We start from the raw sequence: 115,343 nt of genomic DNA, 5'->3' as shown, positions 1-115,343 counted from the left end.
TCTTAATTGTTGTTCCCAGGCAGCTGAAGACCGCATCCACGCCTTCGAACAGAGCCGTCTGAAGGTCGAGTCTGTCCCAATCGACCGGGTACTCGGTCAGCTTGTCATGCTGCAGCCCCGTGCTGCGGCGAACCAGCACCCGCACCTCGCCCCAGCTCTCCCGAAGCAGCAGCTCCTTCGTCAAGGCCCGGCCTACGAGGCCGGTGGCTCCCAGCACCAATGCGGTTCTGGCCATTGGCCCTTCCTCCTCTCTATATTCCGCCGCAGCCGGCCTAGCGCTCTCTCAGAAGCACCCGGCGGCCGACGGCGGCCATGAGCACAATCATGAATCCTCCGACCACAAGCTGCATGCCGTAGACTTGGGTCCAATGCGGCCAATCCTTGATCCATTCGTAGATCTGCCCGCCGACAAGCGGCCCGAAGAACGCTGCCAGACCGGTCAGAGAAGAGTAGACGGCCATGTACATCGGCCGCTCCTTCTTCGGCGTATCCCCGATCATATAGTTGAAGGCGAGCTGGTTGAAGCCGCCGATGCCGATCCCATAGATCATATGCGCCGCCAGAAGCACGGCCAGCATCGGCAGCGCGGACAGCAGCCCCCAGGTCAGCGAGGACAGGGCGATGACCGGCAGCGTCCAGAAGAGCAGCTTCTTATTGCTGTGCCGGGCATTCAGATTCCCCCAGAAGTAGAAGCCCGCCATCATGCAGACGGTCTGGGTGACATTCAGCAGAGACAGCGTCTTGTAGTTGATGTCCAGCAGTTCGAGCATGACATAGGAGTAGAGTGGAATGACCAGATTCTGCAGCAGCAGCCATGCCGCCAGGAACAGGGTGGAACGCATGAAGCCGGCGTCGTTCAGCGGTTTTTTGAACATCGGCCAGAAGCGGTTCTCCTCCGACTTCTCGAATTCCACATCCGGGTAGAAGAAGAAGATGACCACATTCGACAGCGCAAAGACCCAGACCACGATATACAGAATCAGAAACCCGTGCCCGCCCGGATAGCGGTCGAGCAGGATGCCGCCTCCGAACATCGCCAGGCTCCCCAGCGCGTTCAGAAGCGTATTGCGGATGCCGAAATAACGTCCGCGCACGCGCGCCGGGACAAGGTCTCCGATGACGGAACTCCAGAGTACTCCGCCTGCCGTTCCGAAGAACGCTGCAACCGAATACAGAAGAATAAAGGCGGCAACCCAATAGGACTGAGGAAGAAGAAGCGGGATCAGTCCGGTGGATATCCAGAGAACCCGATGCAGACCGATAAAGGTGACGAGCGCCCATTTGCGGCTCGGCAGCTTCTGGATGAAGAAGGCGACGGCGATCTGGCCGATATTCGCCAGTGTCGTAATTGCCAGCACGAAGCCGATTTGGCCGGATGTCGCCCCGAGATAGAGCAGAAAGCCGGTCAGAAACTGACCCTGAAGCAGCACCTGGAAGATCGTGGAGGGAACTCCCTCCCAGGTAGCCATGTATAAATTTTTGCGGTGAACGGAGGGTCCCTTTCTGGCGGGAACAGGATTCCCGGACCGGCCGAGCTTGATATTCATGGTGTCTTGACACTCCTTTGACGCGGACGTATGGCCTCATTCTACCCGACCGTCGCAGGGCGTCAATACGAGAGAATTCCAAAAACGTTTGGAGGTTTATCTTCCTCCCGGAGAAATCGGCAAATACAGGGAGAACGTGCTGCCCTTGCCCTCCTCGCTGTTCAGTACAATAAACCCGCCCAGCAGGCGAGCCAGGTCCCGGCTGATTGACAGTCCCAGACCCGTACCGCCGTACTGGCGGCTGATCGTGCCGTCGGCTTGCTGGAACGCCTCAAATATGCGGACATGCTTGTTCTTCGCTATTCCGATTCCGGTATCCCGGACATCGAAGGCGATCCATTCCGTCTCCCGCTTGCCGTCCCGGCGGCGTTCGGTTCTGATCGTCAGGCTGACTCCGCCGCTGTGGGTGAACTTGAAGGCATTGGAGAGCAGGTTCCGGAGAATCTGCTGGATGCGCTGGGGATCGGAGACGATAAAGTCAGGCAGGCCCTCCTGCTCTACCAGTTCGAACTGAAGGCCCTTCTGCCGGGCGATAACATCGAATTGCTGCCAGACAAGAACCGGAATCTCACTGACGCTGATAATTTCATTGGCGACTTCCAGCTTGCCCGCCTCAACTTTGGAGAGATCAAGAATATCATTGATAAGCAGCAGCAGATCCTGGCCCGAACGGTGAATGATGGAGCCGTAGACCGAAATCTCTTCCCCGGTCAGCGAACCTTCATGCTCCTCGACCATCTGCGAGAGATTGATGATGCTGTTGAGCGGGGTGCGCAGCTCGTGCGACATATTGGCCAGAAATTCCGATTTATACTGGGAGGCAATCATCAGCTGCTTGGCCCGCTCCTCCAGAACGATCTTGTTCTTGTGCAGCTCTTCCGTCTGTTCGGAGAGCAGACGGTTGGCCTGCTGGATCTGCTGCGAACGCATATGCTCCAGATGGAAGTCCCGGGCGATAAGGCCGAACAGGATACTGAGCACAACACCGCCAGGCAGCGTAGCCGGCATAATATCGGTCATATATCGGCCGAAAGGGATCACGCCGAAGACCGCGATGTTCACCGTGTTCAGGATATTGATGACGAGAATGACAATCAAGCCCTTCACAAGGACCGAAGTCCGGGAACGCCGGAGCCAGGGAGTCATTGCCGCAGCCGCCAGCCCCAAGAGAGAAAGGTTGAGCACCCCGACATAAGCGGCGGGGGTGAGCCCGAAGGTAAGGCGCATCAGTCCGGTGCCGATACCGATCACAATCAGCAGAAGCGGCTGCGGATAGGCTACGGCGGAGATGATAAGCGGCACGATGCGCAGATCAAAGATGACGTTCTCGTCGAGCTTGTATCCGAAGAACGAGCTCGTCCATCCGGCAAAGATGGCGATAAGCACCCAGCCCGCCGTCTTCAGGTGAACCGGAGCTCTGCCGAGCACATGTTTATAAATCACATTGCCTATGTATGCTACGGTAATCAGAACCGCCGTATTAATTAGAAATACCTTGATATATTCCATGGGTTCACTCCTGCCGGTTCCTCCATATTTATACAGCCTATTCATATCCAGTATTTATCTTATCATAGGCCGGAAGATTAAGCATGGGAACAGAAGGTTCTCCGGCCAAAAGAAAAAGAAGCGCAAATCAGGCTCGATTTGCGCTTCTTCCCGTGAACATCAGCCACGGCTTGAACGGATTCAGCCGCATTCGCCGCTGCACTGCGCTTCCGGAAGAACCGGCTGCCGGAAGGACTTCGTAGAGAGAGGCGGCGTCCACCGCATGTTCAGGCTCCGTCTCTACCCCTGTCTCGGGGAGTATATAATACCGGGTATGATACGTCGAGATCAGGTCTCCCTGCTGCGTCATTACCCGGTCTCCTTGAATTTCAAGGATTCTGCCCGATATAACGTGCGATCGGTACATGGACATCGCCTCTTCATTTAGACATTTAGATATGAAAGAATCCATCCGGCCGGGCCGGCCTGATTCATGAAGATCCGGTTAATCGCGATAGGAACGTCCCCAGGAAGTATATTCTTCTTCCGCAGCTTCTTTAGTGTGTCCGTAACGTTCTTGAAGCTTGCCGACCAGCTTGTCCTTCTCGCCGTCAATGACATCGAGATCGTCATCGGTCAGTTTGCCCCACTGCTTCTTAGCTTCGCCCTTCAGCTGATTCCATTTTCCTTTGAATACATGGCTGTCCATTTCGATCACTCCTTCAGTTGATGTCGATCATACCTAACATTACCCGTCCCCCTCTGGAGTGAATCCGCGTTGAAAAGAGAGACGATGCTGAAATAAGTCGCATTTTGTCACATAATCATGGAGGAAGAGCATTCTATTTTCATTAAAAATTTGATATAATTCAAGATGCGAATCGGGAAGTTGCGGGGATATGTGATAATATTCACATGATTTCTTTTGTCAAGATGTTAAAGTACCATCGGGCCTCAAAGCTATTTCTTAAAATTTGGGTAATATTAGGGTGACATGATTCGGCAATTCGTCGAATTAAGGCCATTAGCCCTAGATTCAAAGTGACAAAAATCATTTATAAAGTGATTAATATCACTTCCATTTGTTATTAAAATGTTTTACATTTTAATATATATATTTTAAACTAATCTTTTGGAGGTCATCAAATCATGAAAAAAGTAACAGCAGTAGCTACAAGCGCTCTTCTTCTCGGTCTGCTCGCCGCAGGTTGCGGCAACAATAACGACAACAACAACGCTGCCAGCTCGGCCGCTCCGACAACCGCTCCTGCGGCTTCCGTAGCTCCGGCTTCCGCCGCACCGGCCGCATCGACGGCTCCTGCCGCTTCCGTAGCGCCTGCCGGCGAGTACAAAGACGGCACTTATGAAGCTACCGGCGAAATGGACGCTGAATCCGGCTGGGCCGACAAAGCAGTGGTAACCGTTACCAACGGCCAGATTTCGGCTGTGAAGTTCACAGGCGTTGACAAAGACGGCAACGACAAGCAGGAATTCTCCAAGGCCGGCAAGTACGGCATGAAGGAGAAGAATCCTAAGGCACAGGGCGAATGGCATGAAGAAATCGCCAAGGCTGAAGAATACTACATGGCCAACCTGGGCAAAGCCCCTACTTTTGACGCTGAAGGCAAGACAGACGCTATCTCCGGCGTATCCATCCATGTAGGCAACTTCTGGACGCTGGCTGACAAAGCCCTCGAAAGCGCCAAACAGTAATTCCCGGTTCCATCACTCGCACACTCGCAGGCTAATCCGATGAACGAGGTGAATTTCAGTTGAAGAGAATAGTTGTTTTGGGCGGCGGTTACGGCGGCGTGCTGACGGCCAAGAAACTGGCAAAGAAATTAAAGAACAACCCAGATGTACAAATCACACTGATTGACCGGAATCCCTACCACACGCTTCTGACCGAACTGCATGAGGTTTCCGCCAGCCGCGCTCCGGAAGATTCCATCAAGATTGACCTGAAGAAGATATTCGCCGGTCTCAAGGTTGATGTCGTCCTCGACGAGATCTCCAACATTGACTTCAAAGGCAAGAGCCTGAAGTCGGACAAAGCGACCTATGAATACGACTATCTGGTCATCGGTACAGGCAGCAAGCCGACGTACTTCGGAATCCCGGGTGCCGAAGAAAACACGTTCTCCTTCTGGTCCTACGACGATGCCGTCGCTCTGAAACGCCAGATCCGCGACATGTTCACCGCTGGCGCCAAGGAGAAGAATGCGGCGGTTCGCCGTTCGATGCTCACCTTCGTTATCATCGGCGCAGGCTTTACCGGCGTGGAGCTGGTTGGCGAAATGGCCGAGTACCGTGATGAACTGTGCAAGGAATTCTACATTGATCCGTCCGAAGTACGGCTGATCGTCGCCGATATGGCGCCGAAGATCCTGCCGATTCTGCCTGACAAGCTGATTCAGAAGGCCGAACAGCACCTCCGCAAGCTGAACGTCGAGATCGTTACCGGCGCGAAGATTACGGAAGTCGGCAAGGGCTCGGTTGCTCTCGGCGAGAAGAACCTCGTCAGCGCCAACACGATCGTATGGACAGCAGGTGTCGAAGGCTCCGAGCTGGTCGGCACGCTGGATGATATCCAGCAGCAGGGCCGCAAGCGCATCGTTACAGACGCGCATCTCGAGAGCGTCGATCACAAGAACGTCTATGTAGTCGGCGACAACATCTTCTACATTCCGGAAGGCGAGCAGCGTCCGGTGCCGCAGATGGTTGAGAATGCCGAACTGGCGGCTCCGGTGATCGCCAACAACATTGTTGCCGATATGAACGGAACGCCGAAGAAGGCCTACAAACCGGCTTTCCACGGAACCATGGTTTCGATCGGAAGCCGCTACGGCGTAGCCAATGTCGGTCTTCCGAACAAAATGTTCATGCTGACCGGCTTCATGGCCATGTTCGCCAAGCACATGATCAATATTTATTACCTGTCCGGCGTCGTTGGCTTCAACAAGGTCTGGACCTACATGATGCACGAGTTCTTCCATGTGGAGAACCGCAGAAGCTTCGTTGGCGGACACTTCTCCAAGCGTTCCCCGAACTTCTGGCTGGTGCCCCTCCGCATTCTGCTCGGCAGCATGTGGCTCTATGAAGGGATCGACAAGCTGAAGAAGATTATCGACCAGGGCTGGCACAAGATCTTCCTGATCCCCGCCGCTCCGTACCTGAAGGACGCTACTTCGGCGGCCAGCCAGGCGGTTGATAATGTCAAGGATACGGTCGACGCCCAATCGGCGGCATCCACGGTACAGTCGGCTTCCGAAGCCGTCTCCGCGCTGCCGGTTCCAAAGTTCATCTACAACATTACGAACTGGTTCATGGATCTGATGTTCTACAAGCCGGACGGCAACTACACGTTCCTGGCCAAATGGTTCCAGCTCGGCATGGTCTGCGCCGAGATTGTACTTGGCGTTATGCTGATCGTCGGTCTGTTCACCGCCCTGTCCTCGATCGCTACGATCGGAATGGCGGTTATGATCTGGACGACCAAAATGGCATCCACGGAAATGCTCTGGTACGTGGGCGCCGCCATCGCCTGCATCGGCGGTTCGGGCAGCGTCTTCGGTCTGGACTACTACGTATTGCCTTGGCTCAAGAAGCGGTGGAAACGCCTGCCTATTGTACGTCGCTGGTATCTGTATACGGACTGATCCCGTTCATTATTAGTTCTCATATGCATCATCATCAGAGTAATGTGTCCTTAGAGGCACATTACTCTGCTTATTTCAGCCCCTTTTTTTGTCCGCTCCTTCCGAGGTCCCGGAGAATGCGACCTTTGAAGCGCGGCTTCGTAAAATACGGTAACAAGATTATGACAAGCGGTTTTGTGGGGATGGACAGGGACGACGCTGCTTCCGCAAAACCGAAGGTAAGGAGAGATTCTCTATGCACCAAAAGCTTATGGAAGATACATTCCGGCGTCTTCAGGACGAACTGTCCCCTGTCGCCGGAATCCGGCTTTCTCTCTCTCCGGCGGAATGCGAGCGGCTGTTCCCGGTTATGGAACGCCATCATCTGGCTTACGACCGCAGGGTCTCCCTGCTGGCGATTCAGACCATCCTGATCCAGGCCGCAAGGCGGCACCAGGAATGCGCCCAAGGCCATCCCGAACTGGTGCGGGCTATTCTGGACGGCGACTATCTCTACAGCTTCTATCTCCAATATGCGCTTAAATATCAGGAGCTTGATCTGGTCGCCTACCTGGCCCCCCATGTCAAGAAGCTGCAAATCCGGCGAGCCGCCGGCGAGCTGGAAGAGCCGGACTGGGCTTCTCTCTTCTCCCGCTATCTGGAGAAGGAGAGCAAGGCGGCTCCGCCCAAGCTTGCGAATCATGCAATCGGACAGGTGGTTTAGACAATGCCCCTCAAGCTGCACGAAGCTCTGGATATCAATCTGGACGAGATTAATCGCGAGATCGAGAATCTCGTCCTCAAGGACCGGGATGTAGCAGCCCGTTCGCCCCTGTCGCAGGGCATTCTGGAACTGGTCCGCTCGGGCGGCAAGCGGCTCCGCCCGCTGCTTGTCGTCGTCGGCAGCCGTTTCGGTCCGAAGCCGGCCGGCCGGCGGACGCTGCAGCTTGCCGCAGCCGCGGAATTCATCCATGTCGCTTCACTCATTCACGACGACATCATCGACGGCGCCGAGCTCCGCCGGGGCGAGCCCGCGCTTCACATGCGGACCGGAATTGCTCCGGCCGTTCATATCGGGAATTACATGTCGGCCCGTGTAATTGAGCTGCTGGCGCGTTATGCCGACAACGAGCAGCGTTATGTGCACGACCTGTCGGCGGTAGCTACCGCGCAGCTGTGCCTCGGCGAATACCAGCAGATGGAGCACGCTTTTGACTACAACCTGACGCTGGAGCAGTACCTGGAGAAGTCGATCAACAAAACCGCCATGCTGATGGCAACCTGCCTTCGGGTAGGCGCGCTCTCCTCGGGATGTTCCAATGAGACGGCCGACGAGCTCTACGCTTTCGGGGAGGCGCTGGGGATTTCCTTTCAGATTCAGGACGATCTCTTGGATTTCACCCAGTCCTCGGACGCGCTCGGCAAGCCGGCCGGAAGCGATCTGCGGCACGGACAGGTCACGCTGCCGGTCCTCTTCGCGCTGGAGGACCCGGCTCTTGCGCCGCAGATTAGGCGCATCGGGCCGCATTCGAGCGAATCGGAACTGGCCGGGGTGCTGGAAGGCATCGGACGAAGCAGCGCGCTGCGCCGGACGGAGGCGGTCAGCCAGTCATATCTGGACCGGGCCGCCGCCATCGCCGAACGGTTGAAGTCCCATCCGGCGCAGTCCGATCTGGTCACGCTGCTGCGTTATTTCGCGGTTCGCGACCGTTAGCAGCCGAATACGAATCTATGCACAAAAAAGCAGCCGCCCGGGGAACCGGGACCGGCTGCTTTTTTGGTGTTATTTTAGTTTGGCGGGAAGCCGCTTGCGGATCGCTTCCGTGTCGACGACAAGATGGATATTATCCATCGTCCGCAGCGATCCGGAGATCGTCCCGGCCAGCTTGCCGGAGCCGTCGATCAACGGGCCGCCGGACATTCCGCTGACAATCTGGGCCGAGGTAAGAATGCGGTCTCTGCCGTTGATTTTGGCGCGCGGATTATTGATAATCCCCTGGGTAATGATCGGCGTGCTCTTGAGCGGATAGCCGAGCGCATAGACCGTCTCTCCGAACTTCAGCGCTTCCGTCCGAACCGTCAGGTACGGGTAAGCGCCGCTTGGCAGCTTCGCCGACTGCGGGTCCGGAAGCTCCAGCACCGCAATGTCTTCGGTCTCGTCATAGCTTGCGACCTTGACCGGGCCGACGGACCGTCCGTCGTTCATAACCGCCTCCACCCGGCTTCCGCCCTTAACGACGTGGTACGCCGTCAGTGCCGAACCGCCTGCCGAGATAATGGCGCCGGAGCCGGCAGCCTGAAGCTTGCCGTCACTTCCCAGAACCCGCAGATACAGCGTTGCGCTGTTGGCCTGGTCGTAGCTCTGGACCGCGCTGCGGATTTCCTCTTGATCGGCGCTGCCTGTACCGGCATAACCGAAGGCCGCTATTGCCAGCAGCAGGATAAGGCCAAGGAGCCGTCGTTTCGTAGTCATGTATTATTCCTCCTGTTGTCCGCCGGCTCCCGGCCGGCTGCTTCCAAGGATGAACCGGCGGGGGTTGCCCGCCGCCGGTCTCCGAATTATTTTGCCACAGACATAATATCTTTGTACGCCCAGTGCGTCGCCGGCAGATCATTGAAGCGAACCGGCAGAGCTTCCGTACGCACGCCGATAATCCGGTTAATCAGGGCTACAGCCTGCGCGCGGGTAATCTCGCTCTGCGGCCGGAAGGTGCCGTCCGGGAAGCCCTTGATATATCCCGCCTTGGTCAGCGCGGCAATATACTTCTCTGCCCAGTGCCCCTTCACATCCTTCATCCCCGCCGCCGTACTCTGCGCCGGCTCTAAATGGAGCACCCGGCTCAGCACGGCGGTGAATTCCGCACGCGTCAATCCTTTGTCCCCGCCGAAGCCTCCGCCCGGGTAGCCGTCGATAATACCGGCCGCCGAGAAGAACGCGACCGTATCGGCGTACTCCGTCTTGACATCGCCGAACAGATTCTCCACGCTGACTTCTTCTTGATTCAGCAGCGGAGACAGCGCGGCAATCAGCTCATAGCGCGTAATGGCCCGATTCGGCTTGAAGCTGCCGTCGGCATAGCCTGCCATATAATGGACGTCTTTGGCATCCGGCTTCAGCTCGAATTCCGCATTCTTCACTTCGTAGTTCATCGTGATGACCCGGTCATCCTTGTCGGTCTTGATCTTGAGCGTCATGCCTGCGCGGATCACGATGGGTCCGGTATACCGCGGGCTGCTTGCCGTAGGCTCGGAACCGTCTGTCGTATAGTAGATAATCTGGCCTTCCGGAGCGGTGAGCTCCAGCTTGCTGTTCTTCGCTACCGTCAACGGAGCGTCGGTCTTGCCGGCTTCCACCGGATGCCCGCCGATCACCGCAGATACGGCCGGCTCGGCAGACGTCTCTTCGGCCGGAGCCGGAGCGGCACCGCCGCCTCCCCCTCCGCCTGGCGTTCCGCCGCCACCGCCGCTTCCGCCGGAGGAGACGTACTGCTGGGTCCAGACAGCGCTGAAGGCTTCGCTCGCTTCTTTGTCATCGGCGACGGCGATCGCTGTAAGCGTCGTGGTCTTGGTCAGTTCGACCGGTCCGGTATACAGCGCCGAGAACATATCCGGCTGCGAACCGTCGAGCGTGTAGTAGATCTTCGCTCCGGCTTCGCCGGACAGCTCTACCGCAGTCTTCTCCGAGAAGACTCTGCTGCCGGATACAGCCGACGGCTTGGCCGTCTGCCCGGTGTAGGCATAAGCCGGTGTGCCGATGGCAATCGTGCGCACCGCTCCCTCATACGAGGCTGTCAGCACCGCTGTGCGGGCCGGAGCCAGACTTCCTGTCCAGGTTCCTTCACCCGCCCTCAGCACGGCCGCAGAGCTTGCAGACGACCAGAGCAGAGATTCCGTCTTCGAGAGTCCAAAAGCTTCCGACAAATGGTTGATCGTGTCGGTGCGGCCCGGAATAACAGCCGCTGTGGCCAGCAGGCCATCCGGCGTCCGGCTGAACGCCTTGAGACCCGGATAGAAACCGGTCTTGGCTTCCCAGACAGAGGCGTCCAGACCCTGCGGCAGTGTCCCGGCCGTCAGTTCGGCAGCAGTCATTCCCGCTGCATCCGGTTCATAGCCGCTGACCGGCTTGCCCTCGCCGTTGTAGTAGGCGGTGCTGCGTTTCAGCGCCTGAAGGTTGTACTGCGATTCTTCAACCGCGGCACTGCCGGTCAGCTGACCGGCCAATCCGCCGAAGAACGCCTTGCCGGGAACGATTTTGCCGCCGACTGCCGCAGCCGTCTCGCCGGTGCTCAGCGCATGCTGCACCCGGCCATCCTGCGCCAGGGCGGCGATGCCGCCGGCCCAGGCTTTGGCGGTTCCTTCGGCCAGAACCCGGCCGGCTGCATAGCCGTTCTCGATCTGTCCGGCCTGCATTCCCGCAATGCCGCCGGCCAACGCTTCCTGACCCTCGGTCCGAATATCGGCCGAGGAGAACGATTCGGCAATCCGGCCGCCGGCTGCGTTCTCTCCGGCCAGACCGCCGGCGATGGCGCGCTGTGCCGGAGCCAGCGACCGGACGCTGCCGGTGCTGTAGGACGCTTCGATGGCGCCGCGGTTGATGGCAGCGATACCGCCGGCGCGTCCGGCTGCGGTAACCGCCGCATCGCGGACGGCTACGTCCCGGATCACCGCTCCGGTCTCATTGATTCCCGCGGCAACCGCGGAATCGCCGGACGAAAGGATGACCGGGCGGTCGAAGACCAGATGCTCCAGCACGCCGCGGTTCACCAGGGTGAAGGCGGTGGTGCCTGCGCCGTTCAGCTTCAGACCGGTCAGACGGTGGTTGCCGCCGTCGAATACGCCCGTAAAGTTCTCATACGGAGTAAAAGCAACATTCGTTAAATCCAGATCCGCCTCCAGCGTCAGCTTCGGAAGCTCGGGAGCCGCCGCTGCTGTCCGGTTGAAGAGGCTGTAGTACGCTGCGCCTGTTGCATTCTTGAGCAGCACGGTCCCCTGGAGGACCGGAATACTGTCGATGGCTACCCGGCCTTGGTCCGGCTCGCTCAGGAAGACGGTATCGACATCAATGAGCCATGCGCCGCGGGCAAGCGGGTCAACCGTGCTCGTCCGGACGGCATCCGCCGCCGAACCGCCGCGGCCGAACGGAGCCAGCGCGTTGGTGTAGACGGTCCCGTTTAACAGACCGCCCGCCGCCTCATAGCCGGCTACGGAGCCCGTATAGATCGAGCTGCCGGAAGCCGGAGCCGCGAGATCGCGGTTGTCGGCGGCCGAGAACTCGATGCGGCCTGCGTTCATGCCGGCGATGCCGCCAGTGTAAGCCCGGGTGACGGGCTTGGCCGAGAGCGAAGCGACCTTGCTCTGCAGCGCGTAGGAGCCGCTGATTGTTCCCGAGGCTTCCACCGATCCGGCGAGACCGCCGGTCCGGAGGTCAAGGCCGGTGTTCTGCACATTGCCCTTCGCATAGACATGGGCAACGTTGTAATGGTCCACCGCACCGGCGAAGCCGCCGGCGACGGAAGCGGTTTTGGCGGTAACCGTCACGCTTCCCTGGGCCCAGGCATCCCGGATCTGTCCGTTGGCCGGACCGGTACCCTTCAGTTGCCCCGCGAACCCGCCGGCTGTCGGCGTGTTGTACGTGTTGGCTTCCGTAACCGTCAGCGGAAGATCCGCCGAATCATTCGTCATGTCCGTGCCGGACGCGCTTCCTGCAAATCCGCCGGCATGGGTCGTCGGCGACTCGCCGGCGGCCGAGACGGAACTTCCGATGACCAGCTGCTCACCACCGGAAGAGGTAATCTGCGTATAATAGATGCCTCCGCCTACGGCTTGGCCGACAGCACCGCCGGCTTCATAGGAGACGCCGTTGGAGAGACGCAGTCCGCTCTCCGAGCCGGAACCGACGATGATGCCGCTGCTGTAGCCGGCGAGTCCGCCCGCGTATTGAGTCTTGCCCCCGCTGACCGACAAGGCGGTCTTCGCATGGGACTGATAAATCGAAGCATTGTCATTCTTGCCGGCGATGCCGCCCGCATACTGCAGTCCTTGATAATTCAGGCTGGACGCCGTAACGGCGCTTCCCTGCATGTCGGCCTGGTAGACGCCCGGATAGAGCGGGGTCATCAGACCGAAGTCCAGCGCCCGGTCCCGGTCGGCTGCGCTCATCTCGCCGACGATGCCGCCGGCAAAGTTGTTGCCGCTGCGGGAAGTCGCGCTGACTTCGCCTTCGCCGGAGACAAGGTAGAGCACCGAGTCCCGCGCCGAACCGACGATGCCGCCGGCCGTTACCGCAACGCCTGCGCCCCGGACCGCCGCGGAAGAAGCGGCGCCGCGAATGGCGGCCCGGTTCGTCTGGGCGGCTACCCCGCCGGCCAGACCTTTCAGGCTGTCGCCCGAGGAGGCAATATTGAGATCGCCGATCGTTACGCCGTCGATATCGAATCCGGCTGTGCCTTGGCCTTCTTTGACCCCGACTGCACCGCCGACCGTTCCGTTCCCCAGAAGGTGAATGCCCGGAACTTCCGCGCGGACTTCCAGGTTGCGAAGTACCGTACCGGCCTCGGCGCGTCCGAAGATTCCTCCGAGCGTCGAGTCCGGCCCGCCGGTCTGAAGACTGGCTCCGGCGAAGATCATACTCATGTCCTTGGCTTCACCCGCCGCATACCGTCCGGCTACCCCGCCGACGATATTGCGGTCGCCGGTGGAGAGAATCCGGAAGTCCGGCGAGAGGGTCATGGTGAACCCGGTAATATTGCCGGCCTGCTGGCCGATCGCTCCGCCGATTACAGCATCTTCGGTAAAGGCCGATACAGTGCCGCCGACGGAGATCAGCTCGAGCTGCCCATCAATCGCAGAAGCGTTGTCGCCGATAAAGGCGCCGACCACGGCGCTGTTATAGGCGGCTTCCACGCCCCCGTTCTGGAGAATCAGGTGGAGCTGCCCGATGGAGCCGGCGTTCCGGCCGATCATCGCGCCGACTACCCGTCCGCCTACCTTGACCCCATCCGTCAGACGGACTTCAATGCCGCTGACGCTGCCTTCGTTCAGCCCTGCCAGTGTGCCCGTATATTCCAGACCCGCTACAGCCAGCGGCTCCAGCTTCACGTTCTCCACGCGGCCTTCCTTGGCGATAACCCCGAACAGGCCCGAGTACGTGTAGGCCGGCTGCTGATACAGACCGTCGATCAGGTAGTCCCCGCCGTCCAGGCGGCCTCGGAACGGATTCTCCGGCTTGTCGCCGATCGGCGTCCATTGTCTGGACTGGATATGAATCGGTCCGGTGATGCGGATGATGCGGTCCGTGAAGTCAAAGCGGTCCACGCCGGCAATCGTTCCGTTGACGATGCCCGCCAGACCGGCAAGCTCGGCTTCGCTCGAAATCTCGAACTGCATCGCGCCTTTGTCTTTCATGTACCAGTTGATGTTGGCGTTGACGCCGGAACCGGTCTGGTCGCCCGTGTTGGCCGTCCGGTTCAGTTCCGGATACTTGTACAGCGCATTAAGGGAGCCATACCGCCATGCGCGGGAGAAATCCCATCCGGACAGCGCCGGGAATTGGCTGCGGTCCTGAAGGACCGCCACGCTTACGGTGTCCAGCCGAAGCGGCTCATCGAGGGCCGCGCCGGCCGCGAAGTCCGGCAGCGAGGCATTCAGCGCAGCCGCCGCGTCCTTGACCACATAGTTCTTGTACAGCAGTTCCAGATCGGAACTGTCATAGCGCCCGGCATAAGCGCCGGCCGCTGCGCCGCCCGAAGCCAGCACCTGTGCAGCCGAATACGTGTAGGACAGTTTGCCGCCGGCAATCCGGCCGGCAAGGCCGCCGACATAGGAGTGATCCGCGGTCGCCGATGCCTTCTGCGCAGAATACGCATTGCGGATGCTGCCGGAAGTCTGATCTCCGACCAGACCGCCCGCGACATTGTAGCTCCCGGTTGCCGTCAAAGTGCCTGCGAAGTAGGACAGCTCGATCTTGCCGCTGTTGCGTCCCGCCAGGCCGCCGAGGAAGGCGGGCGCGGAAGAGGTGCCGGTCGCTTTGCCTGTAACCGCAATATCCACATACGAACCCTGTACGGCTCCTTCATTCAGACCGACAAGACCGCCGGCCAGGGCATGGGAGCCCTCTACCGTCAGATTGGCATTGGAATACGTATAGTAGAGCGTGCCGGTCGCCCGGTTGACGCCGGCGAGACCGCCGACGATGGCGTCCGCTCCCCGGGAAATCACCGGAAGCTTATCCGTGACGCTGTTATTGGCGATCAGAGCATGGTTCTCTCCGACCATGCCGCCCACCAGAGCGGACGGCGCCGTGACCGAGACCGTGCCCATCGCCCGGCTGTTGCGCAGGGTGCTCGGCGCGCTGCCCGGATTCACTGCCGGATCTCCAGAGCGGGCCGCATTGATGCCGATCAGACCGCCGGCCTTGGACTGTACGGCCGCCGCATTGACCTTCAGGCTCAGCTTCTCAATCGAGCTGTCTGCGATCACGGCGCTGCCGGTTCCCAGGTTGTATCCGACCAGACCGCCGACCGCGGTGGACGGATTGTTGATGTTCAGGTTGAGACCGGAAGCCAGCAGCTTCTCAATCCGCGTTCCTTCCGCGTAGCCGGCGATGCCGCCGATCAGCGGGTCGGCGGAAGCCGGACCGGTGGAGATCAGCACATCGTCCGCATTCATCATCGAGGCGTCGCCGACGATGCTGCCGTCCACGATTCGCCCGGCGATGCCGCCGGCCGCCGCCTGCGTTCCTTTTAGGGACAACTCCACATAATTCGGCGCTTCTGCCGCTGCCTGCGGCAGCGCAATGTCGGTGCTGCGCGCAAGTCCCGCGATGCCCCCGGCGTTCACGCCCGCCGCGCGCACCGTTACCGTCGGCAGCTCGCCGCCGACCACGTTGACGCGGCTCAGGCTGGCCCGCGCTCCGTCCGGTCCTTCCGAAAGACCGACGATGCCGCCGGCCGCCGCCCGGGCGCCCGCAGCATCAATGGCTACCGCTTCGGCGCGGGAGTCGCTGATTGATCCCCGGTTGAGACCGGCGATGCCGCCGGCCGCATTGTCGTCGCCCGTGAAGGCGATCGTCAGGTTCTTGGCCTGACTGCCGGCCGAGACGCCGTGGTTCTCGCCGAATACCCCGCCGAGACGGTTGTCCGCACCCGAGGAGGTCAGCTGCACCCGTTCGATCCGGACGATCATGACCGGGGCCCGGTTCACGCCGACGGCTCCGCCGAAGCTGCTGTCCGAGGCTCCCGTATCCAGACGGAAGTCCTGCACCTGAACCGGGTCCTCTTCCGTTCCGATCCGGGCTTCCGCCGTCAGAACTCCGGCGATGCCGCCGGCTGTGTAACGGCTCTTGCCGCTGCCGGCTTCAATCCCGACCCGGGCCACCTGACTTCCGGTTACGGTCAGCGCCTTCTCGTTGAGACCGGCGATGCCGCCGGCCTTCCATTCGTCGGCTCCGCTGGCAAGCCCCGTATCGGCCGACAGCTTGACGCTGTCATAGCCGCTGTAGGCAGGGTCGCCGACGCTTGCGCCGAATACGGCGCCCTGCAGGCTGCCGGCCACGCCGCCGACCGCACTGTTGACGGTGCGGGTCTTGAGCGACAGGTACTTCACGGAGACATGGTTCACTTCTCCGTCGATGTAGCCGCCGATTCCGCCGACCGTGCCGTCCGCCGCAATCGACGCATAGCGATCGGCGCTTCCGCCGGATACAATCGTGCTGTAACTCTTTGTGCCGTCTGCGCCCGCCACTCCGACCGCGTCTCCGATAGAGCCGCCCCGGGCATACCCGACAATGCCACCGGTGAAGGCCTGGGAGCCGCCGGCTTCGATATTCGCGTCAAAGGCGACATTCGTCACCGTTCCGCCGACGGAGTAACCGGCAAAGCCGCCGGTATAAATATGATCCGTCCCGTCCGCCTCGATGGCGACCGTGTTCTTGAATACCCCGGACCAGGCATAGTCATCGCCGAAATAGCCGGCTGCGCCGCCCGTGTAGACGTTGCTCCCGCCGTGGTTGACCAGCAGGCCGGTATTGCTGAACGCTCCGTCCAGCACCGACTTGGCGGCCGGAGCCATCGCTGCGCCGACAAATCCGCCGGCATAGGAGGCCGTGCCGCCGGGTGCCTGAATAGTCACGCTGCCGGTATTCGAGGTCAGCGCCGAGATCGACAGGCGTCCGCCTACGCGTCCGGCAATGCCGCCCGCATAGCTGACCGCTCCGCCATTAGCGTCAATGCTGCCCGAATTGACGACCGGCGTATCCTGATCCTCCAGCTCCAGCAGACCTTCCACATAACCGGCGATGCCGCCGGCTGCTATCTCGCCGCCTTGTCCGTCCAGCGAGACCGAAGCCCCGTTGGAGGCCTGCTTGATGCGCAGGCCGTAAGCGCCGCCGTAGCCGACGATACCGCCGGCATAGGAGCTGCCGCTGGCTGTGATCGACTTCGTATTGGCGACATCCGCGATGGTGCCTTCGCCCATTCCGACAATCCCGCCGGCGTAGATCCGGTAGACCGATTCGGATACGGTAAGCTGCACATCGATATGGTTCGTAATATTGTAGACCAGACTGCTGCCGCTCATCTTGGCGACGGCCGAGCCTGCGTACACGTCGGAGGTTACGGATGCGGCGCTCAGACGGCCGCTCGCTTCAAACGTGAAGCCGCCGACAGTTCCGCCCTCCATGTTGCCGACCAGCCCCCGGTAGCCGAAGCTGTCCGGAATCTTCATCCCGATAATGTCGAACTTGCCGCCGGCCGCTGCAATCAGCGTCCCTTTGAAGGGATGCTCCGCGGTACCGATCGGAAGCCACTCGTACTCCGAGAGATCGAGGGTACGGTCAACCTCCAGAATTTTGCCCCGGAGACCGTTGATGCTCCCGTCCGGGTCTTCATTGACCAGCTTGGCTGCGCCGGCCAGCTTCGCGGGCGAGTCGATCGTAAAGGTAGAATAAATCGGATTATACCAGCTGGTATCCGCTGCGGAATCCCACGTCTGCGGGTCGGCCTTGGCCATGAATCCTCCCGCTATCGTGAAGATGGCCACCAGCAGAGCCGCTACGCCCACCCCGATCATTGACTTATATTTGAATGCCATGTTGTTGGACACCGCCTTAAAAAGTTTCCTGCGCCCGGTCCCAAGGCCGCCGCCCTCTTCGGACGAACGGCCTCTGCCGGGGTATTCCCGCTTATTCGCCGGCGATCAACCGATCCAGCCTCATGGCAATGGCCGCAGCTTGCGCCCGGGTCAATGCGTTCTGAGGACGGATGTACTGGTTCTCACCCTCTATGATGCCGTACTTGATGCTGAGTGCCACCTGTTCCTTGGCCCAGGCCGGAATTGAACCCTTGTCGGCAAAACCGCCGAGCAGCTTGTCGACCTCGCCAGCGCTCAATTTCTCTGCACTGCCCGTCATCTCCAGCAGACGGCCCGCCATCGTCATGGCCTCTACGCGGGACAGCGTCTCCTGCGGCTTGAAGCTGCCGCCCTGGAAGCCTGTCGCCAGTCCCAGCTTGGACGCAATGGCAACGCTCCGGCTGAACCAGCTGCCGGACGGCACATCCCGGAAGGAGGCCGCAGCTTCACGGTTCATGAGGCCGCCTACCCGAAGCAGCAGCGTCGGGTATTCCGCCCGTGTGATCCGGCTCTCCGGATCGAACAGGCTGCCGCTCTTGCCTTGTACGAACATCTTGGCAGCGGCTTCCTGAATGGCCTCGCGGCCCCAGTATCCGTTCTTCACGTCGGAGAAGCTCTTCGAGTTCCCGAGCAGGAACACATGGCCTTCGCCCGTAAGCTTGATTCGGAATCCGGCATCTGTGCGCCTCCACGGAACCGTTGTCCAGCTGCCTTTCTCATCCTTCAGGACAATGGCGGTCACCTGGTCTGCCTTCAGACCGGCCGGTACGGCCAATTCTGCGGTAACCGGACTGTTCCAGGCCGCTTCCGTCAGATTGGCCTGAAGCGCAAGACCCTGGCCTGCGGCGAGAAGGGTTGCTTTCTGGGAGGCTGCGATGGACTGCATGGCAGCCGCGTCAGCCGCCGAATTCGCGCCGGTGCGGATAATGAGTTCCTCTCCACTTGCACCGGTCAGCTGCTGCCCGGTCAGAATCAACTGTCCGGATGCCAGCTCGATAACCAGACGCTTGCCCGATGCGGCGAGCTGTCCGGCAACCTCGCGGTCGATGCGGAATTCATAGTCGCTCACAGCGGCATCCTTGGCCGTCAGTACCAGATCCCCGCTGTTAGCGGCGAAGTCCGCCTTGCCGACGGTGGATACTGCGGTGGAACCGGACAGAACCGTCTTGACCGGAGCTCCGTTCAGCGTCACCGCCGGAGCCTTGGCCGGAGCAGCGGATGGTTCCGGAGCGCCTGCTCCTGCTCCGCCGCCTCCGCCGCCAAAGCCGCCCGTTCCGCCGCCCGTCTGGCCGGACGAATCCGAGCTGCCCGTTAAGTCGTAATTGAACAATTCACTGGAGGCTACAGCCTTCTTATCCAGCGAAGTTCGGGCCGCGACGACGATCAGATCGTAAGGACGCGCTTTGATGTTGCCGTCCGCCGGAAGCAGGCTCCAATCAGAGATATCCTGATTCAAAGCAGGCTTGGCTGCACCGGCTCCAGCCGGGAAGACTTTATAAGCCAGCTGCCGTCCCGTCATCTCTCCGGTGTTCGCTACCGTTACAAGGGCCGATGTCCCTTTATTATCGGCCTGCTTGGCCGAAGCCTCGAGCATTCCGAGCACAGTCGGCTCCGGAACGGCCACTTCGGCGGCCACCATGGCCGTCAGCTTCACATCGTCCGAAATCCGGTATTCGGCCTCAATCAGACTGGCCCCTTCGGCCAGACCGGTCACCGTTCCCTTGGCCGGCGCCCCGGTGCCGACCGCATCGCCGACAGTCAGATCGACCGCATCGCCCATCGTCAGCGTGTAGCTGAGACGTTCCCTGGCATCCGCTTCGGAAATTGCCACTTCCTTGTATTTCGGCTTGCCCTGGGCATCCCGTCCGTCTTCGACTTTCAGGTAGGCTTCAATCCGACCGCTCTCACCCGGAGCGAGTGCGGGCAGCGGCTTCAGCACCAGCGCTGCCGGAACGGCGAAGCCGTCGTTCGTTACGCTGACGGTTGCGGAGTTGGCATTGCCTGCCTCATCCTTCGCCACCAGCTGCAGATCAGCCGTAGGCTCTGAAGAGTTGATCACCACATCTCCGGCAAAAGTACCGTCTTCCGCAACCGGAATCGGCGTATTGCCGTTGGCGACCAGCTTCGTTCCGACCGAAGTCGTTCCCGCCACGCGGATGCGATTCACCGTACGGCCGTCAACCACAGCCGCTTCGGTTCGTTCTCCCGTCGTCGGTTCGTCGATATAGAGCATCGGCGCAATGGTATCAACGGTAAGGTAGAGCATCGTAACCGAGATATCCTTGGTCTTCGTGTTGGTCGCTACCAGCTCGATGGCATAGCGTCCGTCTGTCTTAAAATCGTCCAGCGCGAGCGTACCCGCGCTGCCGCTGGCGGCAAGCGTCGTCTTGCCGACCGATTGTCCGGCATAACGGGCCTCTACCTGGATATTCGCCTGGTTGGAGGTCAGCTTCAGCGTCTGGGCCGTCCGGTTTGTCATCAGGTTCGGAGCCGTTCCCGTTTCGGCGGATACGCCGACCGTGCCGGCATCCGTCGCAACAGACAGCTTCGGTTTCACCGGAACCGGCAGCAGTTCATTGGTGCTGTCGACCCGGTCCGCATAATGGTAATTCTCGTTCTTGTCGAGCGCTGCACCCGGCTTGTTGGCTGCCGAGACCCCGATCACATACGAGTGTCCGACTTCCAGACCGGTATATTTCACATCCTTGAGATCGACTACCGTCGTACCCGACGTACTGTCCTGATTAACGGCATCCGAGGTCGTGGTGGCGCTCCAGCCCCCAACCGGAATCCCTTCGTAACGGCCGGAGGAAGCGTTCCAGTAAGGCTTGAGTTCCTCTTCCGTCATCAGCACTTCTCCATAGTTGTCATACGATTCCAGACCGCCGTTCTGCTGGCGGAGCGCTTCGATAATGTAGCTCCGCTCAATGTTCTGCTGGCCGGTCTTGACCGCTCCCGGCTTGAACGAGAGCGAGAAGAACCCGTTGCCCGCCGGTTCAATCGTCACACCGCTGACATTCGACGGCGCAAGCGGATCGACAATCTCAAATTTCTGCGGCGAGGTCATCGTTCCGAACGTAGCGGAAGATTTCAGCTCGGCGCGCAGGTAGTAGTTCCCCTGTCTCAGCAGTCCCCGGATATCCTCGGTTCCGCCCAGCATCGCTACTCGGGTCACGTCAATGACCGCACTGCCGCTGTCGGCCGGAAGATCCTTGGCAATCAGCATACCGGGATCGCCGGCTTCCAGTACAGAATCGCCGCTCGCCAGCTTCGTGGTCTGGCTGCTTACCGCATCCTGGGTCAGATACAGATTGACCGTATCGCCCGCCTTGGCGTTGGATACGTTCCAGGTCGCGGTGAATTTGTTCGGATCGCTGCTCTTTGCCAGATTGACTTCATTGAGCTGCGGCAGAACCGGAACGCTCATCAGCTTCGTATCCACCGGAGCGTCGGCCGTCAGGGTCCAGGTTCCGCCATTCTTGACTTCGGCATCCGGAATGAGGATATACGCTCTGCGGATATCGACATGATCTTCCGTGTTCTCCGCCGCCGGTATAATCTGGGTGAAGGCATTCGCCTTCGGATTGCTGTTCGTGTTGTCGAAGACCAGGCTGTATTCTTTCTTGCTTGCATCCTTGAGCAGCAGCTTCGGCATCGTCTTGGTGTCATAGTCCACCTCAAGAATCGCATTGCCGTTGACCCCGCTCATCGGAATCGAATGCTCGCGTCCGTTGTTCTTGGCCGTGATGCCGCCGACACCCAGATTCATGGCGTCGCTCTCCAGCACCTGCACACCCTTCGCTACGTCGCGATACACAATCTCCTGGCTTGCTTCCTCGGTATCGACCCAGGAAGTGGCCACTGTCTCGATCCCCTGGCCGATCACCATCAGGCGGGGTCCCTGTTCGGGATCATTGATGACTATATGCACCAGACCGTCCGGCATCTGCTCGCTGGAAGTGCCGAATTCGACGCCTCCGCCCCAGTAATAGGTGACGCCGAGCGTAATCAGCAGGAGACTGAAGCTTCCCCACACCTTGTCGTTATTGACGCCCAGGAACACGCTGGACAGCGGCTTGCCGCCGACCACCGGTACCTTCGACGGAATCTGGATACGGGAGCCGACATAACCTTCAAAATCAATGCGGTTCTTCTCCAGATTCTGGCCGACAAAGATGCCTGCCTTGCCGACAATGACATCCCATCCGCCGATGTCGACTTCCGCCTGCACCCGGACGAACCAAGGGGTTACCCACTGCGCTTCCAGAAGCGCCTTGGTCAGCATCGGCAGCCGTTCATCGTCATCCGCCGTGGGAGACATGGCATAGTCCATCTTGCCTTCAATCTTGAGGCCTGTCCGCTTCACGGTCAGGTCTGTCTGTCCGAAGAAGTACGCCGGCGCGATGCCGAAGCGTACGCCGACGCCGGCCTGCACCGTCAGCGGGAACGGATCGGCAGAGGTGCCGCCCGCAATGGTATCCGCCAGTTCGCGGACCGCGCCGCGAATGTCGGTCAGGAAGGTTCCGCCCGTAATGAGAATGCCCGGCTGCGGCAGTTCTGCGCCGAAGGCGATGACGTCGGGAAGAATACGGCCGTCCTGGACCTTTTTGAAGGCCAATTCCATCTGAACGCCCAGCATGCCCTTCAGGTCCGCCTGGAACCGCATGCCATATTTGCTTGGCTTATAGGCGCCCTCCACCTGCTGGACATAATGCGAGATGAAGATTTCGCCGCTGGTGCCTTCGCCCTTCTTCTCGTCGTCCATCGGACCGAACAGGCCGAGATTCTTGTTGAGGCCGAACTTGAGCGCGGCGTCGATGCCGACGAAGCCCTTGTTGTTGAAGATCACATTGTTGACCTCGGCGTCCACGACCTTCATTGAAATCATGCCGCCGAACGAAATGCCGCCTTCCCGCAGAATGAAGTCGTTGAAGGACAAGTCAAAGCCCGAAATATTGAACGTCGGCACCGCGAACAGCGATTGCCGGTTGAAGTACACATTCGATACCATCAATTGGCGCAGCGGGTTGATCCGGTCGCCGATCGGACCGGAGGCCCATTTCAGGCTGCCGTTGATCGACGTATCTTCCGGGTTGTCGTCGTTGTCCGCCTTCTCCGCCGGGGAGAGCGGGCCGCTGCCCAGCCGCTTGCTGAAGCCGTTGAAGAAATCGAGCGTCCATTCTCCGCTGTGGAAGACGAAGCCGCTCCCGGCTACGCTCAGAGTGCCGTCTCCCTTGACGAAGGTCGAGGCGAACAGCGGGTTGTTGGCGAAGCCCGGAATCATGGATTGAATGCCCATAATATCCAGCTGGCCGCGGACGATGACCAGATCCTTGCCCCGGTAGGCCACCGATTCGTTGATGACAGCCGGCTCGGTCTGTGTCTCCACGATGACCTGGGCGTCCTTGCCCTTGCCTACCGTCTTCACCATGCCGCGGACGACCGCGAGCACTTCCCGTTCCTTGCTCTCTTTCTCAAAAGCTTGAAGTTCCTTCTCCGAGCCGAACGTCTTGTAGCTGTAGAACGGCACGTTCTCCAGACTCTCATCATCTAGGAACTCGGCGGTTTTGAAGGACGGGTCCAGCGTTTTGCTGATCTCGGCGATCTTCGTCTTGGCTGCCTTGAAATTATCCAGCGCATTCTTCAGATCGCTTCGGTTGGCAAAAGGGGCCGAGGCGAACATGCCGTTCAGCTCGTCCATATCTTCCAGCGTCTGGCCGATGGATGCGCCCTTCAGGTCGAAGGTCTCCTTGTAGACGGCCAGAATGTGTGCTTCCCGCACCCGGTTCTCATCGTTGTTGGTCACCATGATTGCCTGGGGAGCGGTGATGTCATACAGCGAAGCGGCCTCTTCGTCTCCGCCGGCATCGCCTTTGTAGTCGATCTGCACCTGGTATTCGCCCAGCGGCAGTTCCGGCCCGAGCCCGCTCTGAAGCACGGAACCGTCCGGCGCGACCTTGTCGCCGCCGTTGTAGGTAATCCGCATATCGCCCGACGATCCGTCATCGGTCGGCTGCAGAAGCACCGAGCTCAGTACCGGTACCTTGTAACGGTCACCCGTCGCTTGGTTGCGGAAATACAAATCGAAATTCGGGGCGTTCTTGGCATCGCCCGTGTTGTAAGCTTCGATGTTGGAGAGATTGACCGTTACATACTTCGTATCCGTGCTGTACAGCTCTTTGGGCGATACGCCGTATACATAAGTCGGCGTCGCTTCGCCCACTGCAGGCAGCAGGATAAAGTTCGACTTGTTCGATTCATACTGGGCCTTGATCCCTTCATCGGATACGCCCTCCAGCTTGGCTTGCGTCTCCGGGCTCTTAACGGTCAGCATGTATTCGCGCGTCGTCGGCCAAGCTTTGCCTTTGGCCTGAACCTTGAACGTTACCGTTACGGTGTCGCCGGGCTTGTACTTCGGCTGAATGCCCTGCTCCGCTTCCGCAGGCGTGGCCTGCTTCCGGTATTCGATCAGCTTGCTGCGGGAAGATTCCGTCACAGCCCGCCCCTGGGCATCTCTGACGATGTCCCCCTGGTCGTCCAGCTTGACGAAATTCAGGCCGCTCTGCAGCGTCATCTCCAGATTGATGCGGGAATGCTCCATGTTGTACTGGGCCAGGTTCTCGACCTCGGCCGTAATGTCGAAGATGCCCTCGTTCTCATAGCCGCTGCCGTCCGGCTTGACGGCCATCGTCTGGATCGGGTCCATGTACCGGATGGAGAACACTTTATCCGGCTGGGTCAGTTCGCCCAGTCCGTAGACGGTCTCGAACGACTGGAAGCCCTTCGGTGCGATTGGGTCCGGGTTCCAATAGAAGGCAACCGCAGAGTCGGCCGAACCGTAATCGTTGGTATCCGTGGTGAAATCCAGGTTCGGGTTCGGCGTGTAATTCCATTTCGTGTTGGCCATGCCGGCCCAGTGGCCGACGATCATTTCGTCGACAATATTGATATTCTGCTCGGCATAATTATTGAAGCCGTAAGCCGCCACATTCGTGGCCAGCGGGTTCTCCAGATCCAGCTTGTCCCGCATTACCCAGTAAGCAGGCAGCTTGTAGAGCGCGCTGTTCTCCTTCGGGATGCCGATGCTCTCGGGATCATGCACGAGCTTGCGTTCAACGCTAAGCGGCGCCTTGTAGGAAGTGCCGACCTGGAACTGCGGGCCGTCGTTGCCGCCGACCATCGTGTCCAGGAGAATCCGGCTGCCGACCGCGACTGCGGCGCTGCCGTTGTTTTTAACTTCGTAACGGATGTTGACATTGCCCGAATTGACCTTATCGGCCGTATCGGTGTACAGCATCAGGATCTGCTTGATCTCGACGCCCTTCATGCTCCAGACGGTCTCGATCTGCTGCGTCCCGTTCGGATTGTTCACGACCTTGGGCGCTGTTGTCGAGGACTGCGTACCGTCGCTCAGCTTGTAGCGGTTGCCGAAGATATAGTCCGTTCCGTCGATCTTGAAGGTAGTAAATGACGTTTCGGGATCATCTCCGCCAAAGTTCAGATTCACGTTCTGGTCTTTCTTGCGGATCGGCTGGCCCTCAACCGTACGGATGCCGTAGCGGCCGGATGCGTTGTCCACCGTAACCTTGATGAAGTCATTCTGGATCACCGTTGTACTCTTGCTCGCAGCGGCTTCCGCAATGGCTTGCAGGCTCTCCGAGGATGCCAGAAATACCAGGATGAAGGATAGCAATACGGATAAGGCCTTATTGAAAAGCTTGACGCTCACGTGGTTCCCCCCGATCAAAATTCAGACTGTCTTCCGCCGCCGGGAGGGAAAAGGGGCCTCTCCCGGACCCTTTTCCTTCCTTGCTGAGGACAGCGGATGTACAGTTGATGTCTACTTCGTGCTTCCGATGAAGAAGGTCGCAAATTCCCGGTCCCTCTCCTGCGTTCTGACAATGATGGTATACCAGCCCGCTTTCGGGAAAGTTACCTTGAATTCGCCTTTCACCATCTGATCGTAGGTGATCCGGGTGGCGATGGCTTTCATCTGTCCTTCACGGTACAGACCGGATTGATAGTACAGATCATACGTGCCCCACTCGTTGGTCAGATCCTTGCCGCCGACCTTCAGCAGGTTGTAGCCGGAGATCCGGAACGTGATCGTATTCGTATCGAACAGCGCCGTCTCGCCGGAAGAAGCCGAAATAAAGGCGTCGTTGCCGAAGATCAGCAGACCGCCGTTCTTGACGACGAGGACTTCCTGAGTAACGACCGTCTTGTTGCCGACCTGGTCCTCTGCCGTGTAGGTAACGGTCTGGCGGCCCAGCTTCTTAATGTCAAGTCCGGTGACGGTTACCTTGATTTTGTCGCGGGCCGATACGTTATCGGTAACGGTATAGCCGCCCAGGTCCGTCTCCGGCTTGAAGTTCTCCTTGTTCTGCACAACCCCTACCGCGGTCTGCTTCAGCGTCAGTACCGGAGCCGCATTGTCCAGTCCCTGGATTGTCAGCGGCACGCGGGTAGAATGGCCGAGCAGATCGGACAGGCCGGCCTGCGTCGTGCCGTTGCTCTCGTAGGAGCGCGTATAGACGAAATGGCCGGAGCCGTCGCTAATTTGGTTGCTGTACGTGCCGCTGGCGGAATTCGGCGCCGGAGCCATTCCGGAGAAGACCGGGTTGCCCGCAGCCGTTGTGCCGCTGATGACCACTTTCATCTTGCCTTTGGCATATTTCTTGCCGCCGATCGTTACGATCCTGCTGTCCGGAACGGCCTGGCCGTTGTCGTCCACGAAGATGTAGTCGATCTTGTCCGGCGAAGGCCCTTCGGCGATCAGATTGCCGACCGTCTCCTTGACGACAGCCGTATTGCCGAATTCATCCTGCACCGTGAAGGATACCGTCCCGTTCTTGGTCAAGGTCTGCGGATTGGAGCCGACGGTGACAAAGAGCGGAGAAGCCGGGCTGTCGGCGCTCTGCACTTCAAGCGATACGCCCGAGGCATAGACGCCGCCCTTGCCGTCGGGAACCGTCTTGTATCCGTCATAGGAGCGCACAACGGTTACCTTCGGCGCGCCTTTGCGGATATTATGGACTTCCGCGGTTATAGTGGCGGTATTGCCTGCCTGGTCTTTGAATTCAAAGGTGAAGCTTCCGTTCTCGGTAAAGGTGTACACATTGCTTCCGCCGTTGTTCATTACCGTAACCGGCTCTGACGCGTTCAGCTTGACCGTTACATTGCCGTTGGTCCACGCCGTTGTCTTGTAATCAATCCAGCCGACAGGCGGCGTGCCGTCCACATTCTTGACGACCATGTACAGCGTGTCGGTCCGGGCCGAATCATTCAGGTCCACAATGTCAAAAGCATAAAATCCGTTCTCTTTCACATTGAAGGTATTGCCGCTTCGCACCGGCTTCGACGGGTTGACCGCCGCCGGAATCACCTTGAGACCCGCGGGAACCTCGATTTGAATATCGGCTCCCTTGTCGGGGCGAACCATGACATTGCTGTTGACCGAAGCCAGCGCATAGACAGGCGCTTCATCAAAGGAAGCGTTCGAGCTGTCGATCGGGAACGGTTCGCTCATCGCGCCTCCCGGCGTCCGGTATTTGACCATGACCTGAAGCTGCGCAGGGTCATTGCTTGGAACCTCAAGCGATACGAAGTTCGTGTAGGACCGCCACCGCGTCCAGCTCTCGCCGTTGTCCGGGGATACCGAATATTCGTATCCGGCCTTGCTCTCCGTATCCAGATTCAGCTTCAGAATGGCGGTGTACCCGTCCTGTTCGTCTCCATAGAGATAGATCAGCTTGGATTCTGTATCTGCCGGAGGAGTCGTTTCGTCGCCCGTATAAGTAACTTTGAACAATTCCGGCGTCCGCTCAATCGAACTGTTCCCGGCCCCGTCGGTATTCCAGACATAGAGCCGGAAGCTGTCCGTCTCTCCGGGCTTCAGCACATCCTTGCCCTTGATGGATACGGCACCTCCCGCCGGTAGTGCTGTCCAGGCTGCGGAAGCGGCGTCCGGTGCAACCTCCGTTGCCGGATCGGATACCCGTACCCACTGGTACTTCGACGTCATCGGCTCGCGGCTGTAGCGTTCGCTGATACTCACCGTCACGTCCTGTACATCCAGCGGATACGGAACCCCGTTCTTGCTGAAGGTAATTTGCGACGGCTCGTTATCCCAATAATAGGCTTTGGCGTAGAAGTAGCTCTCGCCATCCTTCTTCACCAGAACGTGCACATATTGAACGCCGCTATGGGCCGCATCGGCCGGAATCGTATAGGAATACGATTTCTCCGGAGCTTCAGACGGCGCCGGCGTTGCCGAAGCATTCGGGTCCGCCGATCCAGACGGCGCCGGCGTTGCCGAAGCATTCGGGTCCGCCGATCCAGACGGCGCCGGCGCTGCCGAAGCGTTCGGGTCCGCCGATCCAGACGGCGCCGGCGCTGCCGAAGCGTTCGGGTCCGCCGATCCAGACGGCGCCGGCGCTGCCGAAGCGTTCGGGTCCGCCGATCCAGACGGCGCCGGCGCTGCCGAAGCGTTCGGGTCCGCCGATCCAGACGGCGCCGGCGCTGCCGAAGCATTCGGGTCCGCCGTCATAGTCGGCGTGGCCGAAGGCGAAGGAACCGGCTCCGACTGAAGGGCTGTAAAGGCCGTCTCCTCCGGATGGATCGAGCTTGCGCTGATTACATATCCGACATAATCCGGATCGAAGCCGGTCAGCTTGAAGTCCACATCGTGGCTTCGCACAAACTTCGGTTCAGCTTCCGTCTCGAACTGCCCGGGCAGCGCGGATTGGGAACCGACATTAGCCGGAGCTTCCACCCGCTGGACGGATTCATTCCCGGCCTTATCGGCCGATTTCAGATAGAGCCAGAACTTCCCGTATTCATAGACTTCATTCAGCGTCGTCTCGGTTACGACGCCGTTCTTCAGTTCAGCCGTTACCCAGTTGATGTCCGACGGCGTCTCTCCGTCCTTCACCCACTGGTAGCTGACCCGGTCGACTCCGCTGAGATCGTCTTTAACCAGAGCGCTGATCTGGACTCCCGCCGTGTTGTCGCCGTACACATCGCCGCCTACGACAGCCGGACCCTGATTGTCCAGGCGCAGAACGCCGACATTGTGCGTCCAGTTGGAATCATCCTGTTTGAAATCGTTCAATTCCCATACCGAGGTGTCGCCATACTGGCCTACCGCAACCAGCGCCTTGTTCTTGGCGTAGACTTCCTTGTCAGTAGGAGAGCCTGTCGCTTCCGCCATCCAGGCGTTGTACTGCTCCTCATGGGTATCAATATATCGGGTCATCTTCTCGTACTGCATCAGCTCGCGGGCCGAATCCCAGGTCATATCGGCCGTCCAGGTGTGCAGATACCATTCGCCGCTGTTCTCGGGAAGATACGCTTCCGGAGGCGGCGCAATCAGATTCGTCTTGTTGTTCGCCACCGACAGCTTGACGTTCTCGAAGCCGGTCGTGTACAGGTCCTCGGAAGGCTGCTTGGCCGACAACGCATAGCGCTTCAAGGCGGCGTTGTGGTCTTCCTCATGCCCGGCGAACGGATCGGCCGGACTCTTGCTCCACCAGTAGTACACCAGGCCGACCGAAGGCGAAGCTTCGGCGGTCATGTTCGTCGGGCGGTAGATGCCCTTGCTCGGACGCTCCACGCCGCGCTGGGCAGGGTCCGGATCGAGCGAAGGCACGACAATACCGGGATCATTGGCGTCGATGATGATTTTGCCTTTCTGCCGGTACGTGTTGTTGTCGGCGCCGCCAAGCTCATAATGGTAGCCGATAATCGGCTTCGTATTGTCGATCGACAGGTTCGCCCAGTCGATTTTGGAATTGACGAGCGTTTCATTTCCATCCGTATGCTTGCCGGCGTAGTTGGCCGGCTGGTTCAGCAGATTGCCCGCATAGTCGGAGACCACATTGGTATCCGAGTTGTTGCCCTTGCCGTCGTTGGTCAGCGCGATAACCTTCAGCAGCGGCGTCTCCACCGCAGTGTCTGCGCCGATAGTGGCGCGGAAGACCAAGTTTTTCTTGCCCGCCCCTTTAAGGTAGTACGCCTTCATTCCATTGTTGAAGTAGAGGAAGGATTGTCCTTCCACCAGGCTTCTGCTGATAATACTCTCTTCCGAGAGCTGAACGGTAAAATCAACAATGTCGCCTTTGTTGAGCGTAACGCCTGTCAGAATATTCGGCTGGATGCCGTTCTTCCCGTCTTGATATTTGGGACGCACGGCGTCCACAATGACACGGAAGCCTTTCGTATTGTAATCGAACGGGTTCCCGGTTTTGCCGTCGCTCTCCTTGAGATAGCTCAGGCTCCCGCTTCCGGTCTTCACCGCCGACAGGTTCGGATGCAGCACGTTGCCGGCGCCGTCGGACAGGACCGCGTTCTCCATCTTCTCCTGCAGCGTCTGCTCCATCGGCGTGTTGCCTGGCGTAGTTCCTGTGATGCGCGGCTCCAGCGGCAGATTGCCGCTGTTATGATAGCGGACACCCGTGTACTGGAAGGCCAGATTGCTCTGATACGATTCCAGATTGGAAGTGCCGTACGTAATATTCTGCATGTACTGGGTCTGCCCGGCCGCCGGAAGCCCGCTTCCCTCGGGATTCGTAAACAGCGGATGCTTCAGGAAGAAGTCGCTGTTCGACGCATTCAGATAATGGGGCCGGACCGGCTCGCTGAAATTGTAAGCCAACGTTATATTTTCATTCTCCTTGACGTACAGCTCCTTCTGGCCAAGGGTCGTATTGTCCCGCTGGTTCCCGTTGCCGGTGAAGGTATAGCTGTCGATCACGGGACGCTGCATATCCTGGAACTTCAGGTAGAAGCCGCGGATACCGGCACCTTCGCCACTATCGGCTCCATCTCCGTGGATGGAGAATGTAAGTACAGAAGTCGGCGTGAACTTCGCCGTAACACTCTTGTTATAGACCTGACTGTCGCCCGTCTTGTAGGACATAATCGTCTGCCCATCGAGCTTCATGTCGATCCACGAATGAATCGTGTCCTTCAAAAATTTCGAGTGGCGGCGAAGCACGGCGAAGCCGGCAACCATTTCCGCTTCTCCCCCGAGCGCCATTTCGCGCAGAATCGGATTATCCGCCACTCTTACCTGGAAAGAGACCGTGGCCGGGCTGTCCCAGCCGCCGGTACCCGCAAAAACATCCCCGCCCGACCAGTCGATCGTCGAGTTCGAGGCTGTCTGGGTTTGAACAAAACCGGGTACTTGATTGTTATAAAAATTCATGAACGCATTTTCAGCTTTATAACTCAAATTGCCGACATGCGCTCCCGTGCTGAACATGACTTCCAAATCTTCCGCAGCCGCTTTTGCGGTGCCGTTCCAGGATTCCGGAATCAATGAAAACAGCAGACAGACAATCAGACTGACTGCCGTCAACCGTGTAGCGTACTTCTTATTCCGCAATGTAAACGTTCCCCCAGTTCATTCAACGATGTGTTTAACTACAGGCCCCCTCCGGGCCCGGCCCTTCTGCGCCGCCTCCCCTCACTCTAATCCCATGTATTATCATCGGGCAGAAAATTTGAATTATTTATATCCTGAATTAATTTGCCGCAATTTTTTTTATTAAATTTTAATTTTTGGTTAAGGCTGTGTTCTCCCTTGTTCGCAGAGCGCAAAAAACCGGAAGCTTCCGCTTCCGGTTCGTCGTTTCTCTATGGGCAGGAGCACCGGGCTCCTCCTTTTATGCGATAAAGAAATCCGCCAGGGCGAACCCCAGAATGACCATGCTGATGACTTGATTGAGATTATAGGAGGCCAGCTTCATAAGCCGGCGGTTATGCGGACGGATGATCCGGTGTTCCGTCATCAGCAGCAGCGTTGCGATCCCGATTCCCGTCAAGTAGAGCCAGCCGAGATCCCGGTAGGCGTACAGGAACAGCAGCAGCAGCACCATAATCAGATGCAGGCCCTGGGCAATGCGGAGCGCGTTCTTCAGTCCGAAGTAGCTCGGGATGGAGAAGAGCCCGTGCTTGCGGTCAAAATCAATATCCTGGGTGCCGTAGATAATATCGAATCCGGCGATCCAGAGCATGACGATCGTTCCAATGACGAACGGCGTGAAGGCGAACCGTCCCGTTACGGCGAACCAGGCGCCGATCGGCGCGGAAGCAATCACAAATCCCAGGTACAAGTGGCTCAGATAGGTGAAGCGTTTGGTGTAGGAATACACCGTCACCAGCAGAACAGCGACCGGCGAGAGCACCAGACAGAGCGGATTCAGCATCCCGGCCGCAATAATCAGAATCAAATAATTGATTGCAATGAACAGGGCGACCTCTTTCTTCCGCAGCAGCCGCTGGGGGAGATGGCGATGGGCCGTCCGCGGATTCCACTCGTCGAATTCGCGGTCGGCCAGCCGGTTGAAGGCGTTGGCGCCGTTGCGGGCCCCGATCAGGGCAATCAGCCCCCACAGCATGACACGGCCGGACGGCCAGCCGCCCGCCGCCCAGACCATCGAGATGATCGCAAAGGGCAGCGAGAACAGGGTATGCGAGAACATGACCAGTTCGCCGAACATTCTCAGCTTTGTCGTGGTGGTTTTGAACAGATGAATTACGGCCAAATGAGTCCCTTCTTTCCGTGTGTTGGCACATCCTCCCGCCGGAGGTGGACATGGCGGTGCGTCATGCCAGCTCGGCCAGCACACTGTCCAGCGTCTTCAGCATGTCCTGAATATCCGCCTCGGCCAGAATCAGCGGCGGCTGGAAGGCCAGCACATTGCGGCCGGTTCCATTCTTCCCGATGATGAAGCCGCGGTCTTTCATCCGCTCCAGCACTTCGTCCGTCAGCTCTGCCGCTTCGCCGGCCTCCGCTCCGCCCAGCTCGGCCCCAAGCATAAGACCGGCGCCCCGGACGTCGCGGATCAATCCGGGATAGCGCTCCTTCAGCCCGGCCAGTCCTTCCTTCAGCTTCGCCCCCAGCCGTTCCGCGCGTTCGGGAAGCCGCTGGTCGGCCATATAGTCGAGCACGGCCAGCGCGGTAATCGCCGAGACCGGATTGCCGCCGAAGGTGGAGGCCGACGGCGAGTTCAGCGATGCGGCGACCTCGTCCGAGGCCGCGAACGCAGCCACCGGAACGCCGTTGCCCAGCGCCTTGGCCATGCTGACGATATCGGGAACCACCCCGAAATGCTCCATGGCGAACATGCGCCCGGTCCGGCCGAAGCCGGTCTGGATTTCGTCGAAGATCAGCAGCGCGCCGCGGCGTCTCAACAGCTCGGCGGCTTCGCGGAAATAGGATTCATGCGGCATAATCATGCCGCCGTTGCCCTGAATCGGCTCCGCGATCATCGCGGCAATGGAATCCCCGTGCTCCGCCAGCACCCGCTCCAGATCCGCCAGCGAGCGTGCGGCTGCCTCCCCGGTGCTCAGCTCCGAATCGTACGGACGCCGGATGAAGTGGACATCCGGGTCCAGATAAGGGTCCGTCCGCCACATCGGCAGCCCCGTTACGCTCATCGTCAGATTCGTGCGGCCGTGAAGCCCGCTCTCCAGGGCAATGAAGCCCTTGCGCCCGGTATGCCGCCGGGCGAGCAGCATCGCGCCTTCGTTCGCCTCCGAACCGCTGTTGACGAAGAAGCTCCGCCGCAGATTCCCCGGCAGAATCTCGGCCAGCCGTTCCGCCAGGTCCACATTCGGCTGGGTCAGATAGATCGTCGTTGTATGCTGAAGCCGCTGGAGCTGGGCAATGGTCGCCGAGGTAATGGCCGGGTTGCAGTGCCCGCAGGCCACCACCGAGACGCCGGCGAAGAAATCGGTGTATTTCTTGCCGTTCTCATCGTACAAATACTGCATCTCCCCCTGGACAATCTGGGGTGCGTTTCGGTAGAAATGCTGTGTGCACGGATAGAAATACCGACGCCGTTTCGCTGCGACCGCTTCGCGGCCGATCGTGTAATCCTCCATATCGCGGTTCCTCCTTATGTGAACACCGGCACAATCCGGTCTTAATTGAATTGCAGCGAGCCGAGCGTATAGCCCGCATACAGCGGTTCAAGCATCCCCGCCGCTTCGGCGGCATGCTGTCCGCCGCCGCTCAGCGCCTGCCGGTACGCATCCAGAATGATGCCCAGTTCTTCGGGCCGGTACGTCGCTCCCTCAATCCGGAATACCGAGACGCCAAGCGCCCGGATCTCCGGAACCAGCGGCAGATAATTCAGCTCCTTGGCCATCAGCAGATGGCAGCGTCCGTGCTGGTCCCGGTAGACCGGATTCTCGCCCTGGTCGGTCTTCAGCACCAGCACGCGGTTCGGCACGAACCGGTTGTCTTCTTCGGCGATCGGCTCCGCTCCGTCGGCGTTCGCATAGAGATCATGCTCCATATACATCAGCGCCGGCGTTCCGTGCACGACCATCTCCATCGGAACGTCGGTTCCGGACACGAACGAAGCATAATGCTCCAGCGTCATCTCCTGCGACACCGCAATCCGTTCCAGGCCCCATTCCGCATACTGGGCGGCCGCCACATGATTATAGATATTGAGACTCGTATCGCCGATGAGCGGATAACCGGCCTGACGGTACCGCCGCAGCGCGCCCAGGTTCGTAACCAGAATGCCGTCGATCGGCAGACGATCGCCGCGGATCAGCAGCTGGTCATATTGGTCAAAATGCAGCTCGGTCATCATCCGGGGCAGACCGAGCACCAGCTTCGTTCCGCCCTTGGCGGCGCCAAGCTCCAGAATATCCCGCTTCGTGAACGGACGGTCCGGTTCATACACATCCCCGGACAAGTACAAATAATCCGCTCCGTGCCGGAGAGCGGTCCGCGCCTGCTCCATGTTGTTCACACGGACCCCAACCGCGCCCGCGCCCGCATCAGCGCCGCGTCTTGCCATCCGGGAAGCGGCCGCTTCGACCAGGGCCTGCCGCAGCTCGTCCACCCGTTTCCCGCTCAACTCCCGCTCGGCGGTCGGTGTGCTGAACATCTTGCCGGTACTGTAGAATTTGCCGGTTCCTTCGTAGCGGCGGTTGATGTTGGCAAGGCCCGGCTTGCCGAAAGCGTAGCCGGTCGAGAAATCCCGCTTGCGGTTGTCGTACAGCAGCTTGGCCTCCAGCGCGCGGTCGAAGCCCGCCGGATCGTCGATGTAGCGGTCGATGGCGTCGCCATAAGCATTGACCAGCATGACCATGAAATCCTTGTCGCGCATCCGGCCCTCGATTTTGAAAGAGGTAATCCCCGAGTCGATCAGCTCCGGCAGGTGCTCGTACATATACATATCCTTGACCGCCAGCGGATACTCCGCGGGGTAGACGCGGCCGTCCTTCTTCACCCGGTAGTCCCAGCGGCAGGGCTTCATGCATTTGCCCCGGTTGCTGCTCATGCCGAACACATGGGAACTGAAGTAGCAGTTCGCGCCATGGACGGAGCACATATCGCCGTGGACGAAATATTCCAGCTCCATCCCCGTCAGCCCGTGCAGCAGCTTCGCCGCGGCGAGATCCATCTCGCGGGACAGCACCGTCCGCGTCACGCCGAGCTCGCCCAGGGCGCGGATCATCTCCAGATTATGCACATTCATCATGACGGAGGCGTGCACCGGAAGACCGAGTCCCATTTCGCGGATCAGCGACAGCACGGCCATATCCTGAACGATCAAGGCATCCGGCCCGATGCGGTCGAGGAACCGCAGATACGTCCGGGCTTCTTCCACGTCGGCTTCGCTGAACAGATTATTGACGGTCACATAGAGCTTCTTGCCCAGACCGTGCGCGGTCTCTACCGCCTCTTCCATCTCGGCATGCGACAGATTATACCCTTTGCGCATCATGCGCATGTTGAGAACCGGCCCGCCGAGATAGACGGCGTCGCAATTGGCTTCGATGACCTCCTTGAAGATCTCGAAGGTGCCGGCCGGGGCCAGCAGCTCCACTTCTTTACCATTAAAATAACGCGCCACTTCGTATTCCTCCTACTTCCCGCGAAATGCCAAATCCCCGCAGCTCGCCAATTTACCGCGGCCGTCCGGCGGGACCTGCATGTCATCGGCTCAAATCCGTTCCTTCCTGCTTCCGTCCCGCTCACAGCAGCGCCGCGGCGGTACCCGCGGCAAGAAACAGGACAATGAACAGCGTATCGGCGGCTCCCCAACGCAGACGGTGATAATACGTGCGGGGCGCATCCAGCACGAACCCGCGCGCTTCCATGGAATAGATCAGATCCTGTGCCCGGCGGAACGCCCCGGTGATAACCGGAACAAGCAGCGTCATCAGCATCCGGGCCTTGTCGGCAAGCTTCAGCTCCGACAAATCCGCTCCCCGCGAAGCCTGCGCCTTCAGAATCACCTGCGCTTCATCCAGAATGGTGGGAATGAAGCGCAGCGCAAGGCTCATCATCAGCGTCAGCCGTTCCGTTGGTACCCCGAGCTTCCCGAGCGGCTTCAGCAGCCCGTCCAGCCCTTGATTCAGCCGGCTCGGCCGCGTGGTGAACGTCAGCAGCGCCGTGAAGGTAATCAGGAAGAACGTGCGGATGACCGAGAAGGCCCCCAGCCGGAGACCGCCCTCGTGCAGCTCCAGCGCCCCGAGGCTCAGCCAGACCTCTCCGGTCTTGACCGTAAGGGTCTGAACGACGAAGATGAAGAGCATCAAATACTTCAGCGGTTTGGCCGCCTTGAGATAATAGTTCAGTGATATCCGGGTGGACGCCATGACCAAAACCGAGAAGACGGCCAGCAGCGCCATATCCGTCCACGATCGGCAGAGCAGGATAACCGCTACATACAGCAGCATTCCGAGCAGTTTCGAGCGGGGGTCCAGACGGTGAACCCAGGACCCGGTCTCAATGCTCCTTCCCAGGAGCAGCCGTTCATTCATCGCCGGCCTCCGTTCCTGCCGGAGCGTCCGGCCCGGAGCCGGCCGCTTCCGCCGCATTCCGGCCCAGCTTCTCCGCAATCAGCGCCGCCAGACTCTCGGGCGTCAGCCGCGGCGTTTCCCCGTGCAGGCCGAGCTTTCCGGCCACAGCCCGCCAGTACAGCAGCGACTGCGGCACAGCCAGTCCGCAGCCGGTCAGAATCCCGGGTTCGGCGGCAAGACCTGCGGCATCCCCTTGATACCGCACCCGGCCTTCGCCGAGCAGGACCCACTGATCCGCATACGGCAGCAGCTCGTCCATCCGGTGCGTCACAACCACGACCGTCTTGCCCTGCTCCCGGCACAGCCGGACGAGCAGCACCACCAGCTCATCCCGGCTGACGGGATCGAGCGTAGCCGTCGGCTCGTCCAGAATGACAATCTCCGGGTCGGCGGCAAGCACCGAGGCGATCGCCGCCTTGCGCATCTGGCCGCCGCTCAGGCGGAACGGACTGCGCGCCAGGAGCTCCTCCGGCAGCCCCATATCGTTCATCGCCTGCCGGATGCGGACCCCCGCTTCCTCCCGGTCCATGCCGAAATTCAGCGGCCCGAACAGCAGATCCTTCTCCACCGTCTCGGCGAACATCTGGTGCTCCGGGAACTGGAAGACCAAGCCGACCCGCCGCCGGAGCGGCAGCAGCCGGGGCGGCTTGGCGCCTGCCTGAAGCGTAACGTCCAGCACGGTTACCGAGCCGCTGGACGGCCTCAGAATGCCGTTGAACAGCTGGAGCAGTGTCGATTTGCCCGAACCCGTCGTCCCGGCGATGCCGACGAGCGATCCGGCCGGAATCTTCAGATCAATATCGTGCAGCGCCGTCTGCTTCCAGAGCGTGCGGTCGGCATACGTGTAGCTGACCTCTTTCAGTTCGATGGCCATAGCTTCTCTGCCAGCTCCTCTCCGCCGGCTGCCGATCCGGCATCAATGCCCAGCCGCTTCAGTTCGGCGGCGAGCCGCCAGCCGTAAGGCGCGCGCAGATGGCAGGCTGCCAGCAGGCCCTCATCCGCGAACAGCTCCTCCGGCTTCCGGTCCGCCGCCACGCCGCCGCCGCCCAGCGCGATGACGCGCTCGGCGGCCCGGATCTCCTCGGCGTCATGCGTAATCATCAGCACCGTATAGCCTTCCCCGTGCAGCTTCCGCAGCACGGCCAGCAGGGCATTCCGCCCCGCTTCATCCAACATCGAAGAGGCCTCGTCCATAATGACGATGCCTGGCTCCATGGCAAGTATCGACGCAATCGCAACGCGCTGCTTCTGCCCCCCGGACAGCTCCCCCGGGTGCTTGCCGAGCAGCGGCGCAAGTTCAAATTCAGCCGTAACGCGCATAAGACGCGCTTCCATCTCCGGCCGGGACAGACACAGCCCCTCCAGACCGAAGAGAATGTCCTCTTCAACCGTCTCGCCGACGAACTGGTTGTCGGGATTCTGGAAAACCATGCCGATGCGGCGGCGAACCTCGGCGACGTGCTTGTCTTCAAGCGGAGTGCCGCAGATTTCAATCTGGCCGGAAGCTGCGGGCAGCAGCCCGTTCAGCAGCTTCACCAGCGTTGATTTGCCGCAGCCGTTCGGTCCGACGAGGGCCACCCACTGCCCGGCCGGTATCTCAAGGCTGATTCCGCTCAGAAGCGGCTGCTCCGGCGTGTAGCCGAAGGAGACCTCTCTCAAGGACACGGCCGCGGCTCCGGCCGAGCCCGCTGTACTTTTGGCGTTCATGTGGTCCATCTCTTAGGCCGCCTCCCCTCGATACCTAGTGCAGAAAATCCTCGAACAATGAAATCTCGGACAGCGATTCCGTCAAATAACGAACCGCGATGCCGACGACAACGCCGGTCACCAGTCCGAAGATCAGCAGCACCGGCAGATAATACATGATGCTGGATGCGTTCATGACAATCGAAGCGGCGACGAGCTGGCCGACGTTGTGCGCGACGCCGCCCGCAACGCTGACGCCGACGAGACTCAGCCGGTTCTTGCCCATCCGCATCAGCAGAAGCATCACCGCGAAGCTCAGCAGCGAGCCGAACAGGCTGAACAGCAGGCTGGAGAATGTGCCCAGCAGAAATGCCGTCAGAAGCGTCTTGAGAATAACCAGCGTGAGCGCATCGCGCGCCCGCAGGAAATAAATGCACGTCAGCACCATAATGTTGGCCAGCCCCAGCTTGGCCCCCGGCATCAGACCCACGCTGCTCAGCGGAATCTGCGCCTCTACAATGCCCAGCACGACGGCGACCGCCGCAAAGATCGCGATAATCACCGTCCGTTTGAGCGCCAGAGCCGAATCTCTACTGGACATAAGCGTCTACCCCGTCCTCTCCGCCCGCGCTGGCAATCTCGACGAGCACCCGGTGCGGCAGGCATACAATCGTCTGCTTCGGATGGCGGATAAAGCCGAACTCCAGGCAGACCTTGTCCGGGCAATCGGCGTCGTACATCTCCACGCCGTAATCATGCACCTTCAGAATATTGTAACCGCGTTCTGTGCGGATTTCGACGATCTGCTCTTCCTTGGTAAGCTGGACCGTCTTGAACAGCTTGCCGTCAACGGTTACCCGGGCCACCCGGTTCTCCCCGCCTTTATCGTTATGGTCCGACAGCCAGCGGGGAAGGATCAGCGCAAGCGCCACCACCACAACGAGGCCAATCAGCCACACATCAGCGCGTTTCATAAAATTCTCCCTTATTTTTTAATTATATAAAAACCAGACTAATTAATTATAACGGTCCCATCCCGTTCCATCAATGAAACCCGAAGCGTTTTCGGGAGATTGTGAGAAAGTTCACGAAATCGATCACGAATTCTCCAGGGATAAACAGGATGCTTCTACAGACTCTCCTATTTCTTTGAATTTTGTTAAAAAAAAGCGATTATCCGCTTATCGGATAATCGCCTGCATAGCCGCTCTCCGCCTCCGGAATTCCGCGGCTCCGGTTCTGCTCGAAGTAGCCCAGCAGCAGACCCGCAAATACCGGGTCCCACTGGGTTCCCCGGCCTTCACTCAGAATCTTCAGCGCCTTGCCGTGCTCCATTCCCTTCCGGTAGGGACGGTCGGAGGTCATCGCATCGTAGGCGTCGGCCACCGCAATGATCCGGCCAAACAGCGGAATGTCTCCGCCTGCAAGCCCGTCGGGGTACCCCTTGCCGTCATACCGTTCGTGATGCGAGCGGACGCCGCCGAGATAAGGGAGCATCTTCTCCTGCGGCTCAATCTGCCGGAGAATATTCTCGCCCAGCACCGGATGGCTCTTGATCTGATCGAACTCTTCTTCCGTCAGCCAGCCTTCCTTGAAGAGCACCGCATCCCGGACGCCGATCTTGCCAATATCGTGCAGCAGCGCCGATTTTCGCAGATTGTCGAGCTCTTCCCCTTTCAGTCCGGCGAGCTGCCCGATGATGACCGAATACTCGGCGACCCGGATGGAATGCCCCGCCGTGTACGGGTCGCGGGCGTCCAGCGCCACGGCAAGCGAAGTGAACAGACTGTCCAGCAGCTGCTGATTCTGCTCCTCCCGGATCTGAAGCCCGCGGACCATCACATTGAAGCCTGCGACCAGACGGGAGAATTCATCCGAATAATAGTCCTGGGTCTGTTCCAGCCGCCCTTCCTTGACCTTCTTCATGGATTCGTAGAGCTGCCCGATCGGCTGCTGCACGCTGCGGGTCAGCAGCCAGGCCGCGATCAGCGAGAACACCGTGCCCATGATCAGCACGACGGCCGCCCATCCCCAGTAGCTCAAGAGAGCGCCGCCGCCAAGGTCGCGGATGCGCACATGCGTCATCAGACTGAACAGAAACAGCGGAAACGTACCGATCAGCGTGCAGCTGATCAGAAACTTCGGGCGGATAGAGATCAGATTATGCTCTTCCAGCGAGAAATCCTCTCCATATAGACGGAGCGCTTCATTGCGCAGATGCCGCAGCAGCGGCACAATGGTGGCTCCGGTCTGAAAAAACTCGATCAGCGCATGCATGCAGGCAATCAGCACCGCTCCGGCCAGCGCGAGAAACGGATAATAATAAGGCATATCCAGAAGCTTCACATGAATCATCCAATGCGCCATGCCGACGGCCGGCAGGCTTAGTCCAAGCAGATGCGGCCCCATAATCCGCCGGACCGACAGGCCCGGCAGACGGTGCGTCCGATCATAGGCGGCCCGCAGATCCTCCAGTTCGCTTGCGCCTGCGAAGCTGCGGTAAACAGGCCGGATATGCCGGTAGAACGCGAACAGCTCGGCCCCTGCCATAATGCAGAAGGAGACGGCCAACACCAGCAGCAGCCTCATATATTCCCTTGTGGATACTTCCAGAGTAGACAGCATGAGCAGACTCCCCGTCGCGATCACGGCCATAACGGAGCCAAGCAAATAATTGTAGACCGATTGCCGCAAAAAGGCCCGATACACTTTCATAATGGTGTTCATCCTCCAGCGGTTTTTGTTGCTTGCGTATTCTCGCAATATCTGGTACAATAGTAAGATATTTAGTTTCCTCGTAATTCTTCTTCAAGAATAGGACGTATCTCTTCTTTATCGGAATCCCCGGTACAAAACCTTACGTTTTCTTGCTGAAAACCTTATTTTTATACGAGAATCATTTTACCATCGCATTCCGATTCATACTGGCGCGGTCATTGGAGCCGCAAGGGCAAGAGAGAGGTAGGGCTTTTGTCGTTTTGGAAAAGAATGCTTCTCGCTTAACGGCTGCTGAAAATAGACAAGGAAATTAAATACAGCGTATAGCATAGTCTATGTACGCATACACCAAGACGCCCGGCCGTCCGCATAGAAGCGGATAGCCGGGCGTCGTCCAATTTTCAGGGCTTCTGCGCTCTTCCGCGCAAATGGCGAAGCACAAAATCGCAGACCCGCCGCACGTATGCCTCCGGGTCTTGATCGTAGGATTTACCGTGGCCGGCTCCGGGCACGGACCAGCGTTCCTTCTCGCTTCGGCAGGCGGCATACAGTTCCTCCATCATCCCGACGGGAACGAACGTATCCGCTTCGCCGTGTATGAACAGAATCGGCGTCTTCGCCTTCGCTACCTGGCGCAGCGCCGAAGCTTCGCGCAGGCTGTACCCGGCTCGGATGCGGGTAACCAGCCCCGCGCCGTCCAGGACCGGGAAGAAGGACGGCAGCCGGTAGAGCCGGCGCATCTGATAAGCCAGCTCCGCAGCCGCCGACGTATAAGCGCAGTCGGCTACGACCGCTTTGACCTGCGGAGGGAGTTCCTCGCCGGCTGCCATCAGCACGGTAGCTGCGCCCATGGATACGCCGTGCAGCACCACTTCCGACTCCGGTCCCGTCTCCTCCAGCACTCTCCGGATCCAGCCGGCATAATCAAGACGCTCCTGCCAGCCGAACCCGATGTAATCGCCGCCGCTCTCCCCGTGCCCTCTGGCATCGGGCAGCAGCACATGGAAGCCAAGCACCTCATGGTAAATGCGGGCATAGGCGCCCATATCCTTGGCCTTGCCCGAATAGCCGTGGGCAATAATCGCTGTCCGCCCCTCTGCGCGGTCCGACGGCAGCCAGTAGCCGCGGAGCTTCAGCCCGTCCGGGGCCGTCAGCTCCCAGTTCGTGAAGTTCCGGCCGGCGATCCAGCGCTGGCCTTCCCCCCACGAGGCGCCCGCTACAGGGGGCGGACCGCCTTTTCCGCCGCTTTTGGCGATATAAACCGTCTTGGGCGCGCGCCGGACAGCCACGTTGTAGACCAGCAGCCCGGCGTACACCGTAAGCGCCGCACACACAGCCGCAATTCCCGCAATTCCAATCCAGACCAACGCCTATCACCCGCCTTCGGAGTTTACAGCAGCTGCATCCAGCCGATCAACGACATCCAGAGCGGCACACTAATCAATACCCCAAAGACAAGCCCCCGCAGCATCCGTGTCTGTGCGTGCATGGCGATTCCTCTTTTCCATTCCAAATTTTAAATTTAATTTTAACCTTATAAATTCAATATATACGCAGCGCCGGGCATTTATTGTGAAATAAATCACATAATACTCTCGATTTTGCTTCTTTTTCTGATTTCCTTTCCTGCACCTCTTGAATCATGCCGGGGTTGGGAATAAAATACGAATATATGTTCCTAGTAATAGTAATCGGGAGGTAGAAGGATGCCACATGAGGAGAACAGCGACCGGAGGCTTTTGCAGGCCTATATTCTGCTTCCGCTCGTCATCACGGCCCTGGAACGGGACGGACGGCTGCTGGCGCGCCTTCTTCGGACTCCGGCTCCCTATGTCGAGATGGCGGAAGCCGCAGCAGCCGCGGCCGCGCGCGATCTGCGAAAGGTCCGTCTGGCCATGCGGGCCGCCGGGATGAGAGTCTACGAGAATGAGCGTCTGGCGGACGGCATTCGGGTCCGCTATCAATGCCGGGGCTTCCACGGGGAAATGTCGGTAACCGACGCGAAGCTCGCCGATCAGGCCGTATCGCAGATGCGCCGTTATATGGGCCTGGAGGCGCCGGCCGTGCGCTAGACGCGCCTCCGCACCGGGGCGCGCGTCCCCGTCCTCCGGCCGCACAAAAAGCCCGGCCGTGGGAGTCGGCCGGGCTTCAAAAGAATAACCACAACACTGGGGGGTGTTTGGTAGTCCTATCATACCCCCGAAACCTGAAAAAATCCTGACGCCAAGCTGAAAATTTCCTTAAATTTTGCTGGCATTAGCGTTAAATTTATACATAATGGGGCGAAGCGACAAAGAACTGCTGAATATCCAGCTCGATCTTGATGGACTGGAACAGTTGCTCCAGACTTGGCACCCATACCAGCGAATCCTGGCGCAAATAGCTGAGAACCGACTCGTAACTGCGGCAGAAATCATCCAGATGCCGGCTGGTCGCCGATTCCAGCACATTTATCGCCTTTCGGCCCAGCTCGGTATAATCCAGGCACAGCACTTCTTGAAGGTCTGAATCGCCGCCCAACAGGCGGGTCCACGAGAACGCCCCCCCATGCACGATTTCGTTTGAGCCCTCCAAATACTCTACCCGGGAATGTTCAATTATAAAGGCGTGAATGCGGCTTTCTATATTCTTATAACCGTCGAGAATCCGTTCGGTATTCGACATGGCTTCTCCTTTCTGGCAAGGCCAGCAAAAAAGGGAAGCTTCCCCTAGACTTATACGGCGGAAGCTTCCCGAATGGGCAGATATCATCAGTTCAGTTAAATTTAGTATACGACGTTATACATCGTTTGTATAGAGACAAACCTACAATTTACAGCGAAATGGAGAATATAAAAAAACGCGGTTCTCCGTATTCAACGGTGAACCGCGTCTCTGTTCAGGTCTTTCAAGATGCTGGTGAAGGGAATTGAACCCCCGGCCTACGCATTACGAGTGCGTTGCTCTACCCCTGAGCTACACCAGCATGTTAACTTCAATTTCGCAACAGAAACTATTATACCGGAATCGAAGAAAAAAGCAACCTTTTTTTGAAGCCAGTCTCCCCAAAGGAACCCGGTGCCCGAATAAGCCTCCGGGTGAGGGCTTCGCCAAGAGCTGTACCGCGCTGGCATCTTCTCATTGCTCCCGGAGCTTCCGTTCCACCGACTCCAGCTTCTGCCGGCTGCTGGAATCCCGATCCCGGCGGTCGTCGATCTTGAGCGAGGTCGAGACGCGGAGCGCGCCGCTGCGGAACGGCGTTTCGTGCAGAAGACGGACGGCCTCCAGAATAGCCGGAAGGCTTCCTTCCAGAATGGTGCCCATGGAGGTCAGTTCGTAGGTGATGCCCTTCACTTCTTCCAGAGCCCGCTGCATGTCCGCTACGTACCCGCTGAGACTTGTACTCCCTGTGCCAATCGGAATGACTGTAATTTCGGCGATGGCCATCATGGATTCCCTCCCAACTGTGTGTGCTGCTATTGTACCCCTTCCTGTCCCTTGCTGCAAACCGCCGGTTCGTTCCCTATTCAGGCACGAAATTTTGCCTTTTTTGTGGCCGGACCTGTGGATGAAATGTGGATTTCCTTCCCTCGGATTGTGGATGAACTGTGGAGCAATTGTGGAAAATCCCCCTCCGCCCGCGCCCGGCGCGGGATTCAAAATTCGGTTTACATACACAACATATTGGGTTATCTTTATTAAACAACAACCAAATATAGTAGATTCATAGATTCAGGTGCCGTTTCTCCTCCAAGGAGAACTCGGCTTAAAAGGGAAGCCCGGTGCAATTCCGGCGCGGTCCCGCCACTGTAACCGGAAGCAGTCTGACCTACCCGGGAAGCTGCAAGCGGATTCGGCTCATGCCACTGCGAAATGCCCGTCATTTCACGGGAAGGCGCCTTATCGGTTCCGGAAGCCAGGAGACCTGCCTGCATCGATTCGACACCCTAATTACACAGCCTGCGAGGAACAGGAAGGTGTCCGTAACGATCTGCGGCCGGATCAGGCTGTACATACGGGCATTTTTCGCTGGAAGCGTAAAATGCTTTTTCTATTTATACAGGACGAAAGGGGACGCTAGGCTATGACACTGCTGGAACAACGCCAGGACACCCGCCAAGAGGCGCTGCTGGAGGAAGCGATCGGCATCGGCGACGATATTATCGACAGCCGGGATCTCGATCTGCTGAGGGAGAACGCGAATTTGAACGGGGAGAGCTTCTCCGGCAAAATGAGCAAGCTCGGAAGCGAGTATTCCAAATGGTATGCCCGCCACTTCACGCTTCCTCCGCGCCTGACCCATGCGGTTCAGGAGAACATCGTCTATGTCCATGACCTGGACCAGTATGTGATCGGCACGACCAACTGCATCTTCATCCCTTTTGAACGGCTGCTCCGCGAGGGCTTCAATACGGGCAACGGCAGCGTCCGCCCGCCGAATTCGATCATGACGGCGATGGCGCTGACGGCGATTATTTTCCAGTCCCAGCAGAACGCCCAGTACGGCGGCGTATCCGGCAGCAAGCTGGACCACGACCTCGCTCCCTATGTCGCCAAATCCTTCGCAAAATTCTTCCGCAAGGGCCTGGAGTACTTCGGAGAAGGGCAGGCCACTGAAGTGGACGGCGAAATCGCGATGAGCCGAACCGACCTGGCCGCGGCCTATCCGCAGGCGTTCCGCTACGCGATGAAAGAGACCGAGAGCGAGACGCTCCAAGGCGCGGAGAGCCTCATCCATAACCTGAACACCATGTCGTCCCGGGCCGGAGGCCAGATTCCGTTCACCAGCATCAACTACGGCACCTGCACCTCGCCGGAAGGGCAGCTTGTGATCGCTTCCCTGCTGACGGCGACGATGAACGGACTGGGAAGCGGGGAGACGCCGGTGTTCCCGATTCAGATTTTCAAATGCAAACAAGGCATCAACCAGCAGCCCGGCGATCCGAACTACGAGCTGTTCCTGAAGGCCGCAGAATGCTCCGCGCGCCGTCTCTATCCGAACTTCGCCAATCTCGACGCGCCGCTGAACCTGGCTTATTACGATCCTGCCGATCCCGATACTGAATTCGCGACGATGGGCTGCCGCACCCGGGTGCTCGGCGACCGCTTCGGCCGCAACCGCTGCTCCGGCAAGGGCAACCTCAGCTTCAATACGCTGAATCTGGTGCGGCTCGGCATCCGGCACGGCATGGTGACGGGCCAGCGGGAAGAGGCCGACGAGCAGGGCTTCTACGACGATCTGGACCACTATATGGAGATTGCGCTCGAAGGGCTCGTCCACCGCTACCGCATTCAGTGCGCCCAGAAGGCAAAGGCCTCCGACTTCATGATGCGCGAGGGCGTCTGGGAAGGCGGCGAAGTTCTTGGACCGGAGGACCCCGTGGGCGATCTGCTGAAGCACGGCAGCCTGTCAATCGGCTTCATCGGCATCGCGGAGTGCATGAAGGCGATGTACGGCCGGCATCACGCCGAGGACCCGGACATTCATGCCAAGGCGGTAGCCGTCGTCCGCCGTATGCGCGACTTTTGCGACCGCAAGAGCGAAGAACTGGACCTGAACATCACGCTGTTCGCCACACCGGCGGAAGGGCTGTCCGGCAAGTTCACGAAGATTGACCGCAGCGAGCTCGGAGCGATCCCCGGCGTGACCGACCGGGAATATTACACGAACTCCTTCCATGTTCCCGTCTATTACGAGCTGGGCGCCGCCCGGAAGATCAGCCTGGAAGCGCCGTTCCACGAGCTGTGCAATGCCGGCGCCATCTCCTATGTGGAGCTGAACGGGAACGCGCGGAGCAACCCGGGCGCTTTTGTGAAGATTATCCGCTACGCGCTGGAACAGAACGTCAGCTATTTCTCGATCAATCACCCCATCGACCGCTGCTCCGCCTGCGGCCATGAGGGCGTCATCGGGACGAACTGCCCCTCCTGCGGCGCGCATGAGGAAGAGGTCCATATCCGGCGGCTGCGCCGGGTGACCGGCTACCTCACCGGCGATTACCAGACCCGGTTCAACACCGCCAAGCAGGCCGAGGTCCGCGACCGGGTCAAGCATCTATGAACATCTGCGGCTTCTATCCCGAATCCATCAATGAGGGCGAGGGGCTGCGGGCCGTGCTGTTCGCCAGCGGCTGCCGGCACCGCTGCCCCGGCTGCTTCAACCCGAAGACATGGAGCTTCGGATACGGCGAGCCGTTCACTGCGAAACGCAGACGGGAGATCATCGGCGAGATCGCCGGCAATCCGCTGCTGGACGGCTTGACGCTCGCCGGCGGCGATCCGTTCTTCTCGGCCGGAGAGGCTGCGGCCTTTGTCCGCGAGCTGCGGGCGGAGCTGCCCGGCTTCAACGTCTGGGCCTACACGGGCTTCACCTGGGAGCAGCTGACGGAGCGCCCGGACACGCCCGAATATGAACTGCTCGCGCTGTGCCAGGTGCTGATCGACGGCCGGTTCGACGAGCGGCTGAAGGACACCTCGCTCCAATACCGGGGGAGCAGCAACCAGCGCATCCTTGATATTCCGGCCGGACTGGCTGCGGGAAGGCCGGTGCTGTGGAGGCCGGCGGCATTCGCCGCACTGTAGCAGTATGGCCCCGCAGCCGCCGCCGCGTCTAACCGTCCGCCTCGACCGGTTAGATTCTAAGAGTTGCCATCCATGCAAGCGGAACCCCCGGGGTACTTGCCCCGAGGCCCTCTCCGCGCTCCTATAGATCAATTTGTGAAATTGCAAAATTAAAATAGAAGGGAAGCGATCCATATGCCTCAACTCGTTATCAAGCCTGACAACCGGAGACTCGCCTTCGATGAAATCCGTCTCTCCGTCTATGCGGACCGTCTCCTGACCGGACTCGAGCAGCTGAACAAGGATCAGCTGCTGCGCGGCGTGTCCTCCAAGCTGCGCCGCGAGGAAGTGAGCGGCGAGGAGATCAGCGCCGCGTTCACCATGAGCGCCCTGGAGCTGGTCACCAAGGAGACGCCGGACTGGAAATTCGCCGCCGCCCGCTCCCTGCTGACCTCCCTCTACAAGAAGGCCGCTGTTCACCGCCGCTACAAAGCCTACCCGGACGCCCCTTACGGCGCGCTCTACCCGCTGATCGAGACACTGGTGAAGAAAGGCGTCTACCGCGAGGAGCTTCTAACCTGCTACACGAAGGCTCAGATCGAGGAGCTCGGGGCCTGCATCGACTCCACGCGCGACCTGCTGTTCGATTACATCGGCCTCTTGACGCTCTCCGACCGCTATCTGGCCCGAGACTTCGACGGCCGGGTGATGGAGCTGCCGCAGGAGCGCTACATGGTCATCGCCATGTACCTTATGCATACCGAGCCGGAGGAGAAGCGGCTGGAACTCGTCAAGGAAGCCTATTGGGCCATGAGCAATCTGTATATGACGGCAGCCACGCCGACCATGTCGAACGCCGGCAAGAAGGTGGCCGGACAATTGTCAAGCTGCTTCATCGACACGGTGGACGACTCGCTGGAGGGGATTTTTGACTCCAATACGGATGTGGCCCGTCTCAGCAAAATGGGCGGAGGCATCGGCGTCTACCTCGGCAAAGTCCGCGCCCGCGGCTCCGACATCCGCGGCCACAAGAATACCAGCTCCGGCGTCATCCCCTGGATCCGCCAGCTCAACAACACCGCCGTCAGCGTCGATCAGCTCGGCACCCGCAAGGGCGCCGTCGCCGTCTATCTCGACGTCTTCCATAAGGACATCCTGGCCTTCCTCGACCTGAAGCTGAACAACGGCGACGAGCGGATGCGCGCGCATGACGTGTTCCACGGCGTCTGCCTGCCCGACCTGTTCATGGAAGCCGTAGAGGCGCGCGGCGAATGGCACCTCTTCTGCCCGCACGAGGTCAAGAAGACAATGGGCTGGAAGGATGGGCAGGGCCGGGCGCTCGGGCTGGAGGACTTCTACGACGAAGCCTTCGGACAGGGCAGCTTCCGCGAGCGGTACGCCGAGGCGGTGGCCCACCCGTCGCTCTCGCGGATTACGGTACCCGCCATTGATATTATGAAGCGGATTATGAAATCGCAGCTGGAGACCGGAACGCCGTACATGTTCTACCGCGATACGGTCAACCGGGCGAACCCGAACCGCCATGCGGGCATGGTGTTCTCGTCCAATCTGTGCACCGAGATTATGCAGAACCAGTCGGCGACCGTCGTGGAGCAGGAAGAACTGGTCACAAAGGACGGGCAGACCCGGATTGTCATCTCGAAGATTCCCGGCGACTTCGTTGTCTGCAACCTGAACTCCATCCATCTTGCCCGCGCTGTCCCGGCCGGCGTGCTGGAGCGCCTCGTGCCGATTCAGGTGCGCATGCTCGACAACGTGATCGACATCAACAACATCGAAGTGCTTCAGGCCCAGTACACGAACAGCCAGTACCGCGCCGTCGGCCTCGGCACCTTCGGGCTGCACCACCTGCTGGCGCTTGAAGGCATCCGCTGGGAGTCCGACGAAGCCGTTGAATACAACGATCATCTGTATGAGCACATCAATTATTTGCTGGTTCGCGCCAGCCATGAGCTGGCCCTGGAGAAAGGCAAGTATCCGAAGTTCGCCGGCTCCGATTGGGAGACGGGCGCGTATTTCGAGTCCCGCGGCTATGTCAGCGGAGAGCGTCAGGGCAAGTTCGTGACGACGGAGCAGTGGCGCGAGCTGCGCGGTGCCGTCGCCCAAGGCGGCGTCCGCAACGCCTGGATGTTCGCCATCGCGCCGAACGGCTCGACCTCGATCATCGCCGGCTCCACGGCCAGCATCGACCCGCTGTACGAGCTGCTCTCCTACGAGGAGAAGACGACGTACAAGATCGCCAACCCGGCGCCCGATCTGTCCGAGAAGACGATCTGGTATTACAAGACGGCCTTCCTGCTGGACCAGAACTGGTCGATTCAAATGGCCGCCGCCCGCCAGCGCCATGTCGATCAGGGGCAGAGCTTCAACTTCTATGTCCGGCCGGACATCAAGGCGTCGGAATTTCTCGCGCTGCACCTGAACGCCTGGAAGAGCGGACTGAAATCGACCTATTACGTGCGGAGCCGGGCGCTGACCATCGAGGAGTGCGAGTCCTGCGCGAGCTGAGGCGGCTTACTTTTAATAATGGAATCGTGGGACTTCGGCAGGTTCGAAGCTAAGAATTGGATCGTACGACTTCAGCAGGTCCGAAGCTTGGGATTTCCGGCCGCTGTTGTTCTTGGATTTCCTGATTTGAACCGCTGCCCGCGGTAGAAATCCAAAAACAAAGGTGGACGCTGTCGCTCCTCCAATTCCCAATCTTCTCCCCTGCCTCCGTCACGATCCCCAGCGCAGCCAAGGCTCCCCCAGGATAATGGGGGAGGCGAATGGCAGGGGCTCCCCTTAAGATTTGGGGAGCCCATACACACCGCCTGCCGCCGGCAGCTGCTGGCGGCGGCCTACTTACTGATCAAATTACTTAAACGGCCTAGAACAAGCCACGGAAGGAAATTTGGAGCTGGAGAAGCGCAGCGGCCGCCTTTGTCTCCGGATTTCAACCGCTGTGGCGGTTTAATCAAGAAAGCTGGAGACAACAGCGGCCGGAAATCCCAATTTCCGCAGTGGCGCATACCTTGGCCGCTTAAGACGAACGGCTTATTTTCCATCAAGGAGGAACCCAACATGCAACTGCAAAAAATCTTCAACACCGAAGCCCCCAACCGCTCCACCCGCATCATTGAGGGCGAATGCTCGGGCATTCTGAACTGGAACGATATTCGCATGCCGCATATGTACAAGCTGTACAAGGTGCTGCTGCTCAACCACTGGATTGCGGACGAGATTCCGATGAGCAAGGACGCCCAGCAGTTCCCGCTTCTTGATCCCGAGGAGCAGCGCGTCTTCAAAATCAACATTTCGCTGCTCGCGGTGCTCGACTCGATGCAGACGATGTTCGTCGGCGATGTGAAGCGTTATTTTACCGACTCGTCCCTGGAAGCCATCTCTGCGATCATCGGCCAGCAGGAGGTCGTGCACAACCAGTCCTACTCCTACGTGCTGTCCTCCATTGTGTCCGAGCAGGAGCAGAAGGAAATCTTCGAATACTGGAAGCATGACCCGGTGCTGCTGGAGCGCAACACGTTCATCTCCGGCATCTATCAGAGCTTCCGCGACAACCCGAATCCGCAGACGTTCTTCGAAGCGCTGGTAGCCGACCTGATCCTGGAGGGAGTCTTCTTCTACAGCACCTTCGCATTCTTCTACAATCTGGCCCGGGACCAAAAGATGATGGCGACCAGCCAGATGATCTCCTACATCCAGCGCGACGAGAACCAGCACTGCTATTTCTTCGCAGAGGCGTTCAAGCAGCTTCTGAAGGACTTCCCCGAACTGAACACGCCGGAGAACACGGACTTCGTGTACCGCACGATGGACCGGGCCGTGGAACTGGAGACGAACTGGGCGTACTACACGCTTCAGAACGTGCGCGGCATCGACCTCGGCGAGCTGAGCGATTACATCAAGTTCATCGCCAACAAGCGGCTTACGCTGATGGGGCTGGAGAAGGCCTATCAAGGCGTTGACGTCAACTGCATGCCGTGGATCAAGCCGTTCTCCGACGAGGCGCTGAATGCGACGAAGACGGACTTTTTTGAAGCCAAATCCCGCAACTACGGCAAGACGAGCGACGACAACGGATTCGACGACCTGTAAGAGGAGGCCCGAATCGGGCTGTAAAAAGCGCCCCGGGGGACCGATCCCCCGGTTCGATAAAGAAACAAGAAACGGATGCCCTCCCCGGCTTCTAAGTGGGAGCATCCGTTTTTGTGCAGCGGCTGGAAGGCTGCTATTGTCTCTCTTCCGGGATGTTGAAGAAGGTATCGAGCTTCATGTCCTTCTGCCCCAGAGTCGCGGCGGTGCCGTTCGTCTCCACGAATCCGTACCCCGCTTCCATAATCGGCAGCATCAGATGATAGAAGGCAACGCGCCCCTTGATCTGCGGCTGAACGCCGTCCTGGTCCTCAATGGTATAGGGGAGGAAGAACAGCGCCGGCCGATCCGCCTTCGTACCGCCCATCCGGGCTGTCCAGACCAACTCACGGTAATGATCTCCAATCCGGTAATAGCGTACCGTGCCTCCGGAGGCAATAAAGCAGGCATCCGCCCGCCCTTCCGGAAAATAATAATCCTGGCTCTGGTTCTCGCCACCGTTCCATTGGTACACCTCCCGGAGCGAGGTCGTCTCCGGCATATGCAGCGCCGCCGTGCGCGCTTCCGCCAGGTCGGCGGACTTCAGCTTCGCGGCCAGCTCATCGCCGGCCCTCGCTACGTAGACCGTGCGGGTATGAGGATTCCAGGCGACATGCGCCTTCCCCGCCTCGGCGATGAAGCGCAGCGGCACCATGATCCGCCCGTTCTTCAGCGCAGGGGCAGCGGGAAGCCGGGAAGTACCCGAAGCCGAGACCGCCTGTTGGCTGCCGGGGCGCAGAACGTACCGGATTCCTTCCCGGCTGACCGTTACTTGCTTGGTGGCATTGTTCCAGCTCACCCGAAGACCCGGAATGGACTGGACTGCGCTCAGCGGGACCATTACCGTATCCCGGGCCAGATAAGGAGCGCTGTCGGTTGGAATCAGCTTGTCGTTAACCACGATCCCGATCGGAGCGGCGGACTTGGCCGAGACTACGGCCGTCCCCGGGGCAGCCCCGAACCCCATCCCGGCGGCGGCCAGGGCCAGAACCAGCAGAGCTTTTAGCCTACTCAATATGAAGACCTCCCGAAATTGGAATAGATGTCCTATTAGACGGCGGCCTATCGAGAAAGTTTCGATACAGATACACTTTATTTCTTTATCTGGAAGGTTGTGTTATATAAATAAGAAGATTCTATTCTTACTCCTAAGGGGAAGTTGCCATGAGCCGAACGTTCCGCAATCGAATATGGGCCGCTGCGGGAGTCGCAGCCGTTGTGCTTCTGCTGCTGAACTGGAAGATCGCGGAGGACATTCATCTGGAGGCCGTCGCCTTCGGCTATGAACCGCAGGGCAGCGGCGGGCGTCCGGTCGAGACGAGGCTTACCGGCAGCTATGATCCGGACAAGAAGCAGTTCCGGGGAAGCTGGACTATAGGAACCACCGAATTCCCGCATGTGTTGTTCACCAACGGCCTTTCGGCCATCGCCTATAGAGACAAGGAGCGCATTCCGCTTGGCAATTTCATCTTCGAGCCGGACTCCGGGCGCTATGTCATCACCCTTACCAATCCGGACTTGATCCGCTCGCTGTTCCCGGGCGAACAGGCCCCGACCCAGCTTAGGCTTGCGGCTCCCGCACAGAACCGGCAGGAGGCCGAGGCCGTCTATCAAGACCTGAACTCTGATCCTGCGGCTTCCCGCTAGACACCAAAAAGGGAGCGATCCGAGTCGCTCCCTCCCTTCTCTAGTTCCCGAGAAAATCGAGAACGTTCATGCCGCGCGATGTCTCCGCCTTGTACAGTTCGGTATACCCGCACTCTGCACAGCTGATCGTAATAAACTTCTTGTTCTGCACGTCGAACAGCTTGGCAAAATTCCCCCCGGTCGCATGGAACTGATCCCGCTCATACTCCGTACAGCCGCATTTCTCGCATTCATATACCCAGTTACTCATTTCATCCGCCTCCTGTTATAGTACCTATAACGGATGAACGGTTAAAATCGTTTCAAAAATTTTCCGCACCTTCCGGGTTGCATACGAACCGACTCTTAAGGCACGCCACCCGGCGAAAGCCGCGGTTGCATCAGGAGCGGTCCCTGCGCTATACTAATCCCCACAACCAAACAGCACCACCAAGCCCAAGACCGGCATCCAACCGCGAGGCGTTTATGACCGGGGCTTCCTGAGCCCTCTAAAATAACCGGGTTTCGCCCGTTACCGCGAAGACCAAAGAGGATCGGACCTGCCGGGCGCCTGCTGCGCCGCGGACTTGAGGTTCGGTCAACCTGGGTGGCACCGCGAGCCGACGCTCCTCGTCCCATGGATGAGGGCGTTTTTTGCGTTTTTTCGGAATTTCACTATCGAAAAGGAGCGAGTGGCAATGCTGGACATCGGGTACATTCGGGAACATGCGGAGGAAATACGGGCGGCGGCCCGGCACAAGGGCATCGCGTTCGACACGGACGCGCTGTTGGCCTGCGACGGGCGGCGGCGGCGCCTGCTCGGGGAGGCGGAGCGGCTGCGGGCGCAGCGGAACCGGCTCACGCGGGAGGCGGAGGCGCTGCTGCGCGGGGGCCGGGGACGCAAGGACGGCGGCGGCAAGCCGGAAGACGACGGGCAAGCTGCCGTGAATTCGAAGACGGCGGAGCCGGCGATAGCGGAGGCCGGGAATGCGGAAGCTCCGACGCCTGCGGCAGCGCCAGGGACAGCGGCAGCGGTCCCGCAGGGCCGGACGGCACCCGAGGCAACGGAGATGCCCGGGGTGCAGGCAGCCGAGCGCCCCGCCGGAATAGCGGGCGCGGACGCGGCCGAAGCGATCAAGGCCCGTGTTCGCGCACTGGGCGGCGAGTTGGTGACGCGGGAGCGGGAGCTGGCGGAGACGGAGGCCGAGTACCGGCGGCTGATGCTCCGGGCGCCGAATCCGCCGTCGGCGGACACGCCGGTCGGAGCTAGCGACGCCGACAATATGCTCGTCAAGACGGCCGGGCTGCTGCCGGTCTTCGGCTTCAAGCCGCTCGACCACGTGGAGCTCGGCGAACGGCTCGAGCTGCTCGACCCGGCGCGCGGCGTCAAGGCCGGCGGACCCCGCAGCTATGTGCTGAAGGGAGCCGGGCTGCGCCTGCATCACGCCGTTCAGCGGCTGGCGCTGGATGTGCTGGAGGCGCGGGGCTTCACCGCGCTGGAGGTGCCGGTGATCGTCCGGCCGGAGGCGCTGGAACGGACTGGTTTTTGGCCAGGCGGGGAAGATCAGGTGTACGCGCTGACAGGCGAGAACCGGATGCTCGCGGGCACGTCGGAGGTGTCGCTCGTCTCGCTCTACAGCGATGAAATTGTCGATGTCTCGGAGCCCATCCGGCTCGCCGGGTCGTCGCCCTGCTTCCGCAGCGAGATCGGGTCGGCCGGGAGAGACGCGCGCGGGCTGTACCGGGTGCATCAATTTGCCAAGATCGAGCAGGTCGTGCTCTGCGAGAACGACCCTGCCGTATCGGAGGCCATGCTGCAGGACATTCTGGAGAACGCCGAGCATATTCTTCGGCTCCTCGAGCTGCCCTACCGGGTCATGGCCGTCTGCACAGGCGACATGTCGCTGAAGACGCACAAGCAGTATGACATCGAGACGTGGATGCCGGGGAGAGACGCCTACGGAGAGACGCATTCGGCGTCGAATCTGCTGGATTTCCAGGCCCGGCGGTCGAACATCCGGTACCGCGACAGCGAAGGACGGCTGCGCTTCTGCCACACCCTCAACAACACCGCCGTCGCTACGCCGCGCATCCTGATCCCTCTGCTGGAGAACCATCAGCGGGAGGATGGCTCGGTGCGGATCCCCGAAGCGCTTCGCCCCTATATGAACGGGCTGGAGGAGCTGAGAGCCCCCGGGAGGGAAGAGGCTTAGGGCTGCCGGTCCCGGGGGCGTTTGGACGTGGCCGGGGGGCTCGGGGCGGCCGGGGGTCTGGAGAACTCGGCGTGGCCGGGAGCTTGGCGTGGCCGGGGGACTCGGAGTAGCCAGGGAGCTCGGGGCAGCCGGGGGTCTGGGGAACTCGGAGTAGCCGGGGAGCTCGGGGCAGCCGGGGGTCTGGGGAACTCGGAGTAGCCGGGGAGCTCGGGGCAGCCGGGGGCGGCCGGGGAACTCGGCGGGGCCGGGGGATTCGGGGCGGCTGGAGGGCTCGGGACGGCCGGGGAGTTCGGCAGGCTGGGCCCCCTCTCGGAGTACGCTTCCGGGGGCCACCGTCAGGATGGCCCCAACCCCAACCTCCGTCCGGACTCAGGAGACGCTATTTCAGGCTTATAGCCGACATTTCACGGCGAAGCGGACCCCAGGGACCTTATTCGCGGCCGAAGGCACCTCCGCATCCCCAAAAATCTAAAATAAGGTCTCCTGTGTCCGAAGCCCGGTCTAATTAGGGGGTTGCAGGGCCAATAAGGTCTTTGAGGTCCGGTTCAGGAGCTCGGCATGCGCCCTCTCGGCGGTATGAGCGGCGGCAGGCCGGCGTCTCTTGTCCGGGATGAGACCTCCCGGACTGATTATCAGGAACGCCCCGAGCAGCAGCTCGGGGCGTTTTTTGCCGAATCCAGGCTTGTTGCCGTTGCCGCTTAGTTGGGGTGGCTCGCATCTGCGTCCGCGTCCGCGTTCGCGTCTTCGGCCCGTCCGAACGGGAATTCCGGTCCGCACGCCGTCTCCGGCGGTTCCGAAGGTCCCCTCAGTGTCACAGCGTTGTAGCGTCCCTGCGTTGCGGCGTCCCCGCTTGCGGACAGCTCATTCGCCCGCCCGGTTCCGTTCGATCCACTCCACGCCGTAATCGACCAGGGACCGCTGCGGCATCAGCATGGCTTCAGCCCCGGCAACCCGGCCCCGGCGTAGCACTCCCGTCTCCGACTCATAGGCCGCTCCGATCAAGGCAAAATCATCCGAATCCCATTGCAGGTCCGGGAACTGCCGCCACCGGCGGGCCCCGTCGTCTTCCCGAACCGGCGCGCCGGCCGTCTCTGTCTGTCTTCCCGGCCAGTCGGCCCGGTATTCGGACAGATGCAGAGAGGTGTTGTTCTCGTGCCCTACGCCAAGCAGCAGCACCATGCCGCCGCTGTCATACAGCCGTGCAAGGGGCGAGTCGTCGCCCAACCCGTAAGGGAGCGGGTGCGCGCTTGTCAGCCGTTCCGCCGCAGGTCCTCTCGCCGCGAACGAGTAGAGCGGGTGCGCGCTGCGGCGCGTCCCCCGCTGACGGCGGAAGGTCTCCGGCAGAATTCCCATTCCCCGGGTCAGCGTCAGCGTCTTGTCATAGGCCGGCGTCTCTTCCCGGATGGCAGTCCACCACTCCTGCGGAACGGGCGGCCTGGACCAGCCGGCAGGGTCGGACAAATCTGTGGAATGCGTCGGCATCATCAGCGTTCCTTCGGCTCCAAGCGCCTCCTCCAGCGCCAGAATGACGGCGGGCGGACCGCCCGCCACCCAGGAGCCGAGCGACTTGAACGACGAATGAACGAGTACGGTCATGCCATCGGCCACGCCGAGCCGCCGGAAATCGTCAGCCAGCGTGCGAACGGTAATCAGAGTTCCTTCAATAAGCTTCATTTCAATGGATATTCTCCTCTCCGAGCCGGAAATAACCCTGAACCGAGGGCAGCATCGTCACCGCCTGGATAGCCATTCCGAGACTCATATACAGCAGATGAACCGCACCCACCCCATTCATCATATACGTCTGAACCATAATCCAGATGATCAGGCCAAAGCCGATATACAGAGATACCGCCCAGGCGCTGTACATGTCCCGGAACGGGTGAACCCGGCCCAGACCCTTCAGCGGCGGGCGGCGCATCATCGCTCCCACCGTCAGCAGCGGCACTGCCCCGAAGACGAGGAGAAGGATAATTCCCGGGATCATCAGGTTGGCGAACGGCGACCGCTTCAGCAGGTCCTCCGTCATTCCGAGCATTTCTCCGCTGGGATCGACGATCAGAAAGCCGCCGCCTCCAATAGCTCCGACTGCCAAGAATACATGCAGCGCATACAGCGCAAAAACGGTTTTGGGCGTACGCGTATGGACCTTCTCTGTCCTGTCTGTTTCTTCCCTCATCCTCTTGTTCCCCTCCGCTTCCTGCGTCCCTTACGGCTTGCTGTCTCTATTGTAGCGGATTTTCGTTTCACAATGGGAAAAAGAAGATTACCGCCGCTGCTCCGGCCGCGGCATGTGATTGCCTCCGCTTTGCGGTATACTATAGAAAAGACTCTACGACAAGAAAGACGAGGTGACAGGGAGGGTGCCGGCAGCGGCCCCGATCCTGCCTATGACGACAGATACCGCAACACCGGTCAAGCAGTGTGCTTATTGCCACGAATATAAACCGTTGTCCGAATTTCGCCGCCGCACGGGCAAAGGAAGCAAGGCGCGCGGGCGGCGCGGCGCCTGCCGGGACTGCCGCAAGCGCCGGCTCCGGGAGAGCGGCGCCCTGCAGGAACCGGCAGCGTCCTACGCCCTGCCCGAGACGGCGGCCGCCGCAGCAAGCGCGCCGGAAGACGCGCGGGCAGCGGCCTCGCCGCCTGAGTCCGCAGCTGCGGAACCCGCAGCCGGGGCTGCCGAAGCCGCCCGGCCTCGCCGCCGCCGCAAGCGCAAGAAGGCCGCTTCTCTGCCGGAGACGGCTCCGGTAAGCGCGCCGGCCGGTTCGCTTCCGGTTCCGGCGGCTCCCGCTGCCGCTCCGGCGGCGGCTTCCGACCCGGGAACGGGCGCCACGTCAAGCGCCCGTTCCCGCCGCCGGAGACGCAAGAAAGCGGCCGCCGTTGCCGCGAAGGCAGCGGCGGCGGGAGTGCCCGCTGCGGCGGCAGAGGCAGCCCCGCCGGCCGAACCGGCGCCGGCTGACGCGCCGCAGCTCCCCGAAGCGGCAGAGGCCGCACCGGGAACCGGCGCGTCAGCCGGTTCCCGGTCCCAGCGCCGCCGCAGACGCAAGAAGGCGGCGGCGCTTGCCGCGAAGGCGGCCGCCGCAGCGGAAGCGGCTGCCGAGGCCGCCGCTGAAGCGGAGGCTGCGCCGGAGCCCGCAGCTCCGGCAGCCGCCGCCCCGCCTGCGGCTGGAGGCGGGGCGGGTTCCCGCTCGCGCCGCCGCCGCAAGCGCAAGAAGGCCGCCGTCAACGCCCTGCCGGATACGGCAGCAGCGCCAGCCACGGCGGCCCCGGCCCAGTCGGCTCCGGGCGCAGCCGCGCGGCCCGGCCAAGCCGCCGCGCCGGTGAAGACCCGGACCCGGGCCGCAGAGCCAACGGCGCCGCATCTGCGCCCCCGGGGCCCGAAGCCGGCGCCGGATGATTACCGCGCGCTGGTGCCCTCGAATTCGGGAATGATTCTGATGCGCGGCATGAGCGACAAAGGCCGCCGCTGGCACCAGGAAGTCGAGCTTGAACTGGCGGTCACGCTCGTGAAAGAGCATGCAGCCGTTGTGCTGAACCGCCGGACGATCAAGCGGCTCTACAGCAACAAGGACTTCCGCCGGATGATTCTCGTCCGCGACGGGTACACCTGTTATTTTTGCGGCCTTTACGGAGACACCATCGACCATCTGCTGCCCCGCGCCAAGGGCGGCCACACGACGCCCGACAACTGTGTGTGCGCCTGCAATCTGTGCAATCAGACCAAGGCCGACCAGTGGCTGGAGGACTTTATCGGCCGAAGCTAGAAGCGGCGGCTCTGCGCGGGTCCGGGCCCCGCAATGCAAAAGGCGAGAGACTGCCCGCCCGGCAGCTCCCGCCTTCTTCTCTTCGGATTCAGCCGACCCAGGCTAAACGCCTGTCGGCCCAATGATCGCCTTTACCCGGCCGACCTGGCCGTCGCGGAGCCGCACCTTGATCCCGTGGGGATGCCGAGGCGAGTTCGTCAGAATATCCTTGACGACGCCGCGCGTCAACCGGCCGGTGGGCTGGTCTTTCTTCAATACGATATCGACGGTGAGTCCGGGCGCAATATCGGCTCTGACTTGTCCGTTCATAAGTAGAACACCTCCAACTCTGGATAAGCAAGGACTGAGAAGCATGGCATTCGGCATCGACAGGAATGAATTGAACCGCTGGAAGGCCGCCGTGTCGGAAGGGCGGATTGCCTTCCTGACGCACTATTGGCTGGACTCCCGGTTCCCCGGGATCAACACGGTCACGAAGGTCGGCTGCGCTGACCGGGAGCGGCTCGCAGACTGGTGCCGGAGCCATGGCCTGCCGCCGGAATACATTCATAACCGGTCGCCGTTTCCGCATTTCGATCTTCTGGGCCCCCGCCAGGCGGATATTCTGCGCCGGGAGGGACAGTGGGAGCAGCTGCACCGCTTCAAGCTGCTGTAGACCCGCCTCCGCTTCAGGCCCGCCGCTGCCGGCGGGCTTATTTTTTGCGCAGATCCTCCATGATCTTACGCCCGGTCGGCGTCTGCGCCAGTCCTCCGCCCGCCGTCTCGCGGTGCTTCTCGGGCATGGCCGATCCTACCTCCAGCATGACCTGGATCACTTCGTCGGAAGGAATGACGCTCCGGACGCCGGCCAGCGCCATATCCGCCGCCGCCAGCGCCGTTACCGCGCCGAATCCGTTGCGGACGATGCACGGAATCTCCACCAGTCCGCCGACCGGATCGCAGATCAGGCCAAGCGTATTCTTCAGCGCCAGTCCGACCGCATGCACGGCCTGCGCCGGCGTTCCGCCGCGCAGCTCCGTCAGCGCGCCCGCCGCCATGCCGATCGCCGAACCGACTTCTGCCTGGCATCCGCCTTCGGCTCCGGAGACGAACGAATTGTTGGCAATTACGTAGCCGATGGCTCCTGCCGCGAACAATCCGTAAGTCATCTGGTCGTCATCCCAGCCGAACCGTTCCTGACCGCTCAGGAAGACGCCGGGGATGATGCCGCAGGAGCCGGCCGTCGGGGTCGCAATGATCCGGCCCATCGACGCATTCACTTCCGAGACGGCCAGCGCATACGCCATGGCCCGACCGGCCGGTTCGCCAAGGCAGGATTCGCCGCCGGCATTGTAATTCCCGACACGCTGGGCATCCAGCCCCGTAAGGCCGCTGCGGGAGGTCGTATTCTCCGTCATCCCCCGGCGGACCGCTTCTTTCATTACTCCGTAATAGTCCTTCATGGTTGCGAATTCCCGCTCCGGGGACCGCCCCGATTCCTTCGCCTGTTCTTCCAGCATCAGCGCTCCAATGCCGAGTCCCCGCTCGCCGCACAGAACGGCCAGCTCGCTCAATGTTCCAAAATTCATCCTGCCTGTCTCCTTACTCTCTGCTGTTCCCCGAAGGGGTGGTTCTTCCGTCTGCCCCGCTGAGATCCATGACCTTGACCGAGTGGACCGCGGGCAGAATCTCCAGATCCTGAATGAGTTCCGCCGTCGGCGGATCATCCAGCTCCAGAGCCGTGAGGGCCGCGCCGCTGCGGTTCTTGCGGTCCAAGGACATATGGCCGATGTTCACGCCCGCCCGGCGCATCGTATGGGTGACAGCCGCCAGCACGCCCAGATAATCCATATGGTGAATCAAAACGGTCGGATACATGCCCGAGAGCCGGACGCTGAATCCGTCGATCTCCACAATCTCGATGTTGCCGCCGCCGATCGAAGTTCCGGTAAGGGACAGCCGGTTCCGCCCGTCCGGGCCTTCCAGCTCCAGCCGGACGGTGTTCGGGTGCGGGAACAATCCCGTTCCCTGCCGGAACATTACCGCCATCCCCAGCTCCTCCGCCGTCTCTATCGAATCCGGCAGCCTGGGATCGTCCGTCCCGTAGTCCAGCAGTCCGCCGACAATAGCCCGGTCGGTGCCGTGACCTTCATAAGTCGCCGCGAACGACCCGTAGAAGACGGCCTCCGCCTTCGCCGGCATTTCGCCCAGCAGCTGGCGGGCGGCCCGGCCGATCCGCGCTGCGCCCGCCGTATGTGAACTGGAGGGCCCGACCATCGCCGGCCCGATAATGGAGAATACATCCTTGAATCGCATGCTCTGCCTCCTGTGTACCGTATCCCGATAAGCTCCCTTAAGAAGAAGCTCCCGAGAGTCATTACCCTAATTATACGGCATTCCCGTCCACTCCACACGGTCAATTTCGGCAGTAATATACACCCATCAGAGGCAAATCTGACATGATCCTGCCAAAAGAACAGGCTCCCCGCCGTTCCGGCAGAGAGCCTTTCCTTGATTCTTCCCTTATGTGCCGCTACGCATCGCGCGAATACAGCAGAATATTGCCGCGGTACTGCCAGCCCGTTCCCGACCAGAAATCCCGGCCGACTTCATTCGTATCCACCACCATCAGATGGCATTTGCCGATGCCTTCCCCGCGCAGCCGCTCCAAGCAGCCTTCCGCCAGCCTGCGGCCCCAGCCCTGCCCTCGGTACGCTTCCTCCATCGCCACATGGTACAGATATCCCCGGCGTCCGTCATGCCCGCATAGCGCCGTGCCGGCCAGCCTGCCGTCCTCCGTCTCGCAGACGAGGCTCAGACCCGGGTTGCGGTCCAGGAACCGGCCGATTGCCTCCCGCGAATCCGCGCGGCTCAGTCCCATTCCCTTCGTCCGGTTCCACAGCCCGCAGGCGGCGTCATAATCGCCGGCCGTCATTTCCCGTATCTTCATCGCTCTGTCGCTCCCTCCCGGCTGAGCGCGGCCTCATTGGCCTGTCAGCGTATACGTATTGGCGGAGCCTACGGGCGCCGCGTTGAAATAAGCGCTGCCGGAGACGGCCCCCGGTATTTTGATGCCGTAGGTGATGCCTCCTCCGCCGTCCTTGACGCCGACAACCTCGATCCGGCAGGGAACCGGCACGTCCACCGCTACCGGCTTATGGAAGATGCCGACATTCTCGGATACCGCCGTTCCGTTGACTTTGATCGTCACGACATCCCCGTCCTCCGCGGCAAAGTCCCAGACCAGCACCCGCGCCGACGTGATCCCCGCCTTCATCTTCAGGTCAAAATCGCGGGGCGCGAGTCCCGCCGAGCTGTCGGCCGATGCAAGCTGGACGCCGGCAGACAGCCCTCTGCCTATTCCGTTCGACCGCACATCTTCCATTCCGGCGGTAGAACCGTCCGTTACCAGGTACACGGCCAGCATTAGAAGAGCGGTCATGCCGGCCCAGAACGCAGGGCGGTTCTTCTTCCGGCTCCTCCCACTTCCCCCTGCCGCTTCCCTGCCGGACGGTTCTCTGTCGGACGGTTCTCTGTCAGAGGATTCTCTGTCGAACGTTTCTCTTGCAGAGGATTCTCTATAGGACGGCCGTCTCTGCAACGATTCCCTTACCGGACCTTCTCCCCTCCCGGGACCGCCTGTTCTTCCGCCGCTGCCCCCAGACGTTGCAGCCCTTCCGCGCTCCGCCGGGTTCGGGTGTTCTCTGCCTTGTTCCCGATCAGTCACGGCCTTCTCCTCCTCTGCCGGATGCCGCCTGCGGCATCACCGGATTCTTCCAGAACAGCAGCGACATGAGCAGACGCACGGTGACGAATGCCCCGGCGGCGAGTCCGGCCGCCAGGCTCTTGGAATACGAGCCGTCGTCGGCCCAGCCGTTCAGCAGCGCAATCGCCAGGCTAAGCCCGACGCTGGTATAGAACGCCATCTGCATGGCCGGGAGCAGAACCGGAATGCGCCGGTACAGCCGCCCGAGGAACGGATTCCGCAGGGCCAGGAACAGCCAGAGTCCAATGAATGCCAGAAGGACGGCATAGAAATTGTCTGTAGGCACCTCGTAGTTCCAGATCCGCTTCACATCGCCGTAGATCATGAATGGCATAATAAATGCAATCAGCATCAACACCCACATTATGGGATGGTAGAGGATGGCAAAGAGCCATTTCAGCACCCATTTCATCCCGAAATCCCCCTCTCCTGACCGGGTATGTCTTCCGGCAGCAGCGTCGACAGCTCTTCCGCCGTTGCATCCGTCTTCCGGCTGACCCGCAGCGCGTGCGCGCGGAGAGCCTGCTCCGCCAGATTGCGGACAAGCCGGCCGTTGCCGGACTCGCGTTCACTCCCGGAAGCGTTGAATCGGTCAAGCAGCCGGAGTTCGGTCTCCGCCGTCATCGCATATCCTTGCGCAGCCAGCTGCCCGCGGGCAATCAGCAGCATCTCCTCCGCGCTGTAATCCGGGAAGGTTATCACATTGGGGAACCGGGAGCGCAGACCTGCGTTCCGGTTCATGAACCGTTCCATATCGGCTTCGTATCCGGCCAGAATGACGATCAGCTTGTCCCGGTAGTCGTCCATCGCCTTGACCAGCGTGTCAATCGCTTCCTGACCGAACGAGTCTCCTTCAGCCAGCGCGTAAGCTTCATCCACGAACAGAACGCCGCCGAGCGCCCGTTCAATGACCTCGCGCGTCTTGAGTGCGGTCTGGCCGACATAGCCGGCGACCAGACCCGACCGGTCCGTCTCGACCAGCGTATCGGCCTGGATCACGCCCAGCTCGCGAAGGCGCCGGGCCAGAATTCGGGCGATGGTCGTTTTGCCCGTGCCGGGATTGCCTTGGAACACCATATGCAGGGTCTGCGCCGCCGCTTGGGGAAGGCCCAGCTCCCGGCGGCGTCTGCCAACTTCAATCTGGGCAGAGAGGCTTCGGACAAAAGCCTTGACCGGCTCAAGCCCGACGACCGCATCCAGCTCGCGGAGCGCGTCTCCCTCTGATGCGCCGGTTCGGGAAGTCTCCTCCCATCCGAAATCGGCCGCATTCAGCTCGTTCAGGCGCTCTCCTTCCAGCTCGGGCTGCTCCGCAAGCCGCCCCGCTTGTCTGCGGATTGCCTCTTCCAGCACATTGCGGACCAGCCGGCCGTTGCCGGCATCCTTTCTTGCGGACATCGGCCCGGAACGGAACAGGTCCTCCAGGCGGCCTTCCATATCCGGGGCCAGCCGGAACCCCCGCTGGCGGACCATCGTCTCGGCAATCTGCCGCATTTCGCCGGCCGTATAATCCGGAAATTCAATGCGCAGCGGGAACCGGGAAGCCATGCCGGGATTGAGGCTGACGAACCGTTCCATATCCTCGGTATAGCCGGCCATAATGACGACCAGGTTGTCCTTGTGCAGCTCGATAAGGCGCACCAGCGTATCGATCGCTTCCCGGCCGAAGCCGCCGCCCTGCACGCCGTCCTGGGCCAGCGCGTACGCCTCGTCGATGAACAGCACGCCGCCGAGCGCCGATTCCACGACGCGTTTGGTCTGAACGGCGGTATGGCCCACATACTCGGCGACCAGATCGGACCGGCCGACTTCCACCAGATGCCCTTTCTTCAATACGCCCAGAGAACGCAGCATGCCTGCGGTGAGTCTTGCTATCGTCGTCTTGCCCGTTCCCGGGTTGCCGGTAAAAATCATATTGAGCGTCTGCTCGCTCCGCACTTCAATGCCCGCTTCCCTGCGTCTGCGGTCGGCAAGCACCTGCTGCTCCAGCGCGCGGATGAAGGATTTCACCGGCGCCAGGCCGACAATGCCGTTCATCTCCTGATCGAGATCGAAGACCGGCTGTTCGCCCAGCCCGAAGTCTGCGGCCGTCAACAGCCCCAGCTCCTCCGGCGCCGCATCCCCCGCCTCGCGGAGACGGACCGCCTGCCGGCGAACCGCCTCTTCCAGCAGATTGCGCGCCAGCCGGCCGTTGCCGCCGTCCTTCCGCCCGGGAATCTGCGCCCGTTCCAACTGCTCCGCCAGACCTTCGCGGGCCTGGTCGTCCAGCCGCAATCCGTTGGCGGCCGCCATGCCCTCCAGAATCCGAAGCAGATCGCCGGGCGCATAATCTGGGAATTCCACCATAAAGGGGAAGCGGGAGCGCAGGCCCGGATTCGAGTCCAGGAAGCCTTCCGTCTCCTGCGTATATCCGGCAATAATAACGACCAGCCGGTCCCGGCGGTCTTCCATCGCCTTAACCAGCGTGTCGATTGCTTCAAGACCGAAGGTGTCATGGTCATGCCGCGCCAGCGTATAGGCTTCGTCGATGAACAGCACGCCGCCTGTCGCCTCTTCTACCTTCGCCATGGTCTTCGGAGCGGTGGACCCGACATAGGAGCCGACCAGATCCTGCCGGGCCGCCTCTACCAGCTGCCCGCGTTCGAGCAGTCCCATCGCCTTCAGGATGCGGCCGACCAGCCGGGCGACGGTCGTCTTGCCGGTGCCGGGATTGCCGGTGAATACCATATGAAGCGCCATCGGAACCGCGCCCGCCCCCTCCGCTGCCCTTCTCCGGTTCAGGGCGGCCGTATCCATCAGTTCCCGGATACAGGTCTTGACCGGCTCCAGGCCGATGAGTCCGTTCAGTTCGGCAATCGCCTCCTCCAGCGTCTCTTCAGGCGCGAGCGATACCGGCCGGACCGGATAGGAGCCGGAAGGCGCTTCCACCCGGAACTCCTCCCCGCTGAAGACGAGCCGTACCCGGTCGCCGCGCCGAATCTCCCCGCGGGCCCGCAGCTCCGACAGCGCCGGGAACCATACCCGATCAATCCACTCCTGCACCGCTTCTCCGAAGGTTCGGTCTTCGGCCGCCAGCCGGGCCAGCCGGGCCGGAACCGAGCCGTCCACTTCAACGGCAGTATCCGTATTCCGCGACAGCTTCTCCGCCGCTTGTTCCAGCAGAGCACGCGAAATCTCCTGCATGGAGGCGGGATCATGCGGCTCGGATACAGCGGCGGCGCGCACGGATTGAAGCACGGCCGAAGGCAGACGGCCCGACAGTCCCGCCGGAATCCGCCCCCGTTCGCCCCGTTCCGCTCCGGGATCATCCAGATAGAAGACAATGAACGAGCCTGCTGCGCTGATCCGTACGCCTTCCCGGGTGCGAAGCCGGCCTTCGGCCGCCAGCCGGGCCGCTTGGGCAACCACGGCGGAGTCGGCCTGCCGGAGGCCTCCGAACAGCACGGTGCCTTCCCCCTGGCGGAAGGCGTCTGCCAGATCTTCGATAAAGTTCCCGGAGAGATCCTGCTCCGTGTAATGACTCAAGTCCAGCTCCGCCGCTTCGGCGGCGGGAACCCTTTTATGTACGTGCAGACTGCGGAGCAGCTCATTCAGCGCCGTCCGCTTGCCGGTTCCGGGCGGGCCCGCTACCAGAATGACGCTGCGGGGCTGATCGGGCGATTCGTTCATATATCCCTGCCTGTAGGCGGCAACCAGATCGGCCACGAACGGCCGCTGGCCGACAACCCGCCGGTTCACCGCCGCCTCGGCCTCCTGGAACAGACGGTCCAGGTCCTCCACGGACCAGTCCTCCTGACCGGTCTTCCCTGGCTTGGGAACGGGCGCTGCGGACGCCGGGAATCCGGCCTGACCGGAGGTCCGGCCGTCGGCCCGGACCGGCTGCGGTGCTCCCTGGGCCGCGGTCTGGGCCGCGGCCTGTCCGGCACCCGCTCCGGCAGCCGGCATTCGCTCCTGTCTCTGCCTCCGCCCGGACATCTGTTCGGGCGCTCCGCTTCGGCCCTCCGGCTCCCCGCCAGCGGCCGGTTCTCTCCGGGCCACCCAGCCGTGCTCCCGGACGGTCTGGACCAATTGAACCTCCGGCAGCAGAAATTTCAGCGCGGAGCCGATCATTTGCCTGGTACGTCCCATTTCTCGACAACCCCTCCTGCATTTCGACAATCCTGTATTTCCCTATATTGTACCATCGGCACTCGGCCTGCGGGGGAAAGAATATCTCCGGAGACAATCATTTGCCGGAACCGGACAGCTCCCGGCCGGCCAGCTCCAGCATCCGGGCGAACGCCGGCTCCGTCTTGTACCCGTCTCGTCTTAGCTTCATCACTTCTTCGCGAAAAGCCTCTCCCCGCAGCTCCAGAACCCGCTGCTCCGCCGCCATGTGGCGGAACCCGTTCTGACAGCGGACCGGCACCGGCTGCCCGAATACCTCAACCGGCCAGCCCCCGGCATCGAACCTCGCCACAAGCCGGGGAATGCCGCGTACTCTGCGGACGGATACGCCGAATCCCGGCAAGCCGCCGAACCGCCGGGTCAGCACTTCCCTAAGCTCCGCCATTTCCCGTTCAGGCACTTCGCACAGAATATCCAGGTCGCTACCCGGAAGCTGAAGGCCAATTGGGACCGTTCCTGCCAGAAGCGGGTCCCATTGGTCCAGAACCCCCCACAATCCGCAATCTTCGAGGGCATTCCAGGCGCTGCGCTGCTGCGCCGAAGCTCCCGGCAGCCACCACGGCTCCTTCCAGCGCTCCAGCTCCGACCGGTCGTTCCCGCCCTGTCTGCCATCCGTTGTATCCATATCTACACCCCCGCTTCCTGCCGGTCAATCCTCTCCAGTATAGCAGTCCCGCAGGCATCGGCAGGCACCTTTTTCTGGGCGGGCGCATAGGCATAGATCAGAGAACCCGAGCGATGAACCCAAGGAGGTTGCACCTTTGTCTATCCCTGTCTACCCGTATTACGGTTATGAGACCGTCTGCCAAGAGCAGCCCATTCCCTTCCCGCCCCAGCATCAGCCCCGGCAGCCCGGTCTGGAGAGCCTGATGAACCCCAGGCCGATCAGCGAGGACCCGCAGTGGTGCGGCTGCGGGCGGCTGAAGGACAAGACCGCCCTGATTACCGGCGGCGACAGCGGCATCGGCCGCGCAGTCGCGATCGCTTTTGCCAAGGAAGGGGCTGACGTCGCCATTGCTTACCTCGATGAACGGGAAGATGCCGCCGAGACCGCACGCCGCGTGCAGAGTCTCGGGCGGCGCTGCCTGCTGATTGAAGGCGACCTGCGCCCCAAGAGCCACTGCTTCGCCGCCGTCGATCATACGCTGCGGACCTTCGGGAAGCTGGATATTCTGGTGAACAACCACGCCGTCCAGTATCCGCAGCCCAGTCTGCTCGATATTTCCGAGGAACAGCTTCTTCAGACCTTTGCCACCAATCTGTTCCCGTTCTTCTATCTCTCCCAGGCTGCGCTTCCCTGTCTCAAAAACGGGGGGACCATCATCAATACCGCCTCCATCACCGCTTACCAGGGCAACAAGCAGCTGATCGACTACTCTTCGACCAAAGGCGCCATCGTCTCCTTCACCCGATCGCTCGCCCTCTCGGTGGTCGATCAGGGTATCCGGGTCAACAGCGTCGCCCCGGGTCCGGTCTGGACCCCGCTGATTCCGGCCAGCTTCAGCGCCGAAGAGGTCAGCCGGTTCGGGCTGGAATCCCCGATGAAGCGGGCCGCCCAGCCCTTTGAGCTGGCGGGCGCCTACGTCTACCTCGCAAGTCCGGAATCGAGTTATGTCACCGGAAGCTGTATCCATGTGAACGGCGGCGAGATGGTCACCGTCTGACGGGCAGCCGCCCGGCCGCCTCCAGGCAAGCGAAAGGAGCCGCACCCATGAACCCGAATGATCCCCGGCACAGGCCGGACCCCGACTCCCCGGCCTATATCCGCCTCAACGCCGGTATGTATGCTCTATCCAAGCTGGCCGGAGCAGGATTCGCCTTTCTTGTTCTCAGCCTGCTGACCCTGCCCCTCTGGGGAACGGTCCCCGATCCCGGCTGGCTTGCTGATCCGGCCCGCGGCGTTTATGCGTATGCGCTTCCCTTCTCCATTGCGGGGGACGCGCTGCTTGCGCTACTCCCCCGTCGCGACCGGACGTCGGGAACGGAGGCCGCCGTCCATGCAGCCGCCGGGATTCTGGCCGGCGTCTGGCTCGCCTCCGACCAAGGGGCGAACTTCAGCGGAAGCGCACTCGCGGGCATCGCGGTTCTGCTCACTCTTCAGCTCGGCCGGCGGGCCGGAGAGCGGGTTCCGTTCTTTCTTCCCGTCTTTGCCCTGTTCCTTCCGCTGCTGGATCTGCTGCTGAGATAGGAACCGGGCTTCTGAATCGGCACCGCGGATGAAGGTTAACCGCTTCCGGCGAACCCTTCCTCATCGCTTACCGTTCCAAGAATGCCGAATACCCCTCCGCCTGCTGGCGGAGGGGTATTCGGCTTCGGGCAGCAGCCCGCTTCTGCCCAAGGAGCAGCCGGGATTACTTATCGAGCGGTTCGACTCCCGGATTCACTACGTAAGGTCCGGTACCCGGCACCGAGTGCTGGTGATCGGCCGGTACGCTTAAAACCGGCGCTTCGCCCATCGGCTGCGGCTTCGCCACATACTCGAAATTGCCGGTGCCGTCTGGCAGCGGGCCGCTCGCCCAAGCGCCTTCGGCGCTCTCTTCGCCCTCGGAGAAATTCAGGAACTGGCGGGTCGCCGGTTCCACCGTCCGTTCGCGCGGGAACGACGCCGGTACGATTACGCCGTCCATCTGCTCAATCTCGGCAATAGCCGCCATCCATTGATTCTGGTGCATGATATCGCGGGAGATCATGAACGAGAGCATATCGCGAATGCCCGGGTCGGTGGTCTGCTCATACAGCCGGACCACTTGGAGCAGGCCCTGCGACTCTGCGTTCAGGTTGGCGCGGAAGTCCGCCAGCAGATGGCCGCTGGAAATAATATATTTACTGTTCCACGGATAGCCGTTGCTGTCCGTCGGAGCAGCGCCGAGACCCGATACAATCGCATGCTGCGGGTTCATGCCCCCCATGACGGCTGCGAGCAGCGGGTCCTTCGCCGCTTCATCGACCTGATCGGCCGGAGCGCCGTCCAGAAGCTGCGAGATCATCGTGCACAGCATTTCGACATGGCCGATCTCCTCCGTACCGATATCGAGCAGCATATCGCGGTATTTCTTCTCTGCCCGACAGTTGAAGCCCTGGAACAAATATTGCATCATGACTGACATTTCACCGAATTGGCCGCCCAAGACTTCTTGCAGCTTGCGGGCATAGACCGGATCCGGTTTCGCTGGTTTGGCGCGGTATTGAAGCTCCTTGACGTGAAAGAACATGTTGTTTCCTCCTCTTCGGTATATGGAATAATGACAGACTCAACATAGGTGTTTTACCCGAGGAGGAGAAATTCAATCAAGCGCCGTCCAGAAACTTGCTCCTGACCGTTCCCCTGTCAGAGCGCCTCGATAAGGTCGGAAGCCACGATGGAAGACGGATCATGCCGTCTCCCGGCAGCCCGTTCTCCGGCCTGTCCGTGGAGGTAGACGGCGAAGGCCGCCGCCTGAATGCCGTCCAGGCCCTGTGCCAGCAGACCGGCGATCATGCCGGTCAATACGTCGCCCGCACCGCCCGTAGCCATGCCCGGGTGGCCGGTCGTATTCACGAAGGCGCGGCCGTCGGGGGAGGCGATGACCGTGTGCGCCCCCTTCAGCACCAGCGTCACGCCGTGCTCTGCGGCATAACGGATCGCAAGGCCGATCCGGTCGCGCTGGACCTCGGCCGTACGGATGCCGGCCAGCCGGGCCATCTCGCCGGGATGCGGCGTGAGAACGACCGGGCGGGTCCGCCGCCAGCCGGCATAGGAGACCTCCGCGAGCACGTTCAGGGCATCCGCGTCCACGACGAGCGGCACATCGGCTTCTTCCCACAGGCGGCGCAGCCACTGCGCCCCGCCCGGGAACCGGCCGATGCCCGGACCGACGGCCAGCACGTCTCGCGTACCTGCCAGCTCCAGCAGCCGGTCCGCCGACTCCGCCGTCCATTCGCCTGCATCGCTGCCTCCGGCATCGGCCAGCATAAGCTCGGGTGCGGCCAGAACGGCGGAGGGCAGGACACGGCCGGGCAGGGCCCAGGTGACCAGCCCGCAGCCTGCCCGAAGCGCGGCCCGCGCGCACAGCAGCCCGGCTCCGCTCATGGGCAGCGATCCTGCCGCAACCAGCACATGGCCGTAGGTTCCCTTATGGCCGTCTGCCGCCCGGTGGCGTCCGGGATCTACGCCAAGCCGCCGCTCCAGCACGGCGGGCGCCAGCCAATGCACGGACAGGCCCTGCTTCAGCGCCAGATCAGCCGGAATGCCGATAGAGCGGAGCACGACGCGGCCCGCAGCGCCCGAACCCGGATACTGGAGAAGCCCGCGCTTCAGAAAGGCCAGGCACACCGTGACCTCCGCCTGTATGCAGGGATCATGCGTCTCCCCCGTATCCGCATTCAAGCCGCTCGGAATATCGGCGGCCACAATCGGCAGTCCGCTGGCGTTCGCCGCAGCGATCAGCTCGGCGAAGAGGCCGCGCGGCGCACCGCTTGAGCTGGTACCGAGCAGCGCATCCACAAGGCCGGCGCAGCCCGTGAAGTCATAGCCGCCGCCCCGGTAGACGGCGGCGGGCACCCCCAGCGCAGCGGCGATATCCCGCTGCACGGCGGCCTCGCCCATCAGAGATTCCGGCGGCGCCGCATAGAGAAGCGAGACGGAGAAGCCCGCCTCGCGCAGATGCCGGGCGGCGACCAGTCCGTCGCCGCCGTTATTGCCTTTGCCGACCAGCACGATCCAGTGCTCCGCACCGGGCTGAACCGGCCCGGGCGCCGCCTCTGTCCGGAGGGTCAAGCCTCCGGAACGCGCCCCGCCCTTGGCAGCGCGGTCTGCATCCGTCCTGCCCTGCGCATCGCTTCCTTCCGCGAAGCATCCTGACGGCCTCTCTCCCGGGCTTACTGCCAAGCCTCCCTCCGGGTTCCTTCCCTGCCCGCACCGGCGGGACAGCGCCGCAATCTCCTCTGCTATCGCCCGTCCGGCATTCTCCATCAGGACGATGGCCGGGATACCGAGCTCCTCGGTAGCGGCGCGGTCCAGCTCCCGCATTTCCGCTGCGGTCACAATCGGATACATCTTGTCCACTCCTCTCCGGGCCGAACCGGCTCTTTCGCTAGTAGCCTACCGTGAACCGGGCGCGGATAAAATGCCCCTCTTCCAGTTCGTCCAGCACGGCAACGGCGAAATCTTCCACGCTGATCTCGCTGCGGCCGTCTTCGTCCGTCACCAGCCGGTCCAGTCCGATCCGGAACTGGCCGGTCCGCCGCCCCGGCGAGATGGACGCAGCCGGGCTGGCATAGGTATAGTCCAGCCCGGAACCGGCATAAATCTCGTAAGCGTCGGCATGGGCGGCCGCCAGCGGACGCACCTCTTCCGGGAAGCCTGCCGTATCCATCAGCCGTTCGCCGCCCTCGGTCAGCAGGCTGCCTGCGCCGCCGACGATCAGCAGCCGGGCAACGCCGGCCCGCTTCAAGCCTTCCACAAGCGAGCGCGCCGCCTCCGGCAGCTCGCTCTCGCTGCCGAACGACGGGCCATAGGCGCTGACCACAGCGTCCTGCCCCCGGGCTGCCGAGGCCACCGAATCCGGGTCCAGCACATTCGCCCGGACCGCCGCGATTCCTTCTCCGTCCGTCTCGATCGTCTCCGGCCGCCGTACCGCCGCCGTCACCTCATGCTTGCGTCTGCGCGCTTCCTCGGCAATCGCCCGTCCGATGACGCCGCCTGCTCCGAATATAGCGATTCTCATTGTCTTATGCGCTCCCTTCCTTAATCCATTGCTCCATCACGAACAATCCGTCCGCCCGGGTCCATTCCACAAAAGCCAAGTCTTCCGGGCGGTTATGCCCTTTCAGGCGAAGCTCGGCCAGCAGCCACGTCAGATCCTTGCCGATCTTTCCAAGGTTGTCTTCGTTGACGTCGCCGTCCTCGACCAGCGAATACGCCAGCTCCGCCTCGGGCGCGTCCACCTTGAGATCGCCCCGGGTCGGCGGCTCCTCCTCCGATTTCTTCAGCACACTGAGCGAGCCGTTCTTCTCGAAGACCGCATACGCCACTTCCGACATCTCAAAAATATCCTTCTGCCGAAGCATCATCCGAAGCTGGCCGAAATCCAGCCGGTTGCGCTTCATCTGCTCCATGTCGATTTTGCCGTCGCAAATGACAATGGAAGCTTCTCCTTCCATCGGGCTGCGCAGCCGCTTGGCATGCTGGGTGACCTTCTCGAAGAGATACGAGAGCAGCGCCCACAGCCCCAGCGCAAAGATCAGCATACCGTAATGGGCATCCTTCTGGTAGACCGTGTTGCCGACCAGCTCGCTGAGCATCAGCGACGAGACAAAATCGAAGGGGGTAAGCTGCGAGATTTCCTTTTTGCCCAGCAGCCTTGTCATCACCCACAGGCCCACGAATCCGGTAACCAGCTTGACCGCAATCATTCCATAATCCTGCACAGACCTCTCCTCCCGGCGGGTGGTATGTACCTCTATGCAGTATTACCCTTAAGTTCTCTTCTTTAAAAAGTCCGGGCTCTTTTGGCTTTCGGGCGCAAGAGATTGGAAACCTTCCTGCTCAGCCAGCGTATGTCTTAATGAAGAAGCAATTCTTATTCATATCCGCACAAGGAAGGCTGTGTTCTCTATGTCCCCTCTGGGAAAATTAATGAAATGGGGTACGTTCGCCTTTGAGGCGTTCCTGGCCCTGCCGTTTATCGGCGGCGCATTCGTAATAGCCAATGCCTGGATTCCGCTCGGCGTCGCTTTACTGCTCCATCTCTTCGCCATCGTCATCCTCTCCCGGGAGGGAGAACGGGTACTCGGCAACGGCATTGGCGTCGTAACGTCCATCGTCGGCTTTATCCCGTTTGTCGGCTGGTTCATGCACGCCGTAACGGCCGTCGTCCTGCTGTTCGAAGGGCTCGCGGGTCCGAGACACCGCCGCCGGAACACCTACTGATCCGTCCTGTTCAACGCAAAAGGGAGAGCGGTCCGCATTGCCGGACCGCTCTCCCTTTCTGGTTCTCCATCTTTGAGGCCCGCCGGGCTCTCACTCAGGGCTGCGCCCGCCCGGCGGAACGCGGTTCGCTCCGGCGGGCGGAATTGCCGGCAGAGGCCGAACGGGCACCGCCGCCGTTCTCGAACCGCTTCCGTTCCGTGCGCTCCATCTGCACGATCTGCCCTTCATGGACCACAATGTGCAGCGAGCCGAACTCCATGTCATCCAGAAGCGCTGCAATCCGTTCCAGCCACACCTCATCCACCTTTAACGGCTTCGCCATAATCCGCCTCCTTCTTAGGGCGCTTCGTGCGCGTTCTTGCGCGTCAGCCAGATCTTCAGCAGCATCGTCGCTACCGCCAGCAGCAGCAGGAGCGACGCGACGGCAAAGGATGCCGAGAATTGGTATTCGTTGTACAGAATCTCCACATGCAGCGGGAGCGTATTCGTCTCGCCCCGGATGTGGCCCGATACGACAGAGACAGCGCCGAACTCGCCCATGGCCCGCGCATTGCAGAGAATGATGCCGTAGAGGAGGCCCCACTTGATGTTCGGAAGCGTGACCCGCCAGAAGATGTGCCAGCCGCGCGCGCCGAGTGTGATCGCCGCTTCCTCCTCCTGCGTTCCCTGGTCTTCCATCAGGGGAATCAGCTCGCGCGCCACGAACGGGAAGGTCACGAACAGCGTGGCCAGAATAATGCCCGGCAGGGCGAAGACAATCTTGATGTCATGTTCGCTCAGCCAGGGGCCGAACCAGCCGTGCGCGCCGAAGACGAGCACGAAGATCAGGCCGCCGATGACCGGCGAGACGGCAAAAGGCAAATCGATCAGGGTAATGAGCAGACCCTTGCCCCGGAATTTGAACTTGGTCACGGCCCAGGCCGCCGCAACGCCGAACAGGGTGTTCAGCGGCACGGTTACAGCTGCCGTCAGCAGGGTCAGCCGCAGCGCCGAGGCGGCATCGGGATCGCGCAGCGCTGCCCAGTAGACGTCCCAGCCCTTCTTCAGTGCTTCCGTCACCACAATGGCGAGCGGGAGCGCAATCAGCCACAGAAGCACCGCCGCCGCAAGGCCGATCAGCAGCCATTTGACGGCCGGCGATTCGTCCGCCGCCCGGGATGCCGCCGGCCGGGTCTGCGCCCGGGCCGCCGGCAGAGGTACCGTTCCTGCCATCTGCCTGTTCCTCCTTCGCGTGTGAAAGTGGGATGCCGCTGCTTCAGCGGGCCGCCTTGCGCATCCAGCGCTGCAGCGAATTGACGACCAGCAGCAGCAGGAATGAGAGGAGCAGGAGCAGCAGGGCGACCGCCGTCGCCCCCGCATAGTCGAACTGCTCCAGCTTGGAGACGATGAGCAGCGGCGCGATTTCGGTCCGCATCGGCATATTGCCGGAGATGAAGACGACGGAGCCGTATTCGCCGATGCCCCTTGCGAACGCAAGCGCGAACCCGGTCAGCAGCGGGGGAAGCAGCCCCGGAAGCACAATCTTCCGGAAGGTCCGCCAGCGCCCGGCGCCCAGCGTCGCCGCGGCTTCCTCGGTATCCCGCTCCATATCCTCCAGCACGGGCTGAACCGTGCGGACGACGAACGGGATACCGATGAACATCAGCGCCAGCGTAATCCCGAGCGGCGTGAACGCAATGCGGATGCCGAGCGGGTCAAACAGCGAGCCGATCCAGCCGTTCCGGGAGTAGAGCGCGGTCAGCGCAACGCCCGCCACGGCTGTCGGAAGCGCGAACGGCAGGTCGATCAGCGCGTCGAATGCTTTTTTGCCCGGAAACTCATAGCGCGCCAGCACCCAGGCCACCAGCAGGCCGAGCACGCTGTCCGCCAGCGCCGCTGCGGCCGACGTCGTCAGGCTGACCCGGTAAGCAGCCAGCACCCGCGGATCGGACGCCACTTCCCACAGCTTGCTCCAGGTCAGCCCCGTCTGATTGAACACCAGCGCCGACAGCGGAATCAGCACAACCAGACTGAGATACAGCACACTGACGCCCATCGTCAGTCCGAAGCCCGGCAGAATTCTGCGCCCCTTCCGGCCCGGAGCCTCTACACCTGCTCCCATTGGTTCATCCATCCTTTCGCTTGCCTTCGGCTCTTAGGCCGATCAGCCCTGCTCCGGCTTACTTGCCCGGAACGTAGATCTCGTCAAACACGCCGCCGTCGTTGAAGTGCTTCTCCTGCGTCTCCTTCCAGGTGCCGAACTTGTCGGCCAGCGTGAACAGCTTGATGTCCGGGAACTGCGATTTGAACTTCTCCTTGACGCTGTCCAGCGTAGGACGGTAGTAGTTCTCGGCGGCGATGGTCTGTCCTTCCTCGCTGTACAAATACTTCAGGTAGGCTTCGGCTACCTCGCGGGTGCCCTTCTTGTCGGCGATCTTGTCAACGACGGCCACCGGCGGCTCGGCCAGGATGCTCTCCGACGGGTTCACGATCTCGAACTTGTCGGGGCCGAGCTCCTTGATGGACAGATAGGCTTCGTTCTCCCAGGCGATCAGCACGTCGCCGATGCCGCGCTCCACGAAGGTCGTCGTTGCGCCGCGGGCGCCGCTGTCGAGCACAGGCACATGGGTATACAGCTCCTTGACGAACGCCTTGGCCTTCGCTTCATCGTTGTTGTTGTGATCCAGCGCGTAGCCCCAGGCCGCCAGATAGTTCCAGCGCGCGCCGCCCGAAGTCTTCGGGTTCGGCGTAATGACCTCGACGCCGTCCTTCAGCAGATCCGGCCAGTCCTTGATTCCTTTGGGGTTGCCCTTGCGGACGAGGAAGACGATGGTGGAGGTGTACGGCGAACTGTTATGATCGAATTTGGTCTGCCAGCCCTCGTTAATCAGTCCGGCCTTCTGCAATGCGTCGATATCGTATCCCAGCGCCAGCGTTACCACATCGGCCTCCAGGCCCTCCTGCACCGACCGGCTCTGCGCGCCCGATCCGCCGTGCGACTGCTTGATCGTGACCTTCTGTCCGGTCTCCTTCTCCCAATAAGCCGAGAAGGCCTTGTTGTAGTTCTCATACAGCTCGCGGGTGGGGTCATAGGAAACGTTCAGCAACTCGACCGGTTTCTTGGAAGCCGGAGGCGACGAGGCCGATTCGGCGCTCGCGCTGTTGCCGTTCTTGGAATTGCCGTTGTCTCCGCATCCCGCAAGACCCGCAGTCAGCAGCAGAGCAAGTCCGGCGGCGGCGCTTTTCTTGAACCAGGTTTTCATTCTTCAACACTCCCCCAAATTGTATCGTTCGGTTGCGTTCATGCTGCCGGATTCCCTGATGCGAAGGAACGGGCGGTTCCGCCGGTCAAACCCTCCGCCCAGGAGGTGTCTGCCGACACGGGAACCATACCCGATTGTACAGGCCGGAATAATTAATTTACAATTCCTACCCGTTTACTATGTTATAACGACATCATAAAGAGTCTATCCGGCTGGTGTCAAACGTTTTTTTGCAAATATCTAGCATCTTGTCAAAGCCCGGCTTCAAGGACTATTATGTCTACATCTTAAAATAGATGCGTGTCCGTTACGGAACGGAATCCGCGAAAGGAAGACCATCATGGGAGTGGGATTGGAATATGCGCCGCAGCCGCGCCGAAGAGGACGGAAATTCAGAGAGGGGATCGGCCGCCGGATACGCGGCACCTTCCGCCGCGATACGCGGCTGTGGCGGAGCGCGCTGTCGGGGCCTTGGCTTCTGCTCTTCGCCGCTTTCGGGGCCGTCATGGCCGGCATTCCGACCGGTCTCGGCAGAGCGGCCGACCTGCTGCTGGCCGCCCTCGCCGCGGCAGCCGTGACGCTGCTGGCCGGGGGCGCAGCGGCGCTGCTGCTCTCGCTTGCGGGCCTTCCGGCCCCGCGCCTGTTCACCGGGGCCATGCTGTCGGCCGCCGTCGCCCTGTGGACGATCCTGCACTTCTCGGAGCTCGCTCCGGAGGCCGCAGCGGCGTTCGCGCTGCCGCTGGCCCTAGGCGGCGGGGCGCTCGGTCTCGCGGCCGCGCTTCTTCTGGCCCGCCGCTACCGGGCGGGCCTGGCGCTGGCCGCCGCGCTGCTCGCCGGCGGGCTGGCCGCTGCCGCCGGCCTCGGCCTGCTGCCGGCGGCGCTGCCCGGGGCGATGACGGCGGACCGGGACGCCGCCGTCATCGCCCCGGGAGCGGGCGAAGCGGCGCCGCCCGCGCTGGCCGCGCCCGATCCCGGCCAGCCGGGCGAATCCGCCTGGCGCAGCTTCTCTTATGCAGCGCCCGGCAAGCGGCGCGGCTATGAGGGCGCCGAGCTTGCGAGCGGCTCGGCGGACGCCGCGGCTTATATCGGCGATTGGCCGCGCCTGCGCCGGTGGTATTGGGGCTTCGACCAGCATGAGCTGCCGCTGAACGGCCGGGTCTGGATGCCTGAAGGGGACGGCCCCGCGCCGCTGGTGCTGATGCTGCACGGCAACCATGCTATGGAGGACCCCTCCGACGCCGGATACGCATACCTCGGCGAGCTGCTGGCCAGCCGGGGCTACATCGCCGTCTCGCTCGACGAGAACTTCCTCAACTACTCGGCCTGGTCGGGCATTCCGGACAACGACTTCAAGGTCCGGGCCTGGCTGATTCTGAAGCATCTGGAGCAGCTGGCATCCTTCTCCGAGACGCCGGGGAACCCGTTCTATGGCCGGATCGATTACAGCCGCACGGCTCTGCTCGGCCACAGCCGGGGCGGACAGGCGGTAGCGATGGCGGCCGACGCCGGCCGCTGGTTCGCCGGCGATCCCGCGCTTGCGTCCGCGAAGCGGTTCCGCATCGGCGCCGTCATCGCCCTTGCGCCGACCGACAAGCCGGTAGACGGGCTACAGGCAAGCCTGGACAACGTCAGCTACCTGACGCTGCAAGGCGCCCGGGATGCGGATGTGAACGACTTCTTCGGCGACCGCCAGTATATCCGCACCTTCAATGCTGCCGGTTCGGGCACCTTCAAAGCTTCGCTCTATATTGAACAGGCCAATCACAGCCGCTTCAATACGGACTGGGGGGCCGTTGACCAAGCGCTGCCGACCGGCCTGTTCCTCAAGCGGAGCGAGATTATGGAAGCCAAGGAACAGCGGACCATCGCCAAGGTCTACGTATCCGCCTTCCTGGAGACGGCTCTGCGGGGAAGCGGCGACTACGTGGAGCTGTTCCGGGATTACCGGACCGGGAGGAACTGGCTCCCCGCCTCCACCGCCTATTTCAACCGATACCAGGGCGAGGGGTTCCGGACGCTCGCCGATTATGAGGAAGACCGCAATCCGGCGACGGCGGCTGCCGGAGCGGTGGAGACGAGCGGGCTAACCGTTGCGGAGGAGCAGGCCCGCGACCGCGAAGGCGGCGAGAAGGGCAGCTACGGAGCCGTCCTTAGCCTTGCAGCGGGCGGGAATCTTGCGGACGGCAGCGGGCAAGACGGCGGCGGGCAAGACGACAGCGAGCAGGACGGCAGCCCGGGAGGACTCTACCGGATTACCCTGGCTGCCGGAGCGGCGGAGCGGCTGGAGCTGGCCCGCGCTTCGCACCTCAGCTTCTCGATGGCGCTGCTTCCCGCTGCGGATGGGGAGCAGGCCGCCGGGACAGCCGCTTCCCCGGAGATCACCGTGGAGCTGACCGATGCGGACGGCGCCGTCGCCCGTCTGCCGCTGGCCGATCTCATGCCGCCCGCTCCGCTGCCGGTAACCGATTTCACCGTGACGCCCTGGCTCGCTTCCAGGCTCGACGACGGCAAGTTCGGCTCTCCGAGCGAAGCCGTCTATCAGACGTACCGTGTCCCCTTAACGCTGCTGAAGGACGCGAACCCGGCCTTCCGTCCCGAAGAGACGGCGTCGGTCGCCTTTCGGATGACCGGCGGCTCCGGCCGTGTGATGCTGGACGATATCGGGTTCGACGGGGATTCCCCGGCGCTCAGACTGGCCGTGGGCGCAGGAGCGGGCGCGGCAGGGACTGCCGCCTCCTCCCCTATCTTCTAATAGCGCGCAGGCTGAAAGCGCGCGGAGAAAGCCGAAGCAGCCCGCACCGTTCATCCGGTGCGGGCTGCTTCGGTATATCGGTCCGGCCAGCGATTCTAAGCATCGCCGGCCTATCGTGCGGGCTATTTCAGGAAGAGCACGCACACCGGCGAAGGCAGCTCAAGCTCGCTGCCGGTCGGGATCAGCCGGCCGTCTTCGGAATTCAGCCGGAAGGACGTTATATTGCCGGACGTCTGGTTGGCGGCCAGCACCCAGCCCTCCGCCACCGCGAAGTTGCGCGGCGTCTTGCCGCCCGTAGACTGCCAGTCGCCTTCCTCCTTCAGTCTGCCGGTCGTTTCGTCCACCGGGAAGCGGACGATGCTGTCATGGCCCCGGTTGGAGACGTACAGATAACGTCCGTCCGGGGACAGATGCACATCGGCGGCGCTGTCGTCGCTCCCGGGAGCGTAAGCCTCCGGCAGCGTGGAGACATGCTGAACCGGCTCCAGCTCGGCATACTGCTCGCGGGCCTCCAGCACCGACACGGTGCAGTTCAGCTCATTCGCGCAGTAGACGGTCCGGCCGTTCGGATGCAGAGCCAGGTGGCGGGGACCGGAGCCCGGCAGCATCCGGACATCGCGCTCCTGACGGAGCTGCCCGTCCTCCAGCCGGTAAATGCGGATCACGTCGAGTCCGAGGTCGCAGACCAGGACCCGCTCCCCGCCCGGCACCGGGGTCACCGAGTGCGGATGCGGCGCATCCTGGCGGTCTTCCCTCACGCCGGCTCCGCTGTGTCTGGCCTGGGAGGTCATCCCGCCCAGCCCGCCTCCGGTTCCAACGGGGAAGACGTTCACATTGCCGCCGCCATAGTTGACGGCATAGAGGTAGTTCCCCGAAGAATCAAGCGCCGCATAGCAGGGAGCGGCGCCTTCCGTCTTCTGCGCGCCGAGCGCCGTAAGGCGCCGTTCCTTCAGGTCCAGGGCGTAAGCGGCCACTTCGCCCTCTTCTTTTTCGCTGGCTGCGTACAGGCGGGTCAGGTCGTCGCTCAGCGCCAGGAAGGACGGATTCTCGATCCCCGCTTCCGAACCCACAATCCGCATCGTTCCTTCCCGCGTATCAAGAGCTCCTATATATATCGTCGGTTGTTCCCCGCTGCCGTAAGTTCCGGCCACAAACAGCACTTCTTCCGGCTCCAGGCCGGACGGTTCCAAGGGTTCTATCATAATAGGCTCCTCCTATGGATGAGGGATGATTGCTGCATCGGCAATTTCACTCTTCTATTACCCCCCCCGGCCGTCCCTGCACCTTCCGGGCCTCCCTCTTCTCCACGGCTTAGAATTTGCACTATTCTACCTGTGTGAATTTCAGAAGGCTCCTGTTCTTCTCTATTAGATGTAGCCTTATCTCCCCTCCCCCGCCGAAGAGGCGAATGGTCTGCCTGCCAATATCCGACACCTGATTTAAACCCGGAGGTTGAGGTTAATAGTTAACATCCAAGACAATAACAAATATGAGGAGATGAGCTAAATGAGTTTCTTGTGGATGCTGATTGTAGGCGGCGTTATCGGCTGGCTGGCCGGACTGATTGTAGGTAGAGACATTCCCGGAGGCGTCATCGGCAACATCATCGCCGGTATTATCGGTTCCTGGCTGGGCGGGTTCCTGGGTGACTTCGGACCTAAGATCAGCGACTTCTATATCTTCCCGTCCCTGATCGGCGCCATCGTGCTGATTGCGATTGTCAGCCTGGTAATGCGTTCGATGGGACGCAGCACACGCTCGTAATTAGAGTTTGCACTTTATAACCTATAAGGTTACCATAACCGCCGGCCTTGGGCCGGTGGTTTTTGGCGTTCCGTCCAGCCGTTTGGGGGAAGAAGCCCCTTTCTGCTATAATGACAACAGCATACGCACTTTAGTTGGAAAGGAAACGTGAGCTATGGGCAGCATTAACCCATCGGTCCTGCACTGGGGAACCACCATCGGCACGCTGTTCATGGCGCTGATGGTTATTTTGATCCGGGTCAAAGCCAGCGAGCGGCCGGTTACGGTCCGCAAAATCCTGATTCCGCCTATGGGCATGGCCACCGGCTTCTTCATGTTCGTCGTGCCCCAGGTCCGCTTTCCGCTCTGGTGGGCGCTTGCCGCATTCGCCGCAGGCTGGCTGATCTTCGCCTATCCGCTGATTGCGACGACGAAATTTCACCGGCGGGACGGCGAAATCTTTGCGACCCGCTCCAAGAGCTTCGCCTTTATTCTTCTCGGTCTGCTGCTGATCCGCACCCTTCTGCACGAATTTATCGACCTCTATGTATCGGTGCCCCAATCCGGCGGCCTCTTCTTCATTCTGGCATTCGGCATGATTCTGCACTGGCGCTGGTTCATGTGGAGACGGTACAAAGCCATTCTCGCAGAGCCCGGCGCTCCCGAACCGGCCTAAAGTCCGCCTGCCTCCTCTCAAGCCGGCTTGTCTGCCGCACCCTGCGCCGCCCGTTCAAGAACGGGCGTTTTTGGCTTGTATCTTTTTGGATACATGTCAGGTCAAGGAGGCGCCGATCGGGTAAAATGGAAGAAACGAACAAGAGAGCGGGGATGGGGCAATGGCTAGCAAAACGCGTAAAGTGGCAATCGTCGGCTCCGGCAACGTCGGTTCGAGCTGCGCCTATGCCATGGTCAACCAGGGCATCTGCGACGAGATCATGATGATTGACCGCACCTATGACCGGGCGATGGCACAAGCGCTGGATTTATCGCATTGTATGGATTTTGCCGGTTCCCGCACCCGGGTATACGCCGGAACGGCGCTGGATTGCGGCGGAATGGACGTGGTGATTATAACGGCGGGCGCCAACCCGAAGCCGGGGCAGACCCGGCTCGATGTGCTCGATCAGGCTGCGGCCATCACGCGGGAGATTGTGACCGACATTATGAAGGGAGGGTTCGACGGGATTTTTGTCGTCGCGGCCAATCCGGTTGACATCGTCACCTATCTGGTCTGGAGAATCTCCGGCCTTCCCCGGCACCGCATTATCGGCACCGGCACCTCCATTGACTCGTCGCGGCTGAAGACGCTGCTCTCCGAGGTGTTCTCCATTGATCCGCGAAGCGTAAGCGGCTATGCCCTCGGCGAACACGGCGAATCGCAGTTCGTCGCCTGGTCGCACGTCACCATCGGCGGCAAGCCGGTTCTGCATATTCTGGAGCAGCACCGGGAACGGTTCAAAGATCTGGACCTGGACGACATTGCCCGGAAGACCAAGGACGCCGGCTGGGAAATCTTCACCCGCAAAGGCTCGACGCATTTCGGCATCGGCAGCGCGCTGGCTTACATTACGCGCTCCATCCTGAATGACGACCACAAGATCATCGCCGTCTCCGCCATTCTGGACGGAGAATACGGTTACCGGGATATCTGTACGGGCGTCCCCGCCATCATCGGCAGCGAAGGCATTCAGGAGCTGCTGGAGCTCAAGCTTACCGATGAGGAGGCCGCCAAGCTCAGCCGCTCCTGCGCCATCATCCGCACCGGCATCGAACGCCTCGCAGCTGACGGCGTGATCTGACACGAAACCACAGGTACGGCTGCCACCGAGGTCGGGCGGCTTTCTCCCGCCCGCAATTGGCTGAATAAGCACAGGATGGACCAACACCGTCAAGCGGCCGTTCAAGGATGAACTCCCTTGAACGGCCGCTTGGCTTGCTTTTTTGGAGAAGATGCCCCTTTTCAGCTTAGAAATATTTACTTCTGGGACAGCCCCTAGGGCTTGCTTGTCTTGGGGTTGTATCTCAAGTTGATGCGCTTCAGGAAGCAGACGGAACGCCGTTTATGCCGCTGCCGCCCGCTTCGCCGGAGCCGCCTCTTCCGTCTTCAGCGCCCGCATGCTGTTGAGTACGGCAAGCAGGGTCACGCCGACATCCGAGAAGACGGCCTCCCACATGGTCGCGATGCCGAATGCTCCGAGAAGCAGGAAGACGATCTTCACGCCCAGCGCGAACAGAATGTTCTGCCAGACGATCCGCCGCGTGCGCCGGGAAATGCGGATGGCGGAGGCGATCTTCAACGGTTCGTCGGTCATGATGACGATATCGGCCGCCTCAATCGCAGCGTCGGAGCCGAGACCGCCCATGGCGATGCCGACATCGGCGCCGGCCAGAACCGGCGTGTCATTAATGCCGTCTCCGACAAAAGCAATGCCTCCGCGGCCCTTGTACCGGGCCTTCAGCCGCTCCAGCTCCTCCACCTTATGCTCGGGCAGCAGCTCGGCATGCACTTCGTCGATGCCAAGCTCCCGGCCGACCGCTTCCGCAACGGCGGAGGCGTCTCCGGTCAGCATGGCGGTGCGTTCGATGCCGGCGCGGCGCAGCGCGGCGATCGCTTCTGCGGCATCCGCCTTCACCTCGTCGGCGATGACGAGACTTCCGGCATAGACGCCGTCCGCGGCCAGATGGACCACGGTTCCCGTCTCCTCCGGCCGGCGGAAGGCAATGCCTTCGCGGTCCATCAGCTTCGCATTTCCCGCCAGCACGCGCCGCCCTTCCACCGTCGCCTCAATGCCATGCCCCGCGACTTCGTTGTAGCCGGCAACGGCGGCTTCGGCGACCGGCTCTCCGTAAGCGGCCAGGATGGATTCCGCGATCGGATGGTTCGAATGACTCTCCGCGAACGCCGCCAACCGCAGCAGCTCTTCCCGGCTCATTCCCTTCTCCGGATGAACCGCCACTACCTTGAACTGGCCCTTGGTCAGGGTCCCTGTCTTGTCAAAGACGACTGTCTTGATCCCGTTCAGCGCCTCCAGGTAATTGCTTCCCTTCACCAGAATGCCGGAGCGGGAAGCCGCCCCAATGCCGCCGAAGAACCCGAGCGGAATCGAAATGACAAGCGCGCACGGACACGAAATAACCAGGAACACCAGCGCCCGATACAGCCAGTCGGAGAATTCGGCGCCCGGCAGAATGAGCGGCGGAAGGGCTGCCAGCAGCACGGCAGCGATAACAACGATCGGCGTGTATACGCGGGCGAACTTCGTAATAAAGTTCTCGGTCTTCGCCTTGCTTCCGGCCGCGTTCTGAACCAGATCCAGAATCTTCGATACCGCCGACTCGGCAAAAGTCTTCGTCACCTTCACGGCGATGACGCCATTCTTGTTGATGAAGCCGCTGAGAACCTCGCTTCCTTCTCCGGCTGCCCGCGGCACAGATTCTCCGGTCAGCGCCGACGTGTCCATCATCGAACTGCCTTCGATCACGATTCCGTCCAGCGGAACCCGCTCGCCCGGCTTCACTACAAGGATATCGCCGACAGCCACAGTCTCCGGCGATACTTCGCGCGTCGTTTCTCCGCTGCGGACCCGCGCCGTCTCCGGCCGGATGTCCATGAGCGCGGCGATCGAACGGCGCGAACGGTTCACGGCCATCCCCTGGAACAGCTCGCCGATCTGGTAGAACAGCATAACGGCGACGCCTTCCGGGTACTGCCCGATGGCGAACGCTCCGATTGTTGCCACCGCCATCAGGAAGTTCTCATCGAACAGCTCGCCGCGCAGCAGATTGGTCAGCGCCCGCCAGACCACTTCCCCTCCGACGGCAAGGTAAGCGGCAAGGAACAGAATCAGCTCTGCCATGCCGCTGACAGGCAGCAGCGCTCCGGCCGCCGCCAGGACGACGCCTCCTGCAATCATCAGAACGGTCCGCCGGGTATCGCCCTGGCCGTGCGAGTGGCTGTGGCCGTGCTCGTGATCGTGCGCGTTGTTGCCGTCGTGGCCATGCTCGTGATCGTGCGCGTGGCTGTCGTCGTGGCCATGCTCGTGTCCATGCCCGTGAGAAGGCCCTTCGGAGCCTTGGGCCCGGCTTCTCCCGGACCGGACTACCATCTTCACATTCGGCTCCAGCAATTTCACCGTCCGTTCGGCCTCGGCAGCCGCGGATTCCGCATAGCCGCCCGCTGTCTCCAGCGTCAGCGTGCCTGCCGCAAAGTTCACCGAACAGGCCTCAACGCCCTCGATCCGCTTCACGCGATTCTCAATCTTCATCGCGCAGTTGGCGCAGTCCAGACCTTCCAGCATCCATTCCTGTCTCTTGGGCGTACCGCCCCCGGCTGTGTTCATCAGCTTCTCAGCTCCTTTAGTCCGTAAACATATGAGCAAGTATTCATGTGTTATGTACCGCTATTATATGCTTACCCGTCCGGGGTGTCAATGATTGGCCGGCCTAAATGGAATTCGGCCTCCCTTAAATGGCGGTTTGGCCATTATGACTAATTATTCGGGGATTTTTGCCCGGATTCTCGGGGTATTTACCGGCAGTGGAAAATTTTATAATGTGAGCTAACATCCCGGAGAAATCGCTTACATACAGATTGGCGATCCGGGGGACAGCGGCTGCCTGAAGCGGCCGCCGAACTAGACATTCACCTTATTCCTAATCAAGGAGGCACAGCATGTTCAAGAAAGTATGGAAGGTCTGCCTTACCGTCGCTCTGGCTCTGCCGGTCATTGGAAGCGGTTACGCCCAGACGGCAGCCGCCGACAGCACCGCCGCGCCCGGTCCGGCTCTTGCGTCGGCGGCCACGGCCACGGCTACCTCGGCTACCTACGGAATCCAGCCGTATCAATGGGGGCGCGCCGCCATTGTCGGCGGCGGGTATATCCCCGGAGTGATCTTTAATTCAAGCGAACCGGGACTCGTCTATGTCCGCACCGACATGGGCGGCGCCTACCGCTGGGACAGCGCCTCGAATTCCTGGAAGCAGCTGCTGGATGGCGTCAGCTTCGACAACTGGAATATGGCGGGCGTAGAGAGTCTGGCCACCGACCCCGTCGATCCGGACCGCGTCTACCTTGCAGCCGGCACGTACTCCAATTTCTTCACCGACCAGACCGGTGTCATGCTGCGTTCCTCCGACCGGGGCGAGACCTGGGAAGAGACCCGGCTACCGATTAAGTTCGGCGGCAATATGCCCGGCCGCAATATGGGCGAACGGCTGGCGGTAGACCCGAATGACAACCGTATTCTCTATTTTGGAGCCCGCAACGGCGAAGGCCTGTGGCGAAGCGCCGACTACGGGGCAACCTGGAACCGGGTTGAATCCTTCACAGCCCGGCAGGACGCCAAGGACTACTACGGCGGCGAGTTCGGAGTCGTGTGGGTAACCTTCGACGAGACGACCGGCCAGCGGGCCGACGCCGCGGCCGGCCGGGCCGCCCGGCCGACGGGAACGATCTATGTCGGCGTAGCCGACACGGAGAATTCGGTCTATCGCAGTACAGACGGCGGCGAGACCTGGGAATCCATCACTAATCCGGACAGCAAGGGATTCCTGCCCATGCACGGCATCCTCTCTTCGGACGGGTACCTGTACGTGAACTACAACGTCAGTTCCGGTCCTTACGACGGTCTCCGCCGCGGAGGCCAGAAGGACGGGGGCGTCTATAAATACAACACCTCAACCGGCGTCTGGACAGACATTACCCCGCCGGTACAGACGACAGCCGGCTCCAATGAGGTCGGCAGCTACGGATTCGGGGGTCTGGCCGTTGACCCGCAGCATCCGAATGTGATCATGACCTCGACGATGAATGTCTGGTGGCCGGACGAGCATATTTTCCGCAGCACCGACGGAGGCGCTACCTGGAAGACCTTCTGGACCGACAGCGGCTGGGATCAGCGCCACAATAACTACACCATTGATTATTCCCGGGCGCCCTGGCTGGATTGGGGAACGCCCACCAGTACGACAAGCACGGCCCAGAATCCGAAGCTCGGCTGGATGATCGGCGATCTGGACATTGATCCGTTCAATTCCAACCATCTCTTCTACGGCACCGGGGCGACCCTGTTCGGTACCAACAACTTGACCGCTCTGGACCAGGGGATGACGGTCGGCCTCTCCGTCTACGCCCAGGGCATTGAAGAGACGGCCGTCAACGCTCTGATTGTGCCGCCTTCCGGCGATGCCAAGCTGATCAGCGGACTGGGCGACATCGGCGGATTCCGGCATACCGATCTGACCCGGGCGCCCGGGATGATTACCAACCCGACGATCAGCAATATTACGGATCTCGATTTTGCGCAGAACGACTCCAATCGGATTATCCGGGTGGGCAATGCGGACGCCGACGCTCCCCACATGGGGATATCGACCGACAACGGCGCAACCTGGACACCGGCAGCGAACGCCTGGACCGGGAATGCAACCACCGGCGGCGGACACGCTGCCATCTCCGCCGATGGCGCTACCATCGTCTGGGCGCCTTCGTCCTCGGCTGCTGACGTCAAGCGTCCGGTCAGCTACTCGACCGATCTCGGGAAGACATGGACCGCTTCGAGCGGCATTCCCGACGGGGCCGTCGTCTCTTCCGACCGGGTGAACCCCGACAAGTTCTACGGCTTCCTGGACGGCAAGTTCTATGTCAGCCAGGATGGGGGCGCTACCTTCCGCCTGACGGTGTCCTCCGGACTGCCCAACAGCATGACCGGCAAATTCAAGGCCGTCTCCAACCGGGAAGGCGACATTTGGCTTGCAGCCGTCAAGGACAAGGAACATCCCGAATACGCCTACGGCGTCTTCCATTCCACCGATTCCGGCGCCAGCTTCACCAAGCTGACCGAGGTTGAGGAATCGGCCATGATCGGCTTCGGCAAGGCCGCCCCCGGCGAAGACTATGACGCCATCTATATCAGCGGCCGCATCGACGGCACCTACGGCTTCTTCCGCTCCGACGATGCCGGGGCCACCTGGATTCGCATCAACGATGAGGCGCATCAGTATGCGAACGCCACCCAGGCGATTACCGGCGATCCGAATGTCTACGGCCGCGTCTACATCGGCACGAACGGCTTCGGTATCGTAATGGGCGACCTCGCCGGAGAGGCGGTATACCCGCCGTCGGGCGGCCTCACTGTAACGGCCGCAGACCCTGCTGGCGCAGCCAACGACGGCCTGACGCAGCTTACCGTAACTCCTTCGGTATACGCCGGCAACCAGCGGGTCTACGCCAACTTCGGCACCGGCGCCGTTCCGGTTCCGAAGCTCAAAGACAAGCTCGCCGGCTATGCCGCTCTACCCGAGAGCGGTCTCGTTCCCGCAGCTGACGGCGACCACATCGCGGTAGCCGAGGTGAGTCCGGCCGGCCAAGCGGTCCGCTTCGGCCAGACCACCGCCGCAGTCAGCGCCGAGCCTGCGGCGGGAACGGCTTCGCCGTCTCCGGCTGCGACGCCGGCCCCGGCTCCTGCCGTTCCGGCCGCCACGGCCTCTCCGTCCTCCGCCCCTCAGGTGACGGCAGGCTCGGCAGCCTTGACAGCGGCGGTCGGCGCGGACGGCAAGGCAGCGGTAACGCTGACGGCCGACATCCTGACCCGGGCGGCCGCAGGCGCAGACGGCACGATCACCGTCAGCGTGACGGCGGCCGGCGCCAAGTCGCTGTCGGCCGCGCTGCCGGATGGAATTCTGGCCGCGCTCGCAAGCCAGGGCATCCGGAACGTTCAGGTGAAATTGAACGACGTCTACATCTCGCTGGATACCGCCCTGCTCCGGAAGGCCGGGGCCGGGGCTCCGCTTGTACTCTCCGCCGCCCGGGTGGAGCCTTCCGCTCTGTCCGCGGAAGCGAAGCTGAAGACGGCCGGCAGCCAGGTGTATGAGCTGAACCTAAGCAGCGGCGGCCAGACCGTAGCCTGGAACGGCAAGGCCGTTCAGGTATCCCTGCCTTATTCTCCGGCTTCCGGCGAGAAGGCGAATCAGACGGTCGTCTATTATTTGAGCGACAACGGCGGGGTCCAGACTGTGAAGAATGCGAAGTACGAGGCTGCATCCGGCCGGGTTGTCTTCGCGCCGAAGCACTTCAGCAAGTACGCGGCGGCCAACGTCAAGGTCTCCTTCCCTGACACCGCCCGCTATGTCTGGGCCGCCGACGCCATCGACCGGCTGGCAGCGCAGGGCGTGCTCTCCGGCATGGGAGACGGCGCCTTCCATCCGGCGGGTACGGTAACCCGGGCGCAGTTCGCCCAAATGCTGACTCTGGCGCTTGATCTGGAGGCTCCCGGCGCTTCCGCCCCCTTCTCCGATGTGAAGGCCGGCGCCTGGTACAGCGAAGCGGTTGCCGCCGCGCAGAAATCCGGCATCGTTCAGGGCCGCTCCGACGGCACCTTCGGGGTGAACGAGCCGATCACCCGCCAGGATATGGCCGTCATGATCGACAAAGCCCTCAAGCAGCAGAACGCGGACCTGTCCGCTTCCGCCGCTTCGTTCAAAGACAGCGCCGCCATCTCCGCCTATGCGCTGGAGAGTGTGGAACGGCTGGCCGCAGCCGGCCTGATCTCCGGTCAGGGCGACGGCCTCTTCGCACCGAAGGCAAGCGCAACGCGCGCCGAAGCCGCTGTACTGATTCACCATCTGCTCGGCTATCTGGCCAAGTAGAGCGAACTCCATCCGCAGATCAAAGAACCCGCAAGCGGCGAGAGCCGGCTTGCGGGTTCTTGCGTCCGGTTAACTTCCGGAGCTTCTATAATCCGCCGTGGGCCTCCGGCTATTCATGCCGGATGTGCTCATGCGTCTGAAGAAAAATCTGCTCGACATGCGCGTCGTTCAGAGAATAGAACACCGTCTTGCCTTCCTTGCGGCGCTTGACGATCCGCAGGTTGCGCAGGTACCGGAGCTGGTGGGATACCGCCGACTGGCCCATCTCCAGAATGACGGACAGATCATGCACGCAGAGCTCGCGGCGCGACAGCGCATAGATCAGCCGGACCCGGGTAGGATCTCCGAGCGCCTTGAACATCTCGGCCATCTTGTCGGTGATCTCCCGCTCGGGCAGCGTCAGACGCAGATGCTCCGGGTCCGGTTCGGTGCCGCCGCACGTCGTATCGCACTCCGTCACTGCCGGTTTCGTCATATCCGTCTCCCCGCTTTCTCGTCTAACCGGAATGATTACGTTCTTCTCTATATTATAGAAAAAGCGCGCTGCGCTGTCCATGCCGCCGGTCCGCAGCCTTCCTTCCGGCTTCGCCGGCCTTCTGCGGCCCTTGCGGCCGGGCGGCTTAAAGCTCGGCTACCGGGCGGCCGAACAGATAGCCCTGGCCGAGCTCGGCGCCAAGCCCGAGGCAGCACTCGAACTCCTCGCGCCGCTCGATGCCTTCGGCAAGCACGGTGCCGCCGTAAGCATGGGCCTGGGCCGCAATCTCCCGGATCGCGGCCTGCTTGGCATAGTCGGCATCGCAGAAGCTGACGAGGCCGCGGTCGATTTTGACAAAATCGGGCTGCAGCCGCTGCAGAACCTCAATCGTCGAGAACCCGGCTCCCACGTCGTCCAGCGCGACTCCGATTCCGTGTCTCCGGTATTCCGCGAAGATGCTCGCCAAGTGGGTGATATCCGTAATCCGCTCGCTCTCCACCACTTCGAACACGAAGTCCCGGGGATCTTGATCCAGCCGCTCAATCGCGGCAAACGTATGCGTCAGACAATATTTCGGGTTATAGATGGAAGAAGGCAGAAAATTGATGAACCGCTTCAGTCCCTTCGGCACCTGCCGCGTCCCGGCCTCAATCGCCGAGATGCGGGCGGCGCGGTCCAGGAACGAATGAAATCCGCTCCGCCGGGCAGCCTCGAACAGTTCATACGGCTGAAACGGGCTGCCTCCCGGCAGCGGCCGCAGCAGAAACTCATACCCGAAGGCCGTTCCGTCCCGGTCCACAATCGGCTGGAGGTAACTGCAGAATTCCGCGCGTGAAATAATGTCGATCAGATCGGCGCTCCGGAACCGGGCTTCCAGTTGCTCCAGGCCGAACCACCGCTGCAGGTGATCGGACTGCTTCCCGGCAAAATGGCCCCGGAAGCCGATCTGCAGCGGTCTGTCCGTCCCCGCATTCGCAGGGTGTGCCCTCAGCCGTTCCAGGCAAGTGAGCAGCTCGTCCCGGGTGGCATAAGGGATGCTGTAGCTTCCGCTGTCCTGCCCTTCGACCGTGATGCCTGCCTCCCGGGCAGCCTCCGCCCACTCCGGGGTTGCCTGCCTGATTCGAATCTCGCCGCTGTCTTCAATCGGTTCCACCCTGGAACAATCGCTGCAATGCATGGCCCGTCCTCCTGTAGCCTACTATGGATCAGATCAATAGATTCCTACTTCCGCCTGATGGCTTGATTGTACCATAATCCGGACGCCAAAAAGGACCGAAAATCAGTCCGAAGACCTGTTTTTTCGGTCCGCAATGATGCCGCTTTGCGCAAGTGCCGTCCCTGGCGGGACAGGCCGGCGGGCGTAAGGCGTCTAGCCCTGCGCCTTCTCCCAGACGGAACGTTCTCCGCCCGATTCCAGCTCGATGCGCTGCGGGTCCAGCTTCAGCACGACATAATCGGGATCCTCCGGTCCCTTGAACCAGCGGGACAGATCCGGATTCCAGACCTGCTTGCGCAGGGATTCGTCCGACGAGATCGACACCCGGGCCTCAACCTCAAGCACATCCTTGCTGCCGCCGGATTCGTAGCCCACCAGCAGGAAAGCGTTCGGGTTGTCCTCCAGCTCTTCCACCTTGTGCGTCTTGCGGTCGGTGGCCAGATAAATGTTCAGACCCTCGTGATAGACGGCCATATAGCGGACCTTGGGCTTGCCTCCGGCTTCGACGGTTCCGAAGGACCCGAAGCGGTTCGCGTCCAGCACCTGTCCGATGCGTTCTTCTGTCAGTGATTGTGTCATGATTCCTTCATTCTCCTTCCGTGCGGGTCCGTACCCGCCTGGCAATGTGTTAGGGTATACTGGTAGTGTACCCGTCTTGCATGAAATGAATCCCAGAGGCGGACGAGGACCTTCAGGGTAATAAGAGGGAATGAACAGTCAACGGGCGCCGGAGCCAGTCTTCGGAGCCCGGGAATCCGGGAGGAACGAGCCATGAATCTAGCCGACAACGAACCCAGGCTGAGCACCGCACTGCTGCAATTTATCTTTCCGTTCTCCCTTCAGGAGGGACGCAACCGGGAGCTGAGAGACCAGCTTCTCCTGGACGGCTTCGAGCCGTTCTTTCTGGATGAGACCCGGCTGGAAGACGCCTATTACGGTGAGGGCTACTGCATCTCCCATGAGAATATGGAGCGCGTCTACCTGCCTTTCGCAGCACATGTCCTGTTTCCGCGCGCAGAGAAGGAGCCCGACGCCTTCCACCGCTATTCGCGCGCCCACATTCTGGACTGCGAGATGCTTATGCCGCAGCGCCGCATGCCCTTCCGGCTGCTCTCGACCGATATATTCCTTTGTCCTTTCCAGCTCGGCTTTGTGACCATCCGCCTTGAGCTTACCGGCGAGTATACCCTCAGCGAAGCGCTGGAATTCGCCGACCGCTTCCGCTCTCTGGAGGATGCCTCGGACGCCGACCGCGCCGTTACCTTCTCTTGTCCGAGCCGAACGTTCAGCCAGACGGAGGACCTGCTCTTCGGCATACTGGCTCCTCACCTGCGGGACTATCTGGACCAGTCCGAGATGAGCGGCGCGTATTTCGAGACCCTGCCGTTCTTCGTGGACGAACGAATGCTTGTCCAGGGATTCTACGGTTTCGAGCCGGATGCGGAGATTACGGAGACGGTGCTGTACCGCATTTCCCAGATTGACGGCCTGAACGGAACCGACCGCCCTTATATAAGCGCCAGCGACCCCGAATATATTCAGGATTATAACCGGAAGCATACCTACCGGCGCTGGGCGCCGGATACCTACTACATCACGAATGAACAGACCTTCTCCTGCGTCTCCTGCAGGGAAGGCGAGAGTGCCGTCCGGATGGCGAACCAGATGTACGGCGAATATTATTATGGCCTGCTGCTGAGCCTGTTCCACAAGATCGTGCTGCTCAAGCTTGCCAACATCCACTCCCGGCTGCGGATCGAGCACGACTATGAAGAGATCGAGAGCCTGATCTTCGACATCAACCGCTTCTCGGCCAAATTCTATTTTCTGGAGCTGATTTCCCAGTCTCAGGGCAGAGAAATCTTCTTCCAGCTTCGCAAAGTCTACGGCAACGACCAGTTATATGACGAGGTCAAGGGCACGCTGGACGACCTGTTCCAGTACCAGGAGAAATTTCAGGGAAGGCGCCGCGACAATCTACTGATGATCCTGACCGTCTTCACGGTCATCAGCGGCATTTACGGCATGAACCAGGTCATCGAGGACCTCAAGAGTCCAATCCACTGGGACAAAATGCTGGGCTACTCGCCGTTTGAGTACCTGGCCCTCTTCGTTACGATGACCGGAATTGCCGCCAGCCTGGTGCTTGCGGTGCGGGAGGTCTGGAACCAGATCCGCCGCAAGCGGCGTCAGAAATACCGGTTCCGGGAGTAGAGCGGACCGGGACGGCTTCGGCAAGACTGGACAAGGCCGTTCAGGGCGTCTATAATACGGCTAAGCTAAACCCGTCAATTTCATAGAAGCAGGGGTGCTGGAATCGGCCGGCTGAGATTGTATCCCAACAGATACTGACCCTTATACCTGATCTGGATAATGCCAGCGTAGGAATCGCTTATGCCAAGCGAACCGTTCCCTTTCGGGAGCCTTTCGCCTTCATGCGTCCTGCTGCGCTCCGATCCTGAACAGATCGGAGCGTTTTTTCTCGTCTGGCGGGCGAAGGCTTATACAAGAGGGGGAGAGAAACGGTTATGACGAAGAACAAGAAATCACAGTGGAGCCTGACGGCCTTGGCCGTCCTGCTGACTCTGGCCGTTGCCGGATGCGGCGGCGGGAACGGCAACGGCAGCGCCTCGCCGGCGCCTTCGCCGGAGACCACAGCTTCGGCCGGAGCATCCGCCGGGGCCGCGAAGGCGCCGAGCCGGGAGTTGAAGCCGATCAAGGTGGCGCTGGACTGGACGCCGAACACGAATCACACCGGACTGTATGTCGCGAAGGAACTGGGCTACTATGAGGAAGAAGGTCTGGATGTGAACATCGTCCAGCCCGGCGCTGCGGGAACGGATACGATGGTAACGAGCGGGGAAGCGGCTTTTGGCATCGGGGGTCAGGAAGGACTGACGATGGCCCGCGTTCAGGGAGTTCCGCTCGTCTCCATCGCGGCAATCATCCAGCATAATACATCGGGCTTCGCCGCTCCGAAGGACCGGAACATCAAGTCGCCCAAGGATTTCGAGGGCAAAACCTACGGCGGCTGGGGCTCGCCCACCGAGGAAGCGACGATGAAGGCGATCATGGACCCGCTCGGCGGGGACGTCAAGAAGGTCAAGCAGGTCAATATCGGCGAGGCCGATTATTTTACCGCCATTAAGCGCGACATCGACTTCGCCTGGGTCTTCTACGCCTGGACGGGGATCGAAGCCGAGCTGCGGGGAGAGCCGCTCGACATGCTCTATCTCCAGGACTATGCGCCGCAGTTCGACTACTATACGCCGGTGCTGACGACAAGCGAGAAGGAGATCGCCGAGCGGCCCGAAGAAGTCCGTGCCTTCCTGAAAGCTACCTCCCGCGGGTATCAGTATGCGATCGACCATCCTGAAGAGGCCGCCAATCTTCTGCTGAAGGCCGTTCCCGACCTTAACCGCGAGCTGGTCGTAGCCAGCCAGAAATGGCTGAGTCCGCGCTATGCGGCCGATGCTCCCCGCTGGGGCGAGCAGAAGGAAGCGATCTGGAAGGGTTTCGCCGACTGGATGTACGGACTGAAGCTTCTAGACAAGCCGCTGGAGGCGGACAAGGCGTTCACCAATGAGTACCTGCCGAAGTAAGCGGCTTGATCTGCAAATCCCACCAGAGAAAAGGATGAGATGAACATGGCGAATACGCTGCTCAGCATTCAGGTAATTCCGAAGACTCCGAACGGAGAAGATTCCATTCCTTATGTGGATACCGCCATTGAAGTGATCCAGCGCTCCGGCGTGAAGCATCAGGTGAACGCGCTGGAGACCACCATGGAAGGCGATCTTAGCGAGCTGCTGCAGATCGTGCAGGACATGCAGGCGGCGCTCATCGAGGCCGGCAGCCCGAGCGTCATTTCCCAGATCAAGATCGCGCATAATCCTTCCGGAATCAGCATGGATGGGCTGACCGCCAAATACCGTCCATGAAGTCGCGCTGGTCCCGGCTGTGGCCGCCGGCTGCGGCCGTCCTGCTGCTCCTGCTGCTCTGGCAGGCGGCGGTGGTGCTGCTGGATATCGAACGCTGGATGCTGCCGTCCCCGCTAGACGTGCTGCGGGAGCTGGCCGCGAATCCGCCGGTCGAACACACGCTGGCGACGGCCCGCCTGACCGCAATCGGCTTTCCGATCGGAACGCTCGTCGGTATCGGAACGGCGGTGCTGCTCCATCTGCTGCCCTGGACCCGGCGGGCCTTCTATCCGCTGCTCGTTCTCAGCCAGAACATTCCAACCATCGCGCTTGCTCCGCTGCTTGTCATCTGGTTCGGCTTCGGTCTTCTTCCCAAAATTATTCTGATTACCCTGGTCTGCTTCTTCCCCGTCGCCGTCGCCATGATGGGCGGGCTCGGGGGAAGCGACCGGGCGATGCGCAATTACATGCAGATGGCGGGAGCGGGCCGCTGGACCATCTTCCGCAAGCTGGAGCTGCCGTCCAGTCTGCCGCCGCTCTTCTCCGGCATCCGCATCTCTGCGGCCTATGCCGTCACCGGCGCGGTGGTCGCCGAATGGCTCGGTTCGGACCGGGGACTGGGCAATTATATGCAGCTGCAAAAAGCCGCTTACCGCACCGACCGCATGTTCGTTGCGATCTTCATCATCGTGGCGCTCAGCCTGCTGCTGTTCGCCCTGGTGGCGCTGCTGGAGCGGTGGCTTGTCCGCTGGAACCGGAACTGATTACTATACTCCAAGGAAAAGAGGCGCTCGGCATGGGAGCAAAGCCCGATACAATTCCGTCGGCGGGAGCGGAACCCGCTTCCGCCCAAGCGCTGGAGGTCCTCCGGCTCGGCAAAACCTTCCGGAACGGGCGCACCGAGGTCCCGGCGCTTCGGGACATTACGCTGCATGTAGCCGCCGGCGAATTCGTATCCGTCCTCGGCCCGTCGGGCTGCGGCAAGAGCACGCTGTTCCAGATTATCGGCGGCCTTCTCCACCCCGATGCCGGCTCGGTGCGCATGGGCGGCGAAGAGGTCACCGGCAAGCGCGGGCGGATCGCCTATATGCCCCAGCAGCCGGCGCTGTTCCCGTGGCGGACGATGCTGGACAACGTGCTGCTGGCCCGCGAGATTGCCGGCGGCGTCGATGCCGCGGCCCGCGAGGAAGCCGCCGGCTGGCTCGCCAAAGCCGGGCTCGGCGGGTACGAGCGCTCGTACCCGCACATGCTGTCGGGCGGCATGCAGCAGCGGACCGCCTTCGTGCGGGCGCTCCTGTCGCCGCAGGAGCTGATGCTGCTGGACGAGCCGTTCAGCGCGCTCGACGCTCTGACCCGCAGCGACATGCAGCGCTGGCTGCTGGAGATGTGGGAGGAGACGCGCCGTTCGGTGCTCTTCATCACCCACAGCATTGAAGAAGCGCTGCTGCTGTCTTCCCGCATCTATATCTTCTCGAACCGCCCGGGAACGGTTCTGCACGAAATCGAAGTGCCCTTCCCCCGGCCACGCCCGGCGAATCTGGCGGATGATCCGGAGTTCATCCGGCTCCGCCGCCGGATTTCGGACTGGATGACGGAGGAACAGCGGCGTCCGTGACCGGAGCTTCGGCTGCAACCCCAAAGAAGCGCCAACCTCAAGGAGATGATCCCGAGGTTGGCGCTTCGTTGTTTCCGGCCAGGCAGCCGCTTGGCAATCAGCGCTTCATAAATCCCCTGCTCTGCAAAAATTCCTTCATTTGCATCCGCGCGGGCTGCGCAAGGCGATGCGCCATCGTAACCGACCACGGCGTATCGCTCGTTCCGCCGCTGCGCTCCCGCATATAGGCCCGGGTCGTCTCGTCATAGGCCGCCGCCCGTTCGACCGTCTCCTGCGCGCTGTAGCGCTCGCGGTGCAGCACCGATTGCAGCGGCAGACGCGGGCGCAGCACAGGCTCCTGCGCAGGCGTGCCGACGCACATGCCGAAGACCGGATAGACCAGCTCCGGTAGTTCGAGCGCCTCGGAGAAGGCGGCGATGTCATTGCGGACGCCGCCGATGTAGACGATGCCGAGACCGAGCGATTCGGCGGCGACCGCCGCATTCTGCGCGGCCAGCGCGGCATCGACCGTCGCTACGATCAGATTCTCGGTCGTGTCGATATGCGAGGCTTCGGGAGCCATATGCGCGCTCGTCACTTCCCGCAGACGGTACAGGTCTGCACACCAGACGAGGAAGACGGGGCACTCCCGGATATAAGCCTGGTTGCCCGCCAGAGCGGCCAGCCGTTCCTTGCGCCCGGGGTCCGTTACGGCGATAACGCTGTAAGCCTGTACATTGCTGGAGGTGGAAGCCATCTGCGCCGCGCCGACTATCGCTTCAAGCTGTTCTTCCGTTACGGGCGTATCCGCGAACCGGCGAATCGAGCGGTGCCGCATCAGCAGCTCCAGCGTATCATTAAGAGGTTTCATTTACGGGGTTCACTCCTGTTCCAGTAGGTTGTCTTCCTCTACAGGTTTACCACAAAACAGATTGTAAATGAAGGGCGACAGACCCATGAGGAGCGTGGAGCACGGAGCGTGCCTATCGGAAAGCACTCGGATGCCTTAGCCGCAGAGAACCAATACAAGCTGCAAGAGACGTGGTCTCCCGAGCAGATTGAAAAGAGACGCCGGATGGAGGGCAAGCCCTCTGTATACTTCAAGACCATCTATCGGTGGCTCTACCAAGGCCGCATCGCAGAAGGAGCGGTCATGGAAGAACTGTCGCATTTCCTATTACAATCTGTCGTTGACTATGAGGCACCCTGCTTTATCTTAAGATCAATGAATGAATGCTTGTAGTTTCCGGATGAACCGCAACGATCATCTGGTTGCAGAAGCCAGCAAGCAAACGAACAGCAAGGTGCTCTCCGAAATGGTCATCCATTTCCCATTGCCCAGGGGTTAAATAAACAGCACCCGGACGAACGAGATAGGTATAGCTCCAAAAGTCCCATAGGAATTCGGTAAAGGGAGACTGAATGGCGTTCACCTCTCTGAGATTGATCTCAAAATACATGTATTCCCTGTTCCCCTCTGAAGCGAGGCCTGCAATAGTCTCCCCCTGGTACAAGTCTGTAATAAACTTACTCCACAAAGAAGACTCATTCTTCATTTCTATTATCATTTGAACGGAATTTTCTTTTACGGTCTGCAACAAAATATCTTTGGTTTGCAATGAATCATATTCAATGATTGTTTGGAAATGAGGCGAAAGCTCTTTCATTATGATCTCATAAGCCTTTTGATTATCGCAAGGAAGATATAAGGACTTTGCTGTTTTAAGTACTAAGGGTGTGATGATGAATCTAACTAACGGAGTTATAAAAGTAGACTTTCCTTCTGAAATAAACCTTTTAAGTACAGAATATTCCGAAGTATTATTTTCTTCTTGGAATAGATTAATTTTGGGAGAATCGATCTTTGTAAAGAAATTCATGGTTTCTTCCTTTCTCCCCTTGCGTTCATCTTCTTGGTTTATCAGGTTGTAAACGGCAGAATAAGCGGGGCTGTCATCCATGCTACAGTGCCCTCAGTAAAAGTAACACTGCCATAGACATCTAAGTTATGGCTTCCACTTGTATTATAAGTGGTCTGAGATTGATCTCGAACCACCTTCAGTCCGCCAGCAAAGCCAGATAAAACGTCATTAATATCCATTTGACCATTGGGCAGAAAGCTATTACTTCAAAGTTCACATAAATTGATGAACCCACCTGATCAATCTCGACTTTAAGTGTTGCAACTGTACTTCCAGAATCAATAGGAGCTGAACCCAGAGGTGAAAATTGAGCCTTAGCGGTTGTCTCAGAAGGGGATGATATAACTACTTCATTCGTTTCTTGATTAAAAATAATAGGGAGGTTATAAGTAGTCAAAACTTTTGCCCCTGTTGTATCAACAATGTCACTTCCTTCAGAAGCAGAACAAACAAATTATACCAAAAAGGAGGATTTGTTTCCATACTTATGCTCTACTTTTCAGTTGTTTTTGAACTGTCGCACTTCCTATTACAATCCGTCACAAAACATAGGCCCGGCACAAAAGTAACATACCACCCGGGCCTATCCACGCATGATCCTGTCCGCCTGAACGCGGCCTGGCTTACAGCTTCACCCGCTGCAGCCGCAGCGCATTCAGCACGACCGAGACCGAGCTGAACGCCATGGCGGCTCCGGCCAGCCAGGGCGCCAGAAATCCGAGCGCCGCCACGGGAATGCCGACGGCGTTGTAAGCCAGCGCCCAGAACAAATTCTGCTTGATGTTGGTCATGGTGCGGCGGCTCATTGCAATGGCGTCCGCGATGGCTCCGAGGTCGCCGCGCATCAGCGTGATATCGGCGGTCTCCATCGCCACATCGGTGCCGGTTCCCACGGCCATCCCGATGTCGGCGGTCGCCAGCGCCGGCGCGTCGTTGATGCCGTCGCCGACCATCGCCACCTTCCGCCCGCCGGCTTGTAGACGGCGCACCTCCTCCGCCTTGCCTTCGGGAAGCACCTCGGCCAGCACGGTCCCGATCCCGGCCTGCGCCGCGATGCTCCGGGCCGTTGCGGCATTGTCGCCGGTAATCATCACCGTCTCGATGCCCAGTTCCCGCAGCCGCTCGACCGCAGCCCGCGACGACGGCTTGATCGTGTCGGCTACGGCCACGATGCCGACGGCTGCGCCGTCCACGGCGGTCAGCATCGCCGTCTTGCCCTCTGCTTCAAGCTCCTCCAGCGAGGCGGTCCATTCCCCATAATCCACGCCGGCCTCCTCCATCATCCGGCGCGTGCCGACCAGCACCCGGCGTCCGGCCACGACGGCGCGGATGCCTCGGCCCGGCTCGGCCGCGAAATCCTCAGCCGCCGGAGGACGCAGGCCCCGCTCGGCGGCTCCTGCGGCAATCGCCTCGGCCAGCGGATGCTCCGAGAGCCGTTCCGCGGCCGCGGCGACGGCCAGGAGGGCCTTCTCGCCCCGGCCGAAGCCCACCAGCGCAAAATCCTCCGCCGCGCGGACGTCCGTCAGAACCGGCTTGCCGTTCGTAACGGTGCCGGTCTTATCGAGCACGACCACTTCAATGCCTTGGGCGGTCTCCAGGTGCTCGCCGCCCTTGAACAGAATGCCGAACTCCGCCGCCCGGCCGGAGCCGGCCATAATGGAAGTCGGCGTCGCCAATCCGAGCGCGCACGGGCAGGCGATAACCAGCACCGCAATCGCCTTCTCCAGCGACTCCGCGAACTCTCCGGGCGAGGCCCAGAAGTACCAGACCGCAAAAGTAAGCAGGGCAATCCCGACTACAATCGGCACGAAGATGCCGGAGATAACATCGGCGATCCGCTGAATCGGCGCCTTCGAGCCCTGGGCCTCCTCCACGACGCGGATGATTGCCGCCAGCGCCGTGTCCTTCCCGACCTTGCGCGCCCGGACCGTCAGCACGCCGTTCTTGTTCAGCGTCGCGCCGATGACGGCGTCGCCCGGTTTTTTGTCCACCGGAAGACTCTCGCCGGTCAGCATGGATTCGTCCACCGACGAACGCCCCTCGACCACTTCGCCGTCAACCGGCACCTTCGCTCCCGGCTTGACGCGGAGCAGATCTCCGGGGACCACTTCGCTGACCGGAACGCTGAATTCGGCTCCGTCCCGCAGCACCAGCGCCGTCTTGGGCTGGAGACCCATCAGGCTGCGGATTGCGTCCGACGAACGCCCCTTCGCCACCGCCTCGAACCACTTGCCGACCAGAATCAGCGTAATCAGCACGGCGCTGGTCTCGTAGTACATTTCGACCGTGTGGTCCATTCCGGCCATGGAGAGCGAGTCAATTGTCAGATACAGACTGTAGAAATACGCCGCCGAGGTGCCCAGAGCCACCAGAACGTCCATATTGGCGCTGCCGTTCTTCAGCGCCTTGTAGGCGCCGACATAGAACTGCCAGCCGATAATGAACTGGACCGGCGTCGCCAGCAGAAGCTGGAACCAGGGATTCATCAGCAGGTCCGGGACCGGAAGACCGGAGGTGAAGGAGAAATGCCCGGCCATCGCCCACAGCAGCGGCAGGGACAGAACGGCCGAGAGGAGCCATTTATTCCGCTTGGCGGCAATTTCCCGTCCTCTCCGGTCTCCGCCCTCCTGCCGGTCCTGCTTCAGCGAAGCCCGGTAGCCGAGATCGCTCACCTTGCCGATGAGATCGCGCGGAGCAATCTCGCCCGAGCGGTATTCCACATGCGCCGTCTCCAGCGCCAGATTGACATGGGCCGACACTACGCCGGGCATCCGGTTCAGCCCTTTCTCGATCCGGGTCGAGCAGGCCGCGCAGGTCATGCCGGAAATATCGAAATCGGCGGACTCATGCGCAACCCCGTAGCCAAGCGAGCGGATCTTCTCTTCGAGGTCCGACGGTTTCAACCGGGCAGGGTCGTATCCGACCGAAGCCTGCTCGAGCGCCAGATTGACATTCGCGCGGCTGACGCCTTCCATCCGGCCCAGTCCCTTCTCGATCCGGGCGGCGCAGGCCGAGCACGTCATTCCGGTAACCGGCAGCGTTAGCTGCCGTTCTTCTTCCGTTCCGCTGCCGTTGTGTGCAGGATTCATTACAGATCCACATCCTCGTTATACCCATTGGGGGTATATAGTTTAGGTGAGAAAAGCGCCTGCAAGGCGCTTATCGAATCCGCTTGACGCGGAGGATTGGTTCAGACGACGTCGTAGCCCTGATCTTCAATAGCTTCCTTGATGGCATCCAGTGAGACCGCAGACTCGTCGTACTCCACGGCTACCTTCTTCCCCGGCAGATCGACCCGGGCAACGGCGCCGAGGTTCTTGACGGCCTTCTCCACTGCGCTGACGCAGTGGCCGCAGGACATTCCTTCAACGTTCAAAATAGCTTGGCTCATTATTCTTCCTCCTATTTCATTAATTTATTGACCGTGACCAGCAGCTCGTCGATAACTTCGTAGTCTCCGGCCCCGATGCGGTCAACAATACAGCTCTTCATATGGCCTTCCAGCAACAGGCGTCCGACGCTGCCGAGCGCAGCTTGTACGGCCGCAAGCTGGGTCAGGACATCGTCGCAGTACACATCCCGCTCGATCATGCCCTTGATGCCCCGGATCTGGCCCTCAATCCGATTGAGCCGGGTTCCCAGAATATTCTTGAATTCATCGGAATGATGGCTCTTTCTCGGCTGGGCGCCGGATTCGCAGCATGCCCGTCCGTCTTCCGTCCGTCCGCTCTCCTGCGTTGACATCCTTCTTCTGCCTCCCTTGCTTCAGAGATGAAGGCGGTTCTCCGCCTTTACTCTTCTTTCACACTTTATCATACCCCCACCCGGTATGTAAAGGGAATATATTCGACTCTTTTGCGTCCTCTTATCGACAAAATCCTCTGTTCAGCAGGATTTCCTTTATAAAGAACGAATATGTCTAACGGAAGCTAGCGGATTTTTCCAATACATACGCGTTAAGGAGCGGTGCACATGGTTTACGACGGCATAGCTCTCGGCCTTCTGGTCGGGCTGCTGCGCGGCGGCTTCCGCCACGGCCTGAGACAATTCGCCAATCTGAAGATCAGAGGCGGCCTTTGGTTTCCGCTGCTGCTGCTTCTGCAGTTTGTCGTGTTTGAACTAAGCGATCGGTCGCCTGCCATCGCTGCAGCCAGCGGTTCTTTCTTCATCGCTGTGTATGCGGCGGGACTTTATATCCTGTGGTTGAACCGGAGCAATCCGGGCTTCCTGTTCATCTTTGCCGGCGTTCTGCTCAATTTTGCCGTGATGGCCGCCAACGGCGGCAAGATGCCGGTATCGCTGGATGCGGCGTCGGTGCTCGGGCCGTATTATGTTGACATGCTGAAATCGGGAACCGTCGTGACGAAGCATTTTCTGATGGACCGTTCCACCCGGCTGTCGTTTCTGGGCGATATTATTCCGCTCTCGAACCCCTATCCCCGCACCCAGGTTATCAGCATCGGCGACATTGTGATGAACATCGGGATCTTCCTTTATTTGCAGCATCTTATGGTCCCCGGCAAGAAGGACGATCAGGACAGCAAGTCGGCAGTCGTCAACACTTCGGAACGAAAGGGGGAGAGCGCATGAAGAAGACAGACCGCATTATGTATTCCCGTATCGTCATCAACACTGTAATCGTAGCATCGGTAGTTATGGCATTGACATCCGGCTTCCGCTTTATCGGCGGAGGACGCTGATTGCCTAACGCAAACAGAGACAGGCTGAAACTTTCAGCCTGTCTTTTGTGTATTTGTCAACGAACTTCCTGTTCTTTCTTCCGGCAATCCCTTAATATTGAAATCATCCTGGGAACGGCCAAAGGAGGTGCCCTCGGTGTTCAAGAGCAAGATAGGCCGCATCGTCTGGAATCGAAGCCATCTGTATGCGTTCGGCGTCTGCCTGGTGGGGCTTGCCCTCTTCTCGGTATACAACGCAGGCGCCTTCATCCGCTATACCTCGCCCACCTGGGTCTGGGTCTACGCCCTGTCCGGCGCGGCGACCCTGCTGACTGTATTCACCTTCCAGCTTCCGCCCCAAGGCAACGGCATGTCGCTCGACTCTTCGGTCTACCTGGCCTGCGTCTTTGTGTTCGGCCCTTCCTTCACCCTCTCGGTTCTGCTGCTCTCTTCCATTGTGATCTTTCTGATCGAGCGCCAGACCGTCTGGTGGAAGCACCTGAACAACTTCGCGGTGTACACCATCATGATCGCTTCGGCCTCCTTCGTCTATACCGCCCTCGGCGGCCGGCGCGGGCCGCTTGTACCTGACCATCTGGGCGCCTATGCGTCGGGAATGGCGGTTTATTTTGCGCTGAACGCGCTGCTGGTCGGCTTCTATTACTACATTGTCTTTCAGGAGAATCTCTTCGAGACGCTCAAAGGCATGCTGCGGGACACGGTACTGGCCTACGTCAGCACCCTGGTGCTGTCGCTCGTACTTACGATTCTCCTCTACTATAATCATATTCTCGGTCTGGCCCTCTTTCTCTGTCTCGGCACCCTGCTGTCCTATTCATTCAAGCAGATGTTCGCCATGTATCGCCGGCTTGAAGAGCGGGCGAACCGCGATCAGCGGACAGGGCTGTTCAATCACAGCTATTTCGAGGTGGTCCTTGAAGACGAGATGCGCCGTTCCCGCTCCACAGGCGAAGCGCTGTCGCTGGCCATGATCGACATCGACGATTTCAAGCGGTACAACGATCACTTCGGCCATCTGAAGGGGGACGGATTGATTGTGTTTCTGGCTGAGCTGCTCCAGCAGTCCTGCTCCGATGCGGGCATTATCGTCTCCCGGTATGGAGGCGAAGAATTCACCCTGCTGATGCCGGGCCATGATTCGGCGCGCGCGCACCATTTTATCGACACCTTGCGCCGGAAGCTGAACAACTCGCCGTTCGAGGGAACGGAGATCTTCCCCCAGGGCTGCCTGAGCTTCTCTGCCGGCGTCGCCGTCTACCGCCCGGATGTCCATGACAAGTCCGAACTGGTGGAACACGCCGATCAGGCTCTCTACTATGCCAAGAAGCAGGGCAAGAACATGGTCCATGTCTTCGGCAACCAGTCGCCGCTGGAGCGCGATATCGACTTCAGCCAGGATGTGCGGGATATCGAGCAGCAGCTCAGCCTGCTGATGTACAAGGACCTGGAGACGTACAAGCATTCCAAGCGGGTGTTCCGCTACGCTATGGATATCAGCGAGCTGCTGGACATGGACGCGCTCTCCAAGCGGCAGTTCACGTTGGGCGCGCTGATTCACGACATCGGCAAGCTGGAGATTCCGTGGGGGATTCTGAACAAGAAGGAGAAGCTCGCCCCCGAAGAATGGGATATGGTCAAATGGCATGTCACCTGGGGCAAACAGATGGCGCTGACCAACGGCAAGTACAAGGATCTGACCCCGTATATCGAGCTTCACCACGAACGCTACGACGGCAAAGGCTATCCCCACGGCTTCAAGGGCGAGGAGATTCCGCGGCTCTGCCGGATGCTCACCATTATTGATTCCTTCGACGCCATGACGACCGAACGCCCCTACCAGCCGACCAAATCGGTGGAAGAGGCCATCGTCGAACTCCGCGCCTGCTCCGGCACCCAGTTCGATCCGGAATTGACCGAATTCTTCATCACTTATATTCAGAAGCGACACCAGCTTCCCGACGAAACGGCCGTTTAGCCGCCGGCATTTCCCTTCTGCCGCCGCTGACGGCCGTTGCCGTGCGAGCGCCGCTTCCGGGTTCCCTCTTGCCTCCCTATTCAAATTTGAATATAATAGCGGAGAAATCCATGAATAACCGAAGGAGCTGGGAAACCCATGCATTCCAAAGAAAGCAATATGAAGCTGGTCGTCGCCGGCCTGCTGCTCGGCATCCTGATGTCCGCCATGGACAATACAATCGTGGCCGCAGCCATGGGGACGATTGTCGCCGATCTCGGCGGCGTGGATAAGCTCGTCTGGGTCACCTCGGCCTATATGGTTATGGTGATGGCAGGAACCCCGATCTTCGGCAAGCTGTCCGACATGTACGGCCGCAAACGGTTCTTCCTGTTCGGACTGATCGTCTTTCTGGTCGGATCGGCGCTGTGCGGGACCTCTACTACTCTCACGCAGCTTATCATCTACCGGGCCATCCAGGGGGTGGGCGGCGGCGCGCTGATGCCGATTGCGTTCACCATTATTTTTGACATCTTCCCTCCGGAAAAACGCGGCAAGATGACGGGCCTCTTCGGCGCCGTCTTCGGCATCTCCAGCGTGCTCGGCCCGCTGCTGGGCGCCTACATTACCGATTATATGGGCTGGGAATGGGTGTTCTACATCAACCTGCCGCTGGGAGTCGTGGCCTTTTTCCTGATTGTGGCCGCCTACAAGGAGTCGGTTATCCATTCCAAGCAGCGGATCGACTGGGGCGGCGCGTTCACGCTGGTCGGCGCGGTCATCTGCCTGATGTTCGGGCTGGAGCTCGGCGGCCAGACGGTCGGACACCATGAGTACGCCTGGAGTTCTCCGGAAATTCTCAGTCTGTTCGCCGGCTTCGCCATTCTGCTGATCGCCTTCCTGCTGATTGAGCGCAAGGCGGCCGAACCGGTCATCTCGTTCGACATGTTCCGCAACCGGCTGTTCGCCACGAGCGCCATCGCCGCTCTCTTCTATGGAGCGACCTTCATCGTAGCCACCGTCTACATTCCGATCTTCGTTCAGGGCGTATTCGGCGGCTCGGCGACCAACTCCGGCCTGATCCTGATGCCGATGATGATCGGTTCCGTTATCGGTTCGCAGACCGGCGGGATTCTGACGTCCCGCACCAGCTTCCGCAACATCATGCTGATCTCCGCCGTCTGCTTCGTGGCGGGCGTCGCTACCCTGACGCAGCTCGACCCGGATATTTCGCGGCTGCTGGTCAACGTCTTCATGGCTCTGCTGGGCTTCGGCGTCGGCTTCTCCTTCTCCGTTCTGAACATGTCGGCAGTCCATCATTTCGACATCCGGCAGCGGGGATCGGCCACTTCGACCAGCACCTTCACGCGGTCGCTCGGCATGACGCTCGGCATTACCATCTTCGGCATTATCCAGCGCAACAGCTTCAGCAGCCAGCTTAAGGACGCCTTCGGCGGCGCCGATACGTCTTCCTTCGGCGATACGCGCTCGGCCCTGACGCCCGAAGCCCGGGCCAAGATTCCGGCAGCGGTGCTGGAGAAGATCACGTCGTCGCTCTCCACTTCCATCGCCCATACCTTCATGTGGGCGCTCATTCCGGCTGTAGCTGCACTCGTCTTCGTGCTGCTCATGCCCGGCGACCGGCTCAAGATTCCCGCCAAAACCGAGCCTTCTCGGTCCAGGGGCTGATCCGCCATGTCGATGAAGCTGGCGATTCTCGGTCTGCTCCTGGAGAAGAACATGCATCCTTACGAGATCGTCATGGTCATGAGAGACCGTTCGATGGACCGGATTATGAAGCTGCAGATGGGCTCGCTGTATTACGCCGTCGACAATCTGGCCAAGGACGGCTACATCGAGGCGCTGGAGACGATCCGCAGCAGCGACCGGCCGGACAAGACCGTCTATTCGATCACGGAGACGGGCAGGGCGCTGTTCGAGCAGCTCCTCACCCAGCAGCTTCGCCGGCAGGAGCTGGTTCTGCATCCCATGTATCCGGCCATCGTATTCTCCCGGCACATCGCTCCCGAGAAGATCGCTTCGCTGCTCGAGGAGCGAATCCGCGAGACCGAGCATGAGGTCAACCTTGCCTATCAGGTCTATGAAGAGCATGTCCGGACGGTCCCCCGTTCGGCGCTGCACCTGATGTACGGCCGCTATGAACATATGAAGACCGAACTGGAGTGGCTCAGACGGCTGCATCAGGACGCCCGGGAAGGACGCCTGAACGAGATCGGACAGCCGCTCGGCCCTGAACTCTAGCGTACAGCCGGTGTTTCATTTCCTCCTGCCCGGGGTATTAAGGGTCATCTTCCCAAATGGAAAGCGAGGACTTGACATGACGGAACCGAAGCCCCGCCGGACCGGACACCTCCGGGATCACCCCGAGCAGTACCCGACCGAGAGCGAGAGCCTGTTCGACCGGTTCGAGAGCGAACAGAACGTCGATCCGCTTCCGGTAGAGGATCTGACGCTCGAGCAGCAGGAGGAGAAGGACAAGGAGAGCACCAAGCAGCGGTCGTCGAGCGACCGCAATTACCATACCGGATTCTAGGCGGCCCGGCCGCTTGGAGCCGGCGCAGCACACGAACGGAACCTATCCGCAGGGCCAAGGGCCCGTCGGGTAGGTTTTTTGTCGAAATAACAGGGTCGGAACGATAAGGGGGAGCTGTCTATGTCAACATTGCCTTTGAACTGGAACAACCGGCTTGGAATCGCCGTAAGCCCCATCGTGCTTGGGACGATGGGGCTCGGCGGAGAGTGGGACCGGGAACCGGCAACAGCCGAGCAGATCAAGCAGGGGCACGAAGCGGTCGAGGCCGCGCTGTCCATCGGCGTCAACATGATCGACAGTGCGGATATCTATACCCGCGGCAAAGCGGAATCCATTCTGGGCACGGTCCTGCGGGAGCGGCCGGAGCTGCGCGAACGGCTGATTCTGCAATCCAAATGCGGCATCCGGCTGATGGAGCCGGGCGATCTGTCCAATACCTTCGATCTATCCAGATCCCATATTCTCTCCAGCGTAGACGGCATCCTGTCGCGCCTGGGCACCGAGTATCTCGATATTCTCCTGCTTCACCGGCCGGACCCGCTGATGGACCCTGAAGAGGTCGGCGAGGCGCTGCGGGAGCTGAAGGCTTCGGGCAGGGTCCGCCATTTCGGCGTATCCAATATGAGCGCCGCCCAGATCGGGCTGCTCCGCACAGGGACGGACGAGCCCTTCATCGTCAATCAGCTGCACCTCAGTCTCGGCAAGCTTGACTGGCTGGACGCCGTAGTCAGCGTCAACCGCCCCGCCTGGACGGAACATGGAATGCCGGAGGGGACGATTGAATACTGCCGCGCGAACGGCATTCAGCTCCAAGCATGGGGACCGCTTGCCCAAGGGCGGTTCAGCGGACGTTCGCTGGAAGGCGAGCCGCCGCATGTCGCCGACACGGCGGCCATGGTCGCCCGGCTGGCCGAAGAGAAGGGAACGACCCGGGAAGCCATTGTCCTCGCATGGCTGATGACGCACCCGGCCGGCATTCAGGCTGTCATCGGAACGGTCAGCCCCCGCCGAATCGAGGCCTGCCGGGGCGCTGAAGAGATTGTTCTGACCCGCCGGGAGTGGTATGACCTCTATGTCAGCTCCCGCGGCCAGCGTCTTCCCTGACCGGCGAGGCTCGGCCCCTGGCGCCTGTTCCTCGCTAATTTTGGCTTTGAGGACAGATGCAAATTTGTTATACTGGATAGGATTAAAGAGCGTATGCCCTCACTCTTAATCCACTCACTAACAAGGAGGGGCTGAATCCGCCGTGCCAGACAACATCGGACAGAACATTCAGCAGCTTCGTCTGGAGAAGGGGCTTTCCCTTTCCGAGCTTGCCGGCAAAGCTGATGTCGCCAAATCGTACCTCAGCAATGTAGAACGCAATATTCAATCCAACCCCTCGATTCAATTTATCGAAAAAATCGCCGAGGCCCTGGATGTCTCCGTCCAAAGCCTTCTCTATGGAAACTTATCCGATTCGGAAGAGGAGCCGCTCGACGCCGACTGGTTCCGCCTGATTCAGGAAGCGATGTCATCGGGGGTCAGCAAGCGGGAGTTCAAGGAATTCCTGGATTATCAGAAATGGCGGCTGGAACAAAAAGACGAGTAGCCGCGTTCAGAGGCCGGGCCCGGCCGGGATGCCGATCAGCCATCGGAGCCGAATAATGCCGCCCTGCTGTTCTTAATTGAGAACAGCAGGGCGGCATTATTCGTTCGCCCCGGTCAGCCCCGGGGCGCCCACAGCATGACCGATACTCCGATGAGGCAGATGGCTGCCCCGACCCCGTCGTAGAAATCGGGGGTTTTGCGGTCAACGAGCCAGCCCCACAGCACGGCCAGCACAATGAAGACCCCGCCGTAGGCGGCATAGACCCGTCCGAAGGAAGGGAACGACTGGAGCGTCGGAATTACTCCGTACAGGACAAGAATCAAGCCCCCGGCCGCCCCCATCCAGAGCGGTCTGCCTTCCCGCAGCCACAGCCACACCAGGTAGCCCCCGCCGATTTCGGCCAGTCCGGCCAGCACGAACAATACGATAGTCACGTCTCTTCTCCCTCCCTGACAGCGATTGCCACGTTTCGCTGACCCGGTCATCCGGGTAATGGTTCACAGATGAAATAAAAAAAGCCCGGCGCCGCGCCGCCAGGCTCTGCTGCTGCCAGATGCAGAATTACGCATTCTACATGGCCTTCAATGTTCTATCATTGAAAAAACGACGAATTTCCTCGGCGCGAATGCCCTGTTTCTTGGCTTTCAGAAGCAGGTGTACCCATTCCATGTCGAGATCTGCCGCCTGAGTTTCCACTACGTTCCCCTGGTTGGACTTGTCCAAAAAATCTCCTCCTAAGATTTCATGTCCCCAGGCAGTCCGGCTGTCGTAGCATGGTTCGCCTTAGACCCGCGACTTTGTGTCCCTGCCTTTCGGCAAGTTTACCCTTTACTGGACCCTTTAAGTTCAAGGATCTGCTTAGATCTCGAAAACTGTCTATCACTAACATTGTACAAGATAATGGCCTGAATGTGTGTCGTATTTTGGAGGTTAAGATTGCGCGGAGAGAAAAAACTTCATACCGACCAAAAACCCAGTTATGTAGATTCTTAGCAAGTAGTATATAGGTACTATAAACAAAAAATAACCTGAACTCAAGTGTTTGAAACCCCTTCCTTCAAAAAAAGTGGGAAAGTAGTCGCATTTCGGTTCAGGTCTCCGCCTGTCATTCCCGCTCATTTCCTAAGCATTATGGCCTATAAGGCAGAACTATGCCGTTTTGCGAACGGATTGGCCGAAAGTTAGAATTGATTGTACTGGGGGAAAGTTGCATTATAGGATGTGGCAAGAACCTTCGTTTCAGAGAGGCAGTATGCCTCCGGCCGGCCCGGCGGTCTCGACCCCGTCAGCCGCCGCCTTAACCGAAGGCCAGCGATGCTTCGTCTGTACCAATGTAAACGCAACCACAGCTCCGGCGGAAGCTGGAGTCATCCGTTAAGGAGGATGTATTCATGGCAGCCCAAGAGCCCTACCGCGATTCGATCTGGAGCAATTATCATGGACCCAATCTGGGGTATATTCAGGAGAAATACGAACAGTATCTTCAGGACCCCGAGACCGTTGAGCCCCGCTACCGCGAGTTGTTCACTGTCTCCGGCCCGCCTCCTCTTGGCCCGCAAGCCGCCGGAGCGCCCGAACAGATGGTTGCCGGAGACACCGCCTGGCTGCTCAAAGCGGTCCGGGCCGCGAAGCTGATTGCCAACATCCGCATTTACGGCCATCTGGCCGCCGATATTGATCCGCTGGAGCGTGAGACGCGCCATTCTCTGGCCAAAGCGATCGAGCCTTCTTCCTATGACCTTACCCGCGAGGATCTGCTCGCGCTGCCGGCTTCCCTGATCTGGGAGAACGCCCCGTCCGACGTCAAAACCGCCTGGGATGCCTACCACCGGATGCGGCAGGCCTATACGAAGACCATTGCCTATGAGTTCGGCCATGTTCACGACGAACAGGAGCTCCGCTGGCTGAACAGCCAGGCCGAGTCGCCGAGCTCGCCGGCGCCTCTGACCGCCGGCGAACGCAAGGAGCTGCTGAAGCGGCTGATCGAGGTCGAGCAGTTCGAGACTTTCCTGCACAAGACCTTCGTCGGCCAGAAGCGGTTCAGCCTGGAGGGCAACGACGTTCTGGTTCCAATGCTGGACGAGATTGTCCGGGCCGCCGCGCACGACGGCGCCGAGCACATTCTGATGGGCATGGCCCACCGGGGACGGCTGAATGTGCTGGCTCATATTCTGGGCAAGCCTTACGAAATCATTTTCTCCGAGTTCCACCACTCGCCGAACAAAGAGCTGTTCCCGTCGGAGGGCTCCATGGGCATCAATTACGGCTGGACCGGAGATGTCAAATACCACCTCGGCGCCGACCGCGCCGTCCGCGAAGGCGAGACGGTGCGTACGCGCCTGACGCTGGCCAATAACCCGAGCCATCTGGAATTCGTCAACCCGGTCGTGGAAGGCTTCGCCCGGGCGGCCCAGGAAGACCGCCGGACTCCGGGACTGCCTGTGCAGGATACGAACAAGTCGATGGCCGTGCTCATGCACGGCGACGCCGCCTTCCCGGGCGAGGGCATTGTCGCCGAGACGCTCAACATCAGCAAGCTTCAGGGTTATCAGAACGGCGGGACGATTCATATTATCGTCAATAACCGGATCGGCTTCACGACGGAGAGCGAGGATTCCCGCTCCACCCACTACGCAAGCGATCTGGCGAAGGGCTACGAAATTCCGGTCGTCCATGTCAATGCCGACGACCCGGAAGCCTGCATCGCCGCCGTCCGGCTGGCCAGCGCCTACCGCCACAAATTCAAGAAGGATTTCCTGATCGACCTTGTCGGCTACCGCCGTCACGGCCATAATGAAATGGACGATCCCGAGACGACCCAGCCGCTGGTCTACGGCCGGGTCAAGAGCCACCCGACGGTCTACCGTCTGTATGCCCAGCGGCTGGAACGCGAGCAGATCATTACCCGCGAGGACGCAGAGCGCTTCTGCTCCGAGAACGAGCGCGTGCTTCAGGAAGCCTTCGACCGGATGAAGGAAGGCAAGCACAAGAACGGCGAGACCAAGCCGTCCGTCACGCTTCCCGATCCGCAGGGAGCTTACCCGGTTACGGCGGTGCCGCTGACGCGGCTGCAGGAGATCAACCGCACGCTGCTGGATGTGCCGCCCGGCTTCAAGGTCTATCCGAAGCTCGCCCGCATTCTGCAGCGCCGCAAGGATCTGCTGAACGACGGCGAGAAGGTCGAGTGGGCGCTGGCCGAAGCACTGGCCTTCGCCACGATTCTCCAGGACGGCACGCCGATCCGCATCAGCGGGCAGGACGCCCAGCGCGGCACCTTTGCGCAGCGGCATCTGGTGCTTCATGACAGCGAGACGGGCGCGCTCTTCTCGCCGCTGCATCAGCTGAAGGATGCCGCCGCCTCTTTCGGCGTCTACAACAGCCCGCTGTCGGAGGCATCCGTTCTCGGCTATGAGTACGGGTACAATGTCTTCGCGCCGGAGACCTTCGTCATCTGGGAAGCGCAGTACGGAGACTTCGCGAATGCCGCGCAGGTGATCTTCGACCAGTTCATCTCGGCAGGCCGGGCCAAATGGACCCAGCGCAGCAATCTTGTCATCCTGCTTCCTCACGGATACGAGGGCCAGGGACCGGAGCACTCCAGCGGACGGCTGGAGCGGTATTTGCAGCTCTCGGCGGAAGAGAACTGGACGGTCGCCAACCTGACGAGCGCCTCCCAATACTTCCACCTGCTGCGCCGCCAGGCGTCGCTCTGCGGCAAGCCGGAAGCCCGGCCGCTCGTTATCATGACGCCCAAGAGCCTGCTCCGCAATCCGCGGAGCGCCTCGCCGGGATCGGAGCTTGCCTCCGGCGAATTCCAGCCGGTGCTGCCGGAACCGCTGCTGGGCAGTCAGCCCGCAAGCGTCAAGCGGCTCATCGTCTGCTCCGGCAAAATAGCGGTCGATCTCCAGACCGAGCTGGAGACGGCGCGCGAACAAGACTGGTCGGGCGTGCATATTCTCCGGCTGGAGCAGCTCTATCCGTTCCCGGAGAGCGAATTGGCCGCCCACCTCAGCACCTTCTCTTCGCTGAAAGAGATCGTCTGGGTCCAGGAAGAGCCGAAGAACATGGGCGGCTGGAGCTACGCCGAGCCCCGGCTGCGCGGCATCGCGCCGGAAGGAACCACCGTCTCGTATATCGGACGTCCGGAACGTTCCAGTCCGGCGAGCGGCTATGCCGACGTCCACACCTATGAACAGCGGCGGATCGTCACGGAAGCCCTGAACCTGAACCAATCGCAAGCACAAGCGGCTGTACCGTCCTCCACCGGGGCGGGGTCACGATAGCGTAAATCCAATTTTCTGGGGAGGTAGCGGCTGTGTCCGAAATCAAAGTGCCCGATCTGGGCGAATCCATTTCCGAGGGAACGATCTACAAGTGGCACGTGAAGGAAGGAGACGTCGTCGGAGCCGGCGACGTGCTGGCCGAACTTGAGACCGACAAGGTCAATCTGGAGATCAGCGCCGAGGAAGGCGGCGTCATCTCCGCTATCCTGCGCCAGGAGGGCGAGAATGTCGCCGTAGGCGAAGCGATCGGCGTGATCGGCGAAGACGCCGGCGGCGAAGCCAAGGCGCCGGCCAGCTCGGCCGCCGGTTCAGGCGGCGAGGCGCCCGCAGCGCCTGCTCCGGTGCCGTCGGCACCGGCGGCAGCGCCAGCGCCGCCCGCAGCGCCGGAGCCTTCGTCGGCGGCGGCAAGCGGGGAGCACCTGGCCACGCCGGGTGCCCGCAAGCTCGCGCGCGAGCGGGGCATCGACCTCGGCGAGGTCGGCGCGCGCGATCCCATCGGCCGGATTGCCCAGGCCGATGTGCAGGGCCACGGCGCGGCTGCGCCCGCGCCGAAGCCTGCCGACGGCGGCAGCAAGCCGGCCGCCGCGAAGGCGCC

At 60.8% G+C, this 115,343-nt stretch carries 90 protein-coding genes, 1 tRNA gene and 3 riboswitches (2 of these 94 cut by a window edge); of the genes, 35 read left to right on the top strand and 56 right to left on the bottom strand.

Going from position 1 to position 115,343, the window contains the following annotated elements:
- The 5 genes from RBI05_RS07260 to RBI05_RS07240 form a co-directional block, all read right to left on the bottom strand.
- A protein-coding gene (locus RBI05_RS07260; RefSeq protein ID WP_310550592.1) for an NAD(P)H-binding protein crosses the window boundary here: on the bottom strand, positions 1 to 235 show its 5' end (the start). It extends 449 nt beyond the left edge of the window; 235 of the gene's 684 nt are visible here — the first part of the coding sequence; the start codon lies at positions 233 to 235; its stop codon lies beyond the left edge, outside the window.
- Between the two features lie 37 nt (positions 236 to 272).
- Positions 273 to 1,547 (bottom strand): MFS transporter, encoded by a 1,275-nt coding sequence (locus RBI05_RS07255; protein ID WP_310550591.1) that lies wholly within the window; start codon positions 1,545 to 1,547, stop codon positions 273 to 275.
- 96 nt (positions 1,548 to 1,643) lie between these two features.
- Positions 1,644 to 3,056, bottom strand: coding sequence for a sensor histidine kinase (locus RBI05_RS07250; RefSeq protein ID WP_310550590.1), 1,413 nt, complete (start codon positions 3,054 to 3,056; stop codon positions 1,644 to 1,646).
- A 127-nt stretch (positions 3,057 to 3,183) separates the two neighbouring features.
- Positions 3,184 to 3,405 carry a hypothetical protein gene (locus RBI05_RS07245; protein ID WP_150459704.1) on the bottom strand — a complete coding sequence of 74 codons (222 nt, stop codon included), beginning with the start codon at positions 3,403 to 3,405 and terminating at the stop codon, positions 3,184 to 3,186.
- Between the two features lie 135 nt (positions 3,406 to 3,540).
- On the bottom strand, positions 3,541 to 3,744 hold the full coding sequence (locus RBI05_RS07240) for a CsbD family protein (protein WP_310550589.1): 204 nt from the start codon (positions 3,742 to 3,744) through the stop codon (positions 3,541 to 3,543).
- Between the two features lie 440 nt (positions 3,745 to 4,184).
- Here RBI05_RS07240 and RBI05_RS07235 point away from each other — a divergent pair, with 440 nt between their 5' ends.
- The 4 genes from RBI05_RS07235 (at position 4,185) to RBI05_RS07220 (ending at position 8,387) form a co-directional block, all read left to right on the top strand.
- Entirely contained in the window at positions 4,185 to 4,748 is a 564-nt protein-coding gene (locus RBI05_RS07235; RefSeq protein ID WP_150459706.1) for an FMN-binding protein, read from the top strand.
- 59 nt (positions 4,749 to 4,807) lie between these two features.
- Positions 4,808 to 6,694 carry an FAD-dependent oxidoreductase gene (locus RBI05_RS07230; RefSeq protein WP_150459707.1) on the top strand — a complete coding sequence of 629 codons (1,887 nt, stop codon included), beginning with the start codon at positions 4,808 to 4,810 and terminating at the stop codon, positions 6,692 to 6,694.
- A 235-nt stretch (positions 6,695 to 6,929) separates the two neighbouring features.
- Positions 6,930 to 7,397, top strand: coding sequence for a polyprenyl synthetase family protein (locus tag RBI05_RS07225; protein ID WP_150459708.1), 468 nt, complete (start codon positions 6,930 to 6,932; stop codon positions 7,395 to 7,397).
- A gap of 3 nt (positions 7,398 to 7,400) precedes the next feature.
- Positions 7,401 to 8,387, top strand: coding sequence for a polyprenyl synthetase family protein (locus RBI05_RS07220; RefSeq protein WP_310550588.1), 987 nt, complete (start codon positions 7,401 to 7,403; stop codon positions 8,385 to 8,387).
- A gap of 69 nt (positions 8,388 to 8,456) precedes the next feature.
- Here RBI05_RS07220 and RBI05_RS07215 read toward each other — a convergent pair whose 3' ends face one another.
- From RBI05_RS07215 to RBI05_RS07150, 14 genes are all read right to left on the bottom strand, one after another.
- Entirely contained in the window at positions 8,457 to 9,146 is a 690-nt protein-coding gene (locus RBI05_RS07215; protein ID WP_310550587.1) for a S1 family peptidase, read from the bottom strand.
- A gap of 86 nt (positions 9,147 to 9,232) precedes the next feature.
- Entirely contained in the window at positions 9,233 to 17,761 is an 8,529-nt protein-coding gene (locus RBI05_RS07210) for a chitobiase/beta-hexosaminidase C-terminal domain-containing protein (protein ID WP_310550586.1), read from the bottom strand.
- A 91-nt stretch (positions 17,762 to 17,852) separates the two neighbouring features.
- Positions 17,853 to 25,529: an S-layer homology domain-containing protein gene (locus RBI05_RS07205; RefSeq protein WP_310550585.1), complete on the bottom strand. Its 7,677-nt coding sequence runs from the start codon at positions 25,527 to 25,529 to the stop codon at positions 17,853 to 17,855.
- A 111-nt stretch (positions 25,530 to 25,640) separates the two neighbouring features.
- A complete protein-coding gene (locus tag RBI05_RS07200) occupies positions 25,641 to 31,187 on the bottom strand; it encodes a hypothetical protein (protein WP_310550584.1) in 5,547 nt (1,848 codons plus the stop codon).
- A 280-nt stretch (positions 31,188 to 31,467) separates the two neighbouring features.
- Entirely contained in the window at positions 31,468 to 32,304 is an 837-nt protein-coding gene (locus RBI05_RS07195; RefSeq protein WP_310550679.1) for a UbiA-like polyprenyltransferase, read from the bottom strand.
- A gap of 106 nt (positions 32,305 to 32,410) precedes the next feature.
- Complete coding sequence (locus RBI05_RS07190) at positions 32,411 to 33,691, bottom strand: aspartate aminotransferase family protein (RefSeq protein WP_310550583.1); 1,281 nt, start codon at positions 33,689 to 33,691, stop codon at positions 32,411 to 32,413.
- Between the two features lie 41 nt (positions 33,692 to 33,732).
- Complete coding sequence (locus RBI05_RS07185; RefSeq protein ID WP_310550582.1) at positions 33,733 to 35,685, bottom strand: peptidase U32 family protein; 1,953 nt, start codon at positions 35,683 to 35,685, stop codon at positions 33,733 to 33,735.
- A gap of 121 nt (positions 35,686 to 35,806) precedes the next feature.
- Positions 35,807 to 36,598 (bottom strand): energy-coupling factor transporter transmembrane component T family protein, encoded by a 792-nt coding sequence (locus RBI05_RS07180; protein WP_310550581.1) that lies wholly within the window; start codon positions 36,596 to 36,598, stop codon positions 35,807 to 35,809.
- Positions 36,591 to 37,511, bottom strand: a complete 921-nt coding sequence (locus RBI05_RS07175) for an ATP-binding cassette domain-containing protein (protein ID WP_310550580.1) — start codon at positions 37,509 to 37,511, stop codon at positions 36,591 to 36,593. The genes RBI05_RS07180 and RBI05_RS07175 overlap by 8 nt, the downstream gene beginning before the upstream one ends.
- Positions 37,496 to 38,353 carry an energy-coupling factor ABC transporter ATP-binding protein gene (locus tag RBI05_RS07170; RefSeq protein WP_223879904.1) on the bottom strand — a complete coding sequence of 286 codons (858 nt, stop codon included), beginning with the start codon at positions 38,351 to 38,353 and terminating at the stop codon, positions 37,496 to 37,498. The genes RBI05_RS07175 and RBI05_RS07170 overlap by 16 nt, the downstream gene beginning before the upstream one ends.
- 25 nt (positions 38,354 to 38,378) lie before the next feature.
- The gene (locus RBI05_RS07165; RefSeq protein WP_310550579.1) at positions 38,379 to 38,924 is read right to left on the bottom strand and encodes a Gx transporter family protein; all 546 of its coding nucleotides are present in this window, start codon (positions 38,922 to 38,924) and stop codon (positions 38,379 to 38,381) included.
- Positions 38,914 to 39,297, bottom strand: coding sequence for a NusG domain II-containing protein (locus tag RBI05_RS07160; RefSeq protein ID WP_150458938.1), 384 nt, complete (start codon positions 39,295 to 39,297; stop codon positions 38,914 to 38,916). Before RBI05_RS07160 ends, RBI05_RS07165 begins: the two co-directional genes overlap by 11 nt.
- Positions 39,298 to 39,496: 199 nt before the next feature.
- Positions 39,497 to 41,038 carry an HD domain-containing phosphohydrolase gene (locus RBI05_RS07155; RefSeq protein WP_310550578.1) on the bottom strand — a complete coding sequence of 514 codons (1,542 nt, stop codon included), beginning with the start codon at positions 41,036 to 41,038 and terminating at the stop codon, positions 39,497 to 39,499.
- Between the two features lie 404 nt (positions 41,039 to 41,442).
- Positions 41,443 to 42,408, bottom strand: a complete 966-nt coding sequence (locus RBI05_RS07150; protein WP_310550577.1) for an alpha/beta hydrolase — start codon at positions 42,406 to 42,408, stop codon at positions 41,443 to 41,445.
- Positions 42,409 to 42,747: 339 nt separating this feature from the next.
- On the opposite strand from RBI05_RS07150, the gene RBI05_RS07145 reads away from it, so the two are divergent.
- Positions 42,748 to 43,113 carry a hypothetical protein gene (locus RBI05_RS07145; protein WP_150458936.1) on the top strand — a complete coding sequence of 122 codons (366 nt, stop codon included), beginning with the start codon at positions 42,748 to 42,750 and terminating at the stop codon, positions 43,111 to 43,113.
- Between the two features lie 196 nt (positions 43,114 to 43,309).
- On the opposite strand, the gene RBI05_RS07140 is transcribed toward RBI05_RS07145, so the two are convergent.
- The 3 genes from RBI05_RS07140 to RBI05_RS07130 form a co-directional block, all read right to left on the bottom strand.
- Positions 43,310 to 43,705, bottom strand: coding sequence for a hypothetical protein (locus RBI05_RS07140; protein ID WP_150458935.1), 396 nt, complete (start codon positions 43,703 to 43,705; stop codon positions 43,310 to 43,312).
- Positions 43,706 to 43,934: 229 nt separating this feature from the next.
- Positions 43,935 to 44,006 (bottom strand) — tRNA-Thr (locus tag RBI05_RS07135).
- A gap of 152 nt (positions 44,007 to 44,158) precedes the next feature.
- Entirely contained in the window at positions 44,159 to 44,467 is a 309-nt protein-coding gene (locus tag RBI05_RS07130; RefSeq protein ID WP_310550678.1) for an MTH1187 family thiamine-binding protein, read from the bottom strand.
- Positions 44,468 to 44,737: 270 nt separating this feature from the next.
- Positions 44,738 to 44,967, top strand: a riboswitch (cobalamin riboswitch).
- A gap of 137 nt (positions 44,968 to 45,104) precedes the next feature.
- On the opposite strand from RBI05_RS07130, the gene RBI05_RS07125 reads away from it, so the two are divergent.
- From RBI05_RS07125 to RBI05_RS07110, 4 genes are all read left to right on the top strand, one after another.
- Complete coding sequence (locus RBI05_RS07125) at positions 45,105 to 47,081, top strand: anaerobic ribonucleoside triphosphate reductase (protein WP_310550576.1); 1,977 nt, start codon at positions 45,105 to 45,107, stop codon at positions 47,079 to 47,081.
- Complete coding sequence (nrdG, locus tag RBI05_RS07120) at positions 47,078 to 47,602, top strand: anaerobic ribonucleoside-triphosphate reductase activating protein (protein ID WP_310550575.1); 525 nt, start codon at positions 47,078 to 47,080, stop codon at positions 47,600 to 47,602. Before RBI05_RS07125 ends, nrdG begins: the two co-directional genes overlap by 4 nt.
- 174 nt (positions 47,603 to 47,776) lie before the next feature.
- On the top strand, positions 47,777 to 50,110 hold the full coding sequence (locus RBI05_RS07115) for a ribonucleoside-diphosphate reductase subunit alpha (protein WP_310550574.1): 2,334 nt from the start codon (positions 47,777 to 47,779) through the stop codon (positions 50,108 to 50,110).
- Between the two features lie 555 nt (positions 50,111 to 50,665).
- On the top strand, positions 50,666 to 51,697 hold the full coding sequence (locus RBI05_RS07110) for a ribonucleotide-diphosphate reductase subunit beta (protein WP_150458931.1): 1,032 nt from the start codon (positions 50,666 to 50,668) through the stop codon (positions 51,695 to 51,697).
- A gap of 133 nt (positions 51,698 to 51,830) precedes the next feature.
- Here the strand turns inward: RBI05_RS07110 and RBI05_RS07105 are convergent, their stop codons facing one another.
- The gene (locus RBI05_RS07105) at positions 51,831 to 52,748 is read right to left on the bottom strand and encodes a copper amine oxidase N-terminal domain-containing protein (protein ID WP_310550573.1); all 918 of its coding nucleotides are present in this window, start codon (positions 52,746 to 52,748) and stop codon (positions 51,831 to 51,833) included.
- A gap of 149 nt (positions 52,749 to 52,897) precedes the next feature.
- Here RBI05_RS07105 and RBI05_RS07100 point away from each other — a divergent pair, with 149 nt between their 5' ends.
- Positions 52,898 to 53,380, top strand: coding sequence for a hypothetical protein (locus tag RBI05_RS07100; protein ID WP_310550572.1), 483 nt, complete (start codon positions 52,898 to 52,900; stop codon positions 53,378 to 53,380).
- Positions 53,381 to 53,420: 40 nt separating this feature from the next.
- Here RBI05_RS07100 and RBI05_RS07095 read toward each other — a convergent pair whose 3' ends face one another.
- Positions 53,421 to 53,630 carry a zinc ribbon domain-containing protein gene (locus tag RBI05_RS07095; protein WP_310550571.1) on the bottom strand — a complete coding sequence of 70 codons (210 nt, stop codon included), beginning with the start codon at positions 53,628 to 53,630 and terminating at the stop codon, positions 53,421 to 53,423.
- A gap of 427 nt (positions 53,631 to 54,057) precedes the next feature.
- Between RBI05_RS07095 and serS the strand changes: the two genes are divergently transcribed.
- Positions 54,058 to 55,572 carry a serine--tRNA ligase gene (gene serS / locus RBI05_RS07090; protein ID WP_310550570.1) on the top strand — a complete coding sequence of 505 codons (1,515 nt, stop codon included), beginning with the start codon at positions 54,058 to 54,060 and terminating at the stop codon, positions 55,570 to 55,572.
- Positions 55,573 to 56,433: 861 nt separating this feature from the next.
- Here serS and RBI05_RS07085 read toward each other — a convergent pair.
- Both RBI05_RS07085 and RBI05_RS07080 read right to left on the bottom strand, forming a co-directional pair.
- On the bottom strand, positions 56,434 to 57,246 hold the full coding sequence (locus RBI05_RS07085; RefSeq protein ID WP_310550569.1) for an aminoglycoside N(3)-acetyltransferase: 813 nt from the start codon (positions 57,244 to 57,246) through the stop codon (positions 56,434 to 56,436).
- A gap of 1 nt (position 57,247) precedes the next feature.
- Positions 57,248 to 57,751, bottom strand: a complete 504-nt coding sequence (locus RBI05_RS07080) for a hypothetical protein (protein WP_223879902.1) — start codon at positions 57,749 to 57,751, stop codon at positions 57,248 to 57,250.
- A gap of 271 nt (positions 57,752 to 58,022) precedes the next feature.
- On the opposite strand from RBI05_RS07080, the gene RBI05_RS07075 reads away from it, so the two are divergent.
- On the top strand, positions 58,023 to 59,336 hold the full coding sequence (locus RBI05_RS07075; protein WP_310550568.1) for an HNH endonuclease: 1,314 nt from the start codon (positions 58,023 to 58,025) through the stop codon (positions 59,334 to 59,336).
- A gap of 102 nt (positions 59,337 to 59,438) precedes the next feature.
- Here the strand turns inward: RBI05_RS07075 and RBI05_RS07070 are convergent, their stop codons facing one another.
- Positions 59,439 to 59,645, bottom strand: coding sequence for a YwbE family protein (locus RBI05_RS07070; protein WP_150458926.1), 207 nt, complete (start codon positions 59,643 to 59,645; stop codon positions 59,439 to 59,441).
- Between the two features lie 43 nt (positions 59,646 to 59,688).
- Here RBI05_RS07070 and RBI05_RS07065 point away from each other — a divergent pair, with 43 nt between their 5' ends.
- Complete coding sequence (locus RBI05_RS07065) at positions 59,689 to 59,991, top strand: hypothetical protein (RefSeq protein ID WP_310550567.1); 303 nt, start codon at positions 59,689 to 59,691, stop codon at positions 59,989 to 59,991.
- Positions 59,992 to 60,028: 37 nt separating this feature from the next.
- Here the strand turns inward: RBI05_RS07065 and sdaAA are convergent, their stop codons facing one another.
- The 8 genes from sdaAA to RBI05_RS07025 all read right to left on the bottom strand — a co-directional run bounded on the left by sdaAA (position 60,029) and on the right by RBI05_RS07025 (position 68,004).
- The gene (sdaAA, locus tag RBI05_RS07060) at positions 60,029 to 60,904 is read right to left on the bottom strand and encodes an L-serine ammonia-lyase, iron-sulfur-dependent, subunit alpha (protein ID WP_310550566.1); all 876 of its coding nucleotides are present in this window, start codon (positions 60,902 to 60,904) and stop codon (positions 60,029 to 60,031) included.
- Positions 60,905 to 60,917: 13 nt separating this feature from the next.
- Positions 60,918 to 61,631, bottom strand: a complete 714-nt coding sequence (gene sdaAB, locus RBI05_RS07055; RefSeq protein WP_310550564.1) for an L-serine ammonia-lyase, iron-sulfur-dependent subunit beta — start codon at positions 61,629 to 61,631, stop codon at positions 60,918 to 60,920.
- A gap of 217 nt (positions 61,632 to 61,848) precedes the next feature.
- Positions 61,849 to 62,265 carry a GNAT family N-acetyltransferase gene (locus tag RBI05_RS07050; protein WP_310550563.1) on the bottom strand — a complete coding sequence of 139 codons (417 nt, stop codon included), beginning with the start codon at positions 62,263 to 62,265 and terminating at the stop codon, positions 61,849 to 61,851.
- A gap of 33 nt (positions 62,266 to 62,298) precedes the next feature.
- A complete protein-coding gene (locus RBI05_RS07045) occupies positions 62,299 to 63,042 on the bottom strand; it encodes a hypothetical protein (RefSeq protein ID WP_310550562.1) in 744 nt (247 codons plus the stop codon).
- Positions 63,035 to 63,493 (bottom strand): hypothetical protein, encoded by a 459-nt coding sequence (locus RBI05_RS07040; RefSeq protein ID WP_310550561.1) that lies wholly within the window; start codon positions 63,491 to 63,493, stop codon positions 63,035 to 63,037. The genes RBI05_RS07045 and RBI05_RS07040 overlap by 8 nt, the downstream gene beginning before the upstream one ends.
- A complete protein-coding gene (locus tag RBI05_RS07035; protein WP_310550560.1) occupies positions 63,490 to 67,206 on the bottom strand; it encodes an ATPase, T2SS/T4P/T4SS family in 3,717 nt (1,238 codons plus the stop codon). The genes RBI05_RS07040 and RBI05_RS07035 overlap by 4 nt, the downstream gene beginning before the upstream one ends.
- A gap of 97 nt (positions 67,207 to 67,303) precedes the next feature.
- A complete protein-coding gene (locus tag RBI05_RS07030) occupies positions 67,304 to 67,870 on the bottom strand; it encodes a DUF4269 domain-containing protein (RefSeq protein WP_310550559.1) in 567 nt (188 codons plus the stop codon).
- A 2-nt stretch (positions 67,871 to 67,872) separates the two neighbouring features.
- A complete protein-coding gene (locus RBI05_RS07025) occupies positions 67,873 to 68,004 on the bottom strand; it encodes a hypothetical protein (RefSeq protein ID WP_310550558.1) in 132 nt (43 codons plus the stop codon).
- Positions 68,005 to 68,006: 2 nt separating this feature from the next.
- On the opposite strand from RBI05_RS07025, the gene RBI05_RS07020 reads away from it, so the two are divergent.
- On the top strand, positions 68,007 to 68,909 hold the full coding sequence (locus tag RBI05_RS07020) for an SDR family oxidoreductase (RefSeq protein ID WP_310550557.1): 903 nt from the start codon (positions 68,007 to 68,009) through the stop codon (positions 68,907 to 68,909).
- Positions 68,910 to 68,956: 47 nt separating this feature from the next.
- Positions 68,957 to 69,433 carry a hypothetical protein gene (locus RBI05_RS07015; protein ID WP_310550556.1) on the top strand — a complete coding sequence of 159 codons (477 nt, stop codon included), beginning with the start codon at positions 68,957 to 68,959 and terminating at the stop codon, positions 69,431 to 69,433.
- A 163-nt stretch (positions 69,434 to 69,596) separates the two neighbouring features.
- Here RBI05_RS07015 and RBI05_RS07010 read toward each other — a convergent pair whose 3' ends face one another.
- The 4 genes from RBI05_RS07010 to RBI05_RS06995 form a co-directional block, all read right to left on the bottom strand.
- Positions 69,597 to 70,457 carry a manganese catalase family protein gene (locus RBI05_RS07010; RefSeq protein WP_310550555.1) on the bottom strand — a complete coding sequence of 287 codons (861 nt, stop codon included), beginning with the start codon at positions 70,455 to 70,457 and terminating at the stop codon, positions 69,597 to 69,599.
- Between the two features lie 116 nt (positions 70,458 to 70,573).
- Positions 70,574 to 72,280, bottom strand: a complete 1,707-nt coding sequence (locus RBI05_RS07005; RefSeq protein ID WP_310550554.1) for an NAD(P)H-hydrate dehydratase — start codon at positions 72,278 to 72,280, stop codon at positions 70,574 to 70,576.
- Positions 72,281 to 72,317: 37 nt separating this feature from the next.
- Positions 72,318 to 72,950 carry an NAD(P)-dependent oxidoreductase gene (locus tag RBI05_RS07000; RefSeq protein WP_150458914.1) on the bottom strand — a complete coding sequence of 211 codons (633 nt, stop codon included), beginning with the start codon at positions 72,948 to 72,950 and terminating at the stop codon, positions 72,318 to 72,320.
- A gap of 4 nt (positions 72,951 to 72,954) precedes the next feature.
- Positions 72,955 to 73,653 (bottom strand): DUF421 domain-containing protein, encoded by a 699-nt coding sequence (locus RBI05_RS06995; protein ID WP_223879899.1) that lies wholly within the window; start codon positions 73,651 to 73,653, stop codon positions 72,955 to 72,957.
- Between the two features lie 208 nt (positions 73,654 to 73,861).
- Between RBI05_RS06995 and RBI05_RS06990 the strand changes: the two genes are divergently transcribed.
- The gene (locus RBI05_RS06990) at positions 73,862 to 74,155 is read left to right on the top strand and encodes a hypothetical protein (protein ID WP_223879898.1); all 294 of its coding nucleotides are present in this window, start codon (positions 73,862 to 73,864) and stop codon (positions 74,153 to 74,155) included.
- 94 nt (positions 74,156 to 74,249) lie between these two features.
- Here the strand turns inward: RBI05_RS06990 and RBI05_RS06985 are convergent, their stop codons facing one another.
- Genes RBI05_RS06985 through RBI05_RS06970 form a run of 4 tightly spaced genes read right to left on the bottom strand, consistent with a single transcriptional unit; the run spans position 74,250 to position 77,397 of the window.
- The gene (locus RBI05_RS06985) at positions 74,250 to 74,477 is read right to left on the bottom strand and encodes a YezD family protein (protein ID WP_150458912.1); all 228 of its coding nucleotides are present in this window, start codon (positions 74,475 to 74,477) and stop codon (positions 74,250 to 74,252) included.
- 14 nt (positions 74,478 to 74,491) lie between these two features.
- On the bottom strand, positions 74,492 to 75,367 hold the full coding sequence (gene cysW, locus RBI05_RS06980; protein ID WP_150458911.1) for a sulfate ABC transporter permease subunit CysW: 876 nt from the start codon (positions 75,365 to 75,367) through the stop codon (positions 74,492 to 74,494).
- A gap of 43 nt (positions 75,368 to 75,410) precedes the next feature.
- A complete protein-coding gene (gene cysT, locus RBI05_RS06975; protein WP_310550553.1) occupies positions 75,411 to 76,256 on the bottom strand; it encodes a sulfate ABC transporter permease subunit CysT in 846 nt (281 codons plus the stop codon).
- 58 nt (positions 76,257 to 76,314) lie between these two features.
- On the bottom strand, positions 76,315 to 77,397 hold the full coding sequence (locus RBI05_RS06970) for a sulfate ABC transporter substrate-binding protein (protein WP_150458909.1): 1,083 nt from the start codon (positions 77,395 to 77,397) through the stop codon (positions 76,315 to 76,317).
- Between the two features lie 340 nt (positions 77,398 to 77,737).
- On the opposite strand from RBI05_RS06970, the gene RBI05_RS06965 reads away from it, so the two are divergent.
- Entirely contained in the window at positions 77,738 to 80,149 is a 2,412-nt protein-coding gene (locus RBI05_RS06965) for an alpha/beta hydrolase family protein (RefSeq protein WP_310550552.1), read from the top strand.
- A gap of 122 nt (positions 80,150 to 80,271) precedes the next feature.
- On the opposite strand, the gene RBI05_RS06960 is transcribed toward RBI05_RS06965, so the two are convergent.
- Entirely contained in the window at positions 80,272 to 81,351 is a 1,080-nt protein-coding gene (locus tag RBI05_RS06960; protein ID WP_310550551.1) for a lactonase family protein, read from the bottom strand.
- 304 nt (positions 81,352 to 81,655) lie between these two features.
- On the opposite strand from RBI05_RS06960, the gene RBI05_RS06955 reads away from it, so the two are divergent.
- From RBI05_RS06955 to RBI05_RS06945, 3 genes are all read left to right on the top strand, one after another.
- Entirely contained in the window at positions 81,656 to 81,913 is a 258-nt protein-coding gene (locus RBI05_RS06955) for a GlsB/YeaQ/YmgE family stress response membrane protein (protein WP_150458906.1), read from the top strand.
- Between the two features lie 154 nt (positions 81,914 to 82,067).
- A complete protein-coding gene (locus RBI05_RS06950) occupies positions 82,068 to 82,568 on the top strand; it encodes a CcdC family protein (RefSeq protein ID WP_150458905.1) in 501 nt (166 codons plus the stop codon).
- A gap of 160 nt (positions 82,569 to 82,728) precedes the next feature.
- On the top strand, positions 82,729 to 83,691 hold the full coding sequence (locus RBI05_RS06945) for an L-lactate dehydrogenase (RefSeq protein ID WP_150458904.1): 963 nt from the start codon (positions 82,729 to 82,731) through the stop codon (positions 83,689 to 83,691).
- 261 nt (positions 83,692 to 83,952) lie between these two features.
- Here RBI05_RS06945 and RBI05_RS06940 read toward each other — a convergent pair whose 3' ends face one another.
- Complete coding sequence (locus RBI05_RS06940) at positions 83,953 to 86,232, bottom strand: heavy metal translocating P-type ATPase (RefSeq protein ID WP_310550550.1); 2,280 nt, start codon at positions 86,230 to 86,232, stop codon at positions 83,953 to 83,955.
- A 332-nt stretch (positions 86,233 to 86,564) separates the two neighbouring features.
- On the opposite strand from RBI05_RS06940, the gene RBI05_RS06935 reads away from it, so the two are divergent.
- Positions 86,565 to 90,539 (top strand): S-layer homology domain-containing protein, encoded by a 3,975-nt coding sequence (locus tag RBI05_RS06935; RefSeq protein WP_310550549.1) that lies wholly within the window; start codon positions 86,565 to 86,567, stop codon positions 90,537 to 90,539.
- Between the two features lie 109 nt (positions 90,540 to 90,648).
- On the opposite strand, the gene RBI05_RS06930 is transcribed toward RBI05_RS06935, so the two are convergent.
- The 3 genes from RBI05_RS06930 to RBI05_RS06920 form a co-directional block, all read right to left on the bottom strand.
- Complete coding sequence (locus RBI05_RS06930) at positions 90,649 to 91,014, bottom strand: ArsR/SmtB family transcription factor (protein WP_150458901.1); 366 nt, start codon at positions 91,012 to 91,014, stop codon at positions 90,649 to 90,651.
- A 145-nt stretch (positions 91,015 to 91,159) separates the two neighbouring features.
- Positions 91,160 to 92,191 (bottom strand): EAL domain-containing protein, encoded by a 1,032-nt coding sequence (locus tag RBI05_RS06925; protein ID WP_310550548.1) that lies wholly within the window; start codon positions 92,189 to 92,191, stop codon positions 91,160 to 91,162.
- Between the two features lie 192 nt (positions 92,192 to 92,383).
- The gene (locus RBI05_RS06920) at positions 92,384 to 92,809 is read right to left on the bottom strand and encodes a pyridoxamine 5'-phosphate oxidase family protein (protein WP_310550547.1); all 426 of its coding nucleotides are present in this window, start codon (positions 92,807 to 92,809) and stop codon (positions 92,384 to 92,386) included.
- Positions 92,810 to 93,001: 192 nt separating this feature from the next.
- Here RBI05_RS06920 and RBI05_RS06915 point away from each other — a divergent pair, with 192 nt between their 5' ends.
- The 5 genes from RBI05_RS06915 (at position 93,002) to RBI05_RS06895 (ending at position 97,765) form a co-directional block, all read left to right on the top strand.
- The gene (locus RBI05_RS06915; RefSeq protein ID WP_310550546.1) at positions 93,002 to 94,444 is read left to right on the top strand and encodes a hypothetical protein; all 1,443 of its coding nucleotides are present in this window, start codon (positions 93,002 to 93,004) and stop codon (positions 94,442 to 94,444) included.
- Between the two features lie 80 nt (positions 94,445 to 94,524).
- A riboswitch (TPP riboswitch) is annotated at positions 94,525 to 94,635 on the top strand.
- Positions 94,636 to 94,758: 123 nt separating this feature from the next.
- Positions 94,759 to 95,832 (top strand): ABC transporter substrate-binding protein, encoded by a 1,074-nt coding sequence (locus tag RBI05_RS06910; RefSeq protein WP_310550545.1) that lies wholly within the window; start codon positions 94,759 to 94,761, stop codon positions 95,830 to 95,832.
- Positions 95,833 to 95,877: 45 nt separating this feature from the next.
- Positions 95,878 to 96,171: a thiamine-binding protein gene (locus RBI05_RS06905; protein WP_150458896.1), complete on the top strand. Its 294-nt coding sequence runs from the start codon at positions 95,878 to 95,880 to the stop codon at positions 96,169 to 96,171.
- On the top strand, positions 96,168 to 96,914 hold the full coding sequence (locus RBI05_RS06900; protein WP_310550544.1) for an ABC transporter permease: 747 nt from the start codon (positions 96,168 to 96,170) through the stop codon (positions 96,912 to 96,914). Before RBI05_RS06905 ends, RBI05_RS06900 begins: the two co-directional genes overlap by 4 nt.
- 32 nt (positions 96,915 to 96,946) lie before the next feature.
- The gene (locus RBI05_RS06895; protein WP_310550543.1) at positions 96,947 to 97,765 is read left to right on the top strand and encodes an ABC transporter ATP-binding protein; all 819 of its coding nucleotides are present in this window, start codon (positions 96,947 to 96,949) and stop codon (positions 97,763 to 97,765) included.
- A gap of 97 nt (positions 97,766 to 97,862) precedes the next feature.
- Here the strand turns inward: RBI05_RS06895 and nfsA are convergent, their stop codons facing one another.
- The 6 genes from nfsA to RBI05_RS06865 all read right to left on the bottom strand — a co-directional run bounded on the left by nfsA (position 97,863) and on the right by RBI05_RS06865 (position 103,410).
- Positions 97,863 to 98,615 carry an oxygen-insensitive NADPH nitroreductase gene (gene nfsA / locus RBI05_RS06890; protein ID WP_310550542.1) on the bottom strand — a complete coding sequence of 251 codons (753 nt, stop codon included), beginning with the start codon at positions 98,613 to 98,615 and terminating at the stop codon, positions 97,863 to 97,865.
- Between the two features lie 340 nt (positions 98,616 to 98,955).
- Positions 98,956 to 99,705, bottom strand: a complete 750-nt coding sequence (locus tag RBI05_RS06885; protein ID WP_310550541.1) for a hypothetical protein — start codon at positions 99,703 to 99,705, stop codon at positions 98,956 to 98,958.
- Between the two features lie 97 nt (positions 99,706 to 99,802).
- Complete coding sequence (locus RBI05_RS06880; protein WP_310550540.1) at positions 99,803 to 100,063, bottom strand: hypothetical protein; 261 nt, start codon at positions 100,061 to 100,063, stop codon at positions 99,803 to 99,805.
- Positions 100,064 to 100,289: 226 nt separating this feature from the next.
- Entirely contained in the window at positions 100,290 to 102,755 is a 2,466-nt protein-coding gene (locus RBI05_RS06875) for a heavy metal translocating P-type ATPase (RefSeq protein ID WP_310550539.1), read from the bottom strand.
- 101 nt (positions 102,756 to 102,856) lie between these two features.
- Complete coding sequence (gene copZ / locus RBI05_RS06870) at positions 102,857 to 103,057, bottom strand: copper chaperone CopZ (RefSeq protein WP_150458891.1); 201 nt, start codon at positions 103,055 to 103,057, stop codon at positions 102,857 to 102,859.
- An 11-nt stretch (positions 103,058 to 103,068) separates the two neighbouring features.
- Complete coding sequence (locus RBI05_RS06865; RefSeq protein WP_150458890.1) at positions 103,069 to 103,410, bottom strand: metal-sensitive transcriptional regulator; 342 nt, start codon at positions 103,408 to 103,410, stop codon at positions 103,069 to 103,071.
- A gap of 228 nt (positions 103,411 to 103,638) precedes the next feature.
- On the opposite strand from RBI05_RS06865, the gene RBI05_RS06860 reads away from it, so the two are divergent.
- From RBI05_RS06860 to RBI05_RS06830, 7 genes are all read left to right on the top strand, one after another.
- Positions 103,639 to 104,256, top strand: a complete 618-nt coding sequence (locus RBI05_RS06860) for a DUF5317 domain-containing protein (RefSeq protein ID WP_150458889.1) — start codon at positions 103,639 to 103,641, stop codon at positions 104,254 to 104,256.
- A gap of 237 nt (positions 104,257 to 104,493) precedes the next feature.
- The gene (locus RBI05_RS06855) at positions 104,494 to 106,341 is read left to right on the top strand and encodes a diguanylate cyclase (protein ID WP_408638315.1); all 1,848 of its coding nucleotides are present in this window, start codon (positions 104,494 to 104,496) and stop codon (positions 106,339 to 106,341) included.
- A 138-nt stretch (positions 106,342 to 106,479) separates the two neighbouring features.
- Entirely contained in the window at positions 106,480 to 108,009 is a 1,530-nt protein-coding gene (locus RBI05_RS06850; protein WP_310550538.1) for an MDR family MFS transporter, read from the top strand.
- Between the two features lie 6 nt (positions 108,010 to 108,015).
- Positions 108,016 to 108,582: a PadR family transcriptional regulator gene (locus RBI05_RS06845; protein ID WP_150458887.1), complete on the top strand. Its 567-nt coding sequence runs from the start codon at positions 108,016 to 108,018 to the stop codon at positions 108,580 to 108,582.
- Positions 108,583 to 108,658: 76 nt separating this feature from the next.
- The gene (locus tag RBI05_RS06840) at positions 108,659 to 108,874 is read left to right on the top strand and encodes a hypothetical protein (RefSeq protein ID WP_150458886.1); all 216 of its coding nucleotides are present in this window, start codon (positions 108,659 to 108,661) and stop codon (positions 108,872 to 108,874) included.
- Positions 108,875 to 108,994: 120 nt separating this feature from the next.
- Positions 108,995 to 109,978, top strand: a complete 984-nt coding sequence (locus RBI05_RS06835; RefSeq protein ID WP_310550537.1) for an aldo/keto reductase — start codon at positions 108,995 to 108,997, stop codon at positions 109,976 to 109,978.
- Between the two features lie 142 nt (positions 109,979 to 110,120).
- Entirely contained in the window at positions 110,121 to 110,465 is a 345-nt protein-coding gene (locus tag RBI05_RS06830) for a helix-turn-helix domain-containing protein (RefSeq protein ID WP_150458884.1), read from the top strand.
- Between the two features lie 113 nt (positions 110,466 to 110,578).
- Here RBI05_RS06830 and RBI05_RS06825 read toward each other — a convergent pair whose 3' ends face one another.
- Positions 110,579 to 110,899, bottom strand: a complete 321-nt coding sequence (locus RBI05_RS06825) for a YnfA family protein (RefSeq protein WP_408638311.1) — start codon at positions 110,897 to 110,899, stop codon at positions 110,579 to 110,581.
- 136 nt (positions 110,900 to 111,035) lie between these two features.
- Positions 111,036 to 111,188, bottom strand: coding sequence for an anti-repressor SinI family protein (locus RBI05_RS06820; RefSeq protein ID WP_223879897.1), 153 nt, complete (start codon positions 111,186 to 111,188; stop codon positions 111,036 to 111,038).
- A gap of 27 nt (positions 111,189 to 111,215) precedes the next feature.
- Positions 111,216 to 111,301, bottom strand: a riboswitch (cyclic di-GMP riboswitch).
- A gap of 555 nt (positions 111,302 to 111,856) precedes the next feature.
- Here RBI05_RS06820 and RBI05_RS06815 point away from each other — a divergent pair.
- Positions 111,857 to 114,748, top strand: a complete 2,892-nt coding sequence (locus RBI05_RS06815; RefSeq protein WP_310550535.1) for a 2-oxoglutarate dehydrogenase E1 component — start codon at positions 111,857 to 111,859, stop codon at positions 114,746 to 114,748.
- A 32-nt stretch (positions 114,749 to 114,780) separates the two neighbouring features.
- Positions 114,781 to 115,343, top strand: partial view of a 2-oxoglutarate dehydrogenase complex dihydrolipoyllysine-residue succinyltransferase gene (gene odhB / locus RBI05_RS06810; RefSeq protein WP_310550534.1) — the beginning only. The gene runs 727 nt beyond the window's last position; only the first 563 of its 1,290 coding nucleotides appear in the window; the start codon lies at positions 114,781 to 114,783; the stop codon falls past the right edge of the window.

Origin of the sequence: Paenibacillus glufosinatiresistens, assembly GCF_031470375.1 — a bacterium.
Taxonomy (GTDB): domain Bacteria; phylum Bacillota; class Bacilli; order Paenibacillales; family Paenibacillaceae; genus Paenibacillus_AQ; species Paenibacillus_AQ glufosinatiresistens.
Note: the sequence above shows the minus strand (reverse complement) of the source record. Positions and strands in the feature narration are given on the sequence as shown.

Excerpts from the sequence above, each read along its gene's own strand:
- RBI05_RS07255 (WP_310550591.1), bottom strand. The coding sequence starts at position 1,547 with ATGAATATCAAGCTCGGCCGGTCCGGGAATCCTGTTCCCGCCAGAAAG.
- RBI05_RS07250 (WP_310550590.1), bottom strand. The coding sequence starts at position 3,056 with ATGGAATATATCAAGGTATTTCTAATTAATACGGCGGTTCTGATTACC.
- RBI05_RS07245 (WP_150459704.1), bottom strand. The coding sequence starts at position 3,405 with ATGACGCAGCAGGGAGACCTGATCTCGACGTATCATACCCGGTATTAT.
- RBI05_RS07240 (WP_310550589.1), bottom strand. The coding sequence starts at position 3,744 with ATGGACAGCCATGTATTCAAAGGAAAATGGAATCAGCTGAAGGGCGAA.
- RBI05_RS07235 (WP_150459706.1), top strand. The coding sequence starts at position 4,185 with ATGAAAAAAGTAACAGCAGTAGCTACAAGCGCTCTTCTTCTCGGTCTG.
- RBI05_RS07225 (WP_150459708.1), top strand. The coding sequence starts at position 6,930 with ATGCACCAAAAGCTTATGGAAGATACATTCCGGCGTCTTCAGGACGAA.
- RBI05_RS07220 (WP_310550588.1), top strand. The coding sequence starts at position 7,401 with ATGCCCCTCAAGCTGCACGAAGCTCTGGATATCAATCTGGACGAGATT.
- RBI05_RS07215 (WP_310550587.1), bottom strand. The coding sequence starts at position 9,146 with ATGACTACGAAACGACGGCTCCTTGGCCTTATCCTGCTGCTGGCAATA.
- RBI05_RS07210 (WP_310550586.1), bottom strand. The coding sequence starts at position 17,761 with ATGGCATTCAAATATAAGTCAATGATCGGGGTGGGCGTAGCGGCTCTG.
- RBI05_RS07195 (WP_310550679.1), bottom strand. The coding sequence starts at position 32,304 with ATGTTCGGCGAACTGGTCATGTTCTCGCATACCCTGTTCTCGCTGCCC.
- RBI05_RS07190 (WP_310550583.1), bottom strand. The coding sequence starts at position 33,691 with ATGGAGGATTACACGATCGGCCGCGAAGCGGTCGCAGCGAAACGGCGT.
- RBI05_RS07180 (WP_310550581.1), bottom strand. The coding sequence starts at position 36,598 with ATGAATGAACGGCTGCTCCTGGGAAGGAGCATTGAGACCGGGTCCTGG.
- RBI05_RS07175 (WP_310550580.1), bottom strand. The coding sequence starts at position 37,511 with ATGGCCATCGAACTGAAAGAGGTCAGCTACACGTATGCCGACCGCACG.
- RBI05_RS07170 (WP_223879904.1), bottom strand. The coding sequence starts at position 38,353 with ATGGACCACATGAACGCCAAAAGTACAGCGGGCTCGGCCGGAGCCGCG.
- RBI05_RS07165 (WP_310550579.1), bottom strand. The coding sequence starts at position 38,924 with ATGTCCAGTAGAGATTCGGCTCTGGCGCTCAAACGGACGGTGATTATC.
- RBI05_RS07160 (WP_150458938.1), bottom strand. The coding sequence starts at position 39,297 with ATGAAACGCGCTGATGTGTGGCTGATTGGCCTCGTTGTGGTGGTGGCG.
- RBI05_RS07155 (WP_310550578.1), bottom strand. The coding sequence starts at position 41,038 with ATGAAAGTGTATCGGGCCTTTTTGCGGCAATCGGTCTACAATTATTTG.
- RBI05_RS07145 (WP_150458936.1), top strand. The coding sequence starts at position 42,748 with ATGCCACATGAGGAGAACAGCGACCGGAGGCTTTTGCAGGCCTATATT.
- RBI05_RS07140 (WP_150458935.1), bottom strand. The coding sequence starts at position 43,705 with ATGTCGAATACCGAACGGATTCTCGACGGTTATAAGAATATAGAAAGC.
- RBI05_RS07130 (WP_310550678.1), bottom strand. The coding sequence starts at position 44,467 with ATGGCCATCGCCGAAATTACAGTCATTCCGATTGGCACAGGGAGTACA.
- RBI05_RS07125 (WP_310550576.1), top strand. The coding sequence starts at position 45,105 with ATGACACTGCTGGAACAACGCCAGGACACCCGCCAAGAGGCGCTGCTG.
- nrdG (WP_310550575.1), top strand. The coding sequence starts at position 47,078 with ATGAACATCTGCGGCTTCTATCCCGAATCCATCAATGAGGGCGAGGGG.
- RBI05_RS07115 (WP_310550574.1), top strand. The coding sequence starts at position 47,777 with ATGCCTCAACTCGTTATCAAGCCTGACAACCGGAGACTCGCCTTCGAT.
- RBI05_RS07110 (WP_150458931.1), top strand. The coding sequence starts at position 50,666 with ATGCAACTGCAAAAAATCTTCAACACCGAAGCCCCCAACCGCTCCACC.
- RBI05_RS07100 (WP_310550572.1), top strand. The coding sequence starts at position 52,898 with ATGAGCCGAACGTTCCGCAATCGAATATGGGCCGCTGCGGGAGTCGCA.
- RBI05_RS07095 (WP_310550571.1), bottom strand. The coding sequence starts at position 53,630 with ATGAGTAACTGGGTATATGAATGCGAGAAATGCGGCTGTACGGAGTAT.
- serS (WP_310550570.1), top strand. The coding sequence starts at position 54,058 with ATGCTGGACATCGGGTACATTCGGGAACATGCGGAGGAAATACGGGCG.
- RBI05_RS07085 (WP_310550569.1), bottom strand. The coding sequence starts at position 57,246 with ATGAAGCTTATTGAAGGAACTCTGATTACCGTTCGCACGCTGGCTGAC.
- RBI05_RS07080 (WP_223879902.1), bottom strand. The coding sequence starts at position 57,751 with ATGAGGGAAGAAACAGACAGGACAGAGAAGGTCCATACGCGTACGCCC.
- RBI05_RS07070 (WP_150458926.1), bottom strand. The coding sequence starts at position 59,645 with ATGAACGGACAAGTCAGAGCCGATATTGCGCCCGGACTCACCGTCGAT.
- RBI05_RS07065 (WP_310550567.1), top strand. The coding sequence starts at position 59,689 with ATGGCATTCGGCATCGACAGGAATGAATTGAACCGCTGGAAGGCCGCC.
- sdaAA (WP_310550566.1), bottom strand. The coding sequence starts at position 60,904 with ATGAATTTTGGAACATTGAGCGAGCTGGCCGTTCTGTGCGGCGAGCGG.
- sdaAB (WP_310550564.1), bottom strand. The coding sequence starts at position 61,631 with ATGCGATTCAAGGATGTATTCTCCATTATCGGGCCGGCGATGGTCGGG.
- RBI05_RS07050 (WP_310550563.1), bottom strand. The coding sequence starts at position 62,265 with ATGAAGATACGGGAAATGACGGCCGGCGATTATGACGCCGCCTGCGGG.
- RBI05_RS07040 (WP_310550561.1), bottom strand. The coding sequence starts at position 63,493 with ATGAAATGGGTGCTGAAATGGCTCTTTGCCATCCTCTACCATCCCATA.
- RBI05_RS07035 (WP_310550560.1), bottom strand. The coding sequence starts at position 67,206 with ATGGGACGTACCAGGCAAATGATCGGCTCCGCGCTGAAATTTCTGCTG.
- RBI05_RS07030 (WP_310550559.1), bottom strand. The coding sequence starts at position 67,870 with ATGGATACAACGGATGGCAGACAGGGCGGGAACGACCGGTCGGAGCTG.
- RBI05_RS07015 (WP_310550556.1), top strand. The coding sequence starts at position 68,957 with ATGAACCCGAATGATCCCCGGCACAGGCCGGACCCCGACTCCCCGGCC.
- RBI05_RS07010 (WP_310550555.1), bottom strand. The coding sequence starts at position 70,457 with ATGTTCTTTCACGTCAAGGAGCTTCAATACCGCGCCAAACCAGCGAAA.
- RBI05_RS07005 (WP_310550554.1), bottom strand. The coding sequence starts at position 72,280 with ATGTATCCGATTGTGACCGCAGCGGAAATGCGGGAGCTGGACCGCGCC.
- RBI05_RS07000 (WP_150458914.1), bottom strand. The coding sequence starts at position 72,950 with ATGAGAATCGCTATATTCGGAGCAGGCGGCGTCATCGGACGGGCGATT.
- RBI05_RS06990 (WP_223879898.1), top strand. The coding sequence starts at position 73,862 with ATGAAATGGGGTACGTTCGCCTTTGAGGCGTTCCTGGCCCTGCCGTTT.
- RBI05_RS06985 (WP_150458912.1), bottom strand. The coding sequence starts at position 74,477 with ATGGCGAAGCCGTTAAAGGTGGATGAGGTGTGGCTGGAACGGATTGCA.
- cysW (WP_150458911.1), bottom strand. The coding sequence starts at position 75,367 with ATGGCAGGAACGGTACCTCTGCCGGCGGCCCGGGCGCAGACCCGGCCG.
- cysT (WP_310550553.1), bottom strand. The coding sequence starts at position 76,256 with ATGGGAGCAGGTGTAGAGGCTCCGGGCCGGAAGGGGCGCAGAATTCTG.
- RBI05_RS06970 (WP_150458909.1), bottom strand. The coding sequence starts at position 77,397 with ATGAAAACCTGGTTCAAGAAAAGCGCCGCCGCCGGACTTGCTCTGCTG.
- RBI05_RS06965 (WP_310550552.1), top strand. The coding sequence starts at position 77,738 with ATGGGAGTGGGATTGGAATATGCGCCGCAGCCGCGCCGAAGAGGACGG.
- RBI05_RS06960 (WP_310550551.1), bottom strand. The coding sequence starts at position 81,351 with ATGATAGAACCCTTGGAACCGTCCGGCCTGGAGCCGGAAGAAGTGCTG.
- RBI05_RS06955 (WP_150458906.1), top strand. The coding sequence starts at position 81,656 with ATGAGTTTCTTGTGGATGCTGATTGTAGGCGGCGTTATCGGCTGGCTG.
- RBI05_RS06950 (WP_150458905.1), top strand. The coding sequence starts at position 82,068 with ATGGGCAGCATTAACCCATCGGTCCTGCACTGGGGAACCACCATCGGC.
- RBI05_RS06945 (WP_150458904.1), top strand. The coding sequence starts at position 82,729 with ATGGCTAGCAAAACGCGTAAAGTGGCAATCGTCGGCTCCGGCAACGTC.
- RBI05_RS06940 (WP_310550550.1), bottom strand. The coding sequence starts at position 86,232 with ATGAACACAGCCGGGGGCGGTACGCCCAAGAGACAGGAATGGATGCTG.
- RBI05_RS06935 (WP_310550549.1), top strand. The coding sequence starts at position 86,565 with ATGTTCAAGAAAGTATGGAAGGTCTGCCTTACCGTCGCTCTGGCTCTG.
- RBI05_RS06930 (WP_150458901.1), bottom strand. The coding sequence starts at position 91,014 with ATGACGAAACCGGCAGTGACGGAGTGCGATACGACGTGCGGCGGCACC.
- RBI05_RS06925 (WP_310550548.1), bottom strand. The coding sequence starts at position 92,191 with ATGCATTGCAGCGATTGTTCCAGGGTGGAACCGATTGAAGACAGCGGC.
- RBI05_RS06920 (WP_310550547.1), bottom strand. The coding sequence starts at position 92,809 with ATGACACAATCACTGACAGAAGAACGCATCGGACAGGTGCTGGACGCG.
- RBI05_RS06915 (WP_310550546.1), top strand. The coding sequence starts at position 93,002 with ATGAATCTAGCCGACAACGAACCCAGGCTGAGCACCGCACTGCTGCAA.
- RBI05_RS06910 (WP_310550545.1), top strand. The coding sequence starts at position 94,759 with ATGACGAAGAACAAGAAATCACAGTGGAGCCTGACGGCCTTGGCCGTC.
- RBI05_RS06905 (WP_150458896.1), top strand. The coding sequence starts at position 95,878 with ATGGCGAATACGCTGCTCAGCATTCAGGTAATTCCGAAGACTCCGAAC.
- RBI05_RS06900 (WP_310550544.1), top strand. The coding sequence starts at position 96,168 with ATGAAGTCGCGCTGGTCCCGGCTGTGGCCGCCGGCTGCGGCCGTCCTG.
- RBI05_RS06895 (WP_310550543.1), top strand. The coding sequence starts at position 96,947 with ATGGGAGCAAAGCCCGATACAATTCCGTCGGCGGGAGCGGAACCCGCT.
- nfsA (WP_310550542.1), bottom strand. The coding sequence starts at position 98,615 with ATGAAACCTCTTAATGATACGCTGGAGCTGCTGATGCGGCACCGCTCG.
- RBI05_RS06885 (WP_310550541.1), bottom strand. The coding sequence starts at position 99,705 with ATGGATGACAGCCCCGCTTATTCTGCCGTTTACAACCTGATAAACCAA.
- RBI05_RS06875 (WP_310550539.1), bottom strand. The coding sequence starts at position 102,755 with ATGAATCCTGCACACAACGGCAGCGGAACGGAAGAAGAACGGCAGCTA.
- copZ (WP_150458891.1), bottom strand. The coding sequence starts at position 103,057 with ATGAGCCAAGCTATTTTGAACGTTGAAGGAATGTCCTGCGGCCACTGC.
- RBI05_RS06865 (WP_150458890.1), bottom strand. The coding sequence starts at position 103,410 with ATGTCAACGCAGGAGAGCGGACGGACGGAAGACGGACGGGCATGCTGC.
- RBI05_RS06860 (WP_150458889.1), top strand. The coding sequence starts at position 103,639 with ATGGTTTACGACGGCATAGCTCTCGGCCTTCTGGTCGGGCTGCTGCGC.
- RBI05_RS06850 (WP_310550538.1), top strand. The coding sequence starts at position 106,480 with ATGCATTCCAAAGAAAGCAATATGAAGCTGGTCGTCGCCGGCCTGCTG.
- RBI05_RS06845 (WP_150458887.1), top strand. The coding sequence starts at position 108,016 with ATGTCGATGAAGCTGGCGATTCTCGGTCTGCTCCTGGAGAAGAACATG.
- RBI05_RS06840 (WP_150458886.1), top strand. The coding sequence starts at position 108,659 with ATGACGGAACCGAAGCCCCGCCGGACCGGACACCTCCGGGATCACCCC.
- RBI05_RS06835 (WP_310550537.1), top strand. The coding sequence starts at position 108,995 with ATGTCAACATTGCCTTTGAACTGGAACAACCGGCTTGGAATCGCCGTA.
- RBI05_RS06815 (WP_310550535.1), top strand. The coding sequence starts at position 111,857 with ATGGCAGCCCAAGAGCCCTACCGCGATTCGATCTGGAGCAATTATCAT.